Genomic DNA, 115,343 nt, shown 5'->3' on the forward strand with positions numbered 1-115,343 from the left:
GTTAGCCAAAATAAGGCCAATGACAATTAAAATGATTCTGGAAATTTGTAATTGTAGGGTATTTTCTTGAATTTTCTACCCCTCTTTGATAAGCTCAAAACAAATTCATTAAGGAGAAGGTTGAATGATTAATTACAGCACCTTAGCGATTGTAGGTTAGCCAGAAGGTTTGGCTTACAAATCTTCTGGAATTGCCATTAAATTCAATTCTTAAGGGGATCGTTAAAATGGAAAAAGATTATTTGATTCGGTTAGAACAACCAGCTGACTACCGGAAAACGGAAGCGATGGTTCGGGAAGCCTTTTGGAACGTTTATCGGCCAGGTTGTTATGAACATTACGTATTACATGTCTTACGGAAAAGTCGCGAGTTTGTCCCTCAGCTTAACTTAGTAATGGAAAAAGACCACCAAATTATCGGGCAAATTTGCTTTGTGAAGGCAAAAATGGTTGATAAAAACGGGAATGAAGTGCCCGTTTTAACATTTGGACCATTATCAATTGCCCCGGCTTACCAACGGAAGGGGTATGGGAAAAAGCTGCTCGATTATGGAATTGCTCAAGCACGTAAATGGGGGGCCTCCGCACTATGCATTGAAGGTAACTTAGCCTTTTATAAACACGCTGGTTTTGAAGTTGCAGCTACTAAGGGAATTCGTTATGCGGGTGAACCTGAAAACGGAGAACTCCCATATTTTTTGGCAAAGGAATTACGGGAAGGCTTCTTTGAGCAAGTACAAGGAGCACTCTACTACACGCCTTCAGCATATTACGTCAGTGAAAGCGACGTTAATAAATTTGACCAGCAATTTCCGCCAAAAGAAAAGCGCGTCCTTCCCGGGCAATTAGCTTAACCCAAAAAATAAACCCGTCACGATTATGAGGCGCCCCCGTCTTTAAGTGGCGGGTTTAGCTTTTTTGGCAAGTACCTTTGTTATAATAGAGTTGAAGGAAAACTTTAGCCGTGGTGGTTAGGATTCAACAGTAAAAGTTTGAAAGTAAAAAAGCGTAGAAACTGAACCAAATCAGCTTCTACGCTTTGCTACATACAAGAATTAATTTTGGGCGTTATAGGCGTCAACCAAGTCCTGGGCGAATTGATCTAGGTGATCGAGATCCTCTTGCGATTCGGGAGCTAAGTTAATCTTAAGATCGGCAGTTCCCTTAGTTGCGTTAGCCTTAGTGAGAGCTTCACTAAACTTGTCAACGGCGACGCAATAAAATTCTTCGTAGAATGTGTCTCCTGATCCAGCGACTCCGTAAATTTTGCCGCTCAAATCAAGGTCGGCCAGGTCGTCGTAAAAGTCGAGCCCCTCTTCAGGTAGTGCCCCTTCGTCGTAGGTGTAGGGGACAATGACGTTAATGTCGTAGTCTTTAAGTTCGGCAGCGTCGGTTTGTGAAATTTCGGTTTCGTCAACTTCCACGCCTAAATCTTCTAAAGCTTCGGTAATGATGTCAGCACAGTCCTCATTATTACCAGTGATGGTAGCAAAAACAACTTTTGCAGTTGGCATAGTTTGATCCTTCTTTCCAATATTTTCCTATCAAAGTATAGCAAAAAAGGAGTTGATTAACATTAATTCTGAAGAAACTAAAAAAATTACTAAAATTACCGCACAAAAACGAGCTGGGCGTTACAACGTTTTTTTGGACGGCGAGTACGCTTTTCCAATTAGCGAGGAAACCTTCATTCACTTTCGGTTAGGTAAGGGTATGGCCGTGAACGGCACTTTATTAAAGGAAATTGGCGAGTATGAAACTAATGCTGAGGCTTATAATATTGCGCTAACCTATATAACCGGGCAGTTGCGTACGGAAAATGAGGTACGCCAAAAATTACGTCAGCAGGATTACGAGGAGTCGGTAATCGAAGCGGTGATTGCTAAGCTAGCTGATTTGAATTTATTAGACGATCGGGAGTACGCCAAAAGCTACGTGCGGACGATGATGCGGACGGGCGACAAGGGGCCCCGGTACCTAATTAATCATTTACGGCAAAAAGGGGTGCTGGAAAACGACTTGCAAGCGGGATTGCAGCTATTTACTGATGCTGAACAGGTGGCTCTAGCAGTCCGGGTCGGACAGAAACTGCAAAAACGGCATCAGGCACAAGCACTCCGGCAACAACAGCTGAAAATTCGGCAAAATTTGATGCAAAAGGGTTTCACTAGCGAAATTATCGAAAAAGCACTCGCTGAAATCGAATTTACGGTCGATAGCGATGCAGAATACGAAAAGCTACGTAAATTGGGTGAACGACTGTTACGGCGGTACCAGGGGCAACCGGAATACCAGCGAACCACTAAAATTAAACGGTCGTTATATCAAAAAGGTTTTGAAATGGAATTAATTGAACGTTTTTTAAACGAAAATGATTCTTAAGTTTCTGGAATGGATAGTGCAAAATTAAAGTCCACTTTGGTATAATTGAAGAGAAATTGAAAGCTTTCAGCTGTAGGAAGTAGGCTTATGCTATGTCTCAATACTCAGATGGACCAAAGGAAGGCGAGTATATTGCGATAAAAAGCTATAAGCATGATGGTAGTTTGCATCGGACTTGGCGTGAAACAATGGTTCTAAAAAATAGTCAAGACGAGTTTATTGGCTGTAATGATCACACGGTGGTGATCGAGGATAACGACCGCCGCTGGGTGACCCGGGAACCGGCGCTGGTTTATTTTAATAAGCATACTTGGTTTAACGTGGTGGCGATGATTCGGGATAACGGAGTTTCCTATTACTGTAACATTGCGTCACCATATGTTTTGGATCGCGAAGCCCTCAAGTACATTGATTACGATTTAGATGTTAAGGTGTTTCCCAATGGCGAACGGCGCCTTTTGGATACGGACGAATTCGAGCAGTTCAGTCGGCAGTGGCACTATTCCGCGGACACGATTCAGATTTTGCTGGATAGTGTACGGGAACTGACGGATTGGATAAATAAAAAGCGTGGACCGTTTTCGGTTGAGTTTATTAATATTTGGTACAAACGTTATCTGAATATAGCGGAGCGCAATACTCGGTAAAAAAGGGAGGTGTGAAGAGCACTTCCCTTTTCTTTAAAAAAGAATACACTGAACATAGATGAAAATGAGGAGTCTGGTAAATGTTTGAAAAATTTCGTAAAACGCCCTTAATGTACTGGTCGTTGGAATTGTTAATTATTGCGACCTTACTGTGGGTTTGTACTAAAATTGATTTTTTGTTTAGCCCGATTGGAACGTTTATTAGCACGGTATTCATGCCGTTAATCTTGGCGACCTTCTTATACTACATGCTCCATCCGTTGGTGAAGTTGTTGATGAAGGTCCATTATAAGAAGTTTCGGATATCGCGTACCTGGGCGGTGGTGTTGGTATTTGTGGGATTCCTGCTCCTAATTGCTTGGGGAATCAGCTCTTTCTTGCCCAGTTTGATCGATCAAATTTCCCAAATGTTAGGGAATTTACCAATGATTGCCAAGAAACTGCAGGTTGCCATTCCTCAGCTAGTCGACCACTCCTGGCTGCGCAAGGTTGATTTTGACCCGTATCTAAAAAATCTGAATAGTGAGATTGGCCAATACGCGGAACAATTTTTGGCGAACATGACTAACAGCATCGGTAATATTATCGCGGCGCTTACTAACATCACGGTCATCGTGATTACGGTGCCCATTATTCTGTTTTACATGTTAAAGGACGGATACAAATTAATTCCGACAATTTCGCGGATTGTCCCAGAACACAACCGCAAAAGTGTGTTAGATTTATTTTATTCGATGAGTGACACGCTATCTTCTTACATTTCTGGACAAGTAATCGAATGCATTTTCGTGGGAACCTTTACCGTGATTGGCTATATGATTATTCATCAGCCGTACGGGTTGGTGCTCGGCGTGATCGCGGGAATTTGCAACATCATCCCGTATGTCGGACCTTATTTTGGGATTTTTCCTTCGTTGCTAGTGGCGATTGCCCAGTCCCCCGAACAGGTAATTTCGGTAATCATCGTGGTCTTAATTGTCCAACAAGTGGACGGAAATCTAATATACCCGAACGTAATTGGCAAGTCCTTGCAAATTCATCCGTTAACCATCATTATTTTATTGTTGGTAGCGGGAAAACTTGCAGGAATTTTAGGAATGATTTTGGCGGTACCGACTTACGCAATTGTTAAAGTTTTAATTAACTTTATCCACCATATCTGGGTTTTAGACCGAGATAAGATTGAAGAAAAGGTTAAGCCAGAAAAATAGGCTAAATTTGGTAGTTTGCTATTAATATGGTAATATCTACAGAGTTAGATAAATTATTTCAAGGAGAAAAAAATCTTGACAAGAGTAATTACTTACGGGACTTTCGACCTGTTGCATAAAGGACACGTCCGGTTGTTAAAGCGGGCACGTGAATTAGGCGACCATTTGACAGTATGTTTATCAACGGACGAGTTTAATGCGGTTAAGGGCAAGAAAGCTTACACCCCGTACGAAGACCGAAAGTATATTTTAGAAGCGATTAAATATGTTGACGAAGTGATTCCAGAACGCGGATGGGATCAAAAGATAAATGACGTTAAGGAAAATGATATTGATATTTTCGTAATGGGCGACGACTGGAAGGGTCAATTTGATTTTCTCAAGGATTACTGTAAAGTTATTTATTTACCACGGACCGAAGGAATCTCGACAACTAAAATCAAGCGTGATTTAGGTCTTGGTGATTATAAAAAAGATTAAGACAACAGTTAAGATTGGGATATCAAAATGATTCCAATCTTATTTTTTAGAGGGAAAGGAACGAATATGAACCAGGCAGAATTAAAAGCGGCGGTCGATAAGCGACGCACTTTTGCGATTATTTCTCACCCGGATGCGGGGAAAACCACCATTACCGAGCAATTACTATTGTTTGGGGGCGTAGTGCGAGAAGCCGGGACGGTTAAGGCTCGGAAGACGGGTAACTATGCTAAGTCAGATTGGATGGAAATTGAAAAGAAGCGGGGAATCTCCGTAACTAGTTCAGTGATGCAGTTTGATTATGCAGGAAAACGAATCAACATTTTGGATACTCCTGGACATGAGGACTTTTCGGAAGATACTTACCGGACCCTAATGGCCGTGGACTCCGCAGTGATGGTGATTGATTCCGCAAAGGGGATTGAGCCCCAAACTAAAAAATTGTTCCAAATTTGTAAGATGCGTGGAATTCCAATTTTTACCTTTATGAACAAGTTGGACCGCGACGGCCGTGAACCGCTCGACCTAGTAAATGAACTAGAAGAAGTTCTCGGAATTGACGCTTACCCAATGAATTGGCCAATTGGGATGGGAAAGGGTCTGGCAGGCTTGTATGACATTTACAACAACCGGATTGAACTACATACTGACGAGCCCGAATATTTAGCGCTTGATAGTAACGGGGAACTAAAAGAACCTAATCCCATTGAAGAAGAAAGTGTCTTCCAAGACGCAATGATGGAAGTGGACTTGATGAAGGAAGCGGGGAACCAATTTGACGAGGCTAAGATTGCCAAGGGTGAATTGACTCCGGTTTTCTTCGGTTCAGCTTTAACTAACTTTGGGGTAAAAACTTTCCTAGATGCTTATTTACAATTTGCTCCGGCACCATCCGCGCATAAAGTGGCGGACGGCGAACAAATTCAACCTACTGACGAAGAATTCTCCGGATTTGTTTTTAAGATTCAGGCGAATATGAACCCTAACCATCGGGACCGGATTGCCTTTTTACGGATCTGTTCCGGAGAATTTGACCGGGGAATGGACGTTACTTTAAAACGGACTGGTAAGACATTGCGGCTTTCCAATTCAACTCAATTTATGGCGGACGCACGGGAAAATGTTGAACGTGCGGTTGCTGGAGATATTATCGGTTTATACGATACGGGTAATTTCCAGATTGGGGATACAATTTACGCCGGCAAGCAGCCGGTACAATTTGAAAAGCTACCGCAATTTACTCCAGAATTATTCATGGGCGTTTCTGCAAAGAACGTAATGAAACAAAAATCCTTCCATAAGGGAATTCAGCAATTGGTTCAAGAAGGTGCGGTGCAGTTGTACACAAACTACACTACGGGGGATTACATCCTTGGCGCCGTGGGTCAATTGCAATTTGAAGTGTTCCAATTCCGGATGCAAAACGAATACAATTCGGAAGTGGTAATGCAACCAATGGGCAAGAAAATTGCCCGCTGGATCAATCCGGAACAACTGGACGAAAAAATGTCGTCTTCCCGGAATTTGTTGGTGAAGGACCGCGCTGGACAACCGCTCTTCCTATTCGAAAATCAATTCGCGGAACGCTGGTTCAAAGGCAAGTATCCTGACGTAGAACTCACCGCAAAACTTTAAAAAATAAAACTTTCTAAAGTAACCGATTCAAACAGCCAACCAAGTAAATTATGGGCTATAATGGATAAGTTATTTAAGAAATATCATGTGGAGGAACGATAGCATGAATCGTTTATGGGGTAAGTTTCGCCGGGGATTGAACACCAAGTTTGGGTTCTTTATGTTGATTACCGGGCTGTTTTGGCTGAAATCATACATTGCGTACCAAACTAAGTTTACGCTGGGTGTTCAAGGTGGGATGCAGGAATTAATTTTAGCCATCAGCCCCCTTGGCTTTGCCATTCTATTATTTGGAATTGGATTATATATCCGAGGTAAATGGGCCTATTGGTACATGATTGTAATGGATGCAATCTTATCAACCTGGCTGTTTGCCAACATTTTGTACTACCGAGAGTTTTCAGACTTTATCACCTTTAACTTAATCAAGGGCTCGGGTGCCGCATCGGATAACCTGGGAAAAAGCTTGATGGGAATTTTACGACCAACCGACTTTTTAGTGTTCGTGGATGTAATCTTCGTCATTGCAATTTTAGCGTTTGGTTTTGCTAAAATTGACCAACAACGTTTCAAGCTGGTTAATTCATTAGCGGTCACGATTCTATCAATTGGGGTTCTAGCCGCTAACTTAGCCCTTGCTTATTCAAACCGGTCCGGATTGTTGACCCGGACGTTTGATAATAACTACATTGTTAAGTATTTGGGATTACAAAGCTTCACCTTATACGACGGCGTTAAGACCGTTCAGAATAGTAATAAGAAGAAAGAAGCCAAAAGTTCTCAATTAAAACCAATTAACGAGTTTTTAAAGAAGAATAACGTGCCCGCCAACATCGAATATAAGGGTGTTGCGAAGGGTAAGAACGTAATTATTATTCACTTAGAAAGTTTGCAACAATTTGTCATTAACCAAAAGTGGAAGGGAAAGGAAATTACCCCTAACATCAATAAGTTCTACAATGACAAGAACACGCTAGCTTATGACAACTTCTTTAACCAAGTTGGGCAAGGAAAGACGGCCGACGCCGAGATGATGTTAGAAAATTCGTTGTTTGGATTACCTGAAGGATCAGCGATGGTTACGGATGGTACTACCAACACCTTCCAATCCATGCCCGCAATTATGGATCAGCACGGTTACACTACCGCAGCCTTCCACGGGGACGTAGCTAGCTTCTGGAACCGGGATAACGCTTATAAATCATTTGGTTACCAGTACTTCTTCAGTAAGCAATACTACTCGTTGAAGAAGGGCTACGTAAGTGGATATGGAATGAAGGATAAGTTGTTCTTACAACAGTCCGCGAAGTTCCTTGAAGAGCTTCCACAGCCGTTCTATGCAAAATTAATCACGGTTTCTAACCACTACCCTTACGGAATCGAAAAGAAAAATGTTTCTATTGATCCGTGGGAGACGGGGGATTCAACCGTGGATCCATATGTTCAAACGGCCCATTACCTTGACCAAGCGGTTGGGGAATTAATTAGTTACTTGAAGAAGACCGGACTTTACGACAAGAGTTTGATCATGATGTACGGTGATCATTATGGAATTTCAAACAATCATAAACCCGCAATTGCCAAGATTTTAGGTCTAAAAGGGGTTACTAATTATGATTTGGCAATGTTCCAAAAGGTACCGTTCATGATTCATGCTCCGGGTCTAAAGGGAGGCGTCAACCACAATTACAGTGGTGAAATTGACGTGATGCCAACCCTATTGAACCTCTTAGGAATTGATACGCCAGGGGCTTATCAATTTGGGCACGACATTAATTCTAAACAGTATAACCAAATTGTGGCGTTCCGAAACGGAGATTTCGTTTCTAAGAAGTACACCAAGTACGGTGGCGATTTGTACTACACGGCTACTGGGGAACAGATTACTGACGAAACGGCTAGTCAAAAACGGGAGGTTAAACAAATTCAACAGTACGTTAATAACGAGTTGAATTATTCCGACCGGATCATTAATGGTGATTTGCTGCGCTTTGCAGACTTAGACTGGTTTAAGAAGGTCAATAAGGCGGATTACAGCTACACTAAGAAGACGGCCTTGAAGAATCTGAAGAAGGCGCAAAAATCCAAGACTAGTTTGCTCGAACAAAATCACGGCCGGTCCACGGTTGACGATTACGTAACCGATGCACCGGAATTACCAGAAAATGAAGATAAGGCGGCTAGTTCGAGTTCTTCAAGCAACAGTTCTTCGGAAGATAGCAGTCATTCAGGAAGTAGTTCCGCTGATCCTGCTACCCAAGAAGATAAATAGATATTAACAATTTAAGGGACGCACGATTAGCCCAAACAAAATTAAGAATTAACATGGAGAGGTTGGGAAATTTTTCCCAACCTCTTTTGTTTTTTAGATTAAAATACTAGTTAAGAATCGTAGAGTTTTAAAAACTTAATTAAGTTAGAAGGAGAATTTGATCTATGGCAAGTCATTTAATCATTTTACTGCTGGTCGGTCTATTGGCCGGAGTGTTTGGCGCCATCCTTGGAATTGGGGGCGGGATGATTATCACCCCGGTCTTGACCATTGGGATGGGACTCGATATTAAATACGCAATTGGTGCAAGTATCATCGCCGTAATTGCGACTAGTTCAGGTGCTACCATTGCCTACTTAAAGGACGAGATGCTTAATTTGCGGGTAGCAATGTTTTTGGAAATTGCGACCACGGTCGGAGCGATTGTGGGGGCGATTATGACCGGGATTTTTAATTCGACGGTCCTCTACGTACTGTTTGGCTCATTTCTCGTTTTTTCGAGTTGGAATATGTACCGAAAGCTTCGTCAAGGGGGTAGTGAAGAGGGTAGCGCAAAGAACGATCGTTTAGCTAACCGACTTAACCTTAGCGGCAGTTACTACGATAAGGCGCTGCAAAAACAAATTAATTACCAAGTGGAAAATGTTCCAGGAGGTTCGGCAGTGATGTTTGGCGCTGGATTAGCTAGCGGACTTTTAGGAATCGGAAGCGGTGCGTTTAAGGTGATGGCGATGGATAACATCATGAAGATGCCGTTAAAACCTTCCAGCGCCACTAGCAACTTAATGATGGGGGTTACCGCTGCAGCTAGTGCGATGGTTTACTTCTTCAACGGCTCGATTCATGCTGACATTGCGGGCCCTTTAGCAATTGGAATTTTATTTGGTGCCCAATTAGGAAGCCGAATTATGCAACGCCTGCGTCCCCGGTGGATTCGGTTAATCTTCATTCCGGTATTGCTATACATGGGCTTACAAATGGTTTTAAAAGGATTTGGGGTGAACTTTTAGATGAACGCTAAACAAAAAGAAATGAATCACGTCGAATTATTGATTGGCCGTATTTTACAAGTAGGGGTTTATATTTCCGCAATCGTCATTATCTGCGGAATCGGTTTATGGTTAGTAAAAAACGGTTCGGGTTATGCTGGTGCCTTACCAACCCGTTTGGGAGTGATTTTCCAAGGAGCTATGCAATTAAAGCCTTACGCAGTTTTAATGTTGGGAATCTTTTTACTAATTTTAACCCCCGTCTTGCGGGTCGTGGTGTCAATCTACGCCTTTGCTAAGGAAGGGGATCGACTGTACGTAGCGATTACGACAATTGTTTTAATTATTTTAATTATCGGGATGACGATTGGTTACCAAGGGTAACAACGATTAACCAAGCCAGGAAAGTTGACAAACTTTCCTGGTTTTTTTAGTAGGAAATTACTGTTGAAAGGTAGTAGAGGTAAAAATTATCTAGAAGTAAGATTACGAAGGGTCTAGCGAATAATAAAAAATGAACGCTAATTGATGACGTAGACAATTCACTATGTAGAAGTTATAATTAACGAGATGGAATTTTAACGGCCGGTATAATTGTTGTGCCAAAGCATAGATGAGGGAGTTTTATATGAAAGTGGAACCAAACGTCGTAATAAGTGAATTCATCGTTAATATGGTCGATGAACTTCACGGAGCAGACAATAGCAATGTAGACGTTGCTGAAAAAGTGAAGGAACAAGCAGACTCTTTGGCGGATTTTAAAGTTCCTTATTACGTATTAACGAACGGGCCGGGCAGGGAGCACGTTGATGATGGACTAACCATTGTTCATCTCGACTTATTTGAACATTTTCCTAACTTAACTTTGTATTTCCAACGGCTTTTACTGGCTTTTGACTTTTTAAAAGCCCACCCAGAAATTAAAAAAGCTGCCCTAACCGATGCGGCTGATGTAACAATGCTTAATTATCCTTTTGATAATGTACAAGAGGGTATTTTGTATATGGGTGATGAAACAAGCCCAATTTTTAACACGTCGATAATTATTAGTAATGATGCCCCCACCTACATGAGGGATTTTATTTGGGAAAATAATGATTTACCAATCCTAAATTTAGGTGTGATGGTGGGGACTCGGGATGTTTTAATCGAGTATTTAGGAATTATGGTTAAATTAATTACCGAAGCCGAATTGAAAGTCAAACAGGGAGATGCTTCTTACAATTTAGGGCATTTTGAAATGTTGATTTCAAATTATGTGGCCTACCGTTATTTTAGTAACCGCTTAATTCACGGTCGAGAGGTTAGTACTATTTTTAACGGGTTCCAAGAACGTAGTAGCGCCTGGTTTAAACATAAATAAGCGGGTTAAGGGATCTAAACTAAGCAGTGGTTAGCAATTTGACTATAAAGAAATGGGCTGGGAAGAGAGCTTAGCAAAGCTATTTTAAATCCCCCGTGGGTTAGATTAAGCAGCTTTGAAATTAATTGGGTGAGAGCCGATAATTTTAAGGCTGTTTTTGTATAAATGATAATTTAGTTAATGCAAAAAAATAGTTTTCTATTTTATGCTGTTTTTTTAAAATCTTGAGACAGACAATCTTGGTTAAGGGTGTAACATTAAAGGGTAATATAAATCAAGAATGTTAAATTATGAAAGCGTTGGCTAATTTATACAACAAAATCAGTGAATATAAAAAAGAACCTTCTCAATTACGGAAGGTCCCTAATCCAAAATAGGAACTAGTTAGTGATGCATGAAACCAACGGCCATGTAAACTAAGTTACTTAAGATAATTAAGAAGAAAACTACGGAAATAATTTTTTCCGGTGCTTGGCCCTTCTTTTTCTTTTGTGTACGCGGAGGAGTTTGGATTTCCTTCTCATAAGATACCCTTTTTTCGATATCCTTTTCAAGTAGCTGACTTTTTTGTTCGGACGAATTATTAATGGTAAAGACCTCCTTTAATTACGAGCTGTTCTTAATGCCATTTAAACAATTTTCTACTTAAAAGTAAATAGGCTAAGTAAAATCGCAAAAAAATTAACGTCGTGTAACATACTTCCTGTAAAAAATAAACGTGGTGTGTTACATTGAATGTACGATAAAGAATAGAGGTAGACAGATGAGATTCGATTTTAATGACTTTCGTCTCAGAAAGTATTCGAAAATCACTAAAAAGATTTTAGCTTTAGATAAAGAATACCAACAATTGACGGATGAGCAGTTGCAAGCAAAAACTACCTTCTTTAGAGAAAAACTCGCACAGGGTGCAAGTTTGGATTCGATTCTGGTAGATGCGTACGCCACCATCCGTGAAGCTGATTACCGAATTTTAGGGCTAAAACCATTTGAAAACCAAGTGCTAGGTGGCGTGATTTTACACTTTGGAGCAGTAGCCCAGATGAATACCGGTGAAGGTAAGACCTTAACCGCCACCATGCCAATGTACTTAAACGGGCTGACTGGCCCGGGTAATTTTTTGGTTACGGTAAATGGATATTTGGCAAACCGGGATGCGGAAGAAACCGGTAAAGTTTACCACTGGATGGGTTTAACTAGTACGGCCGGAGTAAGCGAAGATGACGAAGAATTAGATATGCATGCGGTTTATAACCATGACATTGTTTATACAACGAATAGTGCGCTGGGCTTTGATTATTTAACTGACAACTTGGTGGAAAATGTCACAGATAAAAAGCTTAACGATTTAAATTTTGCGTTAGTTGATGAAGTGGATTCCGTGTTACTTGATGCTGCGCAAACGCCATTGGTAATTTCGGGTTCTCCGCGGGTCCAATCGAACCTTTTTAACTCAACGGATCGCATTGTAAAAAGTTTGCAAAAAGACAAAGATTACGAATTTAGTGAAGATTTAAAGAGCGTTTGGTTCACAAAAGCAGGAATCAAACATTTAGAAGAGTATTTAGGAGTAGACGATTTAGTTTCTCCAAAATGGTCCGAATTATATCGTCACTTGGTATTAGCACTACAAGCAAATTATACGATTAAACGTAACCTAGATTATGTGGTGGTCGATAACCAAGTACTGCTTTTAGATAGCGAAAATGGTCGGGCACTGACGGGGATGAAACGTGAATCTGGAATTCACCAAGCGATGGAAGCTAAGGAAGAAGTCCCCCTTACTGATCAAACTCGGTCAATGGCTTCAATTACGTTGCAGAATTTCTTCAAGATGTTTAAGAAGCTTTCCGGGATGACTGGGACCGCGGTTACGTCTGCCCGGGAGTTTATGGACGTTTACAACTTACCGGTCTTAAGGGTGCCTACCCATAAACCGAATATTCGGATAGACCGTCCCGACGTTGTTTACGCAACCATGGACGAAAAAATTGACGCGACCATAAAATTAGTGAAAAAAGCATATGAAATTCAACGGCCGGTTTTGTTAAAAACGGGTTCGTTATCGTTGTCGAGATTATACTCACGGGTGCTGCTCAAAAATGGGATTGTTCATAACGTTTTAAATGCGCAGAGTGCGTCTAAAGAAGCGCTGATCGTTGCTGATGCTGGACAAGCCGGTGCGATTACCGTTGCAACTTCAATGGCCGGTCGGGGAACTGATATTAAACTTGGCCCTGGAGTAAAAGAAAAGGGCGGCTTGTTGGTAATTGGAACGGAACGAATGGATAGCCGCCGGGTAGATGACCAGTTACGGGGGCGCGCCGGACGACAAGGAGACCCTGTAGAAAGTATTTTTCTAGTTTCACTTGACGATAAAGTGGTGATTGAGAATGCTCCCGAATGGGTAGAAAAGTATCGAATTCGTTTAGCACAAGCACTTAAAGATGGTAAAAGAAAATACGGCGAACCGTTAAAAGGACGGCGCGATCGAAATATTGTAGAACATGCGCAACAAGCCGCGGATGCACAAGCTGAAGCAGGTCGTAAAAGTTCTGTGAAAATGGACGATACCTTACGGATTCAACGTGAAATGATTTATGATTTTCGTGATTACGTAATGTCTGATGGGGACTTGACTGAAATTACGCAACGAATTTGGGATAACTTTTTTAAAGCATACGCGCGCCAAAAGAACCTAACAAGGGAAAAATTGAGCGACTTTATCATCAATAATTTGGATTATAACTACAACAATTTACAAATCGATTCTAAAATTCTGGAAAGTCCCGAACAAATTGAGCAATACGTTGTAAACATTGCAAAACAAAAATGGGAAGATCAAAAAGTAATTTTAGATAACGAATTTAAGCAAAATTACTTAAAGAGGCTGTCAATTTTAAAGGCGTTGGACATGGCTTGGATTGAACAAGTGGATAACCTGACACAGTTAAAAACGGTAGTATCTAGTCGGGCGTTAGGACAGCATAACCCGATATTTGAGTACGAAAAAGAGGCCATGAATTCATTTAAACAAATGAAGAAATCATTTTGGCGCGATACGATCAAATATATGTTGTTGTCAGATTTGATCGTTGGTAAAAATGAATCAATTAAGGTGGAATTTCCATGAGAAAAAGTAGTGAAAAAAAAGAGTTGGTTTCTAGCATTGCCTTTACGCTGTTTATGATTATTTTAATGGAATTAGGCCGGCAAATTGCTGTTCCAGGCTTAGATCCTGAAATGAGTCGTAAAGCATTGAATGGTTCAGCTTTATTGAGAAATGTTTCAATGCTTACTGGGGGACAGTATAGGTTTGCATCGCTATTTTCGATTGGTTTAGGACCATACATGACTGGGATGATTTTATTTCAGGCCGTTCAGTTGGTTAATACTAATTTAATGGACAAGATTAGTGATTCAAAACGAGGATATATCCAACGGTGGATTACTTTAGTAATTGCGATACTTCAAACACTACAATTTATGTTTGTAATTCGCGATCAAATCACCCCTTCAGGAGTCAAACTATGGGGCTTTGATTTTAACGTGGCAACGGCATTCATGGTCTTAGTTGCGGGAGCAATGATGGTATCGTGGATGGCTGACATGACAACTAAATACGGGGTCGGCGGTGCTGGAGTTATGATTATGCCAGGAATCTTCATTAGCATGCCAATGATGGTGATGCACGGTCCCGGAGTGGGGAGCTACCAAGTTAAGACGTTTTCAACCAACCTTTGGATAGCCTTAATAGTATCAGTATTAGTGGTCTTTATTGCTACCGTATTTTTCAATAAGGCAGAATTAAGAATTCCGCTACAGCGGCCAAATATCCAAAATGATTTTTCAGAATCATACTTACCAATTCGCTTTTTAACTTCAGGAAGCATGCCATTCATGTTTACCACTACGGTGTTTATTATGCCTACTTATATTGCTAATTTTAATCCGGATAGTGGTTTTAGCCATTTTACTCAAACGTACGTTAATTTTAGTAATCCAGTCGGGATTGCAATTTATTGCGGAGTCGTAGTGTTCTTAAGTTACGCGTTTAGTTTTATGAACCTGCAAACGGAACGCCAAGCAGAAAATTTAAAAAAGTCGGGAGACTATATTTTTGGAATTGCGCCAGGTAAGGATACCAAAAAATATTTGAATTACCACGTAATTAGGTTAAGTACAGCTGCCAACGGATACTTTTTAACGGTAATCGCAACCCCATTAATAATTGGGTTATACGTACCGGGCGTAACTAATTTTACGTTTGCGTATTCTAGTATTTTAATCGTGGTTACAATTATGGACACTACGTTAGAACAGCTAAAGACAATGTACTTAAGAACGCAGTACGATCTTTTGTAAGTTATAAGGAGTAAAGCGAATGTTTTATATTGCCCCAGCATGGACAAATGATATTAAAGAATTAAATCACGATCCGTTAAAAAACTTGATCAGTTTGTTAAATAGCGGGGATAAACCAGTAAAATTACTGGTACTAAATTTCTTGCCTAATCTAAGGTATCTTTTACACGTAAATGGATTAACTAACCTCCCATTTTGGAACCTCTGGGACGCCATTTTAGGGATTGAGCGAACGGACGGGATGCCGCTTGGCCCGGAGAGTTTAGAGATCCCTGATGACGTGCGAATAGTCCAGGGGCCTTGGGCAATGCTCGGATACCGAGGAAATGAATTAGCAGCAACGTTGATTGGTAATAGTCAAGGGTTTGTTCAGACTGTGGAAAACATTGAGTCTGGAAAACACTTTTTTGATATCTACGATGACCGTGGATTCAAAGCTTCAACCAAGTATATGGATGAGGATCGATTAGTCCGGCAAGATTGGTTTGACGAAGTTGGACAATGTGTTTTGCGTTATGAACCTGATGCTAAAGTCCCTGTACGAATTTTAAGTAATTACGATAATTTTAACCATACTGAATACGCTAGTTTGGATGATGTATATCTAGAATTTGTTAATAAGAAATTTGCAAACGAATTTGATCCCCAAGCGGATGGCTTAATTGCTAGCAGTGGCGAAATGATTCGACCGCTGATGCTTAAAATTCAAAGGCAGATGCCAGTCACTTATGTGTTAGATCACCAAGGAACGGTTGATTCGACAGATATTAAAAAATTAACTCCACAAATTAGGGGAGCAGCTAGCTTTGTGGTTCCGAATTATGCAATTTTTGAACAATTTCAGCTTGAAGTTGATGAACGTAGTCAAAGCCATTTAGAGCTAGGCTATCCGTATGGCGCTGACATGCGTTTAGGAAATAGTAATGAAGAACGCCAACTAATTGTTTATTGGAACATTGGTGATGCAAATGATGATTCTAATATTACAAACGCGTGTAATGAATTAATGGACTATTATTTAAAATATGAAAATACTGGGTTAATAATAGCAACGCTTGATGAAGACAAGGCGAGGATCGTATCTTCAAAAATTTTGGACAAGATAATCGGCCAATACGATTTTCTCACTGAAGCTGAAGAACGGGAAAACTTAGATAAGATTTTACGTAACCCCAACAACGCAACGGAAGTGCAAAATTTAGTAAATCAAGTACGGTTCCGACTGTGGCAAGAATGGCAAATTGAACATCCAATTAAGAATGGCGAAATGACAGTAACGGTTGGCGAAGAAGCGCCAAGTGAAAAAATTGACTGGGAGAGATTTGCTACCGACATTGCGAACGTCCTTATTAGGGTGGAGCCGCAGGACTATCAAATTTTTGACGATTTATCACGCGCAAGAATTTTGGTTGATATGGGCGAACCGTATGACGCACGAATGCAGTTTAATGCGATTAGTGCCGGAATTCCCCAAATTAATAATGTTGAAAGTCCGTTTGTAATTGATCAGGAAAACGGATGGATTGTTAAAGAGGGGCACAGTTTAACGCAAGGGCTAGATTTTTATTTGAAAAAATTAGGCAATTGGAACGTAGCCTTGGTAAACACGGCTAAATATATGGAACAACTAGAATTTAGGCGTCAATCCGATTGGTGGGAGAGAAGGATACACTATGAGTAAAATGAAAATTATACATCTGGGGCCCAAGATTGAAGGATTAGCAGAACTAATTGAGAACGACTTTGAAATTTTTGACGTTCCATTGGAAGTTGTTAATCAGCCAATCGGTAAAGAAAAAAAGAAGTTGCTCATCAAGGGAGAACTAAACTTAGCTTTTCGCCATGATATGTTTTTAATTACCCAACCAGAATATTTAGCTGCTGAACAAAGCAGCCTTTTAAAAGAACTACCAGCAAATAACATTTTGATAGATGACCGGCTGGAACTTTCTAAGGAAGCTACTCAGGCGCTCCACCTGAAAAATGCTCAATTCATTAGCATTCCAAATGCAGAGAATTTGGCCAAGCAATTTAAAGAGGTATTTTATAATGACCAACTTGGTTTTAAATACACTTTTGATAACATCCAATTTGATTCTCTTTTTAAGGGAACTGTAAAACAATTGGGACATAATTATCTAAGAATTATAGATAATGATATTGAGGAATACCAACGAGTGGCTAATTGGGATGGCCCGATCGGTGTTGGGGGAAATACGCTCTGGGAAATTCATACGGAATTCAAACGTAATAACCCCACTACTAACGTTCGGTTACGAGTTTCACTAATAAGCCCCGCGGATGCTCAAATTTACTATTCCAAAGAGGTGGATAATGATCAACTAAAGAATGACATTCCACTAGAAGTCAATGACGATGGGGCCTTCATCCTTGTTGAACTGTTGGTTAAGGGTAAGGATGTCGACCTAACTATGGGAGCGATTACTTTAAACGAGGGTCGCGATGGAAGAGGAACTTTGCTAATTGGTGAAGATATGGAAATTGACGATGAAGCAATGGGAGAACCGCTGTACCATTACTTTGATCCCGGTGATTTCAAACCACCATTGATGGTGTACTTTTCCGGTTTTCGTTTTAATCCCGGTGTCGAAGGGATGTACATGATGCGGAGTTTAAAGGGACCAAGTCTTTTAATTGAAGATTTCCGAATCCTTGGGGGCGCATTCTACGTTGGGGGTAAGAAATTAGAGAGCCAAATTGTCAATCTTATTCAGTCAACTCTGAAAAAATTAGGCTTTAAACCAAATGAATTGATCCTATCCGGTCTCTCGATGGGAACCTTTGCTAGTTTATACTACTCATCGTTTCTCAATCCTGACTGGGTAATTGTTGGTAAGCCCTTAACTAGCTTAGGTGAGATTGCTGCTAACGAACGCATCAACCGACCTGGCGGATTTCCAACTTCTTTAGACGTGGTATTACGGTTAACTGGTGGAATCGCGGATGAGAATATTAAGCAGGCCGACGATATTTTTTGGAATTCATTTACTAAACATGATCATTCAAAAACTAACTTTGTAATTGTCTATATGAAAGATGACGATTACGATGGGGAAGCATTTGAAAAACTGGATCGCTTCTTACGTAAGCATTCACCGACGTCGCGGATCATTCATAAAGGATTTACTGGCCGGCATAATGATCAAACTGGTGCTCTCGGTGCTTGGTTTAAAAATCAATACCAAAATATATTAACAACCAACTACGGTCGTGACTTTAGCCCGCAGGAGGATGATGAAGACGATGAGTAACTATTTTGTGATTAGATGGCCGTTACGAATGAATAATACGTACAGCTTTGGATCGGTAATCAACTATCAAAAAGGCAAAATTTATTTCAAAAATGAGCGGATGAGTCCGGGAGAACGAATCCACACTTGGAAATCAAAATTTAATTACCATATTCGTGATTCTGAATTTTCACAATTACCGTTGTTAAAAAGAGGGGTTAAGTATCAGGTAAATGCTAAGGCAGAGGTAGTTCCCGAGGGATCGGTTCAAGTCCAGTTAGATTTCTTTGATAATCGAGACGAAATTATTGATGGCCCGCTCACCATTGATTTAGATGGTGAATTTGTAGTTCCTGAAGAGATGGATCACTACCAACTTAGTTTGGTTAACTTGAATAATAGATCATTAGAATTCGAAAATTTAGTGATCGAACCCTCAGAAAGTGAGTTTGCAGTTGCCACAACTAGTGGTTACATGAATACCACCTATATATGGAACCGCCAAGACGATTTTTTTGAAGATGTAGAAGTCTATTTACGTAATCGACTGCTATATTCAGGAGCTTATTTAGGTAAAAAGAATACCCTACGTATTTTTGTGGAGTTTGACAGTCGAGCTAATTGGCAAGCACAGGAATTGCGGAAAGAAATTTCTACAACATTTAAGTCGTTTGAAAAGGTGGTTAGGAAAAACAAAATGGCGTTTGACGCACTATCGCCAAAAACAGTTTTACTTTCACCACAAGAAGAACGGTTAACCGCGGTAGAAAAGTATGCAACTATTGAACTGTCAAAAATATTGCATTTTTATAGGCGGTAAAAATAAATAATTTTAGAAATCCTATATTTTGGAGGAAAAATATGAATTTTTTTGTTAATGAAGCAATGGGAATTGGTAATTCGGGAGTAGAACACGCCCAATTTTACCGTGCAAAACGCTTTGACCAAGCTAACTTAGATTATAAATTCATCTTCATGGCACTGGTTGATAACCTACATGAAGCGATGGACAAGTGGAACTTACGTGACGACCAAGTAATTAATATTTGGGAGTATTTTGTTTACGGTGATGATTATGCATTACATGGTTTAAAGCAGCGTACCAAAGTAAAGAGTAAGAACGTAATTGATAGTACGAACACCTTACGATTAGAGAATAAAGTTACTTCAGCGGGAATCCGGGTCGTTCGGCATTATGTGAAGTTCCCTAATCCAAAGAAAAATCCACCTTTACTGGTTAGAATTGACCGGATTGAATTATATGATGCGCAGACTAATTTGCGAAAAGTTGCGTTTGAATTTTTACAGGATCCGCACAACGATCAAGGTAATCAAATTGTAAATATTCATTTATATAATCAACCTAATGGCGAGCTCTTCTTCCCTAATTCAGTCCAGTTGCGGAGATACTTTTTCCATCAAATTGAACGGTTATATTCTGGAAAGAATATCTTCGTTCTAGATCGTGGAGAAATGAATGAAGTTGCTTTAATGGATGAAGATATGCCAAAACCAAACCGGAAACTAGTGGAAATTGTCCATGCGGATCATTTAGCTGATCGGGATGATCCTAAAGCACCGTTTTGGAATAACTATTATGAATATGCGCTTACCCACATGGACCGGATTGATCGAATGGTGGTTGCTACCGAACTTCAAAGAAAAGATCTATTAATTGATTTTCCGGATAGGGGAAAGGAAATTGTAACGATTCCGGTTGGAGGAGTGGATGACGAAATTAAACAAGTCAAGGGCACTCCGCACAAAGAATTTAAATTAGTCACGATTTCTCGCCTAGCATCTGAAAAGCATATTGACTTAATTGTTAAAGCGGTGGCTAACTTACATAAACAAGGCAATAAAGTTAGTTTAGATATCTACGGTGCCGGCGAAGAAGACAAGAAGTTGAAAGAACTAATTGAAAAGGTTCAGGCTAAAAAATATATTAAGATGCGGGGGCTCACTCATCACGCTGACGAAGTTTATCCTAAGTATGATGCCTTTGTTTCGGCTTCCTTCTCTGAAGGATTTGGCTTAACCTACATTGAAGCGTTAAATGCTGGGCTGCCAGTAGTTACCTTTGCCGCTCGTTTTGGTTCTTTAGAGTTAATTGAAGATGGTAAAAATGGTTACTTAATGACCTTTAAACGAGAAGACTTAGATTTCGACGTCAGTCAATTAGAAAAGGGAATTCAAAAATTGATGGATCGAGACATCAAAGAAATGAAGGAAGACATCTTCAAGTCTGTAGAAAACTATCGTGATCACGTTATTGCTGATAAATGGAGGAAATTGATTAATGAACTATGAGTTGGTAAGTGTCTTACGACCAGAAACGGATAACTGGAAATCCCAAAAAGAACGCGTAGAAAAAAATAATGGAACTTTAATTACTTTATTTCCGGAACCACTTTTCGTTCGTTTGCGAAAAGAAGAATATTCCAAGATGATTAACATTATCGATTACGTTACTAAAAGAAATTACGACGAAAACAGTTCGCTATTTTTTGATAAAGTGGATACCGTACAGGGTGCCGAAATAATTATGAATCGGGACGGCGTCATTACAATTGTTAAAGACGGAGTAGTAATTGGAGAAATGCGAGTTTTCCCCCGCACCCGGCGGTTAGTGCAAGACATCAAATTCCTTAATGTAGATGGCAGTCGTGATATGATTGAAGAATATACCTTTGATGGTAAGCCTTTCAGTAATATTTTTTACTATGATGATAACGTCCAAGAAATTGATTTCTTTGATAATGATCAAAATGTTCGGTTACGTTATTACTTGTACGAAGGTTCAATTAACCTGATTACGATTGAAGATCCGAAAACTAAGGAAATTATTGAGAAATATGATAACATGTCCCAATTCCAAGCTGCGCAGGTGGCTAAGATTGTTAAGCCGGAAGATGAAGTAGGGATTACTTATCTAGGTATTGAATTAGATGCTTTAAAAGACACGCAATCTAAAAACACCCTTTACTTAGAGGAGTCTGCCTTTGATGGGGACCAAGTCAAGGGGAACCTGAAGTTAATTATGGAAGATGAAATTGATTACGTTCAACGCGTGGTAGTAAGTAGTGAAGATTACCAGAAAATGCTTGATTTAGGTTTAAACGTTTCCAAAGTCGAACCTAAACAATAAATTAATGAGTGGTGCAATCCTTAGTTTGTGAGGAAGGCCCACTCATTTTTTTGGTTACTTGAAAAGTGAGAAACTAAGGAATATAATACCGGAGACACAAATATATACGTTAAGGAGAATGAAGGATGGCTGAGAAAAAAATTAAGATTAACCCGAATGAATTCGCTTTGGCAGTAATCAGCGGCTCTAAGTTAGATAACCCCGATGATGTTCGCGCAAGCAAGGACGCACTAAAGCGTTACTTAACGGCCTACATGTTGATTGAAGAATTTAACGAACTAGAAGCAAGCCAATTTAAGTTCTTTAAGAAGGCGGATCGTGAAATGCTGGTTAAGGCGCTTGAAGGATTACGCCTCGACTAAAAAATGCTAATTTTTTTGTTTCAAAGTTCTGGAGCAGCTGGGACAAACTAAAGATTGCTTTACAAGGATGAAAAGATTTTTAAAAAGTTGTTTTGGTGATTTAACTTCAGGAGAGCCAAAAGTCAGTTTGTTCCGCGTAACCTAAAAATTGACCCTCATGCCCAATTCAGGCATGAGGGTCAATTTTTAGTTAATGCTTGTAAATTACTCGTCCTTTGTTCCAATTTCTTTTGGTTTTAAAACAACGGGTCATTTTTACGAGTTTTTTTAATTTCTTGGTGAATTTTTAAAGCAATTTTATGGTTGGTCTTGATTGCTACCGACATAAAGAGGGCGTCCACGATACTCATCTGCGCAATTAGTGCGTGAAGAGCTTCGGAACGGTATAGTGCTTCTTCAGCAACCGAAATTAGGGTAACGTCCGCCATTTTAGCTAAGGTTGCGTTGGCAGAACTGGTGATTAAAATTAAGGGAACTTGGTGTTGCAACGCTAATTTAGCTAAGGCAATCGCATCCCGGTCTTCGCCCGAATGCGAAATCAAAAGCATTACGTCCTTAGCAGTTAGACGAGTTGCTGCCATGATTTGCATATGAAAATCATTTGCGTAAACCACGTCTAGCGGGGTTCGCAGGAATTTATGATAGCCATCCAGGGCAACAATGTTACTAGCTCCCAGTCCAAAAATGCCCACCTGCTGGGCGTCTAATAAGAGTTGAACGCAGGTTGCTAAGTCAGCTTCGCTAAGGGATTTCACCGTGGCTTTTAAAGCATCTGCGTTAGCCGCAAAAACCTTTTCGGCAACGGTGACTGGCGAATCACTAGGACTAATCTCTGCAAAAAGGTTATCGGAATTTTCGGTCTGAGCGAGACTTAACTTTAGCTCCTGAAAATTTTTAAACCCCAAATTTTTAGCGAAGCGTGAAATGGTCGCGGTAGAAATCGCAGTTTTTTGACTTAGTTCAGAAATGGTGGCGTGACTAATTTGACTTTGATTCTTTAAAAGAAACGTTGCTAATTGGCGTTCTTTATCGCTGAAGTTGCTTTGGCACGCCTGAATACGTAACGCAAAATTTGACATTGTGTAGATACTCCCATCAAGTTTACTTATGTTCAGTATATCACTAAATCTAGCTCAGAAAAATAATTTCATGAAAGCGCTTGATTTATGTAAAATATTTTCATAGAATGGATATGGAATTAATTATACGAAGATAAGCGAGGGGTTATTATGGAAATTGGATTAATCGGTTTAGGCAAGATGGGACTTAACTTAGCTAAGAATATGCGTGACCACCAAATTGAGGTGGTTGCTTTTGATCTATTTGCCGAGGCGCGCCAAGCGGCAACCAAGGCCCAAATTAAGACGGTTACCGATCTTCAATCTTTAGTAAAGGGACTAACGCAGCCCCGAATCGTTTGGTCAATGCTACCAGCTGGCAAACCCACTGACGATACAATTAAAGAACTCAGTGAGTTGCTAGACGAAGACGACGTGGTAATTGACGGTGGAAATTCGTTTTACCAAGATTCAATTCGTCACGCGGAAATTTTAAAGGAACGGGGAATTCACTTCTTTGATGTTGGAACCTCAGGTGGTAAAGCTGGGGCCCGGCAAAATGGTAACTTTATGATTGGGGGACCTCAAGCAATCTTTGCTCGAATTGAACCCCTGTTTAAAGCGATTGCCGCTGAAGATGGCTACTTGTACACCGGTAAAGCAGGTTCAGGACATTATTTAAAGATGGTGCATAATGGAATTGAATACGGCATGATGCAAGCAATTGGGGAAGGTTTCGAAGTTTTGAGTGAAAGTCAATTTGACTATGATAACGAAGCGGTTGCTAAAGTTTGGAACCATGGTTCGGTGGTCCGAAGCTGGCTTATGGAACTAGCCCAAGATGCCTTTAGTAAAGATGCTAACTTAGATGAAATTAAGGGTGTAATGCATAGCTCTGGTGAAGGAGCATGGACGGTACAAGAGGCATTACGGCTACGGGTGCCTACTCCGGTAATTTCGAGTGCACTGATGATGCGTTACCGTTCGGAAAAAGACGATACGATGACCGGAAAGGTAGTTGCGGCATTACGAAATGAATTCGGCGGTCATGCAGTTGACCATCAGGAAAAATAGGGGATGAAACAGATGAAGTACATGATTGGTGTTGATTTGGGGACCACCAGTACCAAGGTAGTTTTATTTGATTTAAAGGGAAAATCGATTGCGTACGCTAATAATCCATATCCTTTGTATCAAGAAACTCCGGACATGGCGGAAGAGGATCCGGAAGAAATTTTTGACGCGGTAATCAGTGGCTTGACGGAAGTAATGCGGAAAAGCCGGGTTGCGGCTGACCAAATTTCCGGGGTCTCATTTTCCAGTGCGATGCACAGTTTGATTTTAATGGATCAAAACGACCAACCGTTAACCCGGGTGATTACCTGGGCAGACAACCGGGCTAGCCGGGAAGCTGAAGAACTTAAGGAAAACGGCTTAGGTGCTAAGTTATACGCGCGCACCGGGGTGCCTACCCATCCAATGTCGCCAATGGTTAAGTTACTTTGGTTAAAAAAAGATCAACCAGAATTATTTAAAAAAGCTAAGCATTTTATTGGCATTAAGGACTACGTATTATTCCGCTTATACGGCAAATACGTTCAAGACTATTCACTAGCCAACGCAACTGGTTTGTTTAACATTTTTGAAAAGGATTGGGACAGTTTAGCCCTAGAAACCGTTGGAATCAGTCGGGAACAACTTCCTGAGTTAGTTACCCCAGAAGAACAATTAGTTGGGATGGACCGTTCTTACGCAGAGGTGACCGGAATCAATCCCGATACGCCGTTTATTTTAGGAGCCAGTGACGGAACCTTAAGTAATCTAGGGGTGAACGCCATTGATCCAGGAGTTTTGGCGGTCACAATTGGTACCTCGGGCGCGGTGCGGGTAGTGGTTGACCACCCGGTAGTCGATCCCCGTGGTCGCTTGTTCACCTATTACCTTGACGATAACAAATGGGTAGTTGGTGGACCGGTAAATAATGGCGGAATTGTTTTCCGGTGGGTTCGCGACCAGCTATTTTCTCCAGAAAAAATTACTGCAGAACAGATGCAAGTTAACTCGTACGAAATTTTAACTGACATTGCCGCTAAGATTCCTGCCGGCGCTGACGGGTTATTATTCCACCCGTACTTAGGTGGCGAACGGGCACCGATCTGGGACGCTAACGCCCGGGGCAGTTTCTTTGGACTTACGCGGCAACATACCCGAGCACACATGGTTCGGGCTGCACTAGAGGGAATTGTTTATAACCTTTACATGGTCATGCTGATGATCGAAGGGGTTGCGGGGAAACCGAAATCAATTCAAGCCACCGGCGGATTTGCGCGAAGCGAATTATGGCGGCAAATGCTAGCGGATATTTTCGAGCAAGACGTTAACATTCCGGAAAGTTTTGAAAGTTCAGCACTTGGAGCGGTTGTAATCGGAATGAAGAGTTTGGGAATTATTGACGACCTCAGTGCCGTTAAATCAATGGTGGGGGTTACACACCAACACCATCCTAACCAAGAAAACTTCGGGGTTTACCGGGAACTATTACCAATTTGGATCCGGTTGACGGACGAATTAGCAGGCGAATATGACAGCATTGCGGACTTCCAGCGCAAACACCCTAACCCTCACGCGCGAATTGCGGAAGAAGATTAATTGCCAAGGTAGGGCCGTAATTTAGTCAGAAATTTTAAAAAGTAGCAATCGTAAGCTACCAGCACCGCGATTCAAAAAACTGGAGACTGAATGAACTATTGTAAATAGGAAGCTTTTCAGTCTCCTGTATTTTTGAAAAAGCATGCAACCGCTTACCTAGTGCTGATAAGGAGTGAAAACAATGGAGTTTATAGTTCTAATTGTTGGAATTATTTTATTACTCACTTTAATTATTAAGTTTAAATTTAACACATACGTTTCATTGATCGTTACGTCAGTAGTCGTGGGACTGGGACTAGGAATGCCCGCAAGTAAAATCGCAGACACCATTCAAAACGGGATTGGTAGTCAGCTGGGCGAATTAGCACTGGTCTTTGGTTTTGGGGCAATGTTAGGACGGTTAGTTGCCAACGCAGGCGGTGCTTATCGCATTGCCCATACCTTAATTAATAAGTTTGGCCGGCGTTTCTTGCAAATGGCGGTAGTAGTGGCTTCCTTTATTATTGGGATTGCGTTGTTCTTCGAAGTCGGCATTGTACTCTTAGTTCCAATTGTGTTTGCAATCGCTACTGAAGCCGGGGTTTCAGTTCTCGCGCTAGGGATTCCAATGGCAACGGCTTTATCAGTTACCCACGGGTTTTTACCACCCCATCCAGCACCAACCGCAATTGCGGCAGTTTTGAATGCTAACGCGGGTAAGGTACTGCTTTACGGAATTATCGTGGCCATTCCAACGGTTTACGTTGCGGGAATTTTATTTACTAAGGTTGCACGTAAAATGGTGCCAAGCGCTTTTGAACGGACGGGTAATTTAAAGGCTTTGGGTCCCCAAAAGGAATTTAAGTTGTCAGAGACGCCAAGTTTTGGAATGGCGGTGTTAACCTCGCTATTTCCAGTAATTTTGATGGCCATCACAACGATTTATGACCTGGTGGTTCACAACGGGGTCACTCCTACACATCCAAACTTCTTGGACAACTTAATTAGTTTCATCGGTTCGCCAAGTATTGCAATGTTAATTTCCTTATTATTCGCAATTTGGTCAATGGGTTATCACCGTAACATTCCTAGTGGTGAGATTATGAGTACTTTAGAAGACGCGGTAAAGTCAATCGCGATGTTACTCCTCGTAATTGGCGGGGGCGGTGCCTTCAAGCAAGTTTTGATTGACGGGGGAGTGGGCGACGCCATTAAAACGGCGTTTGCTTCTTCAAGCATTTCACCATTAATTTTAGGTTGGCTAATTGCCGTGATTTTGCGGGTGGCACTAGGATCAGCTACCGTTTCAGCCCTCACCGCGGCAGGTTTGGTACTACCTTTGATGCAAGGAGCGGGAATCGATCCCGCACTGATGGTCCTTTCTGTTGGAGCAGGTAGTTTAGCAGCTAGTCATGTTAATGATTCTGGATTTTGGATGTTTAAAGAGTATTTTGATTTAACCGTTAAGGAAACTCTCCTAACGTGGACGATGCTCGAAACGGTAATTTCCGTAGTAGGCTTAGCAGGAGTCTTAGTTCTGAGTTTAGTGGTATAACGCGATTACAGATGGTACTCACGTTGAAAAATAATTACAATCTAAAAAAATAATTTAATAGGTAGAAAAATTAAAGGATTTGGTTAAAAATGGCCAAGTCCTTTTAATTTGCGTCAAGCCGACTATTTACATCAACAAAGGGTGTTTAGCAAAAAATCGTCATATTGTTGGAGACTACTATATAGGAAAGAAAGTTTTTGATAAGATGGATTTTAGAGTTAAAAACTACGTTATTACGGAACAATCAACGTAATTTAATAATCCAAAGAACGGTGGATAATTTATTTAGGATACAGTAGTAAAGTTAGGGGAGTAGGCATGAAGCTTTTTAAGCGCATCATCAAATATTTACTAATCTTAATTGGGGGAGCTGGCTTAGCGATTGTTATTGCAATTAACGTTTCTCCGAGACCATTCGTCTTCTTTTTAAATCACGCTGCAAAAGACGAAGCTGCAATTAGGCCACGCGCGTATCAGAGTTATCGGGATCAGATTTCCATTAAAAAGGATGTCAGATATTCATCGCAATCCGCTAAAAACACCATGGATATTTTCTATAAAAAGGATAACCGTACTAAACCAACGATTATTTGGGCGCACGGGGGCGCCTTTGTTGCTGGTGATAAGTCGGGAACCACTTACTGGGCTACTAAAATGGCGGCAAATGGGTATAACGTCGTATCAATTAACTATCCGCTTGCTCCGGATCGCCAGTATCCCACCCAAGTGAACCAGATGCGGGAAGCCATTCAATTCGTGCATCGTAACTATGCAAAACAATTAAATGTGCAAAAAGTAGTGGTCGGTGGTGATTCAGCTGGGGCCCACATTGCGTCTCAAGTAATTGCTGCGCAGTATAACCATCAGCTAGCTACTGCAATAAATTATCACCATTTGAGGGATGTAAAAATTGTTGGCGGATTATTATACTGTGGGCCGTATGATATTAAACAAATGGTAAATAAAAAGCACGTAGATACCATGACGAAACTTTTTGTTAATCAAGTCGGCTGGGCATACCTAGGCGACAAGGATTGGAAAAATTCGGCAAAGGGGCGGCTGGTTTCCACGGTGAATTACGTGAATAAGCAATTCCCACCGATCTTTATTACAGATGGTAATAATGGATCTTTTGAAGCCCAAGGAAAAGAGCTATACCATAAATTACGTGAGGAAGGAGTGGCTACGCAGGCGTTATTTTTCGGTAAAGAACGAAAAGTTAACCATGAATACCAGTTTGATTTGGATAGCCGGGCTGGTAAAGAATGTTTCGAGGATACACAAGATTTTTTAAAAAACTTAGATTAGCTGGTGGACCTGATTAGCCAGCGACCGTCTAATGCAATATAAATGGACGATGGATACAAGGTTTAGTACCGTGACATCTGATAAATTAGAGCGACTTTTCAAGGATTTTTAACTTCTTGGGAAGTCTTTTTTGGTTCTCTACCACGTTTTTTATAAAAATCCGCCTAGGAAGTCTTGTACAGAAAACGGTTTATTTATGGGGATTTAGGAGAAAAAAGGCAGAATCAAGGCTTTTTGCAAAAAAAATATTTCATTTTGCAAATATCTCTGAAAGGATGGAATCCTAATTTATTGGGGGATGACGGAGTTTTTATTACAAAATGTTACAGAATCTTACAAAATATCCCTATTTCCCAAAATATCCCAATATGTTTGTAATATAGGTTCGGTAAAGTAATAACCTGTTGAAACGAAAGAAACACGGACATGATTTTTTAAACATAAAGGAGATATTTAATCTATATGTCAATCAAAAGTAAATTTTCAAAACTATCTATTGCTTTACTTGCGGGTGCAGCAATCGGTGCAACGGCAATTACAAGTGGTAGTGCAAATGCGGACGAAATTTACACTGTAAAATCTGGTGACACTCTTTCAGAAATCAGCTACGCGTTTAACCTTAACGGTAACTACGATGCAATCGCGCAAGCTAACCACATTAAAGACGTTAACTTCATCACGGTTGGTCAAAAATTAGTAATTAAGGATAACGGAAGCATTCAAAAGGCTACTAAGTCAGAAATTAAGTCGCTTCCAGAAGTTGATAAAGATACTAATGCTGCAGCAGCTACTAAGCAAGCAACTCCTGCTAAGACTGCTACACCAAAGGCAACTTCTACTAAAACAGCAAGTTACAGTGGAAACAGCTCAGTATCTTCAGTTGCTAACGAAATGGCATCCCGGACGGGAGTTTCTGCTGCTAAGTGGCAACAAATTATCATGCGTGAATCTGGCGGGAACGCTAACGTATCTAACGCTTCTTCCGGAGCTTACGGTTTGTTCCAATTACTAGGTCACGGTGAACATGCTGGAATGTCAGTTGCTGAACAAATCAACATGGCAACTAACGTTTATAACGCACAAGGTTTATCAGCTTGGGGAGAATAAGCTGATAAATATCGGATCTTAAAAAATAATATTTCATTTTTGACAATTAACCCAAGCGTAAAAAAGCAATGATAGCAAGGCTAACGGGTCGGTTTGTTACAAAATGTTACTTAACTTTACAAAATTTCAGTGATTTATCAGAATTTGAAAATAGTTCTGTAATAATCATCGTGTAAAGTTACTGATGTTGAAACAAAGAAGAAGAAAAAAGTGTTTTTAAAAATAAGGAGAAATAATTAAATGTCAATTAAAAGTAAAATTTCTAAAATGTCAATCGCATTACTTTCTGGTGCCGCAATTGGTGCTGCTATGATTACTACCAGTGGTAGTGCTAGCGCTGATGAAATTTACACAGTAAAATCTGGCGATACACTCTCAGAAATTAGTTACTCATTTGGCTTAAACGGTGATTACAACACCATTGCTAAGGCTAACAACATTGCTGACGTAAACGTAATTTACGTTGGTCAAAAGTTGAAGATCACTAACGATGGTGACATTAAGCAAGCTACAAACAAAGATGTTCAACAACTTCCTGAAGTAAAGCAAAACACAAATGCTGCTGGCTCAAGCCAAGCACAAACAACACAAACTCAAGCACAAACACAAACTAGCCAAGCATCTGTTCAAAAGGCTGCTCCAGTTCGTCAAGCAAGCACAACTAACAACAATAGCTCATACTCATCAAACGCAACTGGCAACGAAGCTGCTGCTAAAGCTTGGATCGCTGCACGCGAATCAGGTGGTTCATACACAGCTCGTAACGGTCAATACATTGGTAAGTATCAATTATCTTCATCATACTTAAATGGTGACTACTCCGCAGCTAACCAAGAACGCGTTGCTGACAATTACGTTAAGTCACGTTACGGTAGCTGGAGTGCTGCTAAGAACGCTTGGGTATCACAAGGTTGGTACTAAAATAAAAATATTTATACGTTAAAAACTGGGAAAATAGTCCCAAACCATGGCAGAGACCAGAATTTCGTAAATTCTGGTCTCTGTTTTCGTTTAGAAGTGAAAACCTGGTTATCAAAGAAGGCACTTCAATGCTGAGATAGTAATGGTTGCTGGCTGTGCCCAGAAAAAACAATTTTAAAATAACCCGTTAGGAGATGCGTGGATGGATAAGGGATACGGTGTTAAACTTGCGTACTACGAATCGCTGTTGGAAAATAGCTACGCGGAGGCGGTAGCCAAGTTAAAAGAAAAGTATGGAACGGTGGAGGACGACTATTTTCGCGAGAAGTCTTATGAACGGTTTTTGAATGGGAAAATAAAATTCCCAGAAAAAGGAAATTTTTCAAAAACAGCGTTAGGTTTATATTGTCATCACGTAAATGAAAACCACCATGAGCATTTAGCGGATCTAGAATGGATAAAAAAATATCAGTACTCCTTTGAACTCCAGCAAAAAGAACAACTAGTTTATTGCGATCTATTCGAACACTTGCTTTTGCAGGCGCTAATTATGAAAGAAACTGGTAATCAGTTTGGAGAAGCGGAGTTTCGGGTGTTCTTAGCGCCGGATATTATTAACTTTTATTCGAGAAAATTGGAACCAAAAACAAAATGGAAAAAGGTAATTAAACAAAGGGCATTTTTACCTAGCGAGGAAACCGAGCAACTTTTAGATAAGGTAATGGGGTTTTTAGGGACGGTGTAAGATTTTCGAAATAGCATTACTCGATTGATAAACGGTGCAAGGCTATTTTGAATAGTAACGCTCGTAATTAAGAATTAAATTTAACCAATAATCACTAACGAAAATTATGACGAAATTATGTGTCAATTAATTTTTAGAGCAAGCATGATCGTCAGCAAATTTAATAATTGCAGAGGGAGACAGAAGCCAGGGGAGTTTGTGAGCACTAGCTAAAACATCGATCATTATGCCGAATTTGGGTATAATGGTCGATTTTTAGTTAAGCGGAATAAACTGCCCTTTGACGCAATTCTGGGCGTTATTAAAGCCAAAACGGTAAAATAATTTTTTTGAAAATTTTTGTCCTTGAAAGGATTTTTTGCTTTTTATAATTTGGTCCGGATTCTAAAAAGAAAATGCAGTGGAGAACGGTTTAGTAAGCCGTCTAATATAGTAGTTTAACGATAATGCTTGTATTCGGACGGTTTGCTTCAATTGAAGCCTTACATGGTCTAACTACCAAGTTGGCGGGAGTGTCCACTCGTTGAACGTTAAAAGCGACTTTTTTAAGGTGTTTTTGCGCCTTTGATTTCGTTATTATAAAAGGGGGGACGACTAAAGCTAAGGGTCTTTTTCCGTATTTTTCATAAATTTTTCGATTAAAAAGACTATACTGGGTGATGTAAATGAAATTGGAGGAATTTCAATGCAGATATTAATGATTGAAGATAATAAATCAGTTTCCGATATGATGGGGATGTTTTTCAAGAAGGAAAAGTGGAAAGTTACTTTTGCTTATGACGGAGTCAAGGCGTTAGAAATTTTTAAGGCGGATCCGCAACAGTGGGACATTGTTTTGTTGGACTTAAATTTACCGGGAAAAGATGGAATGGAAGTGGCGGCCGAATTACGGCGAACTTCACATACGGTGCCGCTAATTATGTTGACTGCTCGAGACTCTGAAAGCGACCAAGTATTAGGGTTAGAAATGGGAGCAGATGAGTACATTACTAAACCATTTAGTCCAATTACTCTGATTGCAAGGATTAAGGCGTTACATCGCCGGGTCTTGATGAATAAGCACAATAATAATGCGGAGCAACAGGCTGGTAAATTCGACGTGCGGACGGCGCACTTAAAGATTAGCACGGCGACCCGCGAAGTCTACCTAGATGGAAAATTAATTTCAGATTTGACGCCGAAGGAATTTGATCTACTAAAAACTTTGGCACAAAAGCCAATGCAAGTTTTCTCCCGGGAGCAATTATTACAAATGGTGTGGGATTACGAGTATTATGGTGATGAACGAACCGTGGATGCTCACATTAAAAAACTTCGGCAAAAACTTGAGGCAGTAGGTCCACAAGTAGTGCAAACGGTTTGGGGCGTTGGTTACAAATTTGATGATAGTAAAATTGACGAGGGATAACTAATGAAGTTGTTTTTTCAACAAATGATGGCCTTCTTAGCGGTAACCGTGGCGACGCTACTAATTGTTGGGTTAGTATTTATTCAATTTACACGTGATTCAGTTTACCGCACTAAGTGGCATTCTCTGCAAGAATATGCGGATAGCATTTTCCAGCAATCGGTAGTCCTTGACCCGCAAGATTCGTCGGTGACGACCGTTCGGGTAGATCAATTGATGGGGATGGAGCGCTTATTAAACAATCAGCACATTCATTTCACCATTTATACGGAAAATGGCGAACGGGTTAGCTATCCTAATGACAATACCGCGACGCAAATCAGTAAAAAACAGTGGCGGGAGTTGAACAAGGGCAATATTCTTCGTCAAGAATCCCGAATGGCGGTCGGGCAGGTAAAACATCGAATCACCATGACGGAGCTTAAAAAACCGTATTTTGACCGTCAAGGAAAGCTAATTTGTGTGATTGCGGTAGGCTCTCCCTTGGCAAACGTTCAGGCTGATATTCAACAGGTACAGAAGAACTTGTTAGTCACGTTTGGCTTAGCAATCCTGGTAGCAATCGTGGCTTCCTATTTCCTATCCCGGTACATGGTTCGCCGGATTCAAAAGATTCGTCAGGCGGCTCACCGAGTTACCGAAGGGGATTTTGAGGTGCAGCTGGATCCTGGTCGACAGGACGAAATTGGTGAGTTAAGTGCCGATTTTAACTTAATGACTAAGTCACTTAAAGAATCTAATGATGAAATTAAGCGTCAAGAAGAACGACGGCGAGCTTTTATGGCGGATGCGGCTCATGAAATGCGAACACCGTTAACGACAATTAACGGCCTCTTAGAGGGCTTAGAATACGATGCCATTCCGGAAGATAGTAAGGAAGAAAGCATTCGACTGATGCAAAGGGAAACTAAGCGATTGATTCGATTGGTTAACGACAACTTAGATTATGAACGAATTCGCACCAATAAAATTAAACTAGACTGCCAGATGGTTAACTTGAAGCAAGCTGTTCTCCGCGTGGTAGAACAGCTGGGCAAAAAGGCGGAAAAGGAAAATGACCAGCTTATAGTAGAGATGAATAGTGACGTGGTGGTGTACGCAGATCCCGACCGGTTGATTCAAATTCTATTCAACATTGTGCAAAACGGGATTCAATTTACCCAAAACGGCCAAATTACGGTGCGTGCGCAGAATGCAAGTAACGGAACCAATATTCAAATTAGTGATAACGGGATTGGAATGACCGAGGATCAAATTAAAAATATTTGGGAACGGTACTACAAAGCAGATGCTTCGCGGATCCAGACGAAAGGTGAATCTGGTTTAGGGATGGCAATTGTGCATGAACTAGTCCAAATTCACGGCGGTGAAATTGAAGTCTCGAGCGCGCCAGGCCGGGGAACCACCTTTAAACTGCATTTTCCTAAAGCTCCCGCAGATCAATAGGGGGTGGATTATAAATATAGAGTACGTTGCGACATCGTTAAAGGCAATATACCAAGGAGTTGGCGAGAATCTTTAGGTTCTTGGACAACGCCTTTTATTTTTGCTGCCATTTAGTTAAACAGTGGAGCTTGATTTTTGCGACAAAGAAAAAAGCCTGACGGATAAATCCGCCAAGCTTTTTAATTAAAGGCTTATTTTTACCACATTGAAGGAGTATTGAACCATTCAATACGTTCCTTAACAGTGTTCTTGATAGCTTCTGTACCAGAAGCAAGAACCTTACGAGGGTCAAATCCTTTAGGCTTCTTGTCATTGTCTTCTTCGTAGTACTTACGAACAGCTTCTGACCAAGCAATTTGTTGTTCAGTATTAACGTTAACTTTTGAAATACCCATTGAAATTGCCTTAACAATTTGTTCCTTAGGAATTCCTGAACCACCGTGCAATACAAGTGGTGTGTCGATAGCGTCAGCTAATTCTTGAAGACGATCGAAGTTCAAACCTTTCCAGTTTTCAGGGTAAACACCGTGGATATTACCAATACCAACGGCAAGGTAGTCAACACCTGTAGCTGCAAGTGTCTTAGCTTCTTCAACGTCAGCTAATTCACCAGCACCGATGATTCCGTCTTCTTCACCACCGATTGAACCAACTTCAGCTTCAACAGAAATACCTTGAGCATGTGCCAAAGCAACGATTTCTTTTGTCTTAACCAAGTTTTCTTCGAAGTCAAGGTCATGACCGTCAAACATAACTGAGCTGTATCCAGCAGCGATAGCTTCCTTAGCAGCTTCGTAGTTACCATGGTCTAAGTGCATGATAACTGGAACGGTGATGCCCATTGATTCTACTTCGCTTTCAACAAGACGCTTAACGGCCTTGTAGCCACCCATGTACTTAGCAGCACCCATTGATGATTGAATCAAGATTGGTGTGTGTGTTTCTTGACCTGCTGCTAGAATAGCACGAGTCCATTCAAGGTTATTTGTGTTGAAAGCACCTACAGCATAGTGGCCCTTACGAGCAGCTGCAAATGTTTCTGTACCATTAATAAATGACATAAAACTGGTTCCTCCCAATATTTTTATACAGACAAAGAGTTCTCCTCTTCGCAACACTTCTATTCTAGCACAAAACCTTAAAATTTTATACGAGTTTTCATAAAACTACTTGATTACTTTTAATGTATCTAATGGTTATTTTCATAACGAGTTTCAAAAAAATGGAAAATGAAGTATACCATTTTAATTTCAAAAAAAATGTTGGAATTCGTTTTCATAACTGGTACAATAATATTTTGTCTTATGAGAGAGACAGAGATTGATAAATATATAGGAGATATTGATATGAATATTTTACTCGCTTTAGTTCCCGCAATTATGTGGGGAAGTATTGGTTTAGTGAGTGGCCGCTTAGGCGGGAGTGCGTCGCAGCAAACGTTAGGAATGACGATGGGTGCGGTGATTTTCTCCTTAGTGACCCTCGTGATTTACCAGCCAACGTTAAACGGTAAGATTTGGATTGCTGGTTTGATTTCTGGCCTTTTTTGGGCAGTTGGGCAATTTAACCAGTTTAGTTCAATGAAGCACATTGGGGTTTCTAAGACAGTGCCAATTTCAACCGGCTTACAGTTGGCAGGGAACGCCCTTGCAGGGGTACTGATTTGGCACGAATGGACTTCCGGTAATATGATCATGGTTGGTACCATCGCGGTAATCGCTTTAATCGTTGGTGCGGCATTAACGTCACTAAAAGATAAGAGCGATTCCACGACGGAAAACGATGACGAAAATATGCCAGCCGGAATTCAAGCGCTGACAATTTCGACGATTGGGTACATCGGTTATACGGTAATCGTACGTTTTGCAAATGTTGATGCGAAGGCAATTATTTTCCCACAAGCAGTTGGAATGTTGCTCGGAGCTTTCTTATTTGTTTTCTTTGCTAAAGAAACGGATCAAATTGCAAAGAAACCAACGTTCTTAAACATTACGACTGGTTTGATTTGGGGAATCGGGAACATCTTCATGTTCTTAGCAATTCCATCAGTTGGACTAGCAATTAGCTACTCCTTAGCACAAGCTGGAATTGTAATTTCTACTTTCGGATCAATTTGGTTACTAGGCGAACGTAAGACCCATCGCGAAATGCAGTTCGTAATTATCGGCTCGATTTTAATTATTATCGGTGAAACGTTACTAGCAACATTAAAATAGAAATCTTAATATGAAGAAAACAGACTGGGATTATAAAATCCGCGGTCTTTTTTTATGCAATCATATAAAAATATGAGGAGTTTTTGCGTAGAATCCGATAAAAGATATAGACCAATTTTCTTTAGAAAAACTTAATTTTTAAAGTGACTTGCTGACGGGCGCTAATTTGTTTAAGGAAAATTTAACCGCTTCAAGTTGTCCAAAGTTCTTCAAAGTCTGGCAAACTATTGTATAATAGTAGGGAATTCTAAATAAAAGGGGTATTTAAAATGGCACACATTTCATTTGATAGTTCCAACGTGGCTGATTTCGTTCATGAAAATGAACTTGCTGAAATCCAACCAATGGTTACCGCTGCCGACGAATTAGTTCGCAAAGGTACTGGTGCAGGAAGCGACTTCCGGGGCTGGTTAGACTTACCATCTAACTACGATAAGGAAGAATTCGCACGGATTAAGAAGGCTGCTGAAAAGATTCGCGAAGACTCCGAAGTCTTTGTTGCAATCGGAATTGGTGGCTCATATTTGGGAGCCCGTGCCGCAATTGATTTCTTAAACAACACGTTCTACAACATGTTGACTAAGGAACAACGTAACGGTGCACCTCAAGTAATTTTTGCTGGTAACTCAATTAGTTCCACATACCTTGCAGACGTTTTGAACTTGATTGGTGACCGTGACTTCTCGATCAACGTAATTTCTAAGTCGGGTACAACTACCGAACCCGCAATTGCTTTCCGCGTTTTGAAGGAAAAATTGATTGCAAAATATGGTGAAGAAGAAGCTAAGAAACGGATCTACGCTACAACTGACCGTGCAAAAGGTGCTTTGAAGACTGAAGCAGATGCTGAAGGCTACGAAGAATTTGTTGTGCCTGATGACATCGGGGGACGTTTCTCAGTACTTTCTGCAGTTGGTTTACTTCCAATTGCCGTAGCTGGTGGCGACATCGATCAATTAATGAAGGGTGCCGAAGACGCAAGCAAGGAATACACAGATGCTGACGTTAATAAAAACGACGCATACAAGTATGCCGCATTGCGGAACATCCTTTACCGGAAGGGTTACACTACCGAATTGCTTGAAAACTACGAACCAACGTTACAATACTTTGGCGAATGGTGGAAGCAATTGATGGGTGAATCCGAAGGTAAGGACCAAAAGGGCATTTACCCTTCATCAGCAAACTTCTCAACTGATTTACACTCACTTGGACAATACATCCAAGAAGGTCGTCGCGACTTGATGGAAACTGTAATTAACGTTGAAAAGCCAAACCATGACATCGACATTCCTAAGGAAGCAGAAAACCTTGATGGTCTCCGTTACCTAGAAGGTCGGACAATGGACGAAGTTAATAAGAAAGCTTACCAAGGGGTTACCCTTGCACACAACGATGGTGGCGTTCCAGTAATGACGCTCAACATCCCTGACCAAACTGCTTACACGCTTGGTTACATGATTTACTTCTTTGAAGCAGCCGTTGCCGTTTCTGGTTACTTGAACGGAATCAACCCATTCAACCAACCAGGTGTTGAAGCATACAAGTCCAACATGTTTGCTTTACTTGGTAAACCAGGTTACGAAGACAAGACTGAAGAATTAAACGCTCGTTTAAAATAATTTTAAACTAGGCTAATATTTAAAAATCCTGATCGCAATTTAAAAATTGTGGTCAGGATTTTTTATTTACAGTTTTAATTTGCTAAACAGCTGTTGATATCGTAGAAAATGCGGACTTTTAAGCAGAATCTTAGTTAAAATGGTGCCCACTAAGCCGCCAAAAAGGGTCGCAGCGAGGAAACGCGGAGTGTAAATGAACCAATACAAGCCGTTACTACTGCCGGTGAATAAAATCATGATCGGATAGCTTAGCAGGGAGCCAATAATTCCGGTACCGATGATTTCCCCTAGCCAAGCGCCGCCGACCCGGTTAGTCCACCGGTAAAAGAGGGCGGAAAGAACGCCACCAAATACTGCGCCAGTTAAGGCGAGCGGGGGAATTCCCAGAATGAGCATCCGAATTATTCCGGTCATTAAAGTGATTGCGAATGCGTAAAAGGGGCCGACTAAACAGCCAATGATTACGTTTAGCACGCTCGACATGGGAGCCATTCCTTCAATCCGAAAAAGCGGGGAAGTAACTACGTCGATGGCAATCAGTAAAGCAGCGATGGCCAGTCGTAAAGTGGTTTTATTTTGCATGGTAATTCCTCCAAAATCAATTTTAGCTAGGGGTGCTGCTTAAAAAGCGGTCTCCCGCAAAGCAGGACACCGCTGGTTACATAAAATTAGTAAAAACACAATTATATGTAGCTTGGCTAATGCACTGCTCCCTGCGCTAATCCTAATTAGATCAGGTTCAATGGGTATGATCTCAGCCGCGTGGCACCCCAGCAATGTTAGTAGTTATTTGCTGACCAAGATACCACGTTTTTTAAACTTTGTAAATGGGGTTAACTTTATGAAGAATCGAATTCGTTAAAAAATGGGTTAAGCGTTTACATTTGGAGTCGTATAATGGTAATGAAGTGTAAAGCGGTTTGATAGACAAAGCTAATTTGGAGGAGGTTAGCGAAATGAAACAACTCGTTGCGATAGTGGGGACTAACGCACGGCATTCAACCAACCGGATGTTACTACAATATTTAAAGAAACGGTACGTACATCAAGCAGATATTGAAATTCTAGAAATTGCTGGTTTACCAATTTTTAAAAAGACAACAACTAGGGAAATTCCTCAACAAGCCCAGCAAATGGCAGAAAAAATTACCCAAGCAGACGGGGTGATTATCGGCACCCCAGAATATGACCATGCGGTGCCGGCCATTTTACTTAGCACATTAGCATGGCTTTCGTACGGCATCCATCCTTTTTTGGATAAACCGGTAATGATTACGGCTGCCTCTTACGGTAATTTGGGCGCCTCAAGAGCGCATGCCCAGCTCCGGCAAATTTTAGACGCACCGGAACTGAAGGCCCGGATTTTGCCTAGTTCTGAATTTTTGTTGGGGAATTCTTTACAAGCATTTGATGAACGCGGTGATTTAATTGATCAAACTAAGGTTGCCCAGCTAGATGGTTTGTTTGCCGATTTTTTGGCGTTTTTAGAGATTGCCCAGCAGTTAAACCATGCTCATCAAGCTAATGAAACCGAATTAAGGCAATTTGTGCAACAAAATGATGATAGTCCTCGAGAAGGGGTGTGATAGAATGAAACTCGTGGCAATTGCCGGATCGATTGGCGAACAATCATATAACCGAATGTTAGTGGAATATTTACGGCGACATTTTCAAAAAATCGTAACAATTGAAGTACTAGATCTGCGGGAAGTTCCCGTATTTAACGAGGATCAAGACCTAAGCGCATCCCCAGTTTTACAGGAGCTAAACCAAAAAATTAAGGCGGCAGACGGGGTGATTTTAGCCACCCCAGAACATAACCATACCATTCCCGCAGCTATGAAAAACCTCATTGAATGGTTTTCGTTTAAATTACACCCGTTTGATGGGAAACCGATCTGGGTGATTGGGGCGTCGTATTATAACCAAGGGACTTCCCGCGCCCAATTGCACCTGAAACAGATCCTAGAGGCACCGCACGTCAATGGGATCGTTATGCCGGGCAATGAGTTTTTGCTAAGTAATGCAAAAACAGCTTTCAATGAAGCCGGTGATTTACGGGATGCAAAAACAGTGGCTTTTCTTGAACAAATTTTGCAAAAGTTTCTTAAATTTGTGCGGGTGATTGAACAACTTGAGTAGCTTTTGCGCTTGGGATCCAGTATTAAAGTTTATTGAGTAGGAGTTTAGATTAAATGAATCAAAATTGGCAAAAGCCTTCCCCGAAACTAAATTGGGTGCGATTTTATTCGATAGTAACCATTCTGGTCTTGGTAACTAGCGTAGCGGGCTTAGAAATGTTACGGGTTAGCGCACACCAAGAAGTTGCGCAATCACAATCGCAACGCGGCCCAGTAAACAAAAAGGGTTCGGCTAAGCATCAACCCGCGACAAACCCACAAGTTCCAATGAAGAAAGCCGTCAATAAAGCGACCGCTAAGGGATTTGCTGAACAATTACGTCCGTTTTTAGCGAACACAAATGCAAAGGTTGCGGTGTATTCAAAACGAGACCACCAGCTTTATGAGGCAACCAATACCAAGCAGAATACTTTCCCTTCGGCAAGTATTATTAAAACCGACCTTTTAGTAGAACTGTTGCATCAGCGTCACCAAAAAGCCAGCGCTTTAACCACCGGAGAGCAAAACGCGACGGTACAGATGATTGAAAATAGTGATAACAATGCGGCCACGAGTATCTACAATGATATCGGCAGCGCGCGAGGTTTGGGGCAATTGTTTAACAACTTAAAAATGACTAACTCGACTGCGTTAGCAAGTGGGTGGGCGCTGACACCCACCACCCCCCGTGACCAAATTAAGGTGTTAAACAAGATTTTTTACGAGAACGGCTATATCTCAAATAAGTCAAAGGCCTATACTAAAAATTTGATGGCTAACGTTGCCGACGACCAAGACTGGGGAATTTCAGCAGGTTCCAAGTATGCTTGGCTAAAGAATGGTTGGAAACAGATGCCTAACGGGCACTGGATTGTTAACAGCATTGGTTACTTAGGCAAGGGCGATAACAGTTGCACCATTGCAATCATGTCAGAAGATAACCCTTCTTTGGAAAGCGGAGAGGCGTTATTAGAAAAGTTAAGTCAACAAGTTGGCGTTCAGCTAAAAATTGCGGGAGCTGAACGAAAGGTTTAGAAAGCGAAAATAAAATCCGTTGGCATTAAGCGTGTAAACCAAATGCCAACGGATTTTTTTGTGATCAAACAAAAAAGCTGTCATCCTCGCATCTTGAGGATGACAGCTTTTTAAATGATTGGCCATACTGGGTTCGAACCAGTAAATTACGGATTCAGAGTCCGCTGCCTTACCAATTTGGCGAATGGCCAATAAATCACCCGCACGGGGATCGAACCCGTAACTCCGGCTTGAGAGGCCGACGTCTTAACCAATTTGACCAGCGGGCAAATTACTATATTAATTTACACTAAATTTTGCATTTCGTCAATAAACTAAGCGAAAAATGGTTAATTAATTGCTAAAATTTCCACCTGATATTGCTCATCGGGGGCGTTAACCGTCACCACGTCATGAAGGTGGTGGTGTAGTAGGGCAGCGCCTAGCGGAGATTGATAAGAAACTTTTTGCTGGGCCACGTCGGCTTCGTGTTTACCCACGATTTCGTAAGTGACGGTGAAATCGTCATCCAAAAATCGGAGAGTGACGTTGCTGCCGAGGTCAATTTTAGAACGGTCCGCGTTTTCCACAATCTTGGAGTAGTTAATTTGCCGTTCCAGATACCGCAAGCGCCCTTCCATTCGGCGTAAATCCCGTTTGGCTGCACTATATTCCGCATTTTCGGATAAATCACCCAGTGCGCGGGCGTCCGCTAACGCCTTAATTAAGCTGGGGCGGGTCTTTTTTAAATCAGCAATCTCTTGTTGAATCTTTTGATATCCGGTTTTAGTCATCGGTACGAATTGGGGTTGCATATGCTCAGGTCCTTTACATTGGTGAAGATTCAAAAGTTAGTTCGATCATGTATTCGTGTTGGTCAACAATGTGCGAAGTGGTGACCCAAACTGAATCAAGTCCGTGATCAAGTGCTTCAGTTTTAGCAAGGAACCGCCCCAATAATGCCCCGTTTTTGGCCACAAAATCATCAGCAAAGCGGTCCACTAGCAAACTATTATCCGGGAAATAAACCTCCGGATTAGCGACGGGGGTGCTATCTGGGAAAGTCATGTTTAAAACGTTTCGGTAACCTAGCGGATTGATCCGCGCCATTTCAGGTTTGTTATCGATCCGGTATAAAACATTGTACAAAGAATCAGAATTGGTGGCCATAATAAGTTCCTTTCTGTAACGGTTATTTTTCGGTTTAAAGTTGTTGCAATTCGCGTATTCCAGTGTATAATAGCTGTTTATGACAAGTTGTCATTTTTGGGAGGTGCAACATGCCAAAACAAACTTTCTTTAATTTAAAGGATGAAAAGCAGCGCCGAATTATCGCGGCGGCGCGACGTGAATTTAGTCACCACCCTTTATATGAAAGCTCCATCAACAATATCATTAAAGAGGCTAAAATTCCCCGGGGGAGTTTTTACCAATATTTTGAGGATATTGCTGATTTATATGGCTATTATTTTAGTTTGATTTTGGAAGATATTCAAGCGAGACTCATTGACGAGGTTCGCCAAAATCACGGAGACATTTTTGCTGCGGTGCGAAAGTACGCGGGCGTTTTTTTGGAAGAGATCCTTGCGGGCGAACACCGCGATTTCTACCGGAATTTCTTTTTGGGAGCTAACGCTTCGATTCGCGCCCGGGAAAATCACCATCCCGGAACCGGATTTAACGTCTTCCACTCCAAACGGATGCGGGGATTGCGTTCCCAATTGCGGGAGGTAGTCGACTGGGATCAATTAAAAGTTACCAGTCAAAAGGACCAAGCCATGATTCAACAGTTGATCATGATGATTTTCTTTCATGCATTTGCTAGTTATTTTATCCACGCTGATGAAACGGATGAAGAACCTGCTATGGTGCAAAAAGAAATTGAACATAACTTGGATTGGCTAGAATATGGCGTAAGAAGAACGGAGGAAAAGTAGTTTATGTGGAAAATATTGAAAAAACGGTTAAGCTGGGGAGCTGTTTTAATCGGCACCGTCTTTTTGGTCGTTCAAATTGTTGGCGATTTAATTTTACCAAACATCACCTCGGATATTATCAATAACGGGGTCGCTAAGAACAATATCGACTACATTTGGAACTCAGGATTTAAAATGTTAGGCGTTTCCCTGATCGGGTTAATTGGGGCCGCGGTGAACGTGTATTTTGCCGCAACTCAGGCGCAAAAGGTTGGCAATAAGTTGAGGAGTTCTTTATTTAAAAAGATTTCCTTCATGTCTAACTATGAATTCGAACGGTTTGGGGAAGCTTCGCTAATTACCCGGACCACTAACGACGTTATTCAAATTCAAAACGTAGTGGTAATGATTTTACGAATGATGCTGATGTCGCCAATTATGTTGGTGGGCGCCGGCTTCATGGCTTACCAGAAACAATCGGAATTAACGGGCGTCTTCCTCGTTGCGTTACCGGTGCTGGCAATTTTTGTGGGCCTGGTAATGTACTTCGCGGTTCCGCTCTTTAAAGGATTACAGAAAAAGATTGACCGGATTAACTTGGTTTTCCGGGAAGGCTTAACCGGTGTGCGGGTAATCCGGGCGTTCAACCAAGACCAATTTGAACAAGACCGGTTTGCCGATGCCAACCATGATTACATGCGTACCGGGATTAAGGTATTTACCATCGTCTCGTTCATGTTCCCAATCATGACGTTAATCATGAGCGGAACTAACATTGGAATCGTTTGGTACGGGGCGCACTTAATTGCCGATCGGACGATGGAAGTTGGTAACCTAGTGGCCTTCATGACGTACGCCACCCAAATTTTAATGAGTTTTATGATGCTTTCGATGGTTTTCGTAATGATTCCGCGGGCTTCTGCTTCGGCAGCCCGGATCAACGAAGTTTTGGAAACCCAAAACAGCGTTACCGACGAGACCACCACGACGGATTTACCAGCCCAACCCGCAACTACGCTAGCTTATAAGAACGTAGAATTCCGTTATCCTGGCGCAGAACGCCTTTCGATTGACAACGCCAATTTCCAAGCTAAGGCTGGCGATACCGTGGCAATTATTGGGGGTACTGGTTCAGGAAAGACAACCTTGATTAGTTTACTACCACGGTTGTTTGACGTGACGGCAGGAAAGGTGGAGTTGGACGGTGTTGATATCCGCCAGCTCAGCCAACACGCATTGCACGAACAAATTGCCTTTGCACAACAAAAGGCCGTGCTCTTCAAGGGAACGATTCGTGAAAACATGCGTTACGGTAATCCTAAGGCAACCGACGAAGAAATTTGGCACGCCTTGGAAGTAGCCCAAGCAACCGAATTTATTAGTCGGGACGGCGATGGATTGGATACCTTTGTAGAACAAAACGGGGATAACTTCTCCGGTGGGCAAAAGCAACGGTTGTCGATTGCCCGTACGTTGGTTAAAAAGGCCCAAGTTTACGTGTTTGATGATTCATTTTCAGCACTCGATTTTAAGACCGACGCTAACTTACGGAAGGCGTTACGCGAAGACCCAGAAATCCAAAAGGGGATTGTGATTATCGTGGCCCAACGGATTGCAACGGTTGCGGATGCTGACTTAATCCTCGTCTTGGACGGCGGAAAGGTTGTTGGTCAAGGAACGCATGCTGAATTGAAGGCTAATAACGAAACCTATAGAGAAATTATTGATTCTCAAATCAAGAAAGGAGACCAAGCAAATGGCTAAACCAACAAAACCAGTAAACGCACCTCGTCCTGGACGACATGGCGGTCCCGGTGGGGTAATTGAAAAACCGCAGAACTTTTGGAAATCAGCGGTTCGGTTAGCAAAGTATTTATCTCCTTGGATGTTCGGCTTCATCATCGTGTTGATCCTTGCAGCCCTATCCACCCTATTGCAAATTCGGGCACCAAAAGTTTTAGGGGAGGCCACTACCGAAATTTTTAAGGGCGTGATGAAGGGCGCTATGAAAATGAAGATGGGGATGCCCGTTCATCATTTTCCGGTTAACTTTGATAAGGTCTTCCAAATCTTGGTTACGGTAGGAATTCTTTACGGACTCTCCGCGGCCTTCAGCTTTATTCAACAAGTGGTAATGACCCGGGTTTCGCAAAAGGCAGTTGCCCAATTGCGGAGCGATTTTAAAGACAAGATGCAAAAATTACCGATTTCATACTATGATACCCATTCAAACGGGGACATCATGAGTCGGATGACTAACGATATGGATAATATCAGTTCCACACTGCAACAAAGTTTGACTCAGTTGGTCACGAGTGCTTTGCAATTCGTCGGTGTTTTGTACATGATGCTGACGATTAGTTGGAAATTGACTTTAGTAGCCGTGGCTACCGTTCCATTAAGTTTGATTGCGGTAACGATCGTTGCTCCTAAGTCACAACGTTACTTCAAGTCCCAACAAAAGCATCTGGGATTAATGAACGACCAGGTTGAAGAAACTTATGCCGGACACACGGTAATTAAAACTTACAACCACGAGCAAAAGGCCATTGAAGATTTTGAAAAAGAAAACGTTAAGTATTATCGGTCAGCTTGGAAGGCACAATTTATTAGCGGATTGATTATGCCGTTAATGAACTTTGTTAAGAACCTGGGTTACTTGATGGTCGCCGTCCTAGGTGGCGTTCAGGTTGCTCACGGAAGGTTATCATTAGGTAACGTACAAGCATTCCTGCAATACACGCAACAGTTTTCCCAACCGATTACTCAAGTGGCCAACATTGCCAACACCTTACAAATGACCATGGCGTCTGCAGAACGGGTCTTTGAAGTACTGGATCAACCTGAAATGGAAGAAACCCATACGGACGTTGCCAAGGTTGATACAAGTGCTAAGGTAATTATTGATGACGTTGATTTCCGTTACGTACCGGACAAACCGTTGATCCGTAACTTTAACTTGCGGGTTGAACCGGGTGAAATGGTCGCAATTGTTGGACCAACCGGAGCTGGAAAAACTACCATCATTAACCTGTTAGAACGTTTTTACGACGTTAATTCTGGAACCATTTATTTAGATGGAGAAGATACTCGTAACATGTCCCGCAACGAGTTACGGAAACACATTGCCATGGTATTGCAAGATACCTGGTTGTTTACCGGAACCATTCGGGAAAATATTAAGTATGGCCGGGAAGGGGCTACTGACGAAGAAATGTACGCGGCAGCCAAAGCAGCCCACGCGGACGGCTTCATCCGCCAATTACCAGACGGCTATGACACGGTCTTAAATGAGGCGGCATCTAACATTTCGCAAGGACAGCGACAATTACTAACGATTGCCCGCGCGTTCTTAGCAGACCCTGACATCTTGATTTTGGATGAAGCAACTAGTTCGGTAGATACCCGGACCGAAGTGCTAATTCAAAAAGCGATGAACCGATTGTTGAAGAACCGGACCAGTTTCGTGGTTGCGCACCGACTTTCGACCATCCGAAATGCGCAAAATATCGTGGTCATGAACCATGGACAGATTGTGGAAACTGGTAACCATGACGGCTTAATGGCCCAAAATGGCTTCTACGCTGATTTATATAATTCACAGTTTGCCAGTGGTGAAGTGATTTAATTTGCCCAGGTAAAATTAAACTAGGTCGCGGCCGACATAACCAAAATGATTCATGTTCGGATGCGTTTTGACTTCGTTAACGTAAAACGACTATAAAGGCATTTCAAGAATTTTTAGATTCTTGAAGTGCCTTTTTATTTTCTCCGACGTTTTTCTTGTAGAAAGTAGGATATAATTCAAGGGGAAATTTAGTTTGGAAAGGGACGGGGATAAAATGAGTTTTGAAAAAACACGGGCGTTGATTGCGGAAATGCTTGAGCGACAAGTTATTCCTGGCGTAGACTATACGTTAATTCGGCATGGGAAAATTGAATACGCGGTAACACAAGGAACCGAGGCCGGGATACCAGACGCGCCCCGGCTGGTTGAAGGACGCTATTTTGATTTAGCGTCGCTGACCAAGGTGATTGGGACGGTGCCGCTGATTTTGCGGTTAGCGGCGGAAAAACAATTGGAACTTGATGGATCGGTAAATACATACTTACCAGAAATTAAGGACTCCCGGATTACCATCCGGCACTTATTAACGCACACGTCGGGAGTCACCGCGTGGATTGATCACCGGGATGACTTGTCCGCCAGTCAACTGCGCGAAGCCATTTACGCCCAAGTTAGTTTTGGGACGAAGTTCAACCAAGAAATTGAATACAACGATTATAATTACCTTTTACTGGGCTTCATTGCGGAAAAAATAACCCATCTGCCAGTTCAAAAGGCAATCCAGCAATTAGTTTTAATGCCGTGGCAGCTCACCCAGAGCACGTTCAACCCGGATCCGTTCCAAACGGTGCCGACGGGAATTCGGGATGGCGTCTTATTACGCGGACAAGTTCATGACCCAAAAGCCGCCTCCCTGGGAGCACATGCCGCCTCGGCAGGGTTGTTTGCAACCAAGGCTGACGTAGTTAAATTCACCCAAAAAATGCTTGCGCCCCAAAACGAACTGTTTGGGATTAATCAGCAGCAGGATTTTTTAAATAACCAGACTGCTAATCCAGCGTTACAACGCTCGTGGGGCTGGGCGTTTGTTTGCCACAATGCTGACCAAGTGGTGTTGCGGCATAGCGGATTTACCGGGACGTTTATCTTATGGGACCGAATGACCCAAAATGCGTTAGTGCTGTTGTCCAACCGGCTTTATCCAGAACCTAACTTAGGATTTTTGGATTATCGCCAACAAATTTATCAAACTTTTGCGGCAGAAGATAAATTAAAGTAAGGGCTTAAAGATAAAAAGGGGTTATGGTATTCTTATTATTGAGTGAATGAAAGGGGTTTTATAAACTATGAGCGAACCATTATTTTTGAACCCGGTTTTCCATGAGAAAATTTGGGGCGGCGACCATTTGAAGACTAAGTTTGGTTATGATATTCCTAGTGACCACACCGGTGAATGTTGGGCAATTTCTGCCCATCCACACGGACCTGCCGCAATTGCGAACGGTGAATTTAAGGGAATGACCCTCGATCAATTATGGGACCAGCATCGCGAGCAGTTTGGCAATGCCAAGGGCGACGTTTTTCCTTTATTAACGAAAATTTTAGATGCTAACCAAGACTTGTCCGTGCAGGTCCATCCGGACGATGCTTACGCTGCCGAACACGAACATGAATTGGGCAAGACTGAATGCTGGTACATTATTTCAGCTGAACCAGGGGCTGAATTATACTACGGACATAATGCGCAAACTCGCGAAGAACTTGCCGACTGGATTAACCATGGTAAATGGGATAAATTATTCCGCAAAGTTCCGGTTAAGGCGGGCGAATTTTACTACGTACCTAGCGGAACCATTCATGCGTTGGGCAAGGGCATTATGGTACTAGAAACCCAACAAAGCAGTGACACCACTTACCGGTTGTACGATTTTGACCGGGTGGATAAGACGACTGGTAAGAAACGTGAGCTACACTTACAACAGTCCATCGACGTTACTAACGTGCCTCATCACGATCCCCAATTAAACATTACCAATGAACAAGTTGGGGATGCTCAAGTAACCACCTTTGTGCAACCGCCAGTATCGAAGTATTTCTCGGTTAAACGGGTGGAACTACACGATGGTAGTGCGGAATTCAACCGGGAAGGTTTGTACACCTTAGTTTCGGTGTTAGACGGTGAAGGAACGCTCACGGTGGATGGTCAAGACTATCCAATTAAGAAGGGGCAACACTTCATTTTACCGAACCCAGTTAGGCAGTGGCGTTATCAAGGTAGCTTAGAATTAATCGTTAGCGAGCCTGGCGAAGAATAGTAAAAATAGTTATTGAACTATAAATAAAAAGAGTAGGAAAGGTAATCACGCGGTTACTCTTCCTACTCTTTTTAATATTTGATGTTAAAAGGTTGGTTCAATTTTTAATGCTTCCTGGGCGCTTAAATCAGCATCAGGGTAATGCCGGTGTAACGCTGTCAGGAGAATTCGCTTGGCGAGGTTTCCGTTTCTAGTAAGAATCGGGCCGTGGAAATACGAACCGTAAACATTTTTGTAGATAACGCCTTCCGATTCGTCTTCACCGTTATTTCCGTTTCCGGTGACCACTTTTCCTAGGGGACGTTCGTCCTTACCTAGATAAGTTTTACCGTTGTGGTTTTCAAAACCATGGTAAGTTTCGCCAGTTTCCTGGTTTTTAATTACGATATCGCCAATGAACCGGTTATCATCTTGGCTCAATGTGTAGTGATCTAAGGCACCAATCCCGCTAATTTTTTCACCGTTTGCGCCTACGTAATAGTGACCAAGGAGTTGGTAGCCTCCACAGATTGCTAGAAGAGGACCGCCATCTTCAATATAGCTGGTCAGCTCCGCCTTTTTATTTTGTAAGTCTCGGGAAACGATGGTTTGTTCGTAATCTTGACCGCCGCCGAAGAAAACGATGTCCCAATCCTTAGCGACAAACTGGTCGTCAAGGCTAACGATTTGGATGTCTAACTTAGTGTCCATCATTTTAGCGTAGTAGTTAAGGGCTAATAAGTTGCCGTTATCCCCGTAGGTATTAAGCAAATCACCATATAAATGGGCGACTTTTAATTCGTATTTCATAATTAAACCCCCTCCTTAATATAGCCATCACTAATTAGTTGTTTACGTAGTTGTAACATGGCCGTGTAGGTTGCAAAAACGTAAACCCGGGTAGTAGGGAGCCGTTTAATATTTGCAATCGCGTCGGGCAAGTTATCGTAAGTCCAAAGTTGGTCATCAGTGACGCCAGCCACCTTCAAACGGAAGGTAATGTCTTTGTACCGCTCGCCACCGGTGATGTATTGTTGAATGTTCATTTGTGCTAATTTTTCGAAATTACCGTCCCAAATCCAGCTTGTATCAATTCCGTCGGCATAGTTGGCGTTTAAAAGACCCACAAAGGAGAACGGCTCGGTTTCGGTACCCACCATGTCGATGACCTGGTTTAAACCTACCGGGTTCTTCACTAGCACAATGGTTAGTTCCTTACCATCCACGTTAATTTGCTCTTGGCGGCCAAAGACCCGTTCGTCAGGATCGTTAAGCGCCTTTTGAATTTGCGAAGTGGGTACGCCCATGAACTTACCCACGGAGTAAGCCGCAAGGGCGTTGTAGACGTTGTACAACCCACCGATGTGCAGGGTAAAGTTGGACGCGTCGATGAAAAACTTAGAATAGTTAGGTGTCAACTTAGTAATCTGCGTTAGTTGGAAATTAAGTTCTGGCCGGTGCCAACCGCAGTGAGGGCAGTAGTACTTACCCTGGTTGCTATAGCTAATGAATTTATAGTGAATAATGTGTTCACAACGCGGACAAACTACGCCGTCCGTGTTTGGATCGGCTTTCATTTCGCCATCCGCTTGGTTATTAAAACCGTAATATAAAATCGGGTTTGGTAAATCCACCGAATTAAAGATTGGCATGTCGCCATTAGCAATGATGGTGGCTTCCGGAGCTAACTTGACCCCGTCTAAGATTTTTTGGTAAGTGGTGTAAATTTCGCCGTACCGGTCCATTTGATCCCGGAAAATGTTGGTAAATACAAAGGCAATCGGTTTAATATACTGGGTGACCTTAATTACGTTAGCCTCGTCAACTTCTAAAACGGCAATGTTTTTCCCGTTTTTAGAACGGTGGTCGGTCAAAAAAGTGGTGACGATCCCTTGCTCCATATTAGAACCCGTGGGGTTGGTTAAAACGTGCTCGTATTTTTGACGTAAAACCTTTACCGTAAGTGCGGTTGTTAAGGTCTTCCCGTTAGTTCCCGTGATGACGATTACGTCATAGTTTTGGCCCAGATCTTTTAAAATTGTAGGGTCGATTTTGGTAGTAATTTTACCAGGGAGTGAACTACCTCCGGAACGAAATGTATGCAAAAACCAATACGATGATTTTCCCGCCATTTTGGCAATTGAACTTCTAAATGACATGCTACTCCTCCCGATTCTTCTCAAACATCTAAAACAATATTTTAAGCTGATTTTGGCAAAAAGAAAAGCAAAGAGTAGCGGGCTGTGCAAAATCTTAACTATTTTAGGCCGGCATTCAGCCAAGCGGGTCTGATATTAAATTTCGAAAGCCAGGTTGTTAAAGTAATAATAGGGAGATTTTGAATATTTCGGACCGGAAAAAGGCGTTTAAACGTTGCGTTACCCCTGTTTGAGGAAAAAACTACATTTTATTTTTGAGCGGATGAATTTTTAGTTTATATCAGCTATACTTATTTCTTGGAGAATAAAATTAGGAGTGGGGCAAAATGGCACAGTTATTTTTCCATTATGGAGCCATGAATAGTGGCAAATCGATTGAGATTTTAAAGGTTGCTCATAATTACGAAGAGCAGGACAAACAGGTTGTTTTAATGACTAGTGGCATTGACACCCGTTCTGGAGTTGGCGAAATTTCCAGCCGAATTGGGTTACGCCGGGATGCATTTCCAATTTTTGACGATACTGATATTTACGCGGTAATCAAACAGGCGGAAACGAATCCGGCGTGCGTGCTGATTGATGAAGCCCAGTTTTTAAAGAAGCATCACGTACTAGAATTGGCCAAGTTGGTTGATGAACTAGGGATTCCCGTGATGACTTTTGGCTTAAAAAACGACTTCCGCAACGAACTTTTTGAAGGTTCGAAGTACCTTTTGTTATACGCGGATAAGATTGTCGAAATGAAGACCATTTGCTGGTTCTGCAAACATAAAGCGCTAATGAACTTACGGGTGCATAATGGTAAACCAGTTTACGAAGGCGAACAGGTCCAAATCGGCGGAAATGAATCTTACTATCCGGTTTGCCGGCGTCACTACTTTAACCCACTAATTGAAGAAATGAGGAATTAATTAATGGATATTATGGATAAAGTGCAAGCAGTTGCGGATCGCTACGATGAATTAAGCGAATTGTTGGCGGATCCGGAAGTGTTGGCTGATTCACAACGTTATCAAGAATTATCAAAAGAAGAAGGCGAAATCCGTGAAACGGTCGAAAAATACCGGGAATACCGCAAAGTGGTTGATTCCATCGCAGAAAACGAAGAACTACAACGCGAAAAGCTTGATCCAGAAATGGATAGTTTGGTAAAAGCGGAGCTAGCGGACTTACGCGACCAAAAGGAAAAGCTTGAAGAAGAAATTAAAGTATTAATGTTACCTAAGGACCCTAACGACGATAAAAACATCATTATGGAAATTCACGGGGCGGCCGGCGGAGATGAAGCCAGTTTGTTTGCGGCTGATTTATACAATATGTACACTCGCTATGCTGAATCACAAGGCTGGAAAGTACAAATTGTCGACGAAAACGCCACGGATGTAGGTGGTTTCAAGGAAATCGTTTTAATGATTTCGGGTGACAAAGTTTATTCTAAATTGAAATACGAAAACGGTGCTCACCGTGTTCAACGAGTGCCGGTAACGGAATCCGCTGGACGGGTGCACACTTCTACCGCCACGGTGGGGGTAATGCCCGAAGCTGAAGACGTGGATATCGAGATTGATCCTAAGGACATTCGTACCGACGTATACCGTTCTTCAGGTGCTGGTGGACAGCATATTAATAAGACTTCTTCTGCGGTGCGGATGACCCACTTGCCAACCGGAATTGTGGTTGCGATGCAAGATGAACGTTCTCAGCAACAAAACCGGGAAAAGGCCATGCGAATTTTGAAGGCCCGGGTTTACGACTACTACCAATCCCAAGAAGAAGATGCTTATAATGAAGAACGGAAGAACGCCGTCGGAACGGGGGACCGTTCGGAACGGATCCGGACTTACAACTTCCCGCAAAACCGGGTTACCGACCACCGCATTGGTTTGACGTTGAACAAGTTGGACCGGGTGATGAATGGGGAGCTTAATGAAATTATTGAAGCGTTAATCCTAGACGATCAAGCTAAGAAAATGGAAGCTTTACGAAATGAATAATCCAACATATTTTGAAGCCCTGAAATGGGCTTCTTTGCTTATTCAGGAACATCATGGCGATGAAAATGCTCCCGAACTGATTATGATGGACCGGATGGAATGGAATCGGACGGAATTACTTGTACACTATCGCCAGCAATTACGTCTTGACCAGTGGCAACAGTTTCAAAAAGACGTTCAACGAGCGGTTAACGGGGAACCCGTCCAGTACATTACTAACAAGGCCAATTTTTATGGGCGTGAATTTTACGTGGATTCTAGGGTGCTAATCCCGCGGTTGGAGACTGAAGAATTAGTTGAACACATTTTAAATGCGCACCCTCAATTAAACCAACCGCTCCGGGTTTTAGACATTGGAACAGGGAGCGGCAACATTGCCATCACTTTAAAACTTGAACGTCCAGATTGGCAAGTTACCGCCGTAGACATTGCTAGTGAGGCACTAGCGGTCGCCCAGCAAAATGCTCACCAGCAAGAAGCGGTGGTTGATTTTCGGCAAGGCTCCTTATTTGACGCGGTTAAAGGGGAACGTTTTGACATCATTGTTAGCAATCCGCCGTACATTGCCGAAAATGAGCGGGACGTAATGGACCAATCCGTGATAGAATACGAACCAGATAAGGCACTTTTTGCACCAGACGATGGTTTGTTTTGGTATAAACAAATTGGTAGACAGCTGGCTAATCATTTAACGAATGCTGGCCAATTATGGTGTGAATTTGGTTATCACCAAGGAGCAAAGTTAAAACAATATTTTAGTGAATTGCCTGGAGTTAAGGACGTGGACGTGCTCCAAGACTTAAGTGGCCACGACCGGATACTTTGGGTAAGGGGAGGATCGGTGATTTAGAATGAGTGAAATATTTCAAAGTGAAAATTTAGCTGACGCAGCCGCGGCAATTCAGCGCGGGGAATTGGTGGCATTTCCAACCGAAACCGTATACGGCTTAGGAGCGGATGCTACTAACCCAGATGCGGTAAAGAAAGTTTATCAAGCAAAGGGCCGGCCATCAGATAACCCGCTGATTGTTCACGTTACGGGCCCAGCACAGGTAGCCGAGTTTGCCGAAATCGACGCCCAAAGTAAGCAGTTGATGGATACTTTTTGGCCAGGACCGCTCACCATTATTTTGCCGATCAAACCGCACGCATTGGATCCAGTAGTAACTGGAGGCTTGACGACCGCTGCGTTTCGTAACCCAGATACCCCGTTAACCCTTAAGTTAATCGAGCAGGCGGGAGTGCCGTTAGTGGGGCCTTCTGCAAATACTTCGGGAAAGCCGAGTCCAACTAAGCCAGCCCACGTTATGCACGATTTAGATGGCAAAATTGCGGGCGTTTTAGATGGCGGCGAAACTAAAATCGGGGTTGAGTCGACGGTATTGGATATGTCCGGTGCGGTACCAAGTGTTTTACGGCCAGGTGCCGTTACTCCTGAAGATTTAACCCCAATCTTAGGAGAAGTGCAAACTGATCACCATAAAGTTGGTAAGGACGAAGTGCCGAAAGCTCCAGGAATGAAGTATAAGCACTACGCTCCGAATGCCCAGGTGTACATCGTCAAGGACGCTCAGTGGTCAAAAGTGGCGGACTGGGTAGCCCAACATGCACAACAGCCCGTTGGGGTATTAGCAACGTCGGCCATTTTTGATAGTACCAAGTTGATGAATTTTGATAACGTTGATTTTATTTCGTTAGGAGAAGATGCGCGAACCGCAAGTCACCACCTCTTTGACGGATTGCGTACCTTTGATGGGAATCCGCAGATTAAGGTGATTTTTGCGCAAGCGTTTGATCCTACTGGGATTGGTGCAGCTTATATGAACCGGTTGCAGAAATCTGCGGGGAATACTTACTTCGACGAAATTAACTAGGAGGGATTGCCAATGAACTACCAAGAACAGGATCCGCAATTGTGGGCAGCGATTGATCGGGAAGCCGATCGCCAACAACATAATATTGAGTTGATTGCTTCAGAAAACATTGTTTCGGAAGCGGTCCGGGCTGCGCAAGGCAGCGTTTTAACTAATAAGTATGCGGAAGGTTACCCAGGACGCCGTTATTATGGTGGTTGCGAGTACATTGACCAAGTAGAACAATTAGCCATTGATCGGGCTAAAGAACTGTTTGGCGCGGAATATGCCAACGTGCAGCCCCACTCCGGTTCCCAAGCTAACGCAGCCGCGTACGCTGCATTTATCAAACCCGGGGATAAAATCCTTGGAATGGATCTGAACGCGGGCGGTCACTTAACCCACGGTGCCAAGGTTAGTTTCAGCGGCACATTCTATGAATCGGTGACTTATGGAATTGATCCGCAAACTGAACGGTTGGATTATGAACAAATCCGGCAGATTGCCTTAAAGGAACGGCCACAAATGATCGTGGCGGGGGCTTCGGCATACAGTCGGATTATCGATTGGCAAAAGTTCCGAGAAATTGCTGACGAAGTGGGCGCCTTCTTAATGGTGGACATGGCGCATATTGCGGGGCTAGTAGCTGTTGGATTGCATCCGTCACCAGTAGGAATTGCTGACGTAGTGACTACCACTACCCACAAAACGCTTCGGGGACCTCGAGGCGGGATGATTTTGTCGCAAGCAAAATACGCAAAACAAATTAATTTCGCAGTCTTTCCTCAAAACCAGGGTGGTCCGTTAGAACACGTAATTGCTGCTAAAGCAGTTGCGTTGGGGGAAGCTTTACGCCCCGAGTTTAAGGATTATCAAGCTCAGGTGATCAAAAATGCTCAAGCAATGGCGGAAGTTTTTGAAAACGAACCAGATCTGCACGTAGTTACCGGTGGGACTGATAATCACTTAATGACGGTTGATTTGACCCAAACCGGACATAACGGGAAGGAAATTCAAGACTTATTAGATACCATTTATATCACGCTAAATAAAGAGGCAATTCCTGACGAAAAGTTAAGTCCATTTAAAACTTCGGGGATTCGGATTGGGACCCCTGCCGTTACTACCCGGGGCTTTAACGAAGCGGACAGTCGCAAGGTCGCGGAGCTGATCATTCGCGCAATTCACCACGTTGACGAACCAGAAGTACTCGCCCAAATTAAACAAGAAGTGTTTGATTTAACGGATCAATATCCACTATCTTAAATTAAACCTAGTTTTTTTACGGTTTTTTAGCTACAATTGATAAGGAATTTGAAAGGAGCGAGTTTAGACATGGGGAAGTTTGAAGTTCTCGACCACCCGTTGATTCAACATAAGTTGACGTTAATTAGAGACAAGAATTGCAGTACAAAGGAGTTTCGTGAAATAGTTAACGAAATTTCAACATTGATGGCTTATGAAGTTTCACGGGATATGCCGTTAGAAGATGTTGAAATCGAAACACCAATCGGAAAATCTATTCAAAAACAAATCTCGGGTAAAAAAGTGGCCATCGTGCCAATTTTACGTGCGGGATTGGGAATGGTAGACGGGATGGCTGAATTGCTACCCGTTGCTCGGATTGGTCATATCGGGATGTATCGCGATGAAGAGACCTTAAAGCCAACCGAATACTTTGTTAAGTTGCCAAGCGACATTAGCGAACGCCAAGTATTCGTAGTTGACCCAATGCTTGCCACCGGTGGTTCAGCAATCATGGCGGTGGATGCGTTGAAGAAACGTGGCGCAAGGGACATTCGTTTTTGCAGTCTAGTAGCCGCTCCTGAAGGGGTAAAAGCTTTAGAAGAAGCTCATCCAGATATTGATATTTATACAGCTGCATTAGATGAAAAACTAAATGAAGATGGTTACATCGTTCCTGGACTAGGTGACGCCGGTGACCGCTTGTTTGGTACTAAATAAATAGGTGCGGTGGATTTTATAACCAACGGTTAAGCTGCTGTGACAAAATTCTTTAAACGAAAAACGATTCATGAGGTGAAACTTTCTCATGAATCGTTTTTATTTTGGCGTTTTGACTTCAATAGAGCCAAAACGTGGGACAAAAGTCAGTTTGTTCCGCTTAACCAAAAATTGACCATCATGCCAAAATCAGGCATCATGGTCAATTTTCAGTTAATGCTCTACCCGACTTTTGTCCCACTCTCTTTTTTGTTTTCTGCGCGGTTTGGTAAGTGAAAAGATTTGTCAATTGAGAAAAAATAGTTTTATTATGGGGTTAATAGAATACGCTTACAAATCAGGAGGAACGTATGGCTTACATCGAAGTACAACACGAATTTAAAATTTATCAAATGGGGGACAATCAAATTGTCGCGAACCGGGACGTGAATTTTACGATTGAGCAAGGGCAGATTGCCGTGATTTTAGGACCGAGCGGGGCGGGAAAATCCACGGTTTTAAATATGCTCGGGGGCATGGACAGCCCGACGAAGGGGAGCATCAACATTGCCGGGACGGACATTGCGCAATTTAACGACCGCCAGTTAACGAAGTATCGGCGTAACGACGTTGGGTTTATTTTTCAATTTTACAATCTAATTCCAAATCTAACGACTACCGAAAACGTAGAACTAGCTACCGCACTGGTCAATGACGGGCTAGATCCGGTAACCGTCCTAAGAGACGTTGGGCTGGCAGAACGTTTGGATAATTTTCCTGCCCAGTTATCTGGCGGCGAGCAGCAACGGCTGGCAATCGCCCGTGCTTTAGCAAAGAATCCGAAACTATTACTATGTGACGAACCGACTGGTGCATTGGATTATCAAACGGGTAAACAAATTTTACAACTGCTCCACGATGCTAGCCGAAAATTTAAAAAGACGGTCATCATTATCACCCATAATTCAGCAATTGCGAAAATGGCGGATCGGGTAATTCAAATTAATGATGCCCAGGTCCGGAGCATCGTAGATAATCCCCAGCCTGCTCCGGTCGAAGAAATTGAGTGGTAGGTGGCTGAGATGATAAAACTATTGTTACGCACGATTAAGAATTCTTTAGGGCGCTTCATTGCAATTAGTTTGATCATTATGCTGGGGACGCTGATTTTTGTAGGGGTAAAGGCGACCGGCCCGGCACTCAATGATTCACTGCAAGCGACTGTAGTAAAGCATCATCTAAGTGATCTAGAGATTTTATCTAGCCAAGGCTTCACCGAAACCGAACTTAAAGCAGTTCGGCAGGTTCCGGGAGCGCAGGTTGAAGGAGTTTTATTGCAAAACGTACTTGGCGGCAAGAATCGGGACGTAATCGCCTTGTATGGTTATCAAAAAAATAATCACCAAAATCAGTTGATTTTAAAACAGGGACGGCTTCCTCGCAATCAGCACGAAATTGTTTTAGACCAGCAGGCCCGGCTACGCGAGGGGTATAAAATTGGGGACTACTTTAATTTAGAGAAAAATTCCCAGCTGAAATATCAAAAATATCGAATCGTGGGCTTTGCGGATTCTCCCCAATATGTTGACCATTCGACTAGGGGAGCGAGTAATTTAGGTACTGGGAAAGTAACTTACTTTGCTTACGTATCCCATTTAGCCTTCCGCTCGTTCGTGTACTCCGGGATGCAAGTATATTTTCCGGAGCTGCAAAACCAAAAAATGTTTTCTAACAAGTATCAGCGGGCGGTAAAACAAAAAACTGCTCAAGTACGCCGCCACTTAACGCCGGCAGTTAAAAAACGTCGGCAAAGTTTGGCAAAGACTGCACTAGCGCAAATTGAACAAGGAAAACAAAAGCTGGCACAGAGCCGACAAAAGCTGGTAGCTGCCCAACAAGCGCTTAAACAGCAAGGTTTAACGAATGCGTCCACAATACGCACCTTGCAACGTCAAGAAGCAAAGTTGCAGCAACAACGTCGGCAACTTGATCAGCAAGCGCAGCGGGTTAAACAAGCGCTTCAACCTTCATTACTTTACCAAACCCGCCAAGACCTGCCAGGTTTTACGGGCTACGGAGAAAGTTCGCAACGGATTGCAGCAATTGCCAACGTTTTCCCGTTATTTTTCTTCCTATTAGCGGGCTTAATCACCTTCACAACCGTAACGCGAATGGTGGAGGAACAGCGCGGACAAATGGGGACGCTTAAGGCTTTGGGCTATGGGAAAGGTGCAATTGTTTTCCAATACGTTGCCTACGCAGGTTTAGCCGGAATTAGCGGTGCAGCTGTGGGAGCAGTGCTAGGGAACCAGTTGATTCCCCGGATCGTGTTAGCAATGTACCAAGAGTACGTGGTAGAAATCGTTAAAATTCCTGTGGATTGGCGCGCGATTGCTTTAGCGGCGCTCCTGACGCTGTTAGTAACTATTGGGGCGGCAACCCTAGTTTCACTTCGAGAGGTTCGTACCACCCCAGCAGCGTTACTCCGGCCCCGAGCTCCCCGTGCGGCGCATAAAATCTTTTTAGAACGGGTGCCCGGGCTATGGTGGCGGCTACGGTTCTTCCAAAAAATTAGCTACCGTAACTTATCACGCGCTAAGCTACGAGGATTAATGACCATTTTAGGAATTGCTGGCGGCACAGCCTTAATTTTGACCGGGTTTGGAATTGCGAGCTCAATCAAAGAGGCTGGAAATCAGCAGTTTCAACACGTTCTCCGGTATGACGCAGTAGTACGAGCTCGGCAACCGAAAGATTTAACGAGTGTCGAAAATTCTTTAGAACGGAGCGCGGCTACTCGAGCAACACTGCCAGTTTATACCGCGGTAGTACAAGTTAACCAACGACAAAAGACCGTGCGGGACGTTACGTTGACCGTACCAAAGAATCCAGGGCAATTTGACCAGTTTGTCCGGCTACGTGATTATCAGAGCAATCATTCCATTGGTTTACCAACTAGGGGAGTGGTGGTTTCACCTAAGGTAGCCCGAATTTTGCACGTACAGGTTGGCGACCAAATTAAAATACGGGTGCCTAATCAAAAAACGGTCCAGGTTCGAATCGCTAAGGTAGTGACAAATTATGCCGGTAACGTTATCTATGCATCACCAAGCGCCTATCAACGTGCGTTTGGCCACGCGCCAAATTTTGCGAGCGTCTTAGTTAAGACTGATCACCAGCCTTCAGCACGGCTTACAAAACGGTGGATGTCGGATAACGACAAAATTTTAGGCATTAGTTTAATGGCTGATCAAGCAGAAATGATCCAAAAAATGACCAAGCAGTTAGGACCGATTGTAATGATTTTTATTGGGCTTTCAGCCATCCTGTCGTTTGTAGTACTTTACAATTTAAACAATATCAACATTGCGGAGCGATTATACGAACTTTCTACTATTAAAGTTTTAGGGTTTTATAATCGAGAGGTGACGCTTTACGTAGCTCGGGAAAGTATTATTCTAGCGATAATTGGTATTTTAGCTGGTTTTGGCTTGGGCAATCTTTTAACTGGTTACGTGATCAGACAAGCCGAAACTAATAACGTAATTTTTCCGCTAACTATCAAACCATTCGCTTATTTGGTGGCGGTTTTATTAATGGTCATCTTTAACCTAATCGTAGTTTATATTACCCACCGAAAACTTCAAAAAATCGACATGGTAGCGGCATTGAAGTCCAACGATTAGGGTGAGAATTTGACAAGAATTCAACGATAAAAAAGTGTGTTTAAAAATTGAAGCGGTACCATATAAAAAAAGTCGTAGATATCGGTAATCATTGCTTTGTCTTTTGTCAAAATTGGTGGTATCATTTCAATTGTATTTTCGGACGGAAAATACTGTCTTTTGTTCAAGTTTTTGACTTAATTTTTATCATTTTTGGATGGTAAATTTAGGTACACTTAGGTAGAAAAGAGGTGATATTCTGTGGGTGGTGAATCAATTTCAACTTTTCAGTTTCTTGGTCTAACATTTAGTACGGCAAACGTCATTTCGGGATTGGTTGCGGCCATAATTGTATTTGCAGTTGTGTTTGCATTTTCTCGAAATTTAAAACTAAAGCCGACTGGTAAACAAAATGCCTTAGAGTGGGTAATTGATTTTACAAATGGAATTTTGCGGAGCTCAGTTGACGAAACGGAAACCCGTAACTTCGGCTTGTATGCATTTACATTGTTCTTATTCATTTTTGTTGCCAATCAGCTTGGGCTGTTTCTACAAATTGCGTGGAACGATGTTACGTATCTAAGAAGCCCGACAGCTGATCCGATTGTCACTTTAACATTATCGTTGATCACAATGATGATAGCGCACTATTCAGGTGTGGCAAAATTTGGCTTCAAATCGTACTTCGAAAGAACGTACTTGTCGCCATTTAAAATTTGGTTACCGATTGGTGTTTTTACAGAATTCATTGATTTCTTGACCCTTGGGTTACGTATCTTCGGTGTTATTTTCGCTGGTGAAATGTTACTTAAGATGATCGGGGGAATTGCGTTCTCTGGTGGCATCTTAAATATGGTAATCGCCATTCCACTTGCCTTGATTTGGCAAGGATTTTCCGTATTCTTAGGTAGTATTCAAGCGTTCGTATTCGTTACGTTGACAACCGTTTATATTTCTCATAAGGTCGAAGACGAATAATATTATATTTTTAGGTAGGAGGAACAACTATTATGGGTGCTATTGCAGCTGGAATCGCTATGTTTGGAGCCGCTATTGGTGGTGGTATCGGTGACGGAATCGTTATCGCAAAAATGCTTGAAGGTATGGCTCGTCAACCTGAATTATCAGGTCAATTAAGAACAACCATGTTCATTGGTGTTGGTTTGGTTGAAGCTATGCCAATCTTAGCCTTCGTTATTTCACTTCTTGTAATGAACAAGTAAGCGTGATAAATTAAGCAATTTATCGAAAGAAGGAGGTGTCAATAGATGTTTTCGCACATGATATTAGGAGCGGCACAAGGTAGTACTTTGTACGTTGGCGATATGTTGTTTTATGCGATCCTTTTTGTGGTCTTAATGGCATTAATTGCTAAGTTTGCTTGGGGTCCGGTCAATGCAATGTTAAAAGAACGTGCGGATCGGATCTCTAATGATATCGAATCAGCTGAACAAGCTAAAAAGGAAGCCCAAAAACTTGCTGAACAACGCAAGGAAGCCTTAGACAACTCTCACGCCGAAGCAACTACCATTATTAACAATGCTAAGAATAGTGGTGCTAAGGAACGTGAACTAATTGTCGGCAATGCTCAAGCAGAAGCGAAGTCATTGAAGGACAAAGCTAAACAAGATATTGAACAAGAACGTGCTGACGCACTCAAGAGTGCACAAGACGATATTGCGTCATTATCTATTGAGATTGCTTCCAAAGTTATCAAAAAAGAACTTGATGAAAATAGTCAAAAAGAATTGATTGATTCGTACATTGAAGGTTTAGGTGAGAGTAAATGAGTTTAGATAAAACTACAATTGCTAAGCGCTACTCCAAAGCTTTGTTTGACGTGGTCGCTGAACAAAACCAAATTGATCAAGTTCGAGATGAATTAAAGCAAATTCAACAGATCTTTGATGATAATGAAGGATTAGGCAAAATGTTGACCGATAAGGGTTTGAAGGATGATCAAAAACGTTCAATTATGGCGCTTTTGACCAAGGATGCTTCAAAGTACGTTGGCAACTTAATTAAAATGGCTTTTGATTACGGTCGAATGGATGATTTGACCGCAATCATCGCTGAGTTTAACCGCTTATGCGATGCTGATGCTTCAGTCGTTCGTGCTAAAGTTATTTCCGCCATTCCATTAAGTGATGAACAACTTCAAAAAATGGCTGAAAACTTTGCTAAACGTTTGAAAGTTAGCAAGGTTATTTTGGATAGTGAAGTCGATAATTCGATTATCGGCGGTGCAATCATTAAAACAGATGGTTTGATCTACGACGGTAGTATTCAAACCCAAATTAATCAAATTAGACAGCGCCTCGTTGGTTAGCTCGAAATTTGTAAAGAGGTGAAACTTTTATGAGCATTAAGGCTGAGGAAATCAGTGCTCTAATCAAACAGCAATTAGAAAACTACCAAGCCGAGCTTAACGTTGAAGAAACGGGTACAGTTACCTACGTTGGTGACGGGATTGCTCGCGCTCATGGCTTAGATAATGCTCTTTCTGGTGAACTTCTCGAATTCTCTAACGGTGTTTACGGAATGGTTCAAAACCTTGAATCAAACGACGTCGGGATTGTTATCATGGGTAACTATGATGAAATTCACGAAGGCGACACCGTTAAGAGAACTGGTCGGATCATGGAAGTTCCAGTAGGAGATGCCTTAATCGGTCGAGTTGTTAACCCATTAGGTGAACCGCTTGATGGTAAAGGCGCCATTAAAACTGACAAAACTCGTCCAGTTGAACATAAGGCTCCAGGGGTTATGCAACGGAAATCCGTTGATCAACCTCTCCAAACTGGTATTAAGGCGATTGACTCGTTAGTACCAATTGGCCGTGGTCAACGTGAGTTGATTATCGGGGACCGGAAAACTGGTAAAACTGCTTTAGCAATTGATACAATTTTGAACCAAAAGAACGAAGATATGATTTGTATCTACGTTGCGATCGGACAAAAGGAATCAACTGTTCGGACCCAAGTAGAAACGCTTCGGCGTTATGGCGCGATGGATTACACCATCGTGGTTAGTGCGGGTCCTTCAGAACCAGCTCCATTACTATACCTTGCACCATATGCGGGGGCAGCGATGGGTGAAGAGTTTATGTACAACGGCAAGCACGTTTTGATCGTTTATGATGATCTATCAAAACAAGCTGACGCTTATCGTGAGCTTTCCTTGATTCTTCGTCGGCCGCCTGGGCGTGAAGCTTACCCTGGGGATATTTTCTATACCCACTCACGTTTGCTAGAACGGGCAGCTAAGTTAAGCGATGACTTGGGCGGTGGTTCAATGACCGCCTTGCCATTCGTTGAAACCAAGGCTGGAGACGTTTCAGCTTACATTCCAACTAACGTAATTTCCATCACTGATGGACAAGTCTTCTTGGATAGCGACTACTTCCATTCCGGAGTTCGTCCAGCGATCGACGCTGGTACGTCCGTTTCCCGGGTTGGTGGGGATGCGCAAATCAAGGCGATGAAGAAAGTTTCTGGAACGTTGCGTCTAGACCTAGCTTCTTACCGTGAATTGGAATCATTTGCTCAATTTGGTTCTGATTTGGATAAGGCAACCCAAGCTAAATTAGCTCGGGGACGTCGGACGGTAGAAGTTTTGAAGCAACCGCTACACAAACCACTTCCTGTTGAAGACCAAGTGTTGATTCTTTACGCTTTGACACATGGTTTCTTGGATAAGGTTCCAGTAGATGATATTCAACGGTTCCAAGATGAACTCTTTGATTATGTTGCAAGCAACAACAAAGAGCTCACCGATGAAATCCGTGAAACAAAACAACTTCCGGATACGGAAAAAATGGATGCAGCCATCAAGGCTTTTGCAGAACATTTTCAACCAACCAAGGAAGCTAAATAAGGATATCAGCTAACGAGAGGAAAAGTGGTGAGAATTAATGGCAATATCTGAACAAGATGTTAAGCGGCGAATTGATTCGACTAAGAAAACTAGTCAGATTACGACTGCTATGCAAATGGTTTCAACGGCTAAGTTAAGCCAGATTCAGAAACATACAGTTGGATATCAAGTGTACGCGCAGAAAGTTGAGAGTATTGTTGCTCACCTGGCTAAATCGCATTTAATGAATGCGGGAGTGGCTGGCAAAGCTAGCTCTGATCAGGCTATATCAGCAGCTGATTTATTAGTTCAACGGCCAGTGAAAAAGACCGGATACTTAGTTATTACGTCTGATCGCGGGTTAGTGGGCTCATATAACAGTAGTGTGATTAAGCAAACTAACGATTTCATGAAAGAACACGGTCATGATGGCGGTGATGATGCCATAATTCTTGCGGTAGGTAGTACCGGGGCTGATTTTTACAAGAATCGCCCACAAAAGGTCGGCTACGAATATCGCGGGGTTAGCGACGTGCCTACTTTTAACGAAGTTCGGGAAATCGTCACTACCGTCACCAAGATGTACAAAGACGGTGAATTCGATGAATTATACGTTTGCTACAATCACTTTGTAAATCGACTTTCGAACAGCTTCCACGTTACTAAATTGTTGCCAATTGGCGGCGAAGAATTGGTAAACGATGGTAAGCATGAAACGATTACTGCTGAATATGAAACCGAACCATCTCCCGAAGTATTGTTGCAAGAAATCTTGCCACAATATGCTGAGAGTTTGGTTTACGGTGCCATTTTGGATGCTAAGACGGCGGAACACGCCGCTAGTTCTTCAGCTATGCGCACCGCTTCTGATAATGCAAGTGATTTAATTGCAGATTTAGAGCTACAGTATAATCGCGCTAGACAAAGTGCTATTACGACTGAGATCACCGAAATTACCGGTGGTCAAGCCGCACTTGAATAAATTAACGAGAGGAATTAAACAATATGAGTACTGGTAAAGTTGTTCAAGTTATCGGACCAGTTATCGACGTTGAATTCCCCCTTGACGAAGAAATCCCAACAATCAATAATGCTTTGAAAATTAAAAAAGCAGACGGTACAATTTTAGTTTCTGAAGTAACGCTTGAGTTAGGTGATGGTGTCGTAAGAACCATCGCTATGGACGGAACGGAAGGGCTACAACGTGGCCTGGAAGTTGAAGATACTGGAGACTCAATTAAAGTACCAGTTGGTGATGAAACACTTGGTCGTGTTTTCAACGTCTTGGGTGAAACAATTGATGGTGGTAAAGAGCTAGGTCCAGATATAAAACGCGATCCAATTCATCGTGATCCACCAGAATACGACGAATTGAATCCAAGTACAGAAATTCTTGAAACAGGGATCAAAGTTATTGACTTACTTGCTCCATATATTCGGGGTGGTAAGATTGGTCTCTTCGGTGGTGCCGGAGTTGGTAAAACCGTTTTGATTCAGGAATTAATTCATAACATTGCACAAGAACATAATGGTATCTCAGTATTTACTGGGGTTGGAGAACGGACACGTGAAGGTAACGACTTGTACTTCGAAATGAAGGAATCGGGCGTTCTTGAACGTACGGCCATGGTGTATGGACAAATGAACGAGCCGCCTGGGGCTCGGATGCGGGTTGCTTTGACTGGTTTGACGATTGCGGAACACTTCCGTGATGTTGAAGGTCAAGACGTGTTGTTATTCATTGACAACATTTTCCGCTTTACCCAAGCTGGTTCAGAAGTTTCTGCCTTACTTGGTCGGATTCCTTCAGCCGTTGGTTACCAACCAACCTTGGCTACTGAAATGGGTCAATTGCAAGAACGGATTACTTCTACGAAGAAAGGTTCAGTTACCTCGATTCAAGCGGTTTACGTTCCTGCCGATGACTATACTGACCCTGCGCCAGCAACTACCTTCGCTCACTTGGATGCTACAACCAACTTGGAACGTAGCTTAACCCAACAAGGGATTTATCCTGCGGTGGATCCATTAGCTTCCACATCGACAGCTTTGGACCCAGAAATTGTTGGCGAAGAACATTACGAAGTTGCTAGTGAAGTACAACATGTTCTCCAACGTTACAAGGAATTGCAAGATATTATCTCAATCCTTGGGATGGATGAACTGTCTGACGAAGAAAAGACCGTAGTTGCACGGGCACGGCGGATTCAACTCTTCTTGTCACAAGACTTTAGTGTTGCGGCACAATTTACTGGTTTACCAGGACATTACGTCAAATTGGAAGACACCATCGCTGGCTTCAAGGGCATCCTTGAAGGTAAGTACGATGACCTCCCAGAAGAAGCATTCCGTTTGGTTGGTTCAATTGACGATGTGGTTGAAAAGGCTAAGAAATTAACTGCTACAGAAGATTAGGAGGGATCTAATTGGCTGAAAATTCAGTATTAACAGTTAGTATTGTTACTCCTGATGGTCAGATTTATAATGATGACCAAGTTACCATGCTGGTAGTCAATACCAGAGAAGGTGAATTGGGAATCTTACCTAATCACGTTCCAGTAATTGCAACTTTAGCGATTGACGAAGTGCGCATTAAGCATGACAAAGCTGAAGATGTAGTGGCGGTGAACGGTGGTTTTGTTGAGTTTTCAGATAACACGGCAACGATTGTTGCGGATACTGCTGAAAATCAAGCTGACATTGACGTAGCGCGAGCTGAAAGTGCTAAGAAACGTGCTGAGGCAACGATCCGTAAAGCACAACAAGCTCACGATAATAGTGAGCTTCGGCGTGCGCAAATTCATTTGCGGCGGGCGATTAACCGAATCAACGTTTCAAAACATTAAAGCTAGTTAATATTATTATTGATAACGTTCAGTTTATGAGGAATTTTTCCTCACAACTGAACGTTTTTTTTGGGAATGGGCCGGTAAATTTTCACAAATTGAGCAGAATTGCGGAGCGAATTAACCGCTGTTTTTGTGAGTAAAAAGTTATTCTTAGCTTGATTTTCTGGTACAATACTATATGTATGAATTTTGGAGGGAAAGCGATTGGGAATTCAAGCCATAATTACGTTAATTAGTTATTTATTCTTTATTTTACTGGCTTTTTGGTGTATTCAAGCAATTCCGTTTCATAAGTTTATGGGCCGGTTTGAAAGTCAGGCAAAAATGCTAATTGTTTTGCTTTCAATTGCGTTAGGCTACACCGTTGCTAGTTTTTTCTTAGGTTTGATTACGGCAATTCAGAACTTAACTTTTTTAGTGCGTTAGAAGGTTAGCGATAATGAAGAGCTTCTTATTAATGCTGGTTCGCGGATATCAAAGGGTGATCTCACCTTTATTTCCCCCTTCGTGCCGTTACTATCCAACGTGTTCTAATTACATGGTGGGGGCGCTCAAGCGCTTTGGTGCGTTGCAGGGCACTTTAATGGGAATTGCCCGGATTCTGCGGTGTAATCCGTTCGTACGGGGTGGTTACGACCCCGTGCCTGATCAATTTTCTTTAAAAAGAAATTCAAAAAATAGTGCAGAAAGAAAATAGGAGTTAAAATGTCACGAAAAGAAAAAAAGTTTGCTATTGAAGTCAAAGAAACTAACAATAACGGTACTACGGTTAACGAAGTTTACGTTAACCAACGGATGATTGGACAAATATCTCAAGTAAATGATAAGAATTGGGTAGCTTCCAACCAAAGCGGAGAAATGCGAGTAAAATCAATTGATGAGGGGATTCAGTGGATTATCGCTGAATTTAATTTACATTCGCTATAGAAAGGAGCTACTTCGATGGAAAGAAATGATTCTCGAGTAGCGCGTAAAGACGACAGCTCTCGCATTGACTATGGAATTATCTTTCCGGTACTTATGTTGGCCATTATTGGGCTAGCATCGATCTATGTAGCTGCTACGCACGATACTAGTGCTACCAGCGTATTTCGCCAAGTGTTCTCCCAACTAATTTGGTACCTTTTGGGAGTCGGCATCGTGGTGGTACTTATGCAATTTGATGCAGACCAGCTTTGGTGGTTAGCACCAATTGCGTACGGAGCAGGGATTGTTTTGCTCATCCTGGTGCTCTTCTTGTACAGTCGCTCGTACGCCGCAAATACCGGAGCTAAGAGTTGGTTTGCCTTTGGGGGCTTTACCTTTCAGCCGTCCGAGGTAATGAAGCCTGCGTACATTTTGATGATGGCGCGGGTGATTACGGTTTATAACCACCGGGTAAAAAATCGTACAATTCAATCAGATTGGCGGTTAATTGGAACCATGGCCCTTTGGACTTTGCCGATTCCAATCCTGTTGTTGCTCCAGCATGACTTTGGAACCATGTTGGTGTTTATTGCAATCTTTATTGGGCTGGTAGTTGTTTCTGGGGTAACCTGGCGGATCTTAATCCCATCCTTCGTAGGAATGGTAGTTTTAGGTAGTACGACGCTTATGTTAGTGGCGCTTCCTTGGGGGCAAGCCCTATTACAAAAGATCGGCTTTGAAAGTTACCAATTTGCTCGGGTAGATAACTGGTTGCATCCGTCTTCGGATACTACCAATTCCGGATATCAACTTTGGCAAAGCATGAAGGCGATTGGTTCGGGTCAATTATTTGGCAAGGGCTTCAACGTCTCTAACGTTAACGTGCCGGTCCGGGAATCCGATATGATTTTTTCCGTAATTGGAGAAAACTTTGGATTCATTGGAAGTATTGTTCTGATTGGTTTGTACTTCTTATTGATTTACAAAATTTTACAAGTAATTTTTGACACCAAAAACGAGTTTTACGCTTATGTAGCTACCGGAGTCATCATGATGATTTTATTCCACGTTTTTGAAAACATCGGAATGAATATCGGACTTTTACCGTTGACCGGGATCCCACTACCATTTGTGAGTGCCGGTGGTTCCGCGTTAATTGGAAACATGATTGGAATTGGATTGATAATGTCGATGCGCTATCATTACTATTCGTATAGTAAGGCAAGCATCGAAGAAAATGCCGATTTTTAATTAAGCCATTGAAAGAATCCGCACCGTCGGAAGTGCTCGCACTGAGGTACTTCGCCGGGAGGGTTCTTTTTTAGTGATTTAGTTGTTGACAAGGCTTGATATTGGAAGGTATACTTTAGCGTATTAACAAATTATTAAAAAAAGATGAGTAGATTACGGTTCTACGCTTAGAGAGTCCTTGGGTGGTGAAAAAGGAACGAGAACGTTATCGAAGATGGTCTTTGGTTATTTTCAGCGATTTGTGAGCCCGGTGCTAGCAAATCATGGGAGCGCCCAATATAGCGCACGGGTTGATGGACCCGCAGAGTCTGCCCTTCGTGAGAAGGGTGGAAAAACAAGGTGGTAACGCGATAAACTTTCGTCCTTGAGAATGGTGCTTAGTCATTATTCTCGGACGGAAGTTTTTTTGTTTGAAGGAGGAACTGAAATGATTGAATTTAAGAACGTGTCCAAAACTTTCTCGACCAAGACGGGGCCAGTAACCGCAATTGAGGATGTTAATTTAGCGATTCCAAATGGTCAAATTTTTGGCATCATTGGTTATTCCGGTGCGGGAAAAACAACTTTGATTCGGATGTTAAACGGACTAGAAAAGCCGACCACGGGTGAAGTTAAAATCAATGATGTGGTCATTAATCAACTAACGGGCGCGGCACTAGCGCAACAGCGGCATAAAATTGGGATGATTTTCCAGCATTTTAACCTATTATGGTCCCGAACGGTAAAGGCTAACATCATGTTTCCGCTAGAAATTGCGGGAGTTAGTCGCCCGCAACGGGAGCAAAAAGTACGTGAACTAATCGAACTAGTGGGGCTTACTGGAAAGGAAGATCGTTACCCTAGCGAGCTGTCTGGCGGACAAAAACAACGGGTGGGCATCGCCCGTGCATTGGCGAACGACCCGGAAATTCTTTTATCAGACGAGGCAACTAGTGCACTAGACCCCGAAACTACGGATGAAGTTTTAGATTTGTTATTAGAAATTAAACGCAAGCGAAAAATTACGATTGTCTTGATTACTCATGAAATGCACGTAATCCGTAAAATTTGTGACCAAGTGGCGGTTCTCGACGGCGGAAAAATCATTGAAGATGGGGCGGTATTAGACGTCTTTAAACACCCACAGCAAGCATTAACCAAACGATTTATTACCGCAGAAACCGATCCAACTCCGCAAGATACCGAAATAATTTTGGATGAATTAGTTGACCAGAATCCAAACGGACGGGTGGTGCGGTTAACTTTCCACGGCGATCAAGCTAAATTGCCAATCGTTTCTGAAATGGTTCACGAATTTCCAGAGGTGGCGCTGAACATCATTGCGGGAAATATCAAACAGACCCAGGAAGGTTCAATTGGAAGCTTGTACGTGCAATTAACCGGGCCCCAAAGCCAATTGGATGGCGCGGTAAGTTTTCTACGTAAGTTAAGGGTGGAAACGGAGGTAGTTAGTGATGAACAGTAGTATTTTAGATTTTAGTACCGTAGATTGGAATGAAATGGGTCAAGCAACTTGGGAAACGATTTGGGTAACGTTGGTGGCGGTCATTTTTACCGCCGTCTTGGGACTCCTAATCGGCCTACTGCTTTTTGAAACTCGAAACAGTAAAAATTGGGGGATTCGCCTAATCAATTGGCTGGTATCCTTCTTGGTAAACGTATTTCGCTCGATTCCATACATTATTTTGATTGTAATTTTAATCCCGGTAACCAACGTGTTGGTGCATACCATTGTGGGACCAACCGCGGCGTTGCCATCGCTGATTTTAGCCGCGGCACCATTTTTTGGACGATTGGTGGAAATTGCATTTCGAGAAATTGATTCCGGAGTTTTGGAAGCCGCTGCCGCCATGGGTGCCAAAAAATCGACCATCATTTTCAAAGTATTGCTTCCAGAAAGCATGCCTGCGCTAGTTTCCGGCTTAACGGTTACCGCCATTTCGTTAGTAGGATACACCGCTATGGCAGGGGCAATCGGGGCCGGCGGTCTGGGTGCGTTGGCTTACAATAATGGTTTTTTGCAATATAACGGAGCCATTATCTTAGTTGCCACCGTTTTGATCGTACTTTTTGTTTTTGCATTACAGTGGACTGGCGATTGGTTAGTTAAGAAAATCGATAAGCGATTAGTTTAGGAGTGGTTAAATGAAAAGAAATAAATTAATTTTTTTGGTTAGTGGCTTAGCAATCATCTTGCTTTTAGCAGGGTGCGGAAAAAAATCCGCGAATACTCAAAAAATCACGATTGGTGCTTCGGCGGTTCCCCACACGGAAATTCTAAAACATATCCAACCCGCATTAAAAAAAGAGGGTGTCGAATTAGATATCAAAACTTTTCAGGATTACGTTTTACCTAATAAAGCCCTCGCGAGCGGCAACATTGATGCCAACTATTTTCAACATGGCCCCTTTTTAAAAGAATGGAATGAAAAGAATCACGGGCACTTGGTGAGCGCTGGGGCGGTCCACTTGGAGCCGATTGCGGTTTATTCTAAAAAATATAATTCTTTAAAGGAATTGCCTAAGCATGCTAAAATTTTGGTTAGCAATAACGTTTCGGATTATGGCCGGGTGCTACAAATTTTTCGGGATGCCGGATTAATTACCTTAAAGAAGGGTACCGACCTAACCAAGGCAAAATTTAGTGACATCGCAAAGAATCCTAAGCAATTGCAATTTAAAACGGGTTACGAACCAAAAATTATGCCCCAGCTGCTTAAAAATAAACAGGGCAGTGCGGAAGTAATTAATTCTAATTATGCGGTGCAAGCGCATTTAAATCCACAAAAGGACGCGATTGCAACGGAAAACTCCGCCTCTCCTTATAGTAATATTGTTGCTATTCGACCGGATGAAAAAAATCGGCCAGCCATTAAAAAACTCATGAAGGAATTAAAGTCCAAGTCAACTCAGAAATGGATTAAAAAACATTTCAAGGGTGCGGTTGCTCCTGTTGAATAGGAGAACTTTTCCATTGCTATGACTAAATGCTAGTAAGGATAGTGGGACAAAACTAAAAAATGCTTTTCAAAGATGAAAAGGTCTTTAAAAAGTGGTTTTAGTATTTTGACTTTAATAGAACCAAAACGTGTGCCAAAAGTCAGTTGGTTCCGCTTAACCAAAAATTGGCCATTATGCTTGAATTTTGCATAATGGTCAATTTTCAGTTAATGCTCGCAAACTACCCGACTTTGATCCCACTCTTTTTTACGGAAAAAGGTCCAACTTGTAAGGGAATTAATTGTTTAGACGATGGGCGGCAATTGACTTTTAGGCTGAGAACCCATATAGTTAGTTACGTGAGTAATTAGGTTAGTAAATAATATAATTTGAAGGTGGATTTTATGCATTTTAACTTTAATAGCAGCGAACCAATCTATCTCCAAGTCGCCCAACAAATCGAAGATGCAATCTTCACGGGTGGTTTTAAAGAAGGAGAACAAATCCCCTCAACAACGGAAATTTCTAAGGAGTTTCACATCAATCCGGCAACGGTTTTAAAAGGAATGAACCAGTTGGTAGCGCGGAACCTCTTAGAAAAACATCGGGGAGTCGGTATGTTTGTAGTGCCCGGGGCGAGTAAACAAATTACTTTAGACCGGCAACAGAATTTTTACCAAAAGTACGTGGTGGGCGTCGTTAAGGAAGCGATTCGCTTAAACATCACCGAAACAGAGTTAAAAAAATTAATTGAACAGGGGTATCAATCGTTATGAAAGGTATCGAAGTAAGGCAAGTAACGAAAACTTTTGACCACCACTTGGTTTTAAATGGAATTGGATTAACTCTAGAACCGAACAAGATATACGGTTTACTAGGGCGAAACGGGGCTGGAAAAAGTACGCTTTTGAATTTGCTGGTTAACCGAATTAGGCCTGATGAAGGCGAAATTAAGCTGGATAACGAATTGATTGGTGATAATGATCGGCAACTGGGAAAGCTATTCTTAATGAGCGAAGTGGATCTTTATCCCAAAAATATTCGGGTTAAGGACATTTTTAAATGGTCTGCCAATTTTTATGGTAGCTTTGATAGTGAGTTAGCACATTCGTTGAGTAAACAATTCGGTCTAAAAGAGTCCATGCTTTTTCACCATCTCTCTACGGGATACCGAACGATTACCAAGTTAATCGTGGCGCTATCTGTCCCGGCTGAATATGTTTTTTTAGATGAACCAGTTTTAGGTTTGGATGCTAACCACCGGGAACTTTTTTACAATGCATTAGTAGAAAGTTACGCGGAAAAGCCCCGAACTTTTGTGATTGCTACTCATTTAATTGAAGAATTTGCCAAATTGATTGAGCACGTAATGGTTATGGACCAGGGGCGGATCGTGGTTGACGACGAAACGGAAACGGTCTTGGCGAACGCATACACCATCAGCGGGCCTGTTCAAGCAGTTGATCAATACACCGCGGGGTTAAACGTCATTGGCAGTGATCGACTAGCACGGATTAAGGCTAATTACGTGTATGGGCCGCTAAATGATCGACCAATTCCAGATGAGATCAATATCGATCCAATGGATTTGCAGACGCTTTTTATTAATTTAACAAATGGGGGAGAAACTCATGAATAAAATTGCGGCGGTGGTTAAATATGATTTAAGCAATTATTTACGCCTCGTGCTAATCGCGTACGCGTGGATTATCGGGTTAATGCTGGGGGTGCCAACCATTATTCACGTAATTGGCAAAGGCTTTACGGGAACTGCTGAGACAATTGGGGCCCAATTAACGACGCTATCGTTTGGCGCAATTTTCGTTAACCTCGTGCTGATATTCTATTGTGGTTTCCTAACTTACGAACGATTTGCATTTTTAATCCAAAATGGGGTCTCTCGGCGAACGGGGTGGATTGCTAAATTAATTTCGCTCTTAGTTTTAGCTGGGGTAGCCATTATTTATGGATTATTAGCTAACATGCTTTCCTTAATGGGTGACCAGAGTAAGAATGTTTCCCTTTATTGGTCACTTTACGGACATTTTTATAAGAATGGCGTCCTCAACATCCTTTCAATGATTCTAACTAACTTAATTTTTCTGCTCCTAGTGGCAGCGGGTGGAATGATGTTAGGAGCACTCTTTGCACTGCTTAACCGGCGGCAGCAGCGGGCAATCCTAGTGGGGATTCCGCTAGTGCTGATTGTTATTTTCACGATTATTGGACGAATGGTTAGTGAAAAAGTAATTACGTGGGAAAGAATTGATAATTTCATTAGATTTGTCATGGGTGATACAGGACCAATGGGGCATCTTAACCCGGTAGTTCCTTCCATAATTATGTTAGTATTAATGTTAGCATGTTTAGCAATTTCGCGATGGTTAAACGTGCGCTTAAGACTGAAACGAGGAGAATAGCCGTTTAATGAATGATTTTACAAGTATTAAAGCACTAAAGAAACGTACTTTGGATACGTATCAAGGAAATTGGATGGCGGCCATTAAAGCCAATATCTTACCAATTATAAGTGCCGCGTTTACTAGTTTTATGATTATGACTTTTATTGGGATTGCCGTAGTAGTATTTACCCAAACTGACCCAGCGACGTTGCGTCAGGCTACAAATTATGATCAAGCAGCGAGTGTTAATTCTGCATATTCCGGAACGGGGATGGCGCGTGATTTTCTATCAATGGCAATCGCGACCTTCTTTATGGTAGGAATTCAATACGGTACGTTAGATTGGTTGCGCAATCGGACCCGGATTCCTTCGTGGGGAGCGCCATTTCAAACGTTTACTCGGAAATACTTTACGTCTACGTTGGCCATCTTTTTATTTGAGTTTATTTTCTTAACGCTGTGGTCCTTTTTGTTCGTAATTCCCGCGATTATTAAGTTTTACTCGTATTCGCAGTCGTATTTGCTGTACAAGGACGCACAAGAACGGCAATTGACGGATCAATTTGAATTTGTCACCTTTATTACGTTTAGTCGTCGCTTGATGAACGGCTACAAAGCTCGCTTCTTACTGCTTCAATTATCGTTGTTGGGCTGGTTTATCCTAAGCGTATTAACCTTTGGAATTGGCTTCCTATGGTACATTCCGTACCGTAACGGAGTGTACACCGCCTTTTACGAAGATTTAGTTGAAAAACGGGGTAAACAAGTGGTGCCAGAAATTTTTGCATAAAGCTAAGATAAAACTTGCTATCTAAAAATATTAAAAATTCCTTCTAAGAATGGGAGCGCCTCAAGGGTTCCAATTGTAGAAGGAATTTTTTTGTTTGTTAAGTGTGGTTGCTTGTTGCGGAGCCGAAATGAACTGCGCACCCAAGCTTCTTTCGGTTGACTAAATTAAAGGACTAACCACAAATTTCGTGGTTAATCCTTTTGGTATTCTCTGCAATATGGTTGAAATGAACTCCAGCCACCAATCTTTTCCGGTTAGCCCCAATCATTCGATTAATCGCCAAAAGTAGTGATTAAGCTAATCCTCGAAGATTACCCGGTGGCTTCCGTTCTCTTTATTTAATCCTCGAATTTCTTGCTCCGTATGCCAAGTATACTACCAAGCCAATTGCAAACCAGATCAACGAGTACAACTTAGCTTGGTAATCTAGTCCCCAGAACACTGCCAACGTTCCTAAAAAGGCTAACGCCGGTAAAACTGGGTAAAATGGCATCTTGAAGCTTGGCACCGCGATATCCTTTCCTTCACGTGGACGAAGGGCGTAAATTCCTAACGTAACAAACATGAAGGCAATTAACGTTCCTGCTGAAATTAATTGTGCCAAAAAGGCAAACGGGAACAGCGACCCAATAATAATTCCGGTAACGGTTAAAAATAGCAACGCTTGGTTAGGCAATTGATGACGATTTAATTTACCAAGCCACTTAGGCAGCATGCCGTCCCGGCCAAATGAATACAGCAACCGGGAACCAGCCATCATCATTCCAATCAGGGCGGTAAACATTCCGATTACCGCGATTGCTTGTACTAAGCTAGCTACTGCAGGATGTCCGGCAGTGCGTAATGCCCAGCCGACCGGTTCTGCATTATTTGCGTAATTAGAGTAATGAAACATCCCGACTAGCACAAGGGCAACCGCTACAAAAAGGGTTACCGCAATTGCTAGGGATCCCAAAATCCCACGCGGCATCGTTTTTTGGGGATCTTTAGCTTCACCAGCGTTGGCAGCGATTGAATCAAAACCAATGTAGGATAAGAAAATCATCGAAATTCCAGCGTAAATTCCGCTCCAGCCGCCAAAATGACTACCGTCGGGTAACACGCGCGGATGTGGAATAAAGGGAACGTAATTAGATAAATGAACCGAAGTAACGCCTACGATGATAAATAAAATAATGGCCAAAACCTTTAATACCACGAGGGCGTTTTCGATCCGTGCGGCCTCAGAAGTTCCACAGGCTAGTAGAATGGCAACCAGTAGGATGACAATCAAGGCGACAATGTCAATAATGCCGCCGTTGGTTCCTAGGGGATTGGCCAGGGCAGCCGGCAATTTTAAGCCTACCGTAGAAATTAACCCCCGGAAATTAGCCGAAAGCCCGGAAGCTACAAAAGCTACTGCGATGAAATACTCGGCCAGAAGTGCCCAGCCAGCAATCCAACCAAAGCCTTCCCCAAAGATTACGTTGATCCAGGAGTATGCCGAACCGGCGAACGGCATTGCCGAAGCCATTTCAGCGTAAGCAAAGGCCACTAAACCAGCAACTACCGCTGCAGCTAGAAATGATAGAACTACCGCCGGACCAGCGTGTTCCGCAGCCACCACTCCAGGTAGTGTAAAAATAGTGGTCGAAACAATGGTTCCCACCCCTAAAGATAGAAAATCTTTGACAGTCAACGTGCGCACCAGGTTGGCGTCCTTATCTTCGTATTGGGAAGGATCCTCTTTATGAATAAACTTTTTAATGAATGAACTCATCAGCTTTTCCCCTCGTAAAAGTATCTGATTTAAATATCATACCATAAATTATCATCATTTTTTAATCTTATATTAATTTAAGGAAAGTTTTTCTAGGGAATCGTAACGGCAAGTTTCTTCGTGTAGGTTATGGAAAGTGTTAGAATCAAAGTAGTAAAAAGAAGAGGAGTACGAAAAAATGGATGCAATCGAAACGACCCGCCAGAAGCTAAGACAATTACGCGTTAGGCTGCAACAGGGCAAAATTTTTGCCTCTTTAGGTCGTTCGGTAGGGGCAATTATTGATGCTGCTAACGAGAATCAAACCGTTAAACCAGTGACATTGCCTGATGATCAGGACGGCATTGAAGAGTTGCTCCAGCGAATTCGGGCAGCCTTGGGGAAGGGAAAACTAGAAGAGCTTAGTGACGCTGATTTAGACTTAATGTTGCAACATTTGGGATCGCCCAACCCAATTATTCGGGATAAGGGGGTTTTTTACCTTTTTAATGATCTCATTCAAAATCAAGTTTTAACTAAGGCACAGATGGTGCGGACGTTTGATCGACTAACTAGCGACCAAGTGTTATTTGCGCACATCAATGAAAAAGAAAATGACGCAGCCTTTTTGCGTTCCTTTGCAGTGATGATGCTGGCATCGTTAATTTATATTGACCGAGCCGGGGCAGCGTTTATCGACCATGCGCGAAAAAATAAGCTAGTCGAGCAACTAGCCATATATATAATGTTGGAAAATGATACTAGGGGATTTGTGGCTAATCAAGGATGGGTTCACGCATATACTCACATTGGCAACGTTTTGGACGAGCTAGCTAGTGATGAAGAACTGTTACGCGCTGATAAAATTTTATTAATGGCAACGGTCATTGAAAAATTCCGCCGACTCACCACCCCTTTAATATACGGTGAACCAACGCGTTTAGCGGTTTATTTTGCTGATCAATTGTTAGAAGATGACGTCTACCAACAGTTTTTATTAATCGAACTTCGCGAATGGCGGCGCACCCTGGCATCAACCCAAGTCCGGGAAACCCAGGCAATGTGGAATGCAATTTTTAATCGGCAGCGATTACTGCAAGCCATGATGCTAAACTCCAACATGGCTAAGGCAGTGGTGGAATATTTAGAAGATTCGAATGATTTTACAATTTAAGCGCAATATTTTTAATTTTCATCTCATTCTTGAAGTTGTTTTGTGGTATACTTGAGTTTCAAAAAACGTTTGATAATTGGCGGAGCAAACTGAAGTTTGTAATTATCTTACACATGAGGTGAAAAAAATGAAAATTGCAGTGCTTGCTGGTGGAAAGAGTACGGAACGAAACGTTTCACTTTCCTCTGGTTCAAAAATCACCGATGCTTTGCGTGCTAAAGGCCACGAAGCAACGATGATCGACCTATTCTTGGGATATGATCTACAAGAAGGGCAGACTGTTGAAGATGTTTTTAAGACTAGTAATACGGATTCGGACTACGAAATTCAGACGGACGTTTTAACGGATGCTGATATCGAAAAACTTCGGACGGATGGCACGGTTGGATTATTTGGGAAAAACGTTTTGGAAATCCTCCGGGCTGCCGACTTTGTTTTTCTCGCATTACACGGTGGTGATGGCGAAAATGGTAAGGTACAAGCTGTTTTAGACCTGAACGATATTAAGTATACGGGAAGCGGAACTTTAGCATCGGGAATTGCAATGGATAAGGCGATTTCAAAGGAAATCATGCTTTATAACGATATTAAGACGGCACGCTTTGTGGTTCTCCATGAAGAAGACGGAATTCATCCTCAGTTAGATTTTGGTTTTCCAGTAGTGGTTAAACCTAATAGCGGGGGATCTAGTGTAGGAACGATGATTGTACACGACGAAGAAGAATTGGCTGATTCGTTACGTGATGCTTACCGATTTGACGATGAAATCATTGTGGAAGAGTTCATTACTGGCCGGGAATTTTCTCTTGGGGTAGTTAATGAACAAGCCATGCCTGCAATTGAAATTGTGGTTAATGATGGTTGGTATGACTACGAGCATAAGTTTAAGACTGGTACGACGACCCAATTTATCACGCCACCGGACATCGATGAAGAAGTCCATGACGAAATGAAGCGGGTTGCGGTAAAAACCATGAAGGTATTGGGAATGACTAACTATGGCCGGGTGGATTTCTTGGTTAATGACCAGGGAGTTTACGTAATTGAAGCAAACAACTTACCGGGCATGACGCCGCTATCACTATTGCCACAAGAGGCAGAAGCAGCGGGAATCAGTTATGAGGACCTCTGCGAAAGCATCATTCTAGGCAAGCAAAAACTTTATCAAGAAGCAGAAAAATAAATAAAGAAACCTCCCTTAGAGTAACTACATCTAAAGGAGGTTTTTTTATGCGAGAAAGTTGTCAATGGGCCACGGTCAGCCCAGTGTTAAAAAAGTATCATGATCAAGTTTGGGGAAGGCCCGTGTTTACTGACCAAGCGCTATTTGAAAGTTTAACTCGTCAGGTTTTTCAATCCGGGCTCAAAATGCAAATGGTGTTAGCTAAACTTCCTGAGATGGCGCCTGTAATGGACGACTGGCAAATTGAGGCGGTCAGCCGGTATTCAGAAGCTAAGGTTCAACAGCTTTTACAAGACCCACTGATGATTAAAAATGAACGTAAGGTTCGCTCAGTAATCCATAATGCGCGGATAATCCAGCAAATGGCCCAGCATAAGCAATCCTTCAGCGACTGGTTATGGGCACAAGTAGGTTTCGTTCCCCTAGACTTACAGCAACGGACTAACACAAAGGTGCTGGTTCAGCATCCGGTTACTAAACGAGTTTGCCAGGAAATGAAGGCGCAGGGGTTTGAATTTGTTGGTCCCCGGAACGTCAGCTTTTTTCTACAAGATGCAGGATTACTTAACGGGCATTGGGTCAACTGCGAGTATTATCAAAAGTGGAATTAGGTAATTAATCCTTAAGCTGGAAAATTAAAAAGAGAGTGGGACAAAAGTTGGTAGTTTGCGAGCATTAACTGAAAATTGACCATGATGCCTAAATTTGGCATCATGGTCAATTTTTGGTTAAGCGGAACAAACTGACTTTTGGCTCTATTGAAATCAAATCACCAAAACAACTTTTCGAGGACCTTTGCATCCTTGAAAAGTTGTTTAGTTTTTTCCAGCCGCTTTAATTTATCAATTTGATGAGTTTCCAGCATTAGTCGCGTAAAAAGTTCGACTTTTAGTCACTCTATACTAACAATTTAGTTGTTTTCTAGACTAGTACGAACCACTAACACGTCGCAAGTTGCTGTCCGGGTGACGTATTCGGTTACTGAACCGATTAATAAGCGTTCAACAGCATTCAAACCGGTCGCACCGATCATGATTAAGTCCGTGTGCAATTCTTTGGGGACGTCCTGAGAAATCACTGCTTTTGGCGTACCGTATTCGATTGAATAGGCGATGTTTTCCAAACCATCGTTTTTAGCTTCCTCAACGTAACGGTCTAACGTCTTTTTGGCAGTTTCCGTAACTTGTTCCACCATTGCGTTGTCAAAGTTAGAAATATTTTGAAAGGCACGGGTATCAATTACGTGAAGGAGATGCAATTCAGCTCCATCATTACGTTTAGCTACCGCGACCGCCTTGCGAAAGGCTAATTCTGCTTCCTTAGAACCATCTACTGGCACGAGAATATGCTTATATTGTTGAGCCATAACATAACCACCCCTATCTATTTACACTAATTGTACGTTAAAAATTAGAAAATAAAAAGGAATTTGCTATAAAAATTTTAATAAAAATAGCAGCGTGCCCGTGGTTGACACAATTCCAAGTACCAACCCGGCCACAATTAGGGGAGTACTGCTACTAATTCCCGCAATTAAAGTCAGCAGGCTAACGATCATAAGTAAAATACCGATAACTCGTAGACTACTGCTTAAAAGCGAATTAGAAGTTGGTTTAAATAACATAAAATCTCGGTGCTGATGGCGATATAAATAATTGCCGATGTAAAAAATAATAAGTGAAAAAATAACCATTAAGCCTGGGATTAGCATAAAATAACCTACTTTCATGATATAAAAAAAGCCCCACCTAATGTGGGGGAAGAACTAACGACACCGTTCAGATTGGCCAGGATCTAACCCAAAAGGCAAGGTGGGTACCCATACCTACGCTGCACGTTTCTCGCTTACGAGCCTACAATTCACGTACGATCCGGGTTCCCGGTTAGATGTTTGTTGGAAGAATATGAAACCAATCCTCTCGCATGCCTCGGTTTCTTCACATTCATAGTACTATAACTTTTACCTAAAAGACAATATTAAAGTCCTGATTTTTGTGATTTTTTCAGGTTTTGGTACTGTTCGTAAATTTTAGATTCAAAAGGACTATTTCCCTTAGCCTCAAGGTAGGTAGCATTCTTTAATTGATCAGGCAAATATTGCTGGGGAACCCAGTCGTTTTGATAATTATGCGGGTAAAGATAGTCAGTTCCGCGACCCAACGCTTTTGCACCTTGATAGTGAGCATCACGCAGGTGATCAGGAACTTCACCGATTTTGCCATCGCGAATGTCACCGAGTGCGTTATCAATTGCCGTAATTGCAGCATTTGATTTGGGAGAAACACATAATTCAATTACGGCGTTAGCAAGGGGAATCCGGGCTTCGGGTAAGCCAATGTGTTCAGCCGCGGTAACCGCAGCGACCGTTCGTTGACATACGGGAGGGTTTGCAAGACCTATGTCTTCATAAGCGATTACAAGCAGACGGCGAATTACGCTCTTTAAGTCACCGCTTTCTAATAAACGGGCCATGTAATGCAGCGCGGCATCCGTATCGCTGCCCCGAATTGATTTTTGAAACGCTGAAATCACGTCGTAATGGGCGTCCCCGTCCTTATCCTGGGTGAGTGCCCGTTTTTGGAGACATTCCTGAAGAATTTCCAAAGTGAGGTGGATTTTATCGTCGTCACTTGGTGAGGTGGAACGAGCGGCCAATTCTACCGCGTTTAAGGCACTGCGGAGATCACCCCCGGTTGCTTCGCTAACAAATTGCAACGCGTTTTCATCCATTTGGAGGGGGAGGTCACCTAACCCACGTTGAGAATCCTGAAGTGCCATTTCAACGGCTTCCTTAATGTCAGCGGGAGTAAGGGGCTTAACCTCAAAAATTTGAGTACGACTACGAATCGCCGGGTTGATATTAATGTATGGATTTTCCGTAGTGGCCCCAATTAAAATAATCTGTCCGCTTTCCAAGTGGGGAAGCAAAAAGTCCTGCTTAGTCTTGTCTAGTCGATGAATTTCATCGAGCAAGAGGACGACCGTCCCACTCATTTTAGCTTCTTCAGCAACAATCTGGAGTTGTTTTTTAGAATCCGTAGCCGCATTTAACATGCGAAACGCGTATTTGGTCGAACCAGCAATCGCACTAGCGATACTAGTCTTTCCGGTTCCAGGGGGGCCGTATAAAATCATGGAAGATAACCGTTTGGCCTTGACCATTCGGCTAATGATTTTTCCCGGGCCAACTAAGTGCTTTTGCCCAACCACTTCTTCAAGGGTTCGGGGACGCATCCGATATGCTAATGGTTGCATTTTTCCTCCTCAAAATAAATGAAAGTAAATAAAAAAACGGCCGTAGCCGTTTTCCTATTATAGCTTGTTGTAGTATTCAACGATAAGTGAGTCGTCGATTTCTGCTTCAAGCTCGTCACGTTCTGGAAGGCGAACAAGTGAACCTTCAAGCTTGTCAGCATCGAATTGAACGAATTGAGGACGTCCAACGACTGCTTCAACAGCTTCGTTAATGATCTTAAGATCTTTTGATTTTTCACGAACGCCGATTACTTGACCAATTTCAACTTCGTATGATGGAATATCAACGCGCTTGCCATCCACAGTGATGTGGCCGTGGTTTACTAATTGACGAGCTTGACGACGAGTAGTTGCCAAACCTAAACGGTAAACCATGTTGTCCAAACGACGTTCAAGTAAGATCATGAAGTTAGTACCTGGAACACCTTCGCGCATCTTGCTAGCACGATCAAAAAGGTTTGCGAATTGACGTTCAGTTAAACCGTACATCATCCGTAACTTTTGCTTTTCGCGAAGTTGCATACCGTATTCAGAAATCTTGCGACGGTTGTTTTGACCGTGGTCACCAGGTGCGTAAGGACGGCGAGCCAATTCCTTACCAGTACCTGACAATGAAATACCAAGACGACGAGAAACTTTCCAACTTGGACCTGTATATCTAGACATTAAAAAATCCTCCAATAAATTATTTTTGTTGGAGTAAAATAAACAAATGTGGGTTTAGTATTCGTGCAGATTGCTCTGTAATTTTCACCTTTGCAGCCGCCAAGGGTACTAATTAACCATTTAAAAAGGCAACAATCTGTTGACGAGCTTACCGCCCACCGCTGCATTATTTTACACTCTAGCTAGTTTAACGCACGCAAAACGGACTTGTCAATGTGTTTCATTAAAGTAGCAACAAAATCATTAAGAACCTGTTCATCCGTTGCGCTGAACCGGTTTAAACTAGGTGAATCAATATCTAAAACGCCTATTGGTTGCTTTTCTACCATTAAAGGAATTACAATTTCAGAGTTAGATGCACTATCGCAAGCAATGTGACCCGGAAATTCGTGAACGTTAGCAACGCGCAAAGTACTTTGCTGTTTTAGAGCGGTGCCGCAAACGCCGCGGCCGTTTTGAATATGCATGCAGGCAACTTTGCCTTGGAAGGGACCTAAGATGAGTTCGTCAGCATTAGCATCGTATAGGTAGAAACCTGCCCAGTTGAGGTCGCTAATTTCGCTATACAACAACGCTGCTGCGTTAGCTAGGTTAGCAATCGGGTGTGGTTCGTCAGTTAAAAGGGCGTCAATTTGGTCAATGATAATTGGAGCAATTGTCTTGGACATGGTGGTCACTTCCTAATTTTAAGTAGTTTAATTAAAATCACTGCTTTAACAGTAGATAGGGTATGCTATAATTTATAATGGATTAAATTCTAAATTGAAGAATCTTAAAAAGCAAGTTTTTCATAAAGGAATTGAGTGAAGCAAGAAGGATGGGATTTTAGATATGATCATAGTATTGATTTCAGTCATCGTGGTAGCGATTTTAGTTTACCTCGGGATTGTTGCATATCAACGTTATTTACTAAAACAGGTCGATGAACTGTTAAACCGCAAGGCGGATATTAGCGAATCACCGATCCGCCAGAAGTTAATGGAAGTATCTTCAATGAACTTAACCGGATCGTCTGCGGTCGGCTTAGATAACATCCGCAATGACTACCAAGAAATCATTGATCACCGCTTGCCCGAAGTTGAAGATATCGCTAACCATTCACGTCAAAATATTAATGATATGAAGATATTTGAGGCGCGGAAAGATATTACGACGGTTAGTGAGACTCTCGATGCGATTGAAGAGGAAACCAAGCGTTTGAATGACCAATTGGATAATATCCAACGAATTGATCAAGAACAACGTGATGCGGTTAAGGTCCTCCGGATGAAGTACCAAGAGATTGGCAAGCAACTGCTTGACCAAAACCTATCTCTGGGACCAAGCATTGATTTGCTTGAAGAAAAGCTATCCCGGTTAAACGACGATTTCGATACGTTTAACCAGACCGTGGATGCTGGGGATCACGAAAAAGCCGAAGGTCAACTTAAGAAATTAAAGGCCAGCACTTCTGAAATTGAAGCAGAAATTAAGGCAATTCCTTCGTTATACGATGAATTAACCAACTTATTTCCTTCACAAATCGAAGAAGTTCGCGATGGCTATGACCAGTTAATTAATCATAACTACGCTTTTGAAAATGACACGGTTAAGGACGAAATCAAGGCAATTAAAGCCAAGATTAATGATAATTTGGAAACCCTTAGCAATTTACGGTTGGATGCTGTGCGAGCTAATAACAAGGCGATTGAAATTCGAATTGATGAATTATACGACATTTTACAAACCGAAATTGACGCTCGTAAATCTGTAGAGCACAACTTCAACGTAATTACTCGATTCCTTGATCATGCTGAAAAACAAAATAAAGTGCTCCTTTCTGAAATTGCTCGGCTAGACCAAAGCTACGTTTTAAACGATGATCAGCTAAACCTTGGTCAAGTTCTAGAGGGCCAATTAAACGACATTCGCAATGAACACGACCGGGACACGGAACGCATTACTAACCAACCGGTGGTTTATTCCGAAATCGTAGAACGGCTAAAGGAAGAAAATGAACAGCTAACTGAAATTGAAGACCGGCAGGCAGCCTTGAATAGTGAATTACAGGAAATGGTCGATAGTGAAAAGGACGCACGGACGCGTTTGCAACAATACGACAATGAAATTCATAACATTAAACGGCACGTCGAAACGCTCAACTTACCTGGTATTCCAGAAGGCTACATGGATTACTTCTTTGTGGTTAGCGACGAAATCGAAAAAGTTGGCAGTGATATGAATCAAGTCCGGATCAATATGGGGATGATTAACCGCGAATTAGACATGGTTAGCACCGACATCCAAACCTTGATTAAGAAGACTTCTGATTTAACCGATGATGCTGCAATTAGTGAGGCGGCCATCCAATATGCTAACCGTTACCGGCATACTGATGAAGAGGTTGCGGCAGCCAGTCAACAAGCGCAAAAGCTTTTTGATAAAGACCACCGTTACAACGAAAGCCTTTCAGTAATTTCGAAGGCGTTGGACAAGGTTGAACCGGGAGCAATCGAGAATATTACGGAAAACTACTACCAACAAAAGAAAACGGAATATTAATCTAGAAATATTAGGTTAACTGATATAGGGATCAAGGTTCCACAATTAAAAAGCGGCAACGGAGGCTGGGAAATTTTTTCTCGGCCTCTGTTTTATGTAATGGGGATGGAATTTTTTTTCAAAATTAGGTAGAATTTTAACTGGTTTTGAAAATGGTAAAATTTTGACACGCTTCCCATTTGTAAGTAGAATAATGGAATGTGATTAAGCGGGATTTTAAGTTAGGGATGAGGAAAATGATTTACTTTGACAATAGTGCAACTACGCAAGTTGATAAAACAGTCTTAGAAACTTACCAAAAGGTTAGCAATCAGATTTGGGGAAACCCTTCTAGTTTACACAACATGGGTGAAACTGCGTTTAATTTGCTTGAACAATCACGTAAACAAATTGCGGACTTGTTAAACGTGCAGCCACACGAGATCTTCTTTACCAGCGGAGGTACAGAAGGCGACAACTGGGTGATTAAGGGAACGGCAATCGAAAAACGTGCTTACGGAAAACACCTGATTACCACTACGGTGGAACATCCGGCGGTCCAAAATACGATGGCTCAATTAGAGCAACTCGGCTTTGACGTTACTTATTTACCCGTAGATGACGAAGGACGGATTAGTATCCAAGATTTGAAGGATGCGATTCGGCCGGATACAATTTTGGTTTCAATCATGGCGGTTAACAATGAAATTGGTACGGTACAACCGCTCACCGAAGTTGCCGAAGTGTTGAAGGATTACCCTAAAATTCATTTTCATGTGGATGCAGTCCAAGGAATCGGTAAGGGAATTCAATCGGCCATCATGAACGATCGGGTAGACTTTGTCACTTTCTCGGGACATAAATTCCACGCTCCGCGAGGCGTCGGCTTTATCTACGCGCGGCAAGGTCGGCGAATTGCGCCGTTAATGACTGGTGGCGGACAAGAAAAGAATTTACGCAGCGGTACCGAAAATTTACCAGCAATTGCAGCGATGGCCAAGGCTTTGCGGTTGTTACTAACTGACGAAAAGCAAAAAGTTGCGCACCAAGCTCAAGTAAAACAGGCTATTTATGATCACGTCACTAGCTTTGACAAAGTAGTCGCCTTTTCGAAATGTGATGCTGGCTTTGCGCCCCACATCCTGTGCTTTGCGATTAAGGGAGTCCGGGGGGAAACAATTGTTCACGCGTTTGAAAGCCACGACATTTACATCTCGACGACGAGTGCTTGCTCTTCTAAAAAACAACAAGCTTCTAGTACCTTGACGGCCATGAACGTTGATCAACAGATTTCCACTAGTGCGGTGCGGGTCAGTTTAGACAGTGCTAACACTATGGAAGAAGCTGAACGCTTTAATAAAGTTTTCGACCAGTTGTACCAAGACTTTTCTAAAATTAATCAAAATGCTTAGATAGGAGTTTTTATGGAATATACGGAAATTATGGTTCGCTACGGCGAGCTATCTACAAAGGGAAAAAACCGAAAAGATTTTATCGCCCGCTTAGGCGGTAACATTCGTAAAAGTTTAAAAGACTTTGAACAAGTGGTGGTCCACCCTAATCGGGACCGCACCCACGTTACTTTAAACGGGGCGAGCAGTGCGGCAGTAATTGCCCGCTTGAAACGGGTTTTTGGAATTCAAAATTTATCACCAATGTTAAAAGTTGAAAAATCAATGGAAGCTGTTCAAGAAGGCGCGCTAGCAATGATGAAAGAACAGTTAAAGCCCCAAATGACTTTTAAGATTAACACCCGACGTTCAGATAAGGACTTCCCCATCAATACCGATACGATGAACCGGGAACTAGGCGGATTCATTTTAGAAAACTTTCCTGAAAGTCAGGTTAAAATGAAGAATCCTGACATTACTTTACGAGTGGAGATTCGTTCAAACGGAATCTTCCTAACTAGCGAAGTGATTGATGGAGCTGGCGGTTTGCCAGTGGGAACGGCTGGTAAGGGAATGATGATGCTTTCTGGGGGGATTGATTCGCCAGTTGCCGCATATCTAGGTATGAAACGGGGCGTTGAGATGGAAATGGTTCATTTCTTTAGCCCGCCATACACGAGTGAACAAGCCCTTGCAAAAGCTAAGGAGCTAAGCGGTAAATTAGCTGCTTACTCCGGGAACGTTCAGTTTTTGCAAGTTCCGTTTGCTGAAATTCAAGAAACCATTAAGGAGAAGTGTCCGGAAGGTTACTTAATGACGATCCAACGGCGGATGATGCTTCGTTTGACCGTGGCGTTAGCACAAAGGCGGGGTGGCTTAGCTATTTTTAACGGCGAGTCGCTCGGCCAAGTGGCTTCTCAAACAATGGAAAGCATGATGGCGATAAACGACGTAACTACCATGCCAATTATCCGACCGGTAGTTTCGATGGATAAAAACGAAATCATTGAAATTGCCAAGGAAATTGATACCTACGATTTATCAATTATGCCATTTGAGGACTGTTGTACCATTTTCGCTCCGCCAGCTCCAAAGACGCGTCCGGATTTAGAAAAAGCCCGCTATTACGAAAGCAAGATTGACGTGGAAGGCTTGATGAAGCGTGCTCTTGACGGGGTGCAAGTTACTAACATCCACGCTGGCGAAGAATTTTTGAACCAGAATGAAGAAGTTTTTGCAGAACTTCTTTAAGCTTAAATTGATTAGTTGCTATTTGGGGTGTTTTGGGATAAGGTTAACGTAAATATCGGTGGATATTGAGAAATTTAGTCCTCGATTAATTGACTAATTAAGTTATCTGACAAAGTTAGTGGAGAACAATCCATTTTGACTAGTCGTTAGAATAAAGGAGCGTAAGGTCATGGAAATATTACGTGGTGGACAAAAGGTTGAACTAGTTGGTAACCCGCCAGAAGTGGGCGACCAATTACCAAAGTTTAAAGTCTTTACGGCAAAGGGCGCGAAAGTAAAAACGCGTGATTTACTTGGCAAACCGTTGTTATTAAGCGTGGTGCCTGATTTGAATACGCGAGTTTGCAGCATTCAAACAAAGGCCTTTAACCAGCAGGCGGATAACTATCCGGAAGTTCGGTTTGTCACGATTTCTAATAATTTACCGCAAGATCAAGCAAACTGGTGTGCTGCCGAAGGGGTTAATAACCTAGAAGTTCTTTCAGATCACGAATTGTCGTTTGGTTATGAAATGAAATTATACATTCCGAATGCTGGTTACTTAGCACGGAGTATTTTCATTGCTGATGCATCTGGTAAAATCGTTTACCGGGAAATCGTTCCTGAATTACATTCTGAGCCAAACTACGAAGCTGCGCTAGAAGTAATTAAACAAATGTAAAAACTTAATTGACGTACCAAGATTTATTCTTTATTATTATTTTTGACGGTGATGATTAAGAGGAGATTTTCCATCAGTGTTTTTCAGAGAGGGGACGGGGCTGCAAGTCTCTAAACACGGAAGATCGGGTTGCTTATGAACCAATCTTTAAGGCGCAGAACTTAAAGATCGAACAGTACGTTCGTTATCAAAGACAAAGCGGGGCAGTTATGCCCAATTTAGGTGGTACCGCGAAGCACTTTCGTCCTATTTCTTAGGAAGAAAGTGCTTTTTATTTTGGAAAGGGAAGTGAAGTTTGATGACCAAAGAAGTTGAGATGTCGACAAAGTACGAACCTCAAAAGGTCGAACAGGGCCGCTACCAAGAGTGGGTCGAAAAGGGTTTATTTAAGCCTAATGGAGATAAAAAAGCAAAACCATATTCAATTGTAATTCCGCCTCCTAACGTTACCGGAAAATTGCATTTAGGTCATGCTTGGGATACTACGTTACAAGATATGTTGATCCGGCAAAAACGGATGCAAGGATATGATACGGTTTGGGTACCAGGAATGGACCATGCCGGAATCGCTACCCAAGCAAAGGTGGAAGCTAAACTGCGTGAACAAGGAGTTTCCCGTTATGATCTTGGACGGGACAAGTTCATTGATAAGGTATGGGAATGGAAAGATGAATATGCCGACACCATCCATCAACAATGGGCTAAAATGGGGCTTTCGCTCGACTACGGTCGGGAACGTTTTACCCTTGACGAAGGACTTTCCAAGGCCGTTCGGAAAGTATTCGTTACTTTATATAACGAAGGATTGATTTATCGTGGTGAATACATTATTAACTGGGATCCGCAGGCGCGGACGGCACTTTCAGATATCGAAGTAGAGCACCAAGACGACCAAGGTGCTTTCTACCACGTGAAGTACTTCTTCGCAGATCCTGATTTTACTTTTAATGGGAAAAATTATATTGAAATTGCGACAACCCGGCCAGAAACAATGTTCGGGGACGTTGCCATTGCCGTTCACCCAAGTGACGAACGTTACCAAGACTTGGTAGGCAAGGAAGTTATTTTGCCGCTTCAAGGCCGTCATCTCCCAATCATTGCTGACCAGTACGTGGATCCTGAGTTTGGGACTGGAATGGTGAAGATTACGCCTGCGCACGACCCTAACGATTTCCAAGTGGGTAACCGGCATAACCTTGAACGGATCAACACGATGAATGACGATGCTTCAATGAACGAGAACGCGGGCAAGTACGAAGGCTTAGACCGGTTTGAAGCACGCAAGGCGATGGTTAAGGACCTCGAAGACCAGGGCTACATGATTAAGATTGACCCAATTGTTCACAGTGTGGGTCATTCGGAACGGACGGGTGTACAAGTGGAATCCCGTTTGTCGACGCAATGGTTTGTTAAAATGGATAAACTTGCCAAGATGGCTTTAGCAAATCAAGATACGGATGACAAGGTTAATTTCATCCCCGAACGTTTTGAACACACCTTCAAGCAGTGGATGGAAAATGCTCACGATTGGGTAATTTCCCGGCAATTGTGGTGGGGACACCAAATCCCAGCTTGGTATCACAAGGAAACTGGCGAAGTTTACGTAGGCGAAGAAGCTCCTAAAGATGTTGAAAACTGGGAACAAGATCCCGACGTACTAGACACTTGGTTCTCTAGTGCATTGTGGCCATTTACCACGATGGGCTGGCCGGACGAAAACGCGGCAGACTTTAAGCGCTACTTCCCAACTAGCACGTTGGTAACCGGCTATGACATCATCTTCTTCTGGGTTGCTCGGATGATCTTCCAAAGCTTGAAGTTTACCGGCAAGCGGCCGTTTAAAGACGTATTGTTGCACGGATTAATCCGTGACGAACAGGGTCGTAAGATGAGTAAGTCGCTAGGAAACGGAATCGACCCAATGGACGTAATTGATAAATATGGTGCGGATGCACTGCGTTGGTTCCTTTCTAACGGTTCTACTGCGGGACAAGATTTACGGTTTAGCTACACTAAGATGGATGCAGCTTGGAACTTTATTAATAAGATTTGGAACGCAAGCCGCTACGTAATTATGAACTTAGACCAAGTTGATAAGCCACAGTTACCAGCATTGAACGAACTTAACCTTGCTGACCGCTGGATTTTAAGTCGCCTAAACCACACGGTGGAACAAGTTACCCACTTCTTTGACGTTTACGACTTCGGGGAAGCCGGTCGGGCATTGTACACCTTCATTTGGGATGATTTCTGTGATTGGTACATCGAAATGAGTAAGGAAATTCTCAACGGTGACGACCAAACTGCTCAAGTAAATACCCAAAACGTATTGGCATACGTCCTAGACCAAACTTTGCGGCTTTTACATCCAGTAATGCCGTTTGTAACTGAAAAGATTTGGTTATCGATGCCACACGAAGGTGAATCGTTGGTAACGGCGGCTTACCCAGTTAGTCATCCAGAATTAACTGACGAAGCTGCTGAAGAAGGAATGAGCCACTTAATCGAATTGATTAAGGCGGTTCGAAACATTCGTTCTGAAGCGGGAGCTCCAATGTCTAGTCCTGTAGACCTCTTAATCAAGACGGATAACGAAGCGTTGGTTAAGTTGTTTAACGAAAATCGCGATTACATTGACCGCTTCTGCCATCCAGCAGAATTTGAACTAGGGGCAACTGTCGAAGCGCCAAAGCTTTCCATGTCGGCAGTAATTACCGATGGTGAAATTTACATTCCACTAGCTGAACTAGTTGACCTAGACGAAGAAATTGCTCGTCTGGAAAAAGAAGAGCAAAAGTACGAACAAGAAGTTAACCGGGTGGTTAAGAAGCTTCAAAACGAAAAATTTGTTAATAACGCTCCGGCAGCCGTCGTTGAAGAACAGCGAACCAAGAAGACCGATTACGAAGGTAAGCTTGCGGCTACTCGTCGTCGTTTGGCAGATATCCGTTCTGGAAAATAATAATAAAAATTAGTACTTTAAGGTTATGGGAACCAACTTTCCCAACCTCGTTAAGATTAGCGATTAGAACCGTTAGTACTTGAAAAATAGAGGCTGAGAAAAATTACGCGATTTTTCTCGGCCTTTTTTAATGGCACCGTGATAAGGAGGAGAGCGGATGAATTATGAAGAGGCGCTGGCATTTGTTCACGGGCGGCCCCGGTTAAGAAAGGCGCCCACCTTAAAAAGGATGCAACAATTTTTAACTGAATTAGGAAATCCCCAAACTAAAATCCAGGCGGTCCACGTTGCTGGAACCAATGGTAAAGGTTCCACGATCGCCTTTCTAACTAGTTTGTTAGGCCAAGAAGGTCGTCAGGTAGGGACTTTTACGTCGCCCTTTATTACCCGCTTTAACGAGCGGATTGCGGTTAATGGTCAGCCAATTAGCGATGAAGCGGTGGTGCATTTAGTTACCCAAGTACGGCCGGTGGTGGAAAAAATGGACCAAACTGAATTGGGTGGTCCGTTAGAGTTTGAAATTGTCACCGCGATGATGTTTTTATACTTTGCGCAACATCCGGTTGACGTAGTTTTGGTAGAAGTAGGAATTGGGGGGTTGTATGATTCCACAAACGTCTTCACTCCGTTGGTATCGGTGATTACAAACGTGGGCTGGGACCACATGGCACTTTTAGGGAATACTTTACCGGAAATTGCCCAACAAAAGGCGGGAATCATCAAACCGCACGTTCCGGTGGTTACTGGCGTACAAGCGCCAGAAGCGTTAACAGTAATTAAACGGGTTGCTAACGAGCAGCATGCACCGTTAATGATACTGGATGATGATTTTAAGTTAACTGGTGATCCTGCAGATTTCGAAAGCAACGATTGCCACGTTTCAAATATAAAAAGCGGGTTATTAGGTGTTTATCAACTTAAAAATTTAGCCGTAGCAATCCAAGCTGCGGTAGTCTTGAGTCGACAGCGGGGGTGGAAACTTAGCGCTGATCAGATTCGCAGAGCCAGCTTGCAGGCTCGCTGGCCTGGTCGGATGGAAATCATGCAACAAGAGCCGCTAGTGGTCCTTGACGGAGCACATAATCTACCAGGGGTACAAGCGTTAAAGCAGTCGCTACAAACCTATTGGCAGGATCGTACCATCCATATCTTAGCGGCAATTCTTGATGATAAGCTATTTCAGCCGATGATTGATGAATTATTAACGATTCCGAACGCCCAACTAACGTTAACTAATTTTCAAAATCCGCTCCATCGGCAAGTGGTGCAACCCGGAGAACTCGTAGCCAATGAAGCGCGGCAAATTAATTATGAAGCGAACTGGCGAACGGCGTTACGGCAATTGATTAAGCAGGTCAACCCAAGGGACGTCGTGATCATCACCGGATCCTTGTACTTCGTTTCCGAAGTTCGCCCGTTGTTTAAGAAATAATTAGCTGCTTTTTAGGTACTTTGTATCTAAGAGGTGGTAAAAATGTTATTAAAAGATGGCGCACGTGAAAAACTTACAAAAATTGGCGCAGAAAATTTGACCAACGCGGAATTATTGCGGGCGTTTTTAAGTTGTTGCGGTCAAGAGCAGGCGGTTAACCGGCTATCCCAAGAATTTTGGGATCAAGTGGGCGATATAGTGGGGTATAGTTTATTAACCCAACGAGAACGGCAAACGATTTTTTCGCAATTACCAGCGGAGTCGTTAGCTCTAGAAGCCGCAATCGAGTTAGGACGCCGCGTCCAACGCCAACCAATCCATCTATTAGGCAAGGTGTTGGGCAGTGCGCAGATTGGGAACTTGATGGTAGCTCGTTTTCAAAAAAATCCGCAAGAACACTTGGTGTTGCTTTGTTTGGACACAAAAAACCAAATTAAACAGGAACGGGTAATTTTTAAAGGCGGGCTAAACTCTGCCGAAGTGCATCCACGAGAAATTATGGCGGAAGTTTTACGGTATAGCTCGAACGGTTTTATTTTGGTACACAACCATCCGAGTGGAAACGTAGAGCCTTCCATGAACGACGTGGCGTTTACTAAAAAGATGAAAAAAATTGGCGATTTAATGGGGATTCGGCTAATTGATCATCTGATTGTGGGTGACCAAACCTATTGGAGTGCGGCGGAAAATCGAGTTCTTAATGATTGTTAAACAATCTCAATTAGCGCTAGTTTGGCCGTTTTGTGTGTTATAATTTATGAAGTCATTTTAATGAGATTAATTAAGGGGTTCAAAGCTCATGCATAAATTTTTTTCTAATCGAAAGCTAGTGTTAACGGTAATTTGTGCAATTATTGCTGCAGGGTTAATTACGGGATCGTTGGCATTGGGAAAGAAAGATAAGACACCGGCCGTCCAAAAATTGGGAAACGACCTTTTTGGCGCCGTTAGCCGGGTGATCGCCATCCCTGCCCACGGTATGCAGACGTTATCGACTAACTTAAATAACTTTGTTGCAACTTACGAAGAAAATGAACGATTGCGCCAAGACATTGATAAATTAAGCGCGACTCATGCTGAAAACAAGAGCCTCAAGGAAGAAAATCGGGAATTAAAGCAACTAGTGGGGTTGAAGAACTCCATGACGGATTATTCTTTAACCCCAGCAATCGTGCTGACCCGTTCACCAAGTTCGTGGCAGGATCTAGTAACCGTCAATAAGGGAACGGCTAACGGAGTTAAGAAAAATCAACCAGTGCTTGCCGGAAATGGCTTAGTTGGCCGGGTAGTGGAAGCTAACTATTCAACCAGTAAAGTAGAATTGATCAGCGACAATAATGAATCGGCTAACCGGTTTGCGATCCAAGTCCAGGCTAAAGACGGAAATTACGTTAATGGAATTATTACTGGCTATGACAAAAAGACCAACGAAATCATTATGGGACAAGTTACTGAAGATAAAGATGTGGCGGTTGGTAGTCAGGTAATTACTTCCGGTCTGGGAGGTGTAACCCCGAAGGGACTCTACGTTGGGAAGGTAGCAAAAGTTTCAAAAGAAGATTATGGGTTAGCAAATGAAATTCGTATTAAGCCAGCTGCAAAGTTGAGCAACGTTAACGATGTTTATATTGCTAAGCTAGATTAGGGTGAAAATATGTTACAATCGGCAAAACTTAAATATCTTTTTCCAATTATTTTATTTGGGACCTTCTTTTTGGACGGCGCCTTAAACCAAATATTTTCGGCGGTTCTATTTCAATATCCGTACTCGATGATTTGCAACCTAACGCTGATGTGGTTTGTGATGGGAATCTTTTTTGAAGGAGAGTCCCAGATTAATTTTACGTTATGGGCGTTCGTGATTGGAATCGTCTTTGACTGGTACTATACGGGGGTCTTTGGGGTAAATACCTTCATTATCCCGTTAGTGGTCATGTTTGTGCGGGAAGTTCGCTTATACGTCAATACATCGTTTTTGATCGTGATGGTGCTTGATACGCTTGCAATGGCATTGTACAACGTGCTATTCTACGCAGTTTTCCAAGCGATTCATTTGGCAAACGTGTCGGCAAGCTTTTTTATTGGGTATTCGTTTTTCCCAACCATTATTTTAAATTTGGCACTCTTCGTGGTTTTATATTACCCAATCAAGACCTTCTTTCGGCGGACTCGGGGAACTAATTATCGGAGTTTTGGTTAAGGAGTGCTTGACATTTAAAGAATAATTGCTATTATTTTACTTATGTTTGACAATGATCAGAAGAGTAGTCTACGTTACTTCGAAAAGCGACCTAGGGAATGGTGCAAGCCTAGGCGAAGCCGTAGATGAACCACATCTGTGAGTTGATAGCCTGAAAAATAACTAGGGTTATCCGGTAATTCCGTTATCATTTAAGTTAATGCAACTTTCTGAGGTTGACTGCGCGAGCAGTTGATAAATATGAGGTGGAACCGCGATAATTCGTCCTCTTAGGCTACGGCCTAAGGGGATTTTTTTATTTTCGCGGTAGATTTGGCTTCCCACTGTACTGGAAATGGTAACGTGGGTAATTACAGCTCATTTACCAATAAAAGGTGTTTAACTTAGTGAGGTTACTTTGCGCGAGCGAGTAACGAAAATGGGGTGGAACCGCGATTAACTCGTCCTCTTAGACAATTTAGTCTAAGGGGATTTTTTAATACTAAGGGAGTTGAAAAGATGTTTAATATTCAATACATTAGCGAAATATTGCCTTCGCTGCTTTCCGGAGCGGCGATGACGTTACAAGTTTTTATTTGGACGATTATCGGTTCTTTAATTTTGGGAGTATTTTTAGCGCTAGGACTGGTTTCGAAATTCAAACCGTTGCAATACATAATTAGCGCGTACGTTTGGCTAATGCGGGGGACTCCGTTATTGTTGCAATTAATTTTTGTCTTTTACGGTCTACCAACCGTAGGAATTGTCTTTCCGCGTTACGAAGCGGCGTTGTTTGCCTTTATCCTAAATTACGCAGCGTACTTTGCGGAAATCTTCCGGGGCGGGTTGCAGTCGGTGGATAAGGGACAGTATGAAGCAGGCCGGGTTTTGCAAATGACCTACTGGCAAACAACTAAAAAGGTGGTTTTGCCTCAGGTAGCCAAAATTGTCCTCCCATCGATTGGTAACGAAGTAATTAACCTGGTTAAGGATTCTTCGCTAGTTTACGTAATCGGGATTGGGGACCTGCTCCGGGCAGGAAACGTAGCGGCGGCCCGTGACGTTACCTTGGTTCCGTTTATCCTGGTCGGGATTATGTACTTGATTTTAACCGGAATTTGCACTTTCTTTTTACGTAAAGTTGAAAAACACTATTCGTACTTTCGCTAGGATTGGGGGAAATCAATATGCTTGAATTAAAAAATATTTCTAAAAGTTATAACGGACGGACAATTATTGATAATTTAAACCTGCAGATCCAAGATGGCCATATTTTAACGATTGTGGGGCCGTCGGGAGCGGGAAAGACTACTTTGCTAAGGTGTATTAGTGGGCTTGAAAAGATTGATTCGGGTTCATTTCTATTAGATGGTAAGCCGTTTAACCCGTTTGAAACGCGGGACAGTGAGAGCGTCATCGGGGTGGTTTTCCAAGATTTTCAACTATTTCCTAATTTATCGGTAATTGAAAACATTACGTTGGCACCCATGAACGTGTTGCACCTTAGTGAACGAGAAGCTTTACAACGGGTGGAAGAAATTATCAATCGACTAAGCTTAGCTAAAATTATTAATCAATATCCCTACCAGCTTTCGGGAGGCCAAAAGCAACGGGTGGCAATTGCCCGCGCATTGGCGATGAATCCCCGGATCCTTTGCTACGATGAGCCAACTTCAGCGCTTGATCCAGAACTTCGGGATGAAGTTAGTCGGATGATTCTAGACCTGAAACAAAATCAAATTACACAAGTCATCATCACGCATGACATTGAATTTGCTGAAAAAATTGCTGACGAAACTTTGACTGTAAAGCCGGTGAATTAAATGAAAAAGTTAGTAAAATTTAGCTTACTCGTGATGGCCTGTGCGCTATTAATTCCAGGATTAGCAGGGTGCGGAAAAACTGGCCAAAATAATCCCCAGCCAAGCAGCTGGAAAAGTATTCAAGCTAAACACCACGTGGTAATTGGTTTGGATGATAGCTTCGTGCCGATGGGCTTTCGTCAGAAAAATGGGAAGCTGGCGGGATACGATATTGATTTAGCCCGCGCCGTTTTTAAGCAATATGGAATTAAGGTCGATTTTCAAACCATCGATTGGTCGATGAACGTTACTGAATTGCGTAACCAAACCGTCGATTTGATTTGGAACGGATTGACGATTACCGATGAACGGCAACGAGCGATGACCTTTAGCGAGCCCTACTTGGTCAATCAACAGGTATTGGTAGTGAAAAAAAGTCAGCATATTCACTCACCACAGGATATGACTGGTAAAACACTAGGGGTTCAAAGCGGCTCGTCTGGGGCCCAGGACATTGACCGTTACCCAAAACTTTTGAAACAGCGAATTAAAAAGCATACCCCCGTACTTTATGATACGTTTAACAACGCTTTTATTGACTTGAAGGCCGACCGGATTCAGGGCTTGCTGATTGATAGTGTCTATGCAAATTACTACCTGCAGCATTTACCAAATCCAGGTGACTACCGGGTGATTAAGAGTGGCATGCCTAACGAATATTTTGCGGTGGGCATTAAAAAGGGCAATCAAGAGGTCAAACAAAAAATTGACCAAGGAATTGAACACTTACGTAAAACGGGTGAGTTACAACGAATTAACCAGAAATGGTTCGGTAAGTAATGGCATTCAGGCTGGAAATTTAGCGATTTCCAGCCTTTTTGATACACTGAAAGAACAAAGAGGGGTTAAGGGAGGAAGCGCCATGCTTTTAGCTAGTGTAGTGGGATATTTATTGAACTTATTGTTTGCCTTTGGGATTGCGTTAATGGAAAAACGGGACATTTCAGCCGCGTGGGCCTGGTTACTGGTAATTGTGTTGTTACCGGGAATTGGCTTGATTATTTATTTGTTCTTTGGCTGGAAATTAAGTCAGCGACAAATTTTTAATTTAAAGGCGCAAAAGCATTTGGGAATTAGTGACATGGCGGATCACCAAAAGCAAAGCAGCCAAAATCGGGTTTCGCTGTCTACGACCCTCGAAAATGACTTAGTAACCATGTTTTTAAACACGGACGACGCGATTTTGACCAGTCAAAATGATTTACAAATTTTAACCGACGGCCAGGCTAAGTTTAAAAAACTTTTTCAAGATTTAAGGGGTGCCCAACATCACATTAATATCGAATACTTCACCATTTACGATGATGACTTAGGGCACCAGTTACGGGAGATTCTCGTGAAAAAAGCGCGCGAAGGGGTGCGGGTCCGGGTGCTGTACGATTTATTTGGTTCAAAAGGAGCTAAGCAAAAGTTCTTTCGGCCGTTGATTGCTGCTGGTGGAGAAGTTACCCCGTTTATGCGCTCTAAATTTGGCTATTATAGTTTTCGGATTAATTTTCGTAATCACCGCAAAATCGTCGTAATTGACGGTTCAATCGGGTACATTGGCGGGTTTAACGTGGGAGACCAGTACTTAGGCAAAAATCGTCGTTTTGGCAATTGGCGTGATACCCACTTGCGGTTGGTCGGCTCGGTCGTGTTACAATTACAAAGTCGGTTCTTTATGGATTGGAACGCGTCGGTTACCGATCCTAAGTTAACGTTTAGTTTGAATTATTTCCCGCAAACCGCGTTGGAAAAGAAGCTGCCTATGCAAATTGTAAGCAGCGGTCCAGAAAATGACATTCAAAAGATTAAGCAGGGCTACATTAAAATGATTATGGGAGCCAAACACTCGATTTGGATTGAGACTCCGTACTTCATTCCTGACGATGCACTTATGGAAGCACTCTTGATTGCGCTCCGTTCGGGGATTCAGGTTTGGATGGTGATTCCTAAAATGCCAGACCATCCCTTCGTATATCGGGCGACGGAATATTACGCGAAGCAATTATTAGCAGCGGGAGCACGAGTTTTCGCGTACCAAAAGGGGTTCATGCACGCTAAGACGATCGTGGTGGACCAATCAATTACTAGTGTGGGTTCGGCAAATTGGGACATCCGGTCCTTCAAGCTAAACTTTGAAGCAAATGCATTTATTTACGACGCAAAAGTTGCGCAAAAAATGATCGCCATTATGAAACAAGACGTTAAGGATGCTCGTGAACTCGATGAACAGTATTTTGCGAGTCAATCACGATGGAAGAAGTTTCGCCAGCTAGCCAGCCGAATGATTGCACCAATTTTGTAAGTGGAACTTAAGGCAAAGAAATCGGATTACTTATAAAGCAGGTAAATTAGGTGGCAAATTTTTTAATTGAATGAGGCAGTAAAAAAGCGAAGAAGCATTGATATTTCAATGCTTTTTCGCTATTATTAATCGCATGTGAAAAGGTAGGAGGCGTCATCTTTGGACGTACAAATGCGGCCTGGAGTTCAGGCTTTAATTGTTCCAAGCAAGAAGTTTAAAACGGTACGGATTGACGTACATTTTTTAAAAAACGCAACGGTAGCGGAGTTAGCTCCTCGAACCCTGGTGGCGAATCTTTTAGAGACGAGCACCCAGCGCTATGTTAACCAAATCCAATTTACGCACGCCCTGTCAGCAATGTACGGGGCGAGTTTTGGCGTGGGGGCAGGTAAAAAAGGCAACCTCCATGACATTGGATTTTCAATTACGGTGGCTAATGATCACTACACGGGCGGTCAGTCCTTAGTGCGGATGGCTATCGAATTCTTAAACGAGGTGATTAGTCACCCGTTGGCTAGTAACGGGCGCTTTGACGAGCAGACGTTTGCCCGTCAAAAGACTAATTTAATTAATTACGTGGATTCTGCTACTGAAGACAAGCAGTTTTGGGCGAGTCAGCAGCTTCGCAAGTTGGCTTTTGGAGCAAACCGGATTCAAGGGGTCCCTAGTTACGGACGTCGGGCGGATTTGCAGAATTTACAAAACGAACAAGTCTACGCCACGTATTTATCCATGCTGCGTCATGACTTAGTACATATTAGTGTTTCAGGTGACGTCGATGAACAAAAAGTGTTAGAAGATTTGGCAATTTTAGAATTACCCGAGCGGAAAGTTCAGTTAGGATCGGTAATTACGAAGTTTAATTCGTTGCCAAAACCGCGTCATAGAGTGGCAAATCAAGCAGTTCAACAAGCTCGGTTGAACTTGGCCTATGATATTCCAGCTACGGTGGTGAGCGATAATTTTCACGCTGCCGTTGTTTTTAACGCGCTCTTTGGCGGCTCGCCACAATCAAAGCTGTTCCTTAACGTGCGGGAAAAAGCTAGCTTGGCATACTATGCTAGTTCCAGCTTAGATTTGTATAACGAACTTTTAACCGTGCAAACGGGAATTGAAGCAAGCAATTACGCTCAGGCCAAGCAAATCATTCAACAACAAATTGTAGATTTACAAGCGGGACAGTTTACCGAGAGTGATTTAACCAGCATTAAAGCTGGGCTGCGTTCAGATTACCTCGCTGGTTTAGACTTACAACGTACGATTCACCGTCGGGGGCTTAACGAATATCTACTTGGTTTCCATCGCCCAGCTGAGCAATGGTTAAATGATTTAGACCGGGTCGGGGCGACCCAAATTGTTGAGATTGCTCGGCAACTCAAGCCACGAGCGGAATTTTTCTTAAATGGGGATAATGACTAATGCAAATAAAGGAAAAGGCATATTCGGTTTTTGACGAACGATTATTTTCGGCAACGTTAGCTAACGGCTTACAAATTAATATTTTGCCTAAAGCGGATTTTCAAAAAACGTACGCCGTTTTTACCACTAACTTGGGGTCAATGGATCGTAATTTTCGGGTTGGGGAACAAAAGCTACAAATTCCAGCCGGAACGGCGCACTTTTTGGAGCATAAACTATTTGAAAAAGCCGACTACGACGCTTTTCAAATTTTTACGCGAAACGGAGCGGATTCGAACGCGTTTACAAGCTATAGCAAGACTAGCTACTTATTTTCAGCAACTAGCCGGCTGAAAGAGAACTTGACGACTTTACTAGATTTTGTGCAGGATCCGTACTTTTCTAGTGCTTCCGTAGCTAAGGAGCAGGGGATCATTGGACAAGAAATTCAGATGTATAATGATGATGTAGATTGGCAATTATACATGGGAATGATGCGTAACCTATTTCCCAAACAAGCGTTAAGTGAAGACATTGCCGGAACCAGCGCTTCAATTGCGCAGATTACGCCTGAATTACTGTATAAGGTCCACCAGGTCTTTTACCATCCCCAAAACATGCACTTGTTCGTTACTGGCAATTTAGATCCGCAAACGGTCGTCGACTGGGTTGAAGAAAATCAGCGCCAAAAGCAGTTTACAGAATTTGTTCAGCCGGTTAATTTGCAAAAAGCTGAACAGAAGATCCTTCCGGTAGTTGAGCAAAGCTCGGCAGTTTGCCTGGCCAACCGTCCTAAGGTAATGTTGGGAATTCGAAATAATCGTTACCTACTAGCTCCGGGACTGGAACGCTTAAAGTACTTATTGACCTTAGATTTAGGTTTATATTTACTATTAAGCTCTTCTTCTAAAAATTACTTAAAATTATACGATGAAGGACTTTTAGACGATACTTTCGGTTATGATTTAAATAACGAGCGGGACGAATTATTTTTGACGATGGGTGGCGACAGCGACCATCCCCAACAATTAGCAGCTGCCTTGAAGGAAATTTTGCGTCAGGGACTTACCGATACCCCGGAGCTGGCAGCAGATTTTGCTTTGGCTAAAAAAGAAATGTACGGTCGGTGCATTGCCCGGATGAATTCATTAGAAGCAATTGCTAATTCTTTTGAAGGGGCTCTTTACGGCAATGCCACTATCTTTGACGAAGCGCAGATGTTTAAGGAGATCTCCCTTACAGAAGTGATTGAAGCGCTAGGCCAATTCGTTAGTGAACAAGTAATTAGTAGTTTTGAAATTAAACCAAAATAATTAAGTAGGCGAGAAAATGAAGTTTGCGTTGGTATGTGGAGCGAGTGGAAACATTGGGATGGCAATTAGTCGACGATTAGCTAAACAAGGCTGGTCCTTATATTTACATTACCACCAGCACGCTGCGGCGGTAGAAGAATTAGTGCAAGAATTACAGCGGCAATACCCAAAACAAGACTTCCTAATGGTTCAAGCAGATTTTCGAAACGAAGCGGCGGCAGAGGAAATCGGTGCGCAAATTTTTAGCTTGGACGCGATTGTTTTTGCACAGGGAACCACGATCTACCAGTTGTTCGATGAATTTGACGGTACCCAGTTAGAAAATTTATGGTTAGAACACCTTAAAGTTCCGTTATTGGTAATTAGAAAATTAGTTTCTAAACTGGCAGAAGGCGGTCACGGACGAATTGTCTTTATTGGCTCGGTTTATGGGGCGGTGGGCAGCGCCATGGAAGTTCCTTACAGCATGTTAAAAGGGGCAATGAGCAGTTTTGCAAATGCTTATGCTAAAGAGGTGGCTTCCTTAGGGATTACTGTTAACGTGGTTGCACCAGGAGCAGTTCAAACACAGATGAACGCTAACTTTGCGGAAGATGAAATTGAAGCAATCAGTGAAGAAATCCCGGTAGGTCGGTTTGCTAAACCAGACGAAATTGCCTACCTAGTGGAAACTGTTTTAGCCGAAACGGCGTCATACTTAACTGGTCAGACTATTTATGTGGACGGCGGCTGGCAAAAATAATGGTATACTGGGTGTTGATTTAAAATAAATTGGGGTATTTTTATGGGGACGAAAAAATACAAAGTAATTGGGATGCGGTTGCAAGATGCCCGTCTCAAAAAGGGTTGGACACTTGACGAAGTTCAACTAAAGTTACAAATTTCTAAACGATATTTAATGGCTTTAGAAGCTGGTGAAGATGATGATTTGCCAGGAGACTATTACACCCAGTCGTTAATTAAGCAATACGCGAATTTACTAGGGGTGGAAGTGGGCAACCGTCATTTAGAAAATGAGCCCGAAAGTATCAAGGAATGGCGACGAACTCATGGAGAAGTTACTAGCCGTGCGCAAAAAGAACTTCAACAAAAGCCGTCGGTACTGAGCGGCTTAATTCATCAGCACCCGTGGTTGATGGGAATTATTTTAGTTGGGGTGATATGGTTATTAGTTTGGGCAGCCTTTAGTGAGATGGCTAACCGTTATCCGTCACAATTAGTCGCACAAAAAAATCCGACGGTGATTGATAAAACTAAAAAAAGCCATCATAAAACTAATGCAAGTAAAACCAAGTCTACGCACTCTAGTGCTAAAAAGCAATCTAAGCAAACCACGACAAAACCGAAAATCGAAAAGGTTAATGACAGTGTAGATAATTTGCGGGTGACCTGCCGGACGAACAAAAACACACCACGCTTAAACTCAAGACTGGCGATAACCAATCTTGGAATTCGTTAACAGCGACGGCTCCCCAAGCGGCTACCGTTGCTCAAGGAGTTATGGAAGCTCACCAAACCCAGCACTTTAAGTTGAAAAAGGGCTATACATACGTTTTGAAAATTGGAAATACAATTGGATTAAAGGGTAGTATCGGGGGACGTAAAATGCCTGATCCTGCTACGGGAGTCACGGTACGGAGCGTGACCATTGTCGTTAATTAGAAAGGAGAAAACATGAACTTACCAAATAAACTAACCGTTTTTCGGATTATTTTAATTCCGATTTTTATCATCTTGACCGTTATGCCAGAAGTCGGAGGGAGCGTATGGTGGTTGGGCACCCCGATTGCCATCACTAAAATTTGGGGAGCCGTGGTTTTTGCGGTAGCTTCCATCACTGATTTTCTTGACGGCCAAATTGCTCGGCGCCAACATTTGGTAACTAATTTCGGCAAATTTGCTGATCCGATTGCGGATAAAATGTTAGTAATGTCGGCGTTCATCATCCTGGTGTCCATGAAAATGGCTCCGGCGTGGGTGGTAGCCATCATTGTGTGCCGGGAACTAGCAGTTAGTGGGTTGCGATTGATTATTGTAGAAAACGAAGGGGAAGTTTTAGCTGCGGCGATGCCTGGTAAAATTAAAACCTTTTCCCAAATGTTTGCAATTATTTTCTTGCTATTGAACAACTTATTTGCAAACTATTTGCATTTTGGACCAGGAACCGTTTTACTTTACGTATGCTTATTCTTTACCATTTATTCTGGAATTGATTATTTTTACCAAAACCGCTCCATTTTTGCGGATTCTTTTTAAAACAAAGGCTAGTGGAAAAACTAACGGAAGCGAATCAGTTTAGCTTCGGAAGGTTTGGAAACAGCCTTTTTTTGCTGAAAAAGTTAAAATAAAGCAGTAAGATTAGCGTAATTATATAATGAGGAGGAAGTTAATAGATGAAGGCGGAAATTATTTCAGTTGGTACCGAGATTTTGTTAGGTGAAATCACCGATACTAACGCCGTTTATTTGAGTCAGCAATTAGCCCAGCTAGGAATTGACGTTTATCACCAAGCAACGGTGGGCGATAATTCAACTACCATGAAGGAAACGCTGGAAATTGCCAGTAAGCGCAGCGACTTAGTGATCACCATTGGGGGATTAGGACCGACTGAAGATGATATTACTAAACCAACGTTGGCCGCGTTTTTAGGTGAAGAATTAGTGGTTGATGACCGGGCGCTAGAAAAGGTGCACGAGCACTTTACTAAGCAGGGGCGTCCCATCACACCCAATAATGAACGGCAGGCGTTGTTATTAAAAGGGAGTCGTCCGGTGCAAAATCCCAACGGGTTAGCGATTGGCTTGTTTGCCACTACTCCGACGACCGATTACTTGGTTTTACCAGGACCGCCTAGTGAATTTAAGCCAATGGTTAATCAAGAAGTGCTTCCTTTGTTAAAAGAGCGGTACTCGTTGGATAAAACAATTCAATCCAAAACGTTACACTTCGTAGGGGTTGGGGAAGCCGACTTGGCGACCCGGGTGGATGACGTGATCAGACGACAGAGTAATCCTACAATCGCGTTATACTTCAAACCGACTGACGTAACCATCCGACTAACGGCGAAGGCGGATTCTAAAGATGAAGCAGAACAAATGTTAGAAAAAACCAAGGCAGAAGTCCTTGCTCGAGCAGGCGATTATTACTATGCTGAAGGCGAACAGGTCGCTTTTTCAGATTTTGTAGTACAAGAATTAATCAAACGAAAACTAACGTTAACGGCAGCAGAAAGTTTGACTGGTGGTGCTTTCCAAAATCAATTAGTAGAAACAGCGGGTACTTCCGCAGTATTTTCGGGAGGCTTTGTAACGTATTCTGATGAAGTAAAAACTAGTTTATTGGGGGTTCGTCCGGAAACTATCGCTCAATACACGGTGGTAAGTCGTCCGGTTGCTGAAGAGATGGCCCGCGGGGCACAAAAGCAATTAGGTACGGACCTAGCGATTAGCTTTACTGGAGTAGCGGGACCTGAAGGATTAGAAGGACACGCGCCTGGTGACGTATGGATTGGGTTGGCGTTGCCAGATGGAAGTACCGTGGCTAAGGGATTCCATTTTAGCGGTAACCGGGAAAAAATCCGCCATTTAGCAGTAATGAATGGTTTTCGAATGATTTGGGAACAAGTGGTTAAATAATATCGAACTTTTGTTCGCTTTTTGATTGCTTTTTTGGAGATTACTAGGTATTATATTTAGTATAGATGGTTAAGGGCGACTTCGGGATAATTTTAAATTTTAATCAACGAGAAGCGTCAGCCTTAACTGGAAACGTGCAATATAAGACCCATTAGGAGGTTATTAATTAAGTGGCAGATGAAAGAAAAGAAGCTTTGAATAAAGCTCTTAAAAAAATTGAAAAAAACTTTGGAAAAGGTTCCATCATGCGGATGGGGGATGCGGTTGATACGCAAATTTCCACCATTCCAAGCGGTTCGCTAGCGCTAGACGATGCGTTAGGTGTAGGTGGTTATCCTAAAGGACGGATTGTTGAAATCTACGGTCCTGAAAGTTCAGGGAAAACTACGGTTGCGCTTCACGCGGTAGCCGAAGTTCAAAAGCGAGGCGGAACAGCTGCGTACATTGACGCGGAAAACGCAATGGATCCAGCTTATGCAACTAATCTGGGAGTTAACATTGACGACCTCTTACTTTCCCAACCAGATACTGGGGAAGAAGGTTTGGCAATCGCGGACGCTTTAGTTTCAAGTGGAGCCATTGACTTAGTAGTTATTGATTCGGTTGCGGCCTTAGTACCGCGTGCTGAAATCGACGGTGAAATGGGCGATGCTCACGTTGGTTTACAAGCACGGATGATGTCTCAAGCGCTACGGAAACTTTCGGGTTCAATTAATAAAACTAAAACAATCGCCCTTTTCATTAACCAAATTCGTGAAAAGGTTGGAATTATGTTTGGAAATCCCGAAACCACTCCGGGTGGCCGGGCTTTGAAGTTCTACGCAACCATTCGTTTGGAAGTTCGGCGTGCTGAGCAAATCAAAGACGGTTCTGACGTAATTGGTAACCGGGTTAAGATTAAAGTAGTTAAAAATAAGGTAGCACCTCCGTTTAAGCGGGCAGAAGTCGATATTATGTATGGTGAAGGAATTTCGCAAACGGGCGAAATGATTGATATGGCCGTAGAAAAAGACATCGTTGGCAAGAGCGGTTCCTGGTACTCATATGGTGAAGAACGAATTGGACAGGGTCGTGAAAATGCTAAGAAGTACATGGAAGATCACCCAGATGTCCGTGCCGAGGTATTGGCTAAGGTTCGAGAAGCGTACGGGATGGTAGCTGATCCAGCTAGTGAAGTTAAGGAAGATAGCAAACAAGACGACCAAGCTGAATTAGACTTGAAATAAAGGTAAATATTTATGGGGAGAAAAGAAGTTGGAATAGTTTCAGCTTCTTTTTCTACGTTATCAGTAATTGAAAAAGACCTGTTTAAACTAATAATTTACCAAACCCTTAAGGGAGTACGTAGCTTTCGCAAAGCTAGCACTAATCAGCGTTGGGCGCTAAAGACTTATTGACACGCTTATGGCTAAATATTAAAATGATTATAAGTGTGAGAATCAAATAACATCATTCAAAGATTATAACTATGGTCTTGATGATTTGGAGGCAAAGATGGTAATTTATTATATTATCCTCGCAATCATCGCTATAGTTGTTGGCTATTGTGCAGGATACATCATGCACAAGCGGTTCATTGAAAAGCAAACTGCAGATGCTAGTAATTCAGCTGATCTAATTATTGAAAATGCGCGACAACAAGCGGAAACCGAACGTCGGGAAAAGCTTTTGGAAGCAAAAGATGAAAGTCATCGTTATCGTGCGCAGGTTGAAAAAGAGCTTAAGGAACGTCGGGCGGAATTGCAAAAGCAAGAAGACCGACTTCTTCAAAGAGAAGACGTCCTTGATCGTAAGGATAGTTCCTTTGAAAAGCGCGAAAACAGCCTAGAACGTAAAGAGCAGAAACTAGCTGCAGATCAAAAGCTAATTGATGAACAACAACAAAAAGCATCATCACTCGTTGAGGAACGACAACAAGAGCTTGAGCGAGTTTCAAATTTAACTCAAGAAGATGCCAAAAGTTTAATTATTTCGGAAGTGAAAGCCAAACTTGAAAAAGAACGGGCTTTGATTATCAAAGAAAGTTTAGAAGATGCTCAAAACCAAGCTGATGAAACAGCTCGGAAGGTAATTGCGCAAGCGATTCAAAGAAGTGCTGCAGATATGGCATCCGAGACCACCATTACGGTGGTTTCGCTACCAAATGACGATATGAAGGGACGAATTATCGGGCGTGAAGGCCGGAATATCCGTAACTTTGAAAACGTCACGGGAGTTGACTTAATTATTGATGATACTCCGGAAGCGGTCGTTTTGAGTAGTTTTGACCCGATTCGTCGTGAAATTGCACACATTGCTTTGGAAAAACTGATTCAAGATGGCCGGATCCATCCTGCTCGGATTGAAGAGATGGTGGAAAAGGCTAAGAAAGAATTGGATGACACCATTCGCAAGACCGGTGAGCAAGCAGTATTTGAGCTTGGTATTCATTCAATGAATCCTGAATTGATTAAGTTAATTGGGCAATTAAGATATCGGACGAGTTATGGTCAAAATGTATTAAACCATTCTATTGAGGTTGCTAATTTGGCAGGAGTGTTAGCTGCTGAGTTGGGTGAAGATGTTACTGTAGCAAAACGCGCAGGATTATTACACGATATTGGGAAAGCGGTCCAACATGAGACCGACACTTCGCACGTTGAATTAGGTGTGGAATTGGCGAAGAAGTACAAAGAAAGCGCGGTCGTCGTTGACGCGATTGCGTCTCACCGAAACAATAACGAAGCAAATCATGTTATTTCCGTGTTAGTGGCGGCTGCGGATTCAATTTCAGCAGCTCGTCCGGGAGCACGTAGCGATACATTACAGAGCTATATCCATCGGTTAGAAAAGTTAGAGCAAATTGCTAACCAATTTGATGGAGTGAAAAAGAGTTATGCAATTCAAGCCGGACGCGAGGTGCGGGTAATCGTTAAGCCAACCAAGATTAACGACTTAAAAGCGGTTATGTTAACGCATCAAATTCGTAAAGCAATTGAGAAACAATTAGAATATGCAGGCAAAATTAAAGTAACAATTGTTCGAGAAGTTCGCGCCGTTGATTTTGCAAAGTAAGGAGTTGGGCCATTGTGGACCCGCTCTTTTTTTATATGGTGCATATGATAGAATAGCCATTGTTAAACTAATTTTTTACGTATTTGTAATTAACTGAAAAATTAAGAGTCGGAAGGAATGCAAAATGCCACAAAAGACAAGTGATACGCCAATGATGCGTCAATATATGGAAATTAAAAACCAGTATCCGGATGCTTTTTTATTTTACCGGATCGGGGATTTTTACGAGTTGTTTTACGACGACGCTATTAAGGGTTCACAATTGCTAGAATTGACGCTTACGGCAAGGTCGAAAAATGCGGACGACCCCATTCCAATGTGCGGAGTGCCGCATCATGCCGCCCAAAATTACATCGACATTTTAGTTGACCAAGGGTATAAAGTGGCAATTTGTGAGCAGATGGAAGACCCTAAGGCCGCCAAAGGAATGGTGAAACGGGAAGTAATCCAACTAGTTACCCCAGGTACCACTACGGATCAAAAGGCGGAAGACGCTAAGGAAAATAACTATTTAACGGCAGTGAGTTTTGACGCTGCAACTAAAAAGTACGGGTTTGCGTACACGGACCTGTCAACCGGTGAATTGAAGGTCGCAATTTTGGACGATATTGAGAGCGTGGTCAACGAGGCTGTAGGATTACGGACCCGTGAAATTGTTGCGGACCAGTATTTTGTGGAGCACTTTGGGGAACGTTTTAAAGAATTAAACATTTTAGTTTCGCAACAAAATGACGTCGAAATCTCGGCAGAATTAAGTTATTTAATTCAAGATTTGACGTCCCCAATTGCCGTGCAAGTGGTTAAACAACTATTAATGTACGTTCAAGTTACCCAAAAGCGCAATCTGGCGCATATGCAAAAAGCAATTGCGTACGAACCATCGTTTTACTTACGAATGGACCATGCGTCAAAGTATAACCTCGAGTTAACTCGCTTAATTCGAACGGGGAAAAAACAAGGAACGCTATTATGGTTGTTAGATGAAACGAAAACGGCAATGGGAGGGCGGTTATTAAAACAGTGGCTGGACCGTCCGTTAATTCGTAAGGACGCTATCAATGCTCGGCAAAGTCGCGTGCAGGTTTTATTAGAACACTTTTTTGAACGAAGTAATCTGCAAGAAGAGTTAACTAAAGTTTACGATCTGGAGCGACTAGCTGGCCGGGTCGCCTTTGGAAACGTGAATGGTCGGGACTTAATTCAATTAAAAACCTCGCTATTGCAAATTCCTAAAATTCGGCACGTACTAGCGGAATTGGACGACCCCGTTTTCGACGAGGCCCTTACGCGGTTAGATCCGGTTAGCGAAATTGCGGACTTGATTGAAGCGGCCATTGACGAAGATGCCCCGATTTCCGTTACGGAAGGTAACGTTATTAAAGATGGCTATAATCCCAAGTTAGACGAGTATCGGGACGCCATGCGGAACGGTAAAAAATGGATTGCTGACTTACAAGCCCAAGAACGCCAAGCAACCGGAATTAAAAACCTTAAAATTGGCTACAACAAAGTGTTTGGCTACTACATTGAAGTCACGCGGGCTAATTTAGCTAGCGTACCGGAAGGACGTTACGAGCGTAAGCAAACCTTAACGAATGCCGAACGGTTCATTACTCCCGAGCTCAAGGAAAAGGAACGAATCATCCTAGAAGCCGAACAAAAGTCGACGGATTTAGAGTACGAGTTGTTCAAAAAGATTCGAGAAACGATTAAAGAGCAAATTGAACGCCTTCAAAACCTTGCTAAGCAGGTTGCGGAATTAGACGTTTTACAAAGTTTTGCGGTAGTTAGCGAAGAATACCAATTCGTTAAACCAACCATGACGGAATCCCATGAAATTGAAATCAAAGCCGGCCGTCATCCGGTGGTTGAAAAGGTAATGGGGCATCAAAGTTACGTCCCTAACGATATTTTAATGAATCAGGATACGGAAATTTTACTAATTACCGGGCCAAATATGTCTGGTAAGAGTACTTACATGCGCCAGCTTGCGTTAACCGTCATTATGGCGCAGATGGGGTGTTTTGTTCCAGCTGAGGAAGCTACGTTACCAATTTTTGACCAAATTTTCACCCGCATCGGAGCTGCTGATGATTTAATTTCTGGTCAGAGTACCTTCATGGTTGAAATGCAGGAAGCTAACCGGGCGTTAAAGGACGGAACTGCAAACAGCTTGATTCTCTTTGATGAAATTGGTCGGGGGACCGCAACCTATGATGGAATGGCGTTAGCACAATCAATTATTGAATTTATTCATCAAAATGTGCATGCTAAGACCCTGTTTTCGACCCATTACCACGAGTTGACGGCACTTGACCAGACGCTGACACGGTTGAAAAACGTGCACGTCGGTGCGGTAGAACAGGATGGCAATTTAGTTTTCTTGCATAAGATGGAAGATGGCCCCGCAGACAAGTCATACGGAATTCACGTTGCTAAGTTAGCGGGGATGCCGGATTCATTGTTGGCAAGGGCATCCGTAATTCTAGAACAGTTAGAAAACGAAAACCAAGGTGATGCTGCAAAGCTAACTGCAAGTGAAACACAACAACCAGTTTCCACCGCTTCTCAGGCTGCGGAGACGCAACCAGCTGACCAATCCGGCGCGGAGGAAAGTACAGTAACAAGCTCTTCGCGGGAGGCTGTAGAAGAACAAATGGCGCTCTTTGACACCACTCCAGCGCAAAAGAAAACGAACCAGTTACAAACGCAAGTAGTAGAACAGCTAACTAACCTAAATTTAATGGATATGACCCCGATGGAAGTTATGAATCAATTGTATAAGTGGCAAAAGAAGCTACGAAAATGAGGTGCGGATAAATGGCAAAAATCCAAGAGTTAAGCGATATTTTAGCCGACCAGATTGCTGCAGGAGAAGTAGTTGAACGACCGGCTTCGGTGGTTAAGGAACTAGTAGAAAATGCAATCGATGCGGGAAGCAGCCGCATCGATATTCTCTTAGCTGAATCAGGATTAAAAATGATCCGGGTGATTGACAACGGAAGCGGGATTGAGGGTAGTCAAGTAGAGACGGCCTTTAAACGGCATGCAACTAGTAAAATAACTTCGCGTGCCGACCTGTTTCGGGTGGGGACCCTCGGTTTTCGAGGCGAAGCGTTACCCAGTATCGCATCAATTGCGGATGTTAAAATGACGTCTTCCACAGCCGAAGGGCCCGGTCAATTCGTGCATTACCGGGGCGGAGAACTAATCGAGCATCGGGAGGCCCAAAGTCGACAGGGAACCGATATTACGGTCAGTGACTTATTTTTCAACACGCCCGCCCGGTTAAAGTACCTAAAGTCCTTGGCAACGGAACTATCAAAGATTACCGATATTATTAACCGGATTGCTTTGAGCTATCCCGAGATTGCGTTTTCCTTACAAAACGACGAACGGCAATTGATGCGAACGTCCGGGCAGGGCAACGTCCAACAAGTATTAGCCAATATTTACGGCACCCATAACGCCCAAAAAATGTTAGATATCCACGGAGAAAGCGTCGATTTTCGCATTGACGGATACGTTAGTTTGCCGGAATTTACCCGAGCTAACCGCAGCTACATTACTATTTTAGTTAACGGACGGTACATTAAAAATTTCCATATCAGTAAAGCAATTATTGAAGGTTACGGCTCAAAGCTAATGGTGGGACGCTATCCGGTGGCGGTAATCAATATTCAAACTGACCCGCTATTGGTGGATGTGAACGTGCACCCCTCCAAGCTGGAGGTTCGGATTAGTGAAGAAAATGCCTTAACGGAATTAATTAGTAAAACAATTTTTGACCGGTTAGCGGACCAAAATTTGATTCCGGATGCTGTAGATAACCTGAAGAAAAAACGAATTTCTAAGCCAGCTGGTGAGCAACTAGACTTAACTGAAACTGTACTTTCGGGTTCGTTTGGTAAGGGTAAGGACACGCCTACTGAATCAGCTGCTGTGGAAGGGGATGATTCCGCAGCAGCATTGCACCCCTCCGTTGCGGCTACTAAGCCAATTATCATTAGCACGCGGCAAGACTTGCAGTCGGATCGGATTGCAGAATTTAAAGAAAAATATGCCGATTCAACTACGCCCGTTACTAAAAATGAGAACACGGAAGGTGAAGAGAAAACTCCTAGCACAAGTCGTTTTCCTGCTTTAACGTACATTGGGCAGATGCATGGAACCTACTTGTTTGCGGAAGCGGACGACGGTTTATACATTATTGATCAACACGCCGCCCAAGAACGAATCAATTACGAATATTATCGGGTTCAAATTGGGCAAGTTAGCGATGACCAGCAAGATTTATTAGTGCCAATTTATCTAGATTATTCGACAACCGACACGTTACGCATCAAGGAAAAGCAATCGGTCTTAGAAGCGTGTGGGTTATACCTTGAAGAGTTCGGCCGAAATACGTTTATTGTCCGTCACCACCCGACGTGGTTTAAGAAGGGACAGGAGGAAGATACCGTTAAAGAAATGGTGGATTACGTTTTGAACGACCGAAACATGACGGTAGCTAAGTTTCGGGAAGCAACCGCAATTATGATGAGTTGTAAACGGGCGATTAAGGCTAACCACCATTTAGACGATTTACAAGCTAAACAGTTGTTGAAGGATTTGGCGAAGGTGGAAAATCCGTTTAACTGTCCTCACGGCCGGCCGGTGCTCGTACATTTCTCCACTACGGATATGGAAAAGATGTTCAAGCGGATCCAAGATCCCCATAATACAAACTTAATTGACGAAGACTTATGATACAATTATTAATACGAACAAACGTTTTGAAATGGGGATTAAAAGATGTATGAATATTTAAATGGTGTCGTCGTGGATATCAATCCCGCCTACATCGTAATTGACGTGAACGGGGTCGGCTACTTGGTTAACGTAGCTAACCCATATAGCTTTAAAGCAGATGAAAAGCAAAAGGTTTACGTGCATCAGGCGGTTTCAGAGACTGAAAACACGTTGTACGGATTTAAAAAATACGCGGACAAAGAGCTCTTTTTGAACCTGCTCAAGGTTAAGGGAATTGGACCTAAGAGTGCGCTGGCAATTTTGGCTAACGATGATCACCAGGGCTTTATTCGGGCGGTTAACAGCGATGACGTTAACTACTTGAAAAAATTTCCTAAAATTGGTCCCAAAGCGGCTAAGCAAATTATTTTGGATCTGAAGGGCAAAATTACGAGCAACGAACCTAGTGGCCCATTATTTGAAATGCCGACTACTACTAACAATACGTTAGATGAAGCGATCGAAGCCTTAGCAGCTTTAGGGTATTCAGAACGCGAGCTAAAAAAGATTACGCCTAAGTTAGATGAGCTTAACAATCAAACTACGGACCAATACATCAGTGCAGGATTAAAATTGTTAATGAAAGGATAGCGTGTGATTAATGGATGATGAACGAATTACGTCTTCGGCCGTTCAGGGAGCCCAAGAAGAGGCTAACGAGCAATCGTTACGCCCCCAGAACCTAAGACAGTACATTGGTCAAGCCCAAATTAAGCATGAACTGTCCGTATACATTGAAGCGGCAAAGAAACGTGAAGAAGCGTTGGACCACGTACTGTTGTATGGACCACCGGGATTAGGGAAGACCACTTTAGCAATGGTAATCGCAAATGAAATGGCAGTCCAGATTCGAACAACCAGTGGTCCCGCAATTGAAAAGCCGGGTGATTTAGTGGCCCTCTTGAACGAATTACAACCGGGTGATATTTTATTTATTGACGAAATTCAC

The 115,343-nt window shown here is 42.4% G+C and carries 107 protein-coding genes, 2 tRNA genes, 1 other RNA gene, 1 riboswitch and 2 other annotated features (1 of these 113 only partly in view); of the genes, 93 read left to right on the top strand and 17 right to left on the bottom strand.

Annotation, left to right across the window (positions count from 1 at the left end; genetic code table 11):
- The first annotated feature begins 227 nt into the window (after positions 1-227).
- On the top strand, positions 228-854 hold the full coding sequence (locus tag I6H64_RS01460; protein WP_024862997.1) for a GNAT family N-acetyltransferase: 627 nt from the start codon (positions 228-230) through the stop codon (positions 852-854).
- Between the two features lie 201 nt (positions 855-1,055).
- On the opposite strand, the gene I6H64_RS01465 is transcribed toward I6H64_RS01460, so the two are convergent.
- The gene (locus I6H64_RS01465) at positions 1,056-1,514 is read right to left on the bottom strand and encodes a flavodoxin (protein ID WP_002832208.1); all 459 of its coding nucleotides are present in this window, start codon (positions 1,512-1,514) and stop codon (positions 1,056-1,058) included.
- A 52-nt stretch (positions 1,515-1,566) separates the two neighbouring features.
- Between I6H64_RS01465 and recX the strand changes: the two genes are divergently transcribed.
- From recX to I6H64_RS01550, 17 genes are all read left to right on the top strand, one after another.
- Complete coding sequence (recX, locus tag I6H64_RS01470; RefSeq protein WP_004165485.1) at positions 1,567-2,382, top strand: recombination regulator RecX; 816 nt, start codon at positions 1,567-1,569, stop codon at positions 2,380-2,382.
- A 92-nt stretch (positions 2,383-2,474) separates the two neighbouring features.
- The gene (locus tag I6H64_RS01475; RefSeq protein ID WP_002832206.1) at positions 2,475-3,029 is read left to right on the top strand and encodes a DUF402 domain-containing protein; all 555 of its coding nucleotides are present in this window, start codon (positions 2,475-2,477) and stop codon (positions 3,027-3,029) included.
- An 80-nt stretch (positions 3,030-3,109) separates the two neighbouring features.
- The gene (locus I6H64_RS01480) at positions 3,110-4,240 is read left to right on the top strand and encodes an AI-2E family transporter (protein WP_008841091.1); all 1,131 of its coding nucleotides are present in this window, start codon (positions 3,110-3,112) and stop codon (positions 4,238-4,240) included.
- 75 nt (positions 4,241-4,315) lie between these two features.
- The gene (gene tagD, locus I6H64_RS01485) at positions 4,316-4,720 is read left to right on the top strand and encodes a glycerol-3-phosphate cytidylyltransferase (protein ID WP_002832202.1); all 405 of its coding nucleotides are present in this window, start codon (positions 4,316-4,318) and stop codon (positions 4,718-4,720) included.
- A 66-nt stretch (positions 4,721-4,786) separates the two neighbouring features.
- A complete protein-coding gene (locus I6H64_RS01490) occupies positions 4,787-6,355 on the top strand; it encodes a peptide chain release factor 3 (protein ID WP_024862999.1) in 1,569 nt (522 codons plus the stop codon).
- 103 nt (positions 6,356-6,458) lie between these two features.
- Positions 6,459-8,627, top strand: coding sequence for an LTA synthase family protein (locus tag I6H64_RS01495; RefSeq protein WP_005918921.1), 2,169 nt, complete (start codon positions 6,459-6,461; stop codon positions 8,625-8,627).
- 164 nt (positions 8,628-8,791) lie between these two features.
- A complete protein-coding gene (locus I6H64_RS01500; RefSeq protein WP_005918923.1) occupies positions 8,792-9,637 on the top strand; it encodes a sulfite exporter TauE/SafE family protein in 846 nt (281 codons plus the stop codon).
- A complete protein-coding gene (locus I6H64_RS01505) occupies positions 9,638-10,000 on the top strand; it encodes a DUF1634 domain-containing protein (protein WP_005918925.1) in 363 nt (120 codons plus the stop codon).
- Between the two features lie 244 nt (positions 10,001-10,244).
- A complete protein-coding gene (locus I6H64_RS01510) occupies positions 10,245-10,979 on the top strand; it encodes a hypothetical protein (RefSeq protein WP_008841095.1) in 735 nt (244 codons plus the stop codon).
- Between the two features lie 763 nt (positions 10,980-11,742).
- On the top strand, positions 11,743-14,112 hold the full coding sequence (gene secA2, locus I6H64_RS01515; protein WP_008841096.1) for an accessory Sec system translocase SecA2: 2,370 nt from the start codon (positions 11,743-11,745) through the stop codon (positions 14,110-14,112).
- Positions 14,109-15,344, top strand: a complete 1,236-nt coding sequence (locus tag I6H64_RS01520; protein ID WP_005918931.1) for a preprotein translocase subunit SecY — start codon at positions 14,109-14,111, stop codon at positions 15,342-15,344. The genes secA2 and I6H64_RS01520 overlap by 4 nt, the downstream gene beginning before the upstream one ends.
- Positions 15,345-15,363: 19 nt before the next feature.
- Positions 15,364-17,025 carry an accessory Sec system glycosyltransferase Asp1 gene (gene asp1, locus I6H64_RS01525; RefSeq protein ID WP_008841097.1) on the top strand — a complete coding sequence of 554 codons (1,662 nt, stop codon included), beginning with the start codon at positions 15,364-15,366 and terminating at the stop codon, positions 17,023-17,025.
- Positions 17,018-18,616 carry an accessory Sec system protein Asp2 gene (gene asp2 / locus I6H64_RS01530; RefSeq protein WP_005917792.1) on the top strand — a complete coding sequence of 533 codons (1,599 nt, stop codon included), beginning with the start codon at positions 17,018-17,020 and terminating at the stop codon, positions 18,614-18,616. The genes asp1 and asp2 overlap by 8 nt, the downstream gene beginning before the upstream one ends.
- Positions 18,609-19,415 carry an accessory Sec system protein Asp3 gene (gene asp3 / locus I6H64_RS01535; RefSeq protein ID WP_036685155.1) on the top strand — a complete coding sequence of 269 codons (807 nt, stop codon included), beginning with the start codon at positions 18,609-18,611 and terminating at the stop codon, positions 19,413-19,415. Before asp2 ends, asp3 begins: the two co-directional genes overlap by 8 nt.
- Before the next feature lie 41 nt (positions 19,416-19,456).
- On the top strand, positions 19,457-20,905 hold the full coding sequence (locus I6H64_RS01540) for a glycosyltransferase (RefSeq protein ID WP_008841099.1): 1,449 nt from the start codon (positions 19,457-19,459) through the stop codon (positions 20,903-20,905).
- Entirely contained in the window at positions 20,895-21,743 is an 849-nt protein-coding gene (locus I6H64_RS01545) for a hypothetical protein (RefSeq protein ID WP_008841100.1), read from the top strand. The genes I6H64_RS01540 and I6H64_RS01545 overlap by 11 nt, the downstream gene beginning before the upstream one ends.
- A gap of 125 nt (positions 21,744-21,868) precedes the next feature.
- A complete protein-coding gene (locus tag I6H64_RS01550; protein WP_002832187.1) occupies positions 21,869-22,105 on the top strand; it encodes a hypothetical protein in 237 nt (78 codons plus the stop codon).
- Positions 22,106-22,341: 236 nt separating this feature from the next.
- On the opposite strand, the gene I6H64_RS01555 is transcribed toward I6H64_RS01550, so the two are convergent.
- Complete coding sequence (locus tag I6H64_RS01555) at positions 22,342-23,184, bottom strand: MurR/RpiR family transcriptional regulator (RefSeq protein WP_008841101.1); 843 nt, start codon at positions 23,182-23,184, stop codon at positions 22,342-22,344.
- Between the two features lie 150 nt (positions 23,185-23,334).
- Here I6H64_RS01555 and gnd point away from each other — a divergent pair, with 150 nt between their 5' ends.
- The 9 genes from gnd to I6H64_RS01600 all read left to right on the top strand — a co-directional run bounded on the left by gnd (position 23,335) and on the right by I6H64_RS01600 (position 34,281).
- Positions 23,335-24,237: a phosphogluconate dehydrogenase (NAD(+)-dependent, decarboxylating) gene (gene gnd / locus I6H64_RS01560; RefSeq protein ID WP_008841102.1), complete on the top strand. Its 903-nt coding sequence runs from the start codon at positions 23,335-23,337 to the stop codon at positions 24,235-24,237.
- A gap of 3 nt (positions 24,238-24,240) precedes the next feature.
- On the top strand, positions 24,241-25,812 hold the full coding sequence (gene gntK, locus I6H64_RS01565) for a gluconokinase (protein WP_005917779.1): 1,572 nt from the start codon (positions 24,241-24,243) through the stop codon (positions 25,810-25,812).
- A gap of 181 nt (positions 25,813-25,993) precedes the next feature.
- Positions 25,994-27,346 (top strand): gluconate:H+ symporter, encoded by a 1,353-nt coding sequence (locus tag I6H64_RS01570; protein ID WP_005917778.1) that lies wholly within the window; start codon positions 25,994-25,996, stop codon positions 27,344-27,346.
- 318 nt (positions 27,347-27,664) lie between these two features.
- On the top strand, positions 27,665-28,654 hold the full coding sequence (locus I6H64_RS01575; RefSeq protein ID WP_008841103.1) for an alpha/beta hydrolase: 990 nt from the start codon (positions 27,665-27,667) through the stop codon (positions 28,652-28,654).
- 462 nt (positions 28,655-29,116) lie between these two features.
- The gene (locus I6H64_RS01580) at positions 29,117-29,761 is read left to right on the top strand and encodes a LysM peptidoglycan-binding domain-containing protein (RefSeq protein ID WP_004165473.1); all 645 of its coding nucleotides are present in this window, start codon (positions 29,117-29,119) and stop codon (positions 29,759-29,761) included.
- A gap of 240 nt (positions 29,762-30,001) precedes the next feature.
- On the top strand, positions 30,002-30,682 hold the full coding sequence (gene apf / locus I6H64_RS01585; protein WP_005917775.1) for an aggregation-promoting factor: 681 nt from the start codon (positions 30,002-30,004) through the stop codon (positions 30,680-30,682).
- Positions 30,683-30,884: 202 nt separating this feature from the next.
- Positions 30,885-31,427: an SAV1803-related protein gene (locus I6H64_RS01590; RefSeq protein ID WP_005917772.1), complete on the top strand. Its 543-nt coding sequence runs from the start codon at positions 30,885-30,887 to the stop codon at positions 31,425-31,427.
- A 685-nt stretch (positions 31,428-32,112) separates the two neighbouring features.
- Entirely contained in the window at positions 32,113-32,835 is a 723-nt protein-coding gene (locus I6H64_RS01595) for a response regulator transcription factor (protein ID WP_005917769.1), read from the top strand.
- Positions 32,836-32,838: 3 nt separating this feature from the next.
- Positions 32,839-34,281 (top strand): sensor histidine kinase, encoded by a 1,443-nt coding sequence (locus tag I6H64_RS01600; protein WP_008841105.1) that lies wholly within the window; start codon positions 32,839-32,841, stop codon positions 34,279-34,281.
- Between the two features lie 197 nt (positions 34,282-34,478).
- Here the strand turns inward: I6H64_RS01600 and fba are convergent, their stop codons facing one another.
- Positions 34,479-35,342 (bottom strand): class II fructose-1,6-bisphosphate aldolase, encoded by an 864-nt coding sequence (gene fba / locus I6H64_RS01605; RefSeq protein WP_005917762.1) that lies wholly within the window; start codon positions 35,340-35,342, stop codon positions 34,479-34,481.
- A gap of 285 nt (positions 35,343-35,627) precedes the next feature.
- Between fba and I6H64_RS01610 the strand changes: the two genes are divergently transcribed.
- Both I6H64_RS01610 and I6H64_RS01615 read left to right on the top strand, forming a co-directional pair.
- On the top strand, positions 35,628-36,497 hold the full coding sequence (locus tag I6H64_RS01610) for a GRP family sugar transporter (protein WP_002832171.1): 870 nt from the start codon (positions 35,628-35,630) through the stop codon (positions 36,495-36,497).
- A gap of 269 nt (positions 36,498-36,766) precedes the next feature.
- A complete protein-coding gene (locus tag I6H64_RS01615) occupies positions 36,767-38,119 on the top strand; it encodes a glucose-6-phosphate isomerase (protein WP_002832169.1) in 1,353 nt (450 codons plus the stop codon).
- Between the two features lie 66 nt (positions 38,120-38,185).
- Here the strand turns inward: I6H64_RS01615 and thiW are convergent, their stop codons facing one another.
- Positions 38,186-38,701 carry an energy coupling factor transporter S component ThiW gene (gene thiW, locus I6H64_RS01620; RefSeq protein WP_008841106.1) on the bottom strand — a complete coding sequence of 172 codons (516 nt, stop codon included), beginning with the start codon at positions 38,699-38,701 and terminating at the stop codon, positions 38,186-38,188.
- A 111-nt stretch (positions 38,702-38,812) separates the two neighbouring features.
- Positions 38,813-38,902, bottom strand: a riboswitch (TPP riboswitch).
- Between the two features lie 173 nt (positions 38,903-39,075).
- On the opposite strand from thiW, the gene I6H64_RS01625 reads away from it, so the two are divergent.
- Genes I6H64_RS01625 through I6H64_RS01635 form a run of 3 tightly spaced genes read left to right on the top strand, consistent with a single transcriptional unit; the run spans position 39,076 to position 41,274 of the window.
- The gene (locus I6H64_RS01625; RefSeq protein WP_024863011.1) at positions 39,076-39,705 is read left to right on the top strand and encodes an NADPH-dependent FMN reductase; all 630 of its coding nucleotides are present in this window, start codon (positions 39,076-39,078) and stop codon (positions 39,703-39,705) included.
- 4 nt (positions 39,706-39,709) lie between these two features.
- Positions 39,710-40,261 (top strand): NADPH-dependent FMN reductase, encoded by a 552-nt coding sequence (locus I6H64_RS01630; RefSeq protein WP_008841108.1) that lies wholly within the window; start codon positions 39,710-39,712, stop codon positions 40,259-40,261.
- 53 nt (positions 40,262-40,314) lie between these two features.
- Positions 40,315-41,274 (top strand): LppW family protein, encoded by a 960-nt coding sequence (locus I6H64_RS01635; protein ID WP_036685159.1) that lies wholly within the window; start codon positions 40,315-40,317, stop codon positions 41,272-41,274.
- A 118-nt stretch (positions 41,275-41,392) separates the two neighbouring features.
- Here the strand turns inward: I6H64_RS01635 and I6H64_RS01640 are convergent.
- The 4 genes from I6H64_RS01640 to I6H64_RS01655 all read right to left on the bottom strand — a co-directional run bounded on the left by I6H64_RS01640 (position 41,393) and on the right by I6H64_RS01655 (position 42,423).
- Positions 41,393-41,465, bottom strand: a tRNA-Gln gene (locus I6H64_RS01640).
- Positions 41,466-41,470: 5 nt separating this feature from the next.
- Positions 41,471-41,543, bottom strand: a tRNA-Glu gene (locus I6H64_RS01645).
- 60 nt (positions 41,544-41,603) lie between these two features.
- Positions 41,604-42,068 (bottom strand): transcription elongation factor GreA, encoded by a 465-nt coding sequence (greA, locus tag I6H64_RS01650; protein ID WP_008841110.1) that lies wholly within the window; start codon positions 42,066-42,068, stop codon positions 41,604-41,606.
- A gap of 13 nt (positions 42,069-42,081) precedes the next feature.
- Positions 42,082-42,423 carry a hypothetical protein gene (locus I6H64_RS01655; protein WP_002832164.1) on the bottom strand — a complete coding sequence of 114 codons (342 nt, stop codon included), beginning with the start codon at positions 42,421-42,423 and terminating at the stop codon, positions 42,082-42,084.
- Between the two features lie 110 nt (positions 42,424-42,533).
- Here I6H64_RS01655 and I6H64_RS01660 point away from each other — a divergent pair, with 110 nt between their 5' ends.
- From I6H64_RS01660 to manA, 5 genes are all read left to right on the top strand, one after another.
- Positions 42,534-43,190 (top strand): TetR/AcrR family transcriptional regulator, encoded by a 657-nt coding sequence (locus I6H64_RS01660; protein ID WP_008841111.1) that lies wholly within the window; start codon positions 42,534-42,536, stop codon positions 43,188-43,190.
- Positions 43,191-43,193: 3 nt separating this feature from the next.
- On the top strand, positions 43,194-44,933 hold the full coding sequence (locus I6H64_RS01665; protein WP_008841112.1) for an ABC transporter ATP-binding protein: 1,740 nt from the start codon (positions 43,194-43,196) through the stop codon (positions 44,931-44,933).
- Positions 44,926-46,797: an ABC transporter ATP-binding protein gene (locus I6H64_RS01670; protein WP_056985086.1), complete on the top strand. Its 1,872-nt coding sequence runs from the start codon at positions 44,926-44,928 to the stop codon at positions 46,795-46,797. Before I6H64_RS01665 ends, I6H64_RS01670 begins: the two co-directional genes overlap by 8 nt.
- A gap of 214 nt (positions 46,798-47,011) precedes the next feature.
- Entirely contained in the window at positions 47,012-48,016 is a 1,005-nt protein-coding gene (locus tag I6H64_RS01675; protein ID WP_008841114.1) for a serine hydrolase domain-containing protein, read from the top strand.
- Between the two features lie 67 nt (positions 48,017-48,083).
- Positions 48,084-49,052 (top strand): mannose-6-phosphate isomerase, class I, encoded by a 969-nt coding sequence (gene manA / locus I6H64_RS01680; RefSeq protein WP_008841115.1) that lies wholly within the window; start codon positions 48,084-48,086, stop codon positions 49,050-49,052.
- Between the two features lie 84 nt (positions 49,053-49,136).
- Here the strand turns inward: manA and I6H64_RS01685 are convergent, their stop codons facing one another.
- Positions 49,137-49,841 carry a type 1 glutamine amidotransferase gene (locus I6H64_RS01685; protein ID WP_008841116.1) on the bottom strand — a complete coding sequence of 235 codons (705 nt, stop codon included), beginning with the start codon at positions 49,839-49,841 and terminating at the stop codon, positions 49,137-49,139.
- 2 nt (positions 49,842-49,843) lie between these two features.
- Positions 49,844-51,190, bottom strand: a complete 1,347-nt coding sequence (locus I6H64_RS01690; RefSeq protein ID WP_004165460.1) for a Mur ligase family protein — start codon at positions 51,188-51,190, stop codon at positions 49,844-49,846.
- A 326-nt stretch (positions 51,191-51,516) separates the two neighbouring features.
- Between I6H64_RS01690 and I6H64_RS01695 the strand changes: the two genes are divergently transcribed.
- The 27 genes from I6H64_RS01695 (at position 51,517) to I6H64_RS01825 (ending at position 75,639) form a co-directional block, all read left to right on the top strand.
- On the top strand, positions 51,517-52,101 hold the full coding sequence (locus tag I6H64_RS01695; protein ID WP_008841117.1) for a thymidine kinase: 585 nt from the start codon (positions 51,517-51,519) through the stop codon (positions 52,099-52,101).
- 3 nt (positions 52,102-52,104) lie between these two features.
- Positions 52,105-53,184: a peptide chain release factor 1 gene (gene prfA / locus I6H64_RS01700; RefSeq protein WP_002832153.1), complete on the top strand. Its 1,080-nt coding sequence runs from the start codon at positions 52,105-52,107 to the stop codon at positions 53,182-53,184.
- On the top strand, positions 53,177-54,034 hold the full coding sequence (prmC, locus tag I6H64_RS01705) for a peptide chain release factor N(5)-glutamine methyltransferase (RefSeq protein WP_008841118.1): 858 nt from the start codon (positions 53,177-53,179) through the stop codon (positions 54,032-54,034). The genes prfA and prmC overlap by 8 nt, the downstream gene beginning before the upstream one ends.
- 1 nt (position 54,035) lies before the next feature.
- Entirely contained in the window at positions 54,036-55,058 is a 1,023-nt protein-coding gene (locus I6H64_RS01710) for an L-threonylcarbamoyladenylate synthase (RefSeq protein WP_005917722.1), read from the top strand.
- A 12-nt stretch (positions 55,059-55,070) separates the two neighbouring features.
- Positions 55,071-56,303, top strand: coding sequence for a serine hydroxymethyltransferase (gene glyA, locus I6H64_RS01715; RefSeq protein WP_056985089.1), 1,233 nt, complete (start codon positions 55,071-55,073; stop codon positions 56,301-56,303).
- A 69-nt stretch (positions 56,304-56,372) separates the two neighbouring features.
- Complete coding sequence (upp, locus tag I6H64_RS01720; protein ID WP_002832148.1) at positions 56,373-57,002, top strand: uracil phosphoribosyltransferase; 630 nt, start codon at positions 56,373-56,375, stop codon at positions 57,000-57,002.
- A 350-nt stretch (positions 57,003-57,352) separates the two neighbouring features.
- Positions 57,353-58,054, top strand: coding sequence for an ABC transporter ATP-binding protein (locus I6H64_RS01725; protein ID WP_005917716.1), 702 nt, complete (start codon positions 57,353-57,355; stop codon positions 58,052-58,054).
- A gap of 9 nt (positions 58,055-58,063) precedes the next feature.
- Positions 58,064-60,667: an ABC transporter permease gene (locus tag I6H64_RS01730; RefSeq protein WP_036685162.1), complete on the top strand. Its 2,604-nt coding sequence runs from the start codon at positions 58,064-58,066 to the stop codon at positions 60,665-60,667.
- A 240-nt stretch (positions 60,668-60,907) separates the two neighbouring features.
- The gene (gene atpB, locus I6H64_RS01735; protein WP_005917712.1) at positions 60,908-61,624 is read left to right on the top strand and encodes a F0F1 ATP synthase subunit A; all 717 of its coding nucleotides are present in this window, start codon (positions 60,908-60,910) and stop codon (positions 61,622-61,624) included.
- A 32-nt stretch (positions 61,625-61,656) separates the two neighbouring features.
- Entirely contained in the window at positions 61,657-61,869 is a 213-nt protein-coding gene (gene atpE / locus I6H64_RS01740; protein WP_002832143.1) for a F0F1 ATP synthase subunit C, read from the top strand.
- Between the two features lie 45 nt (positions 61,870-61,914).
- Positions 61,915-62,436 (top strand): F0F1 ATP synthase subunit B, encoded by a 522-nt coding sequence (atpF, locus tag I6H64_RS01745; RefSeq protein WP_002832142.1) that lies wholly within the window; start codon positions 61,915-61,917, stop codon positions 62,434-62,436.
- On the top strand, positions 62,433-62,975 hold the full coding sequence (gene atpH, locus I6H64_RS01750; protein WP_002832141.1) for an ATP synthase F1 subunit delta: 543 nt from the start codon (positions 62,433-62,435) through the stop codon (positions 62,973-62,975). Before atpF ends, atpH begins: the two co-directional genes overlap by 4 nt.
- 29 nt (positions 62,976-63,004) lie before the next feature.
- The gene (gene atpA / locus I6H64_RS01755; RefSeq protein ID WP_002832140.1) at positions 63,005-64,522 is read left to right on the top strand and encodes a F0F1 ATP synthase subunit alpha; all 1,518 of its coding nucleotides are present in this window, start codon (positions 63,005-63,007) and stop codon (positions 64,520-64,522) included.
- 37 nt (positions 64,523-64,559) lie between these two features.
- Positions 64,560-65,483, top strand: a complete 924-nt coding sequence (locus I6H64_RS01760; RefSeq protein ID WP_002832139.1) for a F0F1 ATP synthase subunit gamma — start codon at positions 64,560-64,562, stop codon at positions 65,481-65,483.
- A gap of 23 nt (positions 65,484-65,506) precedes the next feature.
- Positions 65,507-66,916 (top strand): F0F1 ATP synthase subunit beta, encoded by a 1,410-nt coding sequence (gene atpD, locus I6H64_RS01765; RefSeq protein WP_002832138.1) that lies wholly within the window; start codon positions 65,507-65,509, stop codon positions 66,914-66,916.
- Positions 66,917-66,927: 11 nt separating this feature from the next.
- Positions 66,928-67,347: a F0F1 ATP synthase subunit epsilon gene (locus tag I6H64_RS01770; protein WP_002832137.1), complete on the top strand. Its 420-nt coding sequence runs from the start codon at positions 66,928-66,930 to the stop codon at positions 67,345-67,347.
- Positions 67,348-67,554: 207 nt separating this feature from the next.
- Positions 67,555-67,776 carry a DUF1146 family protein gene (locus I6H64_RS01775; RefSeq protein WP_002832135.1) on the top strand — a complete coding sequence of 74 codons (222 nt, stop codon included), beginning with the start codon at positions 67,555-67,557 and terminating at the stop codon, positions 67,774-67,776.
- 13 nt (positions 67,777-67,789) lie between these two features.
- On the top strand, positions 67,790-68,047 hold the full coding sequence (gene yidD / locus I6H64_RS01780) for a membrane protein insertion efficiency factor YidD (RefSeq protein WP_002832133.1): 258 nt from the start codon (positions 67,790-67,792) through the stop codon (positions 68,045-68,047).
- A gap of 8 nt (positions 68,048-68,055) precedes the next feature.
- Positions 68,056-68,277 (top strand): DUF2969 domain-containing protein, encoded by a 222-nt coding sequence (locus I6H64_RS01785; protein WP_002832131.1) that lies wholly within the window; start codon positions 68,056-68,058, stop codon positions 68,275-68,277.
- Positions 68,278-68,292: 15 nt separating this feature from the next.
- Positions 68,293-69,507 (top strand): FtsW/RodA/SpoVE family cell cycle protein, encoded by a 1,215-nt coding sequence (locus tag I6H64_RS01790; protein ID WP_002832129.1) that lies wholly within the window; start codon positions 68,293-68,295, stop codon positions 69,505-69,507.
- 427 nt (positions 69,508-69,934) lie between these two features.
- On the top strand, positions 69,935-70,972 hold the full coding sequence (locus I6H64_RS01795) for a methionine ABC transporter ATP-binding protein (RefSeq protein WP_004165454.1): 1,038 nt from the start codon (positions 69,935-69,937) through the stop codon (positions 70,970-70,972).
- A complete protein-coding gene (locus I6H64_RS01800) occupies positions 70,962-71,642 on the top strand; it encodes a methionine ABC transporter permease (RefSeq protein ID WP_002832125.1) in 681 nt (226 codons plus the stop codon). Before I6H64_RS01795 ends, I6H64_RS01800 begins: the two co-directional genes overlap by 11 nt.
- Before the next feature lie 10 nt (positions 71,643-71,652).
- Complete coding sequence (locus tag I6H64_RS01805) at positions 71,653-72,468, top strand: MetQ/NlpA family ABC transporter substrate-binding protein (RefSeq protein WP_002832124.1); 816 nt, start codon at positions 71,653-71,655, stop codon at positions 72,466-72,468.
- Between the two features lie 383 nt (positions 72,469-72,851).
- Entirely contained in the window at positions 72,852-73,223 is a 372-nt protein-coding gene (locus tag I6H64_RS01810) for a GntR family transcriptional regulator (RefSeq protein WP_002832123.1), read from the top strand.
- Positions 73,220-74,086, top strand: a complete 867-nt coding sequence (locus I6H64_RS01815) for an ATP-binding cassette domain-containing protein (protein WP_002832122.1) — start codon at positions 73,220-73,222, stop codon at positions 74,084-74,086. Before I6H64_RS01810 ends, I6H64_RS01815 begins: the two co-directional genes overlap by 4 nt.
- Complete coding sequence (locus tag I6H64_RS01820; protein WP_005917693.1) at positions 74,079-74,867, top strand: hypothetical protein; 789 nt, start codon at positions 74,079-74,081, stop codon at positions 74,865-74,867. The genes I6H64_RS01815 and I6H64_RS01820 overlap by 8 nt, the downstream gene beginning before the upstream one ends.
- Before the next feature lie 7 nt (positions 74,868-74,874).
- Positions 74,875-75,639, top strand: a complete 765-nt coding sequence (locus tag I6H64_RS01825; protein ID WP_005917690.1) for a DUF975 family protein — start codon at positions 74,875-74,877, stop codon at positions 75,637-75,639.
- A 334-nt stretch (positions 75,640-75,973) separates the two neighbouring features.
- Here I6H64_RS01825 and I6H64_RS01830 read toward each other — a convergent pair whose 3' ends face one another.
- Entirely contained in the window at positions 75,974-77,398 is a 1,425-nt protein-coding gene (locus tag I6H64_RS01830; protein WP_056985091.1) for an APC family permease, read from the bottom strand.
- A gap of 178 nt (positions 77,399-77,576) precedes the next feature.
- Between I6H64_RS01830 and I6H64_RS01835 the strand changes: the two genes are divergently transcribed.
- From I6H64_RS01835 to I6H64_RS01845, 3 genes are all read left to right on the top strand, one after another.
- Positions 77,577-78,551, top strand: a complete 975-nt coding sequence (locus I6H64_RS01835) for a DUF2785 domain-containing protein (RefSeq protein WP_056985093.1) — start codon at positions 77,577-77,579, stop codon at positions 78,549-78,551.
- A gap of 127 nt (positions 78,552-78,678) precedes the next feature.
- Positions 78,679-79,734, top strand: coding sequence for a D-alanine--D-alanine ligase family protein (locus tag I6H64_RS01840; RefSeq protein ID WP_005917685.1), 1,056 nt, complete (start codon positions 78,679-78,681; stop codon positions 79,732-79,734).
- 47 nt (positions 79,735-79,781) lie between these two features.
- Entirely contained in the window at positions 79,782-80,345 is a 564-nt protein-coding gene (locus I6H64_RS01845) for a DNA-3-methyladenine glycosylase I (RefSeq protein ID WP_036685165.1), read from the top strand.
- Positions 80,346-80,644: 299 nt separating this feature from the next.
- On the opposite strand, the gene I6H64_RS01850 is transcribed toward I6H64_RS01845, so the two are convergent.
- From I6H64_RS01850 to I6H64_RS01875, 6 genes are all read right to left on the bottom strand, one after another.
- Positions 80,645-81,100, bottom strand: coding sequence for a universal stress protein (locus I6H64_RS01850; protein WP_004165450.1), 456 nt, complete (start codon positions 81,098-81,100; stop codon positions 80,645-80,647).
- Positions 81,101-81,166: 66 nt separating this feature from the next.
- Entirely contained in the window at positions 81,167-81,358 is a 192-nt protein-coding gene (locus I6H64_RS01855; protein WP_232460186.1) for a hypothetical protein, read from the bottom strand.
- Positions 81,359-81,492: 134 nt separating this feature from the next.
- Positions 81,493-81,672, bottom strand: a non-coding RNA gene (gene ssrS, locus I6H64_RS01860) — 6S RNA.
- Between the two features lie 39 nt (positions 81,673-81,711).
- Entirely contained in the window at positions 81,712-82,989 is a 1,278-nt protein-coding gene (locus tag I6H64_RS01865; RefSeq protein WP_004165449.1) for a replication-associated recombination protein A, read from the bottom strand.
- Positions 82,990-83,046: 57 nt separating this feature from the next.
- Complete coding sequence (gene rpsD / locus I6H64_RS01870) at positions 83,047-83,655, bottom strand: 30S ribosomal protein S4 (protein WP_002832106.1); 609 nt, start codon at positions 83,653-83,655, stop codon at positions 83,047-83,049.
- 182 nt (positions 83,656-83,837) lie between these two features.
- A complete protein-coding gene (locus I6H64_RS01875) occupies positions 83,838-84,323 on the bottom strand; it encodes a GAF domain-containing protein (RefSeq protein WP_024863027.1) in 486 nt (161 codons plus the stop codon).
- A gap of 163 nt (positions 84,324-84,486) precedes the next feature.
- Between I6H64_RS01875 and ezrA the strand changes: the two genes are divergently transcribed.
- The 26 genes from ezrA to ruvB all read left to right on the top strand — a co-directional run.
- The gene (gene ezrA, locus I6H64_RS01880) at positions 84,487-86,196 is read left to right on the top strand and encodes a septation ring formation regulator EzrA (RefSeq protein WP_002832104.1); all 1,710 of its coding nucleotides are present in this window, start codon (positions 84,487-84,489) and stop codon (positions 86,194-86,196) included.
- Positions 86,197-86,432: 236 nt separating this feature from the next.
- Positions 86,433-87,587 (top strand): cysteine desulfurase family protein, encoded by a 1,155-nt coding sequence (locus tag I6H64_RS01885; protein ID WP_002832103.1) that lies wholly within the window; start codon positions 86,433-86,435, stop codon positions 87,585-87,587.
- Positions 87,588-87,599: 12 nt separating this feature from the next.
- Positions 87,600-88,817, top strand: coding sequence for a tRNA uracil 4-sulfurtransferase ThiI (thiI, locus tag I6H64_RS01890; RefSeq protein ID WP_005917661.1), 1,218 nt, complete (start codon positions 87,600-87,602; stop codon positions 88,815-88,817).
- Positions 88,818-88,986: 169 nt separating this feature from the next.
- Positions 88,987-89,478 (top strand): thiol peroxidase, encoded by a 492-nt coding sequence (tpx, locus tag I6H64_RS01895; RefSeq protein WP_002832101.1) that lies wholly within the window; start codon positions 88,987-88,989, stop codon positions 89,476-89,478.
- A 42-nt stretch (positions 89,479-89,520) separates the two neighbouring features.
- Positions 89,521-89,730 (top strand) — a binding site (T-box leader).
- Between the two features lie 46 nt (positions 89,731-89,776).
- Positions 89,777-92,440, top strand: coding sequence for a valine--tRNA ligase (locus tag I6H64_RS01900; RefSeq protein WP_008841140.1), 2,664 nt, complete (start codon positions 89,777-89,779; stop codon positions 92,438-92,440).
- 157 nt (positions 92,441-92,597) lie between these two features.
- Entirely contained in the window at positions 92,598-93,872 is a 1,275-nt protein-coding gene (locus tag I6H64_RS01905) for a bifunctional folylpolyglutamate synthase/dihydrofolate synthase (protein ID WP_008841141.1), read from the top strand.
- A gap of 42 nt (positions 93,873-93,914) precedes the next feature.
- Positions 93,915-94,583, top strand: coding sequence for a RadC family protein (gene radC, locus I6H64_RS01910; RefSeq protein WP_002832098.1), 669 nt, complete (start codon positions 93,915-93,917; stop codon positions 94,581-94,583).
- 88 nt (positions 94,584-94,671) lie between these two features.
- Positions 94,672-95,517, top strand: a complete 846-nt coding sequence (gene mreC, locus I6H64_RS01915; protein ID WP_002832097.1) for a rod shape-determining protein MreC — start codon at positions 94,672-94,674, stop codon at positions 95,515-95,517.
- A 9-nt stretch (positions 95,518-95,526) separates the two neighbouring features.
- Positions 95,527-96,072, top strand: a complete 546-nt coding sequence (mreD, locus tag I6H64_RS01920) for a rod shape-determining protein MreD (RefSeq protein WP_002832096.1) — start codon at positions 95,527-95,529, stop codon at positions 96,070-96,072.
- Positions 96,073-96,115: 43 nt separating this feature from the next.
- Positions 96,116-96,344, top strand: a binding site (T-box leader).
- A 226-nt stretch (positions 96,345-96,570) separates the two neighbouring features.
- Complete coding sequence (locus I6H64_RS01925) at positions 96,571-97,221, top strand: amino acid ABC transporter permease (RefSeq protein ID WP_004165442.1); 651 nt, start codon at positions 96,571-96,573, stop codon at positions 97,219-97,221.
- A 17-nt stretch (positions 97,222-97,238) separates the two neighbouring features.
- Positions 97,239-97,874 carry an amino acid ABC transporter ATP-binding protein gene (locus I6H64_RS01930; protein ID WP_008841142.1) on the top strand — a complete coding sequence of 212 codons (636 nt, stop codon included), beginning with the start codon at positions 97,239-97,241 and terminating at the stop codon, positions 97,872-97,874.
- Positions 97,875-98,693: an amino acid ABC transporter substrate-binding protein gene (locus I6H64_RS01935; protein WP_008841143.1), complete on the top strand. Its 819-nt coding sequence runs from the start codon at positions 97,875-97,877 to the stop codon at positions 98,691-98,693. It begins immediately after the preceding gene.
- Positions 98,694-98,775: 82 nt separating this feature from the next.
- Positions 98,776-100,203 (top strand): cardiolipin synthase, encoded by a 1,428-nt coding sequence (gene cls / locus I6H64_RS01940; RefSeq protein ID WP_024863032.1) that lies wholly within the window; start codon positions 98,776-98,778, stop codon positions 100,201-100,203.
- Between the two features lie 159 nt (positions 100,204-100,362).
- Positions 100,363-101,622 (top strand): EF-P 5-aminopentanol modification-associated protein YfmF, encoded by a 1,260-nt coding sequence (gene yfmF, locus I6H64_RS01945; protein WP_024863033.1) that lies wholly within the window; start codon positions 100,363-100,365, stop codon positions 101,620-101,622.
- The gene (gene yfmH / locus I6H64_RS01950; protein WP_008841146.1) at positions 101,622-102,914 is read left to right on the top strand and encodes an EF-P 5-aminopentanol modification-associated protein YfmH; all 1,293 of its coding nucleotides are present in this window, start codon (positions 101,622-101,624) and stop codon (positions 102,912-102,914) included. The genes yfmF and yfmH overlap by 1 nt, the downstream gene beginning before the upstream one ends.
- 16 nt (positions 102,915-102,930) lie before the next feature.
- A complete protein-coding gene (gene ymfI, locus I6H64_RS01955) occupies positions 102,931-103,656 on the top strand; it encodes an elongation factor P 5-aminopentanone reductase (RefSeq protein ID WP_008841147.1) in 726 nt (241 codons plus the stop codon).
- 42 nt (positions 103,657-103,698) lie between these two features.
- Complete coding sequence (locus I6H64_RS01960) at positions 103,699-104,373, top strand: helix-turn-helix domain-containing protein (protein ID WP_008841148.1); 675 nt, start codon at positions 103,699-103,701, stop codon at positions 104,371-104,373.
- Positions 104,374-104,414: 41 nt separating this feature from the next.
- The gene (locus I6H64_RS10075) at positions 104,415-104,576 is read left to right on the top strand and encodes a hypothetical protein (RefSeq protein ID WP_008841149.1); all 162 of its coding nucleotides are present in this window, start codon (positions 104,415-104,417) and stop codon (positions 104,574-104,576) included.
- A 12-nt stretch (positions 104,577-104,588) separates the two neighbouring features.
- Positions 104,589-105,170 carry a CDP-diacylglycerol--glycerol-3-phosphate 3-phosphatidyltransferase gene (pgsA, locus tag I6H64_RS01965; protein WP_004165430.1) on the top strand — a complete coding sequence of 194 codons (582 nt, stop codon included), beginning with the start codon at positions 104,589-104,591 and terminating at the stop codon, positions 105,168-105,170.
- Positions 105,171-105,307: 137 nt separating this feature from the next.
- Positions 105,308-106,549: a competence/damage-inducible protein A gene (locus I6H64_RS01970; protein ID WP_008841152.1), complete on the top strand. Its 1,242-nt coding sequence runs from the start codon at positions 105,308-105,310 to the stop codon at positions 106,547-106,549.
- Positions 106,550-106,719: 170 nt separating this feature from the next.
- Entirely contained in the window at positions 106,720-107,775 is a 1,056-nt protein-coding gene (gene recA, locus I6H64_RS01975) for a recombinase RecA (protein ID WP_002832084.1), read from the top strand.
- Positions 107,776-108,043: 268 nt separating this feature from the next.
- Positions 108,044-109,603, top strand: coding sequence for a ribonuclease Y (gene rny / locus I6H64_RS01980; protein ID WP_002832083.1), 1,560 nt, complete (start codon positions 108,044-108,046; stop codon positions 109,601-109,603).
- A gap of 124 nt (positions 109,604-109,727) precedes the next feature.
- On the top strand, positions 109,728-112,412 hold the full coding sequence (gene mutS / locus I6H64_RS01985; RefSeq protein WP_008841154.1) for a DNA mismatch repair protein MutS: 2,685 nt from the start codon (positions 109,728-109,730) through the stop codon (positions 112,410-112,412).
- An 11-nt stretch (positions 112,413-112,423) separates the two neighbouring features.
- A complete protein-coding gene (mutL, locus tag I6H64_RS01990; RefSeq protein WP_008841155.1) occupies positions 112,424-114,352 on the top strand; it encodes a DNA mismatch repair endonuclease MutL in 1,929 nt (642 codons plus the stop codon).
- 45 nt (positions 114,353-114,397) lie between these two features.
- Positions 114,398-114,985, top strand: a complete 588-nt coding sequence (gene ruvA / locus I6H64_RS01995) for a Holliday junction branch migration protein RuvA (RefSeq protein WP_005917625.1) — start codon at positions 114,398-114,400, stop codon at positions 114,983-114,985.
- A gap of 10 nt (positions 114,986-114,995) precedes the next feature.
- On the top strand, positions 114,996-115,343 hold the start of the coding sequence (gene ruvB, locus I6H64_RS02000; RefSeq protein WP_002832078.1) for a Holliday junction branch migration DNA helicase RuvB. The gene runs 666 nt beyond the window's last position; only the first 348 of its 1,014 coding nucleotides appear in the window; it begins with the start codon at positions 114,996-114,998; its stop codon lies off the right edge, out of view.

Origin of the sequence: Pediococcus acidilactici (genome assembly GCF_016127815.1) — a bacterium.
Classification (GTDB): Bacteria; Bacillota; Bacilli; order Lactobacillales; family Lactobacillaceae; genus Pediococcus; species Pediococcus acidilactici.

Bases quoted from the DNA above. Each gene is read 5' to 3' on its own strand.
- I6H64_RS01460 (WP_024862997.1), top strand. From the start codon at position 228: ATGGAAAAAGATTATTTGATTCGGTTAGAACAACCAGCTGACTACCGG.
- I6H64_RS01465 (WP_002832208.1), bottom strand. From the start codon at position 1,514: ATGCCAACTGCAAAAGTTGTTTTTGCTACCATCACTGGTAATAATGAG.
- I6H64_RS01475 (WP_002832206.1), top strand. From the start codon at position 2,475: ATGTCTCAATACTCAGATGGACCAAAGGAAGGCGAGTATATTGCGATA.
- I6H64_RS01480 (WP_008841091.1), top strand. From the start codon at position 3,110: ATGTTTGAAAAATTTCGTAAAACGCCCTTAATGTACTGGTCGTTGGAA.
- I6H64_RS01490 (WP_024862999.1), top strand. From the start codon at position 4,787: ATGAACCAGGCAGAATTAAAAGCGGCGGTCGATAAGCGACGCACTTTT.
- I6H64_RS01495 (WP_005918921.1), top strand. From the start codon at position 6,459: ATGAATCGTTTATGGGGTAAGTTTCGCCGGGGATTGAACACCAAGTTT.
- I6H64_RS01500 (WP_005918923.1), top strand. From the start codon at position 8,792: ATGGCAAGTCATTTAATCATTTTACTGCTGGTCGGTCTATTGGCCGGA.
- I6H64_RS01505 (WP_005918925.1), top strand. From the start codon at position 9,638: ATGAACGCTAAACAAAAAGAAATGAATCACGTCGAATTATTGATTGGC.
- I6H64_RS01510 (WP_008841095.1), top strand. From the start codon at position 10,245: ATGAAAGTGGAACCAAACGTCGTAATAAGTGAATTCATCGTTAATATG.
- secA2 (WP_008841096.1), top strand. From the start codon at position 11,743: ATGAGATTCGATTTTAATGACTTTCGTCTCAGAAAGTATTCGAAAATC.
- I6H64_RS01520 (WP_005918931.1), top strand. From the start codon at position 14,109: ATGAGAAAAAGTAGTGAAAAAAAAGAGTTGGTTTCTAGCATTGCCTTT.
- asp1 (WP_008841097.1), top strand. From the start codon at position 15,364: ATGTTTTATATTGCCCCAGCATGGACAAATGATATTAAAGAATTAAAT.
- asp2 (WP_005917792.1), top strand. From the start codon at position 17,018: ATGAGTAAAATGAAAATTATACATCTGGGGCCCAAGATTGAAGGATTA.
- asp3 (WP_036685155.1), top strand. From the start codon at position 18,609: ATGAGTAACTATTTTGTGATTAGATGGCCGTTACGAATGAATAATACG.
- I6H64_RS01540 (WP_008841099.1), top strand. From the start codon at position 19,457: ATGAATTTTTTTGTTAATGAAGCAATGGGAATTGGTAATTCGGGAGTA.
- I6H64_RS01545 (WP_008841100.1), top strand. From the start codon at position 20,895: ATGAACTATGAGTTGGTAAGTGTCTTACGACCAGAAACGGATAACTGG.
- I6H64_RS01550 (WP_002832187.1), top strand. From the start codon at position 21,869: ATGGCTGAGAAAAAAATTAAGATTAACCCGAATGAATTCGCTTTGGCA.
- I6H64_RS01555 (WP_008841101.1), bottom strand. From the start codon at position 23,184: ATGTCAAATTTTGCGTTACGTATTCAGGCGTGCCAAAGCAACTTCAGC.
- gnd (WP_008841102.1), top strand. From the start codon at position 23,335: ATGGAAATTGGATTAATCGGTTTAGGCAAGATGGGACTTAACTTAGCT.
- gntK (WP_005917779.1), top strand. From the start codon at position 24,241: ATGAAACAGATGAAGTACATGATTGGTGTTGATTTGGGGACCACCAGT.
- I6H64_RS01570 (WP_005917778.1), top strand. From the start codon at position 25,994: ATGGAGTTTATAGTTCTAATTGTTGGAATTATTTTATTACTCACTTTA.
- I6H64_RS01575 (WP_008841103.1), top strand. From the start codon at position 27,665: ATGAAGCTTTTTAAGCGCATCATCAAATATTTACTAATCTTAATTGGG.
- I6H64_RS01580 (WP_004165473.1), top strand. From the start codon at position 29,117: ATGTCAATCAAAAGTAAATTTTCAAAACTATCTATTGCTTTACTTGCG.
- apf (WP_005917775.1), top strand. From the start codon at position 30,002: ATGTCAATTAAAAGTAAAATTTCTAAAATGTCAATCGCATTACTTTCT.
- I6H64_RS01590 (WP_005917772.1), top strand. From the start codon at position 30,885: ATGGATAAGGGATACGGTGTTAAACTTGCGTACTACGAATCGCTGTTG.
- I6H64_RS01595 (WP_005917769.1), top strand. From the start codon at position 32,113: ATGCAGATATTAATGATTGAAGATAATAAATCAGTTTCCGATATGATG.
- I6H64_RS01600 (WP_008841105.1), top strand. From the start codon at position 32,839: ATGAAGTTGTTTTTTCAACAAATGATGGCCTTCTTAGCGGTAACCGTG.
- fba (WP_005917762.1), bottom strand. From the start codon at position 35,342: ATGTCATTTATTAATGGTACAGAAACATTTGCAGCTGCTCGTAAGGGC.
- I6H64_RS01610 (WP_002832171.1), top strand. From the start codon at position 35,628: ATGAATATTTTACTCGCTTTAGTTCCCGCAATTATGTGGGGAAGTATT.
- I6H64_RS01615 (WP_002832169.1), top strand. From the start codon at position 36,767: ATGGCACACATTTCATTTGATAGTTCCAACGTGGCTGATTTCGTTCAT.
- thiW (WP_008841106.1), bottom strand. From the start codon at position 38,701: ATGCAAAATAAAACCACTTTACGACTGGCCATCGCTGCTTTACTGATT.
- I6H64_RS01625 (WP_024863011.1), top strand. From the start codon at position 39,076: ATGAAACAACTCGTTGCGATAGTGGGGACTAACGCACGGCATTCAACC.
- I6H64_RS01630 (WP_008841108.1), top strand. From the start codon at position 39,710: ATGAAACTCGTGGCAATTGCCGGATCGATTGGCGAACAATCATATAAC.
- I6H64_RS01635 (WP_036685159.1), top strand. From the start codon at position 40,315: ATGAATCAAAATTGGCAAAAGCCTTCCCCGAAACTAAATTGGGTGCGA.
- greA (WP_008841110.1), bottom strand. From the start codon at position 42,068: ATGCAACCCCAATTCGTACCGATGACTAAAACCGGATATCAAAAGATT.
- I6H64_RS01655 (WP_002832164.1), bottom strand. From the start codon at position 42,423: ATGGCCACCAATTCTGATTCTTTGTACAATGTTTTATACCGGATCGAT.
- I6H64_RS01660 (WP_008841111.1), top strand. From the start codon at position 42,534: ATGCCAAAACAAACTTTCTTTAATTTAAAGGATGAAAAGCAGCGCCGA.
- I6H64_RS01665 (WP_008841112.1), top strand. From the start codon at position 43,194: ATGTGGAAAATATTGAAAAAACGGTTAAGCTGGGGAGCTGTTTTAATC.
- I6H64_RS01670 (WP_056985086.1), top strand. From the start codon at position 44,926: ATGGCTAAACCAACAAAACCAGTAAACGCACCTCGTCCTGGACGACAT.
- I6H64_RS01675 (WP_008841114.1), top strand. From the start codon at position 47,012: ATGAGTTTTGAAAAAACACGGGCGTTGATTGCGGAAATGCTTGAGCGA.
- manA (WP_008841115.1), top strand. From the start codon at position 48,084: ATGAGCGAACCATTATTTTTGAACCCGGTTTTCCATGAGAAAATTTGG.
- I6H64_RS01685 (WP_008841116.1), bottom strand. From the start codon at position 49,841: ATGAAATACGAATTAAAAGTCGCCCATTTATATGGTGATTTGCTTAAT.
- I6H64_RS01690 (WP_004165460.1), bottom strand. From the start codon at position 51,190: ATGTCATTTAGAAGTTCAATTGCCAAAATGGCGGGAAAATCATCGTAT.
- I6H64_RS01695 (WP_008841117.1), top strand. From the start codon at position 51,517: ATGGCACAGTTATTTTTCCATTATGGAGCCATGAATAGTGGCAAATCG.
- prfA (WP_002832153.1), top strand. From the start codon at position 52,105: ATGGATATTATGGATAAAGTGCAAGCAGTTGCGGATCGCTACGATGAA.
- prmC (WP_008841118.1), top strand. From the start codon at position 53,177: ATGAATAATCCAACATATTTTGAAGCCCTGAAATGGGCTTCTTTGCTT.
- I6H64_RS01710 (WP_005917722.1), top strand. From the start codon at position 54,036: ATGAGTGAAATATTTCAAAGTGAAAATTTAGCTGACGCAGCCGCGGCA.
- glyA (WP_056985089.1), top strand. From the start codon at position 55,071: ATGAACTACCAAGAACAGGATCCGCAATTGTGGGCAGCGATTGATCGG.
- upp (WP_002832148.1), top strand. From the start codon at position 56,373: ATGGGGAAGTTTGAAGTTCTCGACCACCCGTTGATTCAACATAAGTTG.
- I6H64_RS01725 (WP_005917716.1), top strand. From the start codon at position 57,353: ATGGCTTACATCGAAGTACAACACGAATTTAAAATTTATCAAATGGGG.
- I6H64_RS01730 (WP_036685162.1), top strand. From the start codon at position 58,064: ATGATAAAACTATTGTTACGCACGATTAAGAATTCTTTAGGGCGCTTC.
- atpE (WP_002832143.1), top strand. From the start codon at position 61,657: ATGGGTGCTATTGCAGCTGGAATCGCTATGTTTGGAGCCGCTATTGGT.
- atpF (WP_002832142.1), top strand. From the start codon at position 61,915: ATGTTTTCGCACATGATATTAGGAGCGGCACAAGGTAGTACTTTGTAC.
- atpH (WP_002832141.1), top strand. From the start codon at position 62,433: ATGAGTTTAGATAAAACTACAATTGCTAAGCGCTACTCCAAAGCTTTG.
- atpA (WP_002832140.1), top strand. From the start codon at position 63,005: ATGAGCATTAAGGCTGAGGAAATCAGTGCTCTAATCAAACAGCAATTA.
- I6H64_RS01760 (WP_002832139.1), top strand. From the start codon at position 64,560: ATGGCAATATCTGAACAAGATGTTAAGCGGCGAATTGATTCGACTAAG.
- atpD (WP_002832138.1), top strand. From the start codon at position 65,507: ATGAGTACTGGTAAAGTTGTTCAAGTTATCGGACCAGTTATCGACGTT.
- yidD (WP_002832133.1), top strand. From the start codon at position 67,790: ATGAAGAGCTTCTTATTAATGCTGGTTCGCGGATATCAAAGGGTGATC.
- I6H64_RS01785 (WP_002832131.1), top strand. From the start codon at position 68,056: ATGTCACGAAAAGAAAAAAAGTTTGCTATTGAAGTCAAAGAAACTAAC.
- I6H64_RS01790 (WP_002832129.1), top strand. From the start codon at position 68,293: ATGGAAAGAAATGATTCTCGAGTAGCGCGTAAAGACGACAGCTCTCGC.
- I6H64_RS01795 (WP_004165454.1), top strand. From the start codon at position 69,935: ATGATTGAATTTAAGAACGTGTCCAAAACTTTCTCGACCAAGACGGGG.
- I6H64_RS01800 (WP_002832125.1), top strand. From the start codon at position 70,962: ATGAACAGTAGTATTTTAGATTTTAGTACCGTAGATTGGAATGAAATG.
- I6H64_RS01805 (WP_002832124.1), top strand. From the start codon at position 71,653: ATGAAAAGAAATAAATTAATTTTTTTGGTTAGTGGCTTAGCAATCATC.
- I6H64_RS01810 (WP_002832123.1), top strand. From the start codon at position 72,852: ATGCATTTTAACTTTAATAGCAGCGAACCAATCTATCTCCAAGTCGCC.
- I6H64_RS01815 (WP_002832122.1), top strand. From the start codon at position 73,220: ATGAAAGGTATCGAAGTAAGGCAAGTAACGAAAACTTTTGACCACCAC.
- I6H64_RS01820 (WP_005917693.1), top strand. From the start codon at position 74,079: ATGAATAAAATTGCGGCGGTGGTTAAATATGATTTAAGCAATTATTTA.
- I6H64_RS01825 (WP_005917690.1), top strand. From the start codon at position 74,875: ATGAATGATTTTACAAGTATTAAAGCACTAAAGAAACGTACTTTGGAT.
- I6H64_RS01830 (WP_056985091.1), bottom strand. From the start codon at position 77,398: ATGAGTTCATTCATTAAAAAGTTTATTCATAAAGAGGATCCTTCCCAA.
- I6H64_RS01835 (WP_056985093.1), top strand. From the start codon at position 77,577: ATGGATGCAATCGAAACGACCCGCCAGAAGCTAAGACAATTACGCGTT.
- I6H64_RS01840 (WP_005917685.1), top strand. From the start codon at position 78,679: ATGAAAATTGCAGTGCTTGCTGGTGGAAAGAGTACGGAACGAAACGTT.
- I6H64_RS01845 (WP_036685165.1), top strand. From the start codon at position 79,782: ATGCGAGAAAGTTGTCAATGGGCCACGGTCAGCCCAGTGTTAAAAAAG.
- I6H64_RS01850 (WP_004165450.1), bottom strand. From the start codon at position 81,100: ATGGCTCAACAATATAAGCATATTCTCGTGCCAGTAGATGGTTCTAAG.
- I6H64_RS01855 (WP_232460186.1), bottom strand. From the start codon at position 81,358: ATGTTATTTAAACCAACTTCTAATTCGCTTTTAAGCAGTAGTCTACGA.
- I6H64_RS01865 (WP_004165449.1), bottom strand. From the start codon at position 82,989: ATGCAACCATTAGCATATCGGATGCGTCCCCGAACCCTTGAAGAAGTG.
- rpsD (WP_002832106.1), bottom strand. From the start codon at position 83,655: ATGTCTAGATATACAGGTCCAAGTTGGAAAGTTTCTCGTCGTCTTGGT.
- I6H64_RS01875 (WP_024863027.1), bottom strand. From the start codon at position 84,323: ATGTCCAAGACAATTGCTCCAATTATCATTGACCAAATTGACGCCCTT.
- ezrA (WP_002832104.1), top strand. From the start codon at position 84,487: ATGATCATAGTATTGATTTCAGTCATCGTGGTAGCGATTTTAGTTTAC.
- I6H64_RS01885 (WP_002832103.1), top strand. From the start codon at position 86,433: ATGATTTACTTTGACAATAGTGCAACTACGCAAGTTGATAAAACAGTC.
- thiI (WP_005917661.1), top strand. From the start codon at position 87,600: ATGGAATATACGGAAATTATGGTTCGCTACGGCGAGCTATCTACAAAG.
- tpx (WP_002832101.1), top strand. From the start codon at position 88,987: ATGGAAATATTACGTGGTGGACAAAAGGTTGAACTAGTTGGTAACCCG.
- I6H64_RS01900 (WP_008841140.1), top strand. From the start codon at position 89,777: ATGACCAAAGAAGTTGAGATGTCGACAAAGTACGAACCTCAAAAGGTC.
- I6H64_RS01905 (WP_008841141.1), top strand. From the start codon at position 92,598: ATGAATTATGAAGAGGCGCTGGCATTTGTTCACGGGCGGCCCCGGTTA.
- radC (WP_002832098.1), top strand. From the start codon at position 93,915: ATGTTATTAAAAGATGGCGCACGTGAAAAACTTACAAAAATTGGCGCA.
- mreC (WP_002832097.1), top strand. From the start codon at position 94,672: ATGCATAAATTTTTTTCTAATCGAAAGCTAGTGTTAACGGTAATTTGT.
- mreD (WP_002832096.1), top strand. From the start codon at position 95,527: ATGTTACAATCGGCAAAACTTAAATATCTTTTTCCAATTATTTTATTT.
- I6H64_RS01925 (WP_004165442.1), top strand. From the start codon at position 96,571: ATGTTTAATATTCAATACATTAGCGAAATATTGCCTTCGCTGCTTTCC.
- I6H64_RS01930 (WP_008841142.1), top strand. From the start codon at position 97,239: ATGCTTGAATTAAAAAATATTTCTAAAAGTTATAACGGACGGACAATT.
- I6H64_RS01935 (WP_008841143.1), top strand. From the start codon at position 97,875: ATGAAAAAGTTAGTAAAATTTAGCTTACTCGTGATGGCCTGTGCGCTA.
- cls (WP_024863032.1), top strand. From the start codon at position 98,776: ATGCTTTTAGCTAGTGTAGTGGGATATTTATTGAACTTATTGTTTGCC.
- yfmH (WP_008841146.1), top strand. From the start codon at position 101,622: ATGCAAATAAAGGAAAAGGCATATTCGGTTTTTGACGAACGATTATTT.
- ymfI (WP_008841147.1), top strand. From the start codon at position 102,931: ATGAAGTTTGCGTTGGTATGTGGAGCGAGTGGAAACATTGGGATGGCA.
- I6H64_RS01960 (WP_008841148.1), top strand. From the start codon at position 103,699: ATGGGGACGAAAAAATACAAAGTAATTGGGATGCGGTTGCAAGATGCC.
- I6H64_RS10075 (WP_008841149.1), top strand. From the start codon at position 104,415: ATGGAAGCTCACCAAACCCAGCACTTTAAGTTGAAAAAGGGCTATACA.
- pgsA (WP_004165430.1), top strand. From the start codon at position 104,589: ATGAACTTACCAAATAAACTAACCGTTTTTCGGATTATTTTAATTCCG.
- I6H64_RS01970 (WP_008841152.1), top strand. From the start codon at position 105,308: ATGAAGGCGGAAATTATTTCAGTTGGTACCGAGATTTTGTTAGGTGAA.
- rny (WP_002832083.1), top strand. From the start codon at position 108,044: ATGGTAATTTATTATATTATCCTCGCAATCATCGCTATAGTTGTTGGC.
- mutS (WP_008841154.1), top strand. From the start codon at position 109,728: ATGCCACAAAAGACAAGTGATACGCCAATGATGCGTCAATATATGGAA.
- mutL (WP_008841155.1), top strand. From the start codon at position 112,424: ATGGCAAAAATCCAAGAGTTAAGCGATATTTTAGCCGACCAGATTGCT.
- ruvA (WP_005917625.1), top strand. From the start codon at position 114,398: ATGTATGAATATTTAAATGGTGTCGTCGTGGATATCAATCCCGCCTAC.